Source organism: Geodermatophilus sp. URMC 61, from assembly GCF_052931555.1.
The window spans coordinates 343,101-458,443 of sequence record NZ_JBRFHZ010000002.1 but is presented as its reverse complement, the minus strand read 5'-3'; the positions used below and the strand labels follow the sequence as shown (position 1 = coordinate 458,443).

Annotated in this window: 91 protein-coding genes and 9 pseudogenes (2 of these 100 cut by a window edge); 51 read left to right on the top strand and 49 right to left on the bottom strand. The window is 71.8% G+C overall.

The genetic code is table 11. From position 1 onward, the window contains the following. Nucleotides 1-767 carry the 3' portion of an alpha/beta fold hydrolase gene (locus ACU610_RS02205; protein ID WP_446766083.1) on the top strand. Its footprint begins 121 nt before the window's first position, so 767 of the gene's 888 nt are visible here — the last part of the coding sequence; its start codon lies off the left edge, out of view; its stop codon occupies nucleotides 765-767. Nucleotides 768-787: 20 nt separating this feature from the next. Continuing rightward, on the top strand, nucleotides 788-1,366 hold the full coding sequence (locus tag ACU610_RS02200) for an MBL fold metallo-hydrolase (protein ID WP_446766082.1): 579 nt from the start codon (nucleotides 788-790) through the stop codon (nucleotides 1,364-1,366). Nucleotides 1,367-1,547: 181 nt separating this feature from the next. Here the strand turns inward: ACU610_RS02200 and ACU610_RS02195 are convergent, their stop codons facing one another. From ACU610_RS02195 to ACU610_RS02170, 6 genes are all read right to left on the bottom strand, one after another. Further along, a complete protein-coding gene (locus ACU610_RS02195; RefSeq protein ID WP_446766081.1) occupies nucleotides 1,548-2,309 on the bottom strand; it encodes an SDR family NAD(P)-dependent oxidoreductase in 762 nt (253 codons plus the stop codon). Between the two features lie 44 nt (nucleotides 2,310-2,353). After that, nucleotides 2,354-3,397, bottom strand: a complete 1,044-nt coding sequence (locus ACU610_RS02190) for a transketolase family protein (protein WP_446766080.1) — start codon at nucleotides 3,395-3,397, stop codon at nucleotides 2,354-2,356. Continuing rightward, entirely contained in the window at nucleotides 3,394-4,269 is an 876-nt protein-coding gene (locus ACU610_RS02185; RefSeq protein ID WP_446766079.1) for a transketolase, read from the bottom strand. The genes ACU610_RS02190 and ACU610_RS02185 overlap by 4 nt, the downstream gene beginning before the upstream one ends. Nucleotides 4,270-4,293: 24 nt before the next feature. Continuing rightward, complete coding sequence (locus ACU610_RS02180) at nucleotides 4,294-5,718, bottom strand: MFS transporter (RefSeq protein WP_446766078.1); 1,425 nt, start codon at nucleotides 5,716-5,718, stop codon at nucleotides 4,294-4,296. Nucleotides 5,719-6,125: 407 nt separating this feature from the next. Beyond that, on the bottom strand, nucleotides 6,126-6,785 hold the full coding sequence (locus tag ACU610_RS02175) for a GntR family transcriptional regulator (protein WP_446766077.1): 660 nt from the start codon (nucleotides 6,783-6,785) through the stop codon (nucleotides 6,126-6,128). 84 nt (nucleotides 6,786-6,869) lie between these two features. Further along, entirely contained in the window at nucleotides 6,870-7,811 is a 942-nt protein-coding gene (locus ACU610_RS02170; RefSeq protein WP_446766076.1) for a phosphoglycerate dehydrogenase, read from the bottom strand. Between the two features lie 170 nt (nucleotides 7,812-7,981). Between ACU610_RS02170 and ACU610_RS02165 the strand changes: the two genes are divergently transcribed. The 8 genes from ACU610_RS02165 (at nucleotide 7,982) to ACU610_RS02130 (ending at nucleotide 16,182) form a co-directional block, all read left to right on the top strand. Continuing rightward, on the top strand, nucleotides 7,982-10,447 hold the full coding sequence (locus ACU610_RS02165; RefSeq protein WP_446766075.1) for a beta-glucosidase: 2,466 nt from the start codon (nucleotides 7,982-7,984) through the stop codon (nucleotides 10,445-10,447). Between the two features lie 19 nt (nucleotides 10,448-10,466). After that, entirely contained in the window at nucleotides 10,467-11,429 is a 963-nt protein-coding gene (locus ACU610_RS02160; RefSeq protein WP_446766074.1) for an aldo/keto reductase, read from the top strand. Between the two features lie 305 nt (nucleotides 11,430-11,734). Beyond that, nucleotides 11,735-11,920 (top strand): hypothetical protein, encoded by a 186-nt coding sequence (locus tag ACU610_RS02155; protein WP_446766073.1) that lies wholly within the window; start codon nucleotides 11,735-11,737, stop codon nucleotides 11,918-11,920. Between the two features lie 32 nt (nucleotides 11,921-11,952). Beyond that, nucleotides 11,953-12,840, top strand: coding sequence for a polysaccharide deacetylase family protein (locus ACU610_RS02150; RefSeq protein ID WP_446766072.1), 888 nt, complete (start codon nucleotides 11,953-11,955; stop codon nucleotides 12,838-12,840). A gap of 26 nt (nucleotides 12,841-12,866) precedes the next feature. Next, nucleotides 12,867-14,207, top strand: coding sequence for an MFS transporter (locus ACU610_RS02145; protein WP_446766071.1), 1,341 nt, complete (start codon nucleotides 12,867-12,869; stop codon nucleotides 14,205-14,207). Beyond that, a complete protein-coding gene (locus ACU610_RS02140) occupies nucleotides 14,204-14,983 on the top strand; it encodes an SDR family NAD(P)-dependent oxidoreductase (protein WP_446766070.1) in 780 nt (259 codons plus the stop codon). The genes ACU610_RS02145 and ACU610_RS02140 overlap by 4 nt, the downstream gene beginning before the upstream one ends. A gap of 41 nt (nucleotides 14,984-15,024) precedes the next feature. Continuing rightward, complete coding sequence (locus ACU610_RS02135) at nucleotides 15,025-15,774, top strand: SDR family NAD(P)-dependent oxidoreductase (RefSeq protein WP_446766069.1); 750 nt, start codon at nucleotides 15,025-15,027, stop codon at nucleotides 15,772-15,774. A 90-nt stretch (nucleotides 15,775-15,864) separates the two neighbouring features. Next, nucleotides 15,865-16,182 carry a hypothetical protein gene (locus tag ACU610_RS02130; protein WP_446766068.1) on the top strand — a complete coding sequence of 106 codons (318 nt, stop codon included), beginning with the start codon at nucleotides 15,865-15,867 and terminating at the stop codon, nucleotides 16,180-16,182. Between the two features lie 143 nt (nucleotides 16,183-16,325). Here the strand turns inward: ACU610_RS02130 and acnA are convergent, their stop codons facing one another. Beyond that, nucleotides 16,326-19,160 carry an aconitate hydratase AcnA gene (acnA, locus tag ACU610_RS02125; RefSeq protein WP_446766067.1) on the bottom strand — a complete coding sequence of 945 codons (2,835 nt, stop codon included), beginning with the start codon at nucleotides 19,158-19,160 and terminating at the stop codon, nucleotides 16,326-16,328. Between the two features lie 400 nt (nucleotides 19,161-19,560). On the opposite strand from acnA, the gene ACU610_RS02120 reads away from it, so the two are divergent. Then, nucleotides 19,561-20,250 (top strand): GntR family transcriptional regulator, encoded by a 690-nt coding sequence (locus ACU610_RS02120; RefSeq protein ID WP_446766066.1) that lies wholly within the window; start codon nucleotides 19,561-19,563, stop codon nucleotides 20,248-20,250. 253 nt (nucleotides 20,251-20,503) lie between these two features. Here ACU610_RS02120 and ACU610_RS02115 read toward each other — a convergent pair whose 3' ends face one another. After that, complete coding sequence (locus ACU610_RS02115; RefSeq protein ID WP_446766065.1) at nucleotides 20,504-21,160, bottom strand: hypothetical protein; 657 nt, start codon at nucleotides 21,158-21,160, stop codon at nucleotides 20,504-20,506. A gap of 145 nt (nucleotides 21,161-21,305) precedes the next feature. After that, nucleotides 21,306-22,943 carry a M28 family peptidase gene (locus ACU610_RS02110; protein ID WP_446766064.1) on the bottom strand — a complete coding sequence of 546 codons (1,638 nt, stop codon included), beginning with the start codon at nucleotides 22,941-22,943 and terminating at the stop codon, nucleotides 21,306-21,308. A gap of 459 nt (nucleotides 22,944-23,402) precedes the next feature. Here ACU610_RS02110 and ACU610_RS02105 point away from each other — a divergent pair, with 459 nt between their 5' ends. Continuing rightward, the gene (locus ACU610_RS02105; protein WP_446766063.1) at nucleotides 23,403-23,846 is read left to right on the top strand and encodes a TIGR03618 family F420-dependent PPOX class oxidoreductase; all 444 of its coding nucleotides are present in this window, start codon (nucleotides 23,403-23,405) and stop codon (nucleotides 23,844-23,846) included. 782 nt (nucleotides 23,847-24,628) lie between these two features. Here ACU610_RS02105 and ACU610_RS02100 read toward each other — a convergent pair. Both ACU610_RS02100 and ACU610_RS02095 read right to left on the bottom strand, forming a co-directional pair. Then, nucleotides 24,629-25,633, bottom strand: coding sequence for an MFS transporter (locus ACU610_RS02100; RefSeq protein ID WP_446766062.1), 1,005 nt, complete (start codon nucleotides 25,631-25,633; stop codon nucleotides 24,629-24,631). Nucleotides 25,634-25,963: 330 nt separating this feature from the next. Further along, complete coding sequence (locus ACU610_RS02095; RefSeq protein WP_446766061.1) at nucleotides 25,964-27,328, bottom strand: rhodanese-like domain-containing protein; 1,365 nt, start codon at nucleotides 27,326-27,328, stop codon at nucleotides 25,964-25,966. Between the two features lie 86 nt (nucleotides 27,329-27,414). Between ACU610_RS02095 and ACU610_RS02090 the strand changes: the two genes are divergently transcribed. Further along, a complete protein-coding gene (locus tag ACU610_RS02090) occupies nucleotides 27,415-28,083 on the top strand; it encodes an ArsR/SmtB family transcription factor (protein WP_446766060.1) in 669 nt (222 codons plus the stop codon). Between the two features lie 258 nt (nucleotides 28,084-28,341). Here ACU610_RS02090 and ACU610_RS02085 read toward each other — a convergent pair whose 3' ends face one another. Then, a complete protein-coding gene (locus tag ACU610_RS02085) occupies nucleotides 28,342-28,698 on the bottom strand; it encodes an ArsR/SmtB family transcription factor (RefSeq protein ID WP_446766059.1) in 357 nt (118 codons plus the stop codon). A 131-nt stretch (nucleotides 28,699-28,829) separates the two neighbouring features. On the opposite strand from ACU610_RS02085, the gene ACU610_RS02080 reads away from it, so the two are divergent. Then, nucleotides 28,830-29,315, top strand: coding sequence for an ArsI/CadI family heavy metal resistance metalloenzyme (locus ACU610_RS02080; RefSeq protein ID WP_446766058.1), 486 nt, complete (start codon nucleotides 28,830-28,832; stop codon nucleotides 29,313-29,315). A 718-nt stretch (nucleotides 29,316-30,033) separates the two neighbouring features. Here the strand turns inward: ACU610_RS02080 and ACU610_RS02075 are convergent. Together ACU610_RS02075 and ACU610_RS02070 are read right to left on the bottom strand one after the other, a co-directional pair. Further along, nucleotides 30,034-30,432, bottom strand: coding sequence for an alanine racemase (locus ACU610_RS02075; RefSeq protein WP_446766057.1), 399 nt, complete (start codon nucleotides 30,430-30,432; stop codon nucleotides 30,034-30,036). Between the two features lie 378 nt (nucleotides 30,433-30,810). Continuing rightward, entirely contained in the window at nucleotides 30,811-31,290 is a 480-nt protein-coding gene (locus ACU610_RS02070; protein WP_446766056.1) for a MarR family transcriptional regulator, read from the bottom strand. A gap of 28 nt (nucleotides 31,291-31,318) precedes the next feature. Here ACU610_RS02070 and ACU610_RS02065 point away from each other — a divergent pair, with 28 nt between their 5' ends. From ACU610_RS02065 to ACU610_RS02035, 7 genes and pseudogenes are all read left to right on the top strand, one after another. Beyond that, entirely contained in the window at nucleotides 31,319-31,744 is a 426-nt protein-coding gene (locus ACU610_RS02065; RefSeq protein ID WP_446766055.1) for a nuclear transport factor 2 family protein, read from the top strand. A gap of 459 nt (nucleotides 31,745-32,203) precedes the next feature. Continuing rightward, complete coding sequence (locus ACU610_RS02060) at nucleotides 32,204-33,511, top strand: pyridoxal phosphate-dependent decarboxylase family protein (protein ID WP_446766054.1); 1,308 nt, start codon at nucleotides 32,204-32,206, stop codon at nucleotides 33,509-33,511. Nucleotides 33,512-34,497: 986 nt separating this feature from the next. Continuing rightward, nucleotides 34,498-34,866 (top strand): nuclear transport factor 2 family protein, encoded by a 369-nt coding sequence (locus ACU610_RS02055; RefSeq protein WP_446766053.1) that lies wholly within the window; start codon nucleotides 34,498-34,500, stop codon nucleotides 34,864-34,866. 824 nt (nucleotides 34,867-35,690) lie between these two features. After that, complete coding sequence (locus ACU610_RS02050; RefSeq protein ID WP_446766052.1) at nucleotides 35,691-36,653, top strand: NADPH:quinone oxidoreductase family protein; 963 nt, start codon at nucleotides 35,691-35,693, stop codon at nucleotides 36,651-36,653. A 146-nt stretch (nucleotides 36,654-36,799) separates the two neighbouring features. Further along, complete coding sequence (locus ACU610_RS02045) at nucleotides 36,800-37,249, top strand: MaoC/PaaZ C-terminal domain-containing protein (protein WP_446766051.1); 450 nt, start codon at nucleotides 36,800-36,802, stop codon at nucleotides 37,247-37,249. Nucleotides 37,250-37,806: 557 nt separating this feature from the next. After that, nucleotides 37,807-37,914: pseudogene (locus tag ACU610_RS02040) on the top strand (hypothetical protein); the annotation flags it as partial. Nucleotides 37,915-37,926: 12 nt separating this feature from the next. Beyond that, nucleotides 37,927-38,085, top strand: a complete 159-nt coding sequence (locus ACU610_RS02035) for a hypothetical protein (RefSeq protein ID WP_446770765.1) — start codon at nucleotides 37,927-37,929, stop codon at nucleotides 38,083-38,085. 429 nt (nucleotides 38,086-38,514) lie between these two features. On the opposite strand, the gene ACU610_RS02030 is transcribed toward ACU610_RS02035, so the two are convergent. The 12 genes and pseudogenes from ACU610_RS02030 to ACU610_RS01975 form a co-directional block, all read right to left on the bottom strand. Further along, nucleotides 38,515-39,546: a serine hydrolase gene (locus tag ACU610_RS02030; protein WP_446766050.1), complete on the bottom strand. Its 1,032-nt coding sequence runs from the start codon at nucleotides 39,544-39,546 to the stop codon at nucleotides 38,515-38,517. An 868-nt stretch (nucleotides 39,547-40,414) separates the two neighbouring features. Further along, entirely contained in the window at nucleotides 40,415-40,867 is a 453-nt protein-coding gene (trxA, locus tag ACU610_RS02025; RefSeq protein WP_446766049.1) for a thioredoxin, read from the bottom strand. A gap of 11 nt (nucleotides 40,868-40,878) precedes the next feature. Next, nucleotides 40,879-43,515 carry an ATP-dependent chaperone ClpB gene (gene clpB, locus ACU610_RS02020; RefSeq protein ID WP_446766048.1) on the bottom strand — a complete coding sequence of 879 codons (2,637 nt, stop codon included), beginning with the start codon at nucleotides 43,513-43,515 and terminating at the stop codon, nucleotides 40,879-40,881. 1 nt (nucleotide 43,516) lies between these two features. Continuing rightward, entirely contained in the window at nucleotides 43,517-43,870 is a 354-nt protein-coding gene (locus ACU610_RS02015; RefSeq protein WP_446766047.1) for a chaperone modulator CbpM, read from the bottom strand. Beyond that, nucleotides 43,867-44,889, bottom strand: coding sequence for a DnaJ C-terminal domain-containing protein (locus tag ACU610_RS02010; RefSeq protein ID WP_446766046.1), 1,023 nt, complete (start codon nucleotides 44,887-44,889; stop codon nucleotides 43,867-43,869). Before ACU610_RS02010 ends, ACU610_RS02015 begins: the two co-directional genes overlap by 4 nt. Further along, on the bottom strand, nucleotides 44,889-45,509 hold the full coding sequence (locus ACU610_RS02005; protein WP_446766045.1) for a nucleotide exchange factor GrpE: 621 nt from the start codon (nucleotides 45,507-45,509) through the stop codon (nucleotides 44,889-44,891). The genes ACU610_RS02010 and ACU610_RS02005 overlap by 1 nt, the downstream gene beginning before the upstream one ends. A gap of 10 nt (nucleotides 45,510-45,519) precedes the next feature. Next, nucleotides 45,520-47,406, bottom strand: a complete 1,887-nt coding sequence (gene dnaK / locus ACU610_RS02000; RefSeq protein WP_446766044.1) for a molecular chaperone DnaK — start codon at nucleotides 47,404-47,406, stop codon at nucleotides 45,520-45,522. Nucleotides 47,407-47,490: 84 nt separating this feature from the next. Beyond that, the gene (locus ACU610_RS01995; protein ID WP_446766043.1) at nucleotides 47,491-47,883 is read right to left on the bottom strand and encodes a hypothetical protein; all 393 of its coding nucleotides are present in this window, start codon (nucleotides 47,881-47,883) and stop codon (nucleotides 47,491-47,493) included. A gap of 151 nt (nucleotides 47,884-48,034) precedes the next feature. Beyond that, nucleotides 48,035-48,523, bottom strand: a complete 489-nt coding sequence (locus ACU610_RS01990; RefSeq protein WP_446766042.1) for an Hsp20/alpha crystallin family protein — start codon at nucleotides 48,521-48,523, stop codon at nucleotides 48,035-48,037. A gap of 682 nt (nucleotides 48,524-49,205) precedes the next feature. Beyond that, entirely contained in the window at nucleotides 49,206-49,400 is a 195-nt protein-coding gene (locus ACU610_RS01985; RefSeq protein WP_446766041.1) for a hypothetical protein, read from the bottom strand. A 74-nt stretch (nucleotides 49,401-49,474) separates the two neighbouring features. Next, nucleotides 49,475-49,980: pseudogene (locus ACU610_RS01980) on the bottom strand (helix-turn-helix domain-containing protein); the annotation flags it as partial. Between the two features lie 292 nt (nucleotides 49,981-50,272). Beyond that, a complete protein-coding gene (locus tag ACU610_RS01975) occupies nucleotides 50,273-51,307 on the bottom strand; it encodes a zinc-dependent alcohol dehydrogenase (RefSeq protein WP_446766040.1) in 1,035 nt (344 codons plus the stop codon). 177 nt (nucleotides 51,308-51,484) lie between these two features. Here ACU610_RS01975 and ACU610_RS01970 point away from each other — a divergent pair. The 3 genes and pseudogenes from ACU610_RS01970 to ACU610_RS01960 all read left to right on the top strand — a co-directional run. After that, a pseudogene (locus ACU610_RS01970) lies at nucleotides 51,485-51,730 on the top strand (dihydroxy-acid dehydratase domain-containing protein); the annotation flags it as partial. Nucleotides 51,731-51,930: 200 nt separating this feature from the next. Beyond that, on the top strand, nucleotides 51,931-52,305 hold the full coding sequence (locus ACU610_RS01965) for a dihydroxy-acid dehydratase domain-containing protein (protein WP_446766039.1): 375 nt from the start codon (nucleotides 51,931-51,933) through the stop codon (nucleotides 52,303-52,305). Next, nucleotides 52,263-53,035: pseudogene (locus tag ACU610_RS01960) on the top strand (hypothetical protein). The gene ACU610_RS01965 and the pseudogene ACU610_RS01960 overlap by 43 nt, the downstream one beginning before the upstream one ends. A gap of 6 nt (nucleotides 53,036-53,041) precedes the next feature. Here ACU610_RS01960 and ACU610_RS01955 read toward each other — a convergent pair. After that, nucleotides 53,042-53,803, bottom strand: a complete 762-nt coding sequence (locus ACU610_RS01955; protein ID WP_446766038.1) for a dihydrodipicolinate synthase family protein — start codon at nucleotides 53,801-53,803, stop codon at nucleotides 53,042-53,044. Nucleotides 53,804-55,435: 1,632 nt separating this feature from the next. On the opposite strand from ACU610_RS01955, the gene fxsT reads away from it, so the two are divergent. The 3 genes from fxsT to ACU610_RS01940 all read left to right on the top strand — a co-directional run bounded on the left by fxsT (nucleotide 55,436) and on the right by ACU610_RS01940 (nucleotide 59,705). Further along, entirely contained in the window at nucleotides 55,436-57,970 is a 2,535-nt protein-coding gene (gene fxsT, locus ACU610_RS01950; protein WP_446766037.1) for an FxSxx-COOH system tetratricopeptide repeat protein, read from the top strand. Nucleotides 57,971-58,011: 41 nt separating this feature from the next. After that, nucleotides 58,012-58,638, top strand: a complete 627-nt coding sequence (locus tag ACU610_RS01945; protein ID WP_446766036.1) for a histidine phosphatase family protein — start codon at nucleotides 58,012-58,014, stop codon at nucleotides 58,636-58,638. A gap of 617 nt (nucleotides 58,639-59,255) precedes the next feature. Beyond that, a complete protein-coding gene (locus tag ACU610_RS01940; protein WP_446766035.1) occupies nucleotides 59,256-59,705 on the top strand; it encodes a PGPGW domain-containing protein in 450 nt (149 codons plus the stop codon). A 451-nt stretch (nucleotides 59,706-60,156) separates the two neighbouring features. On the opposite strand, the gene ACU610_RS01935 is transcribed toward ACU610_RS01940, so the two are convergent. The 3 genes from ACU610_RS01935 to ACU610_RS01925 form a co-directional block, all read right to left on the bottom strand. Continuing rightward, nucleotides 60,157-60,492 (bottom strand): histone-like nucleoid-structuring protein Lsr2, encoded by a 336-nt coding sequence (locus ACU610_RS01935; protein ID WP_446766034.1) that lies wholly within the window; start codon nucleotides 60,490-60,492, stop codon nucleotides 60,157-60,159. 678 nt (nucleotides 60,493-61,170) lie between these two features. After that, nucleotides 61,171-62,346 (bottom strand): hypothetical protein, encoded by a 1,176-nt coding sequence (locus ACU610_RS01930; RefSeq protein ID WP_446766033.1) that lies wholly within the window; start codon nucleotides 62,344-62,346, stop codon nucleotides 61,171-61,173. An 864-nt stretch (nucleotides 62,347-63,210) separates the two neighbouring features. Then, entirely contained in the window at nucleotides 63,211-63,729 is a 519-nt protein-coding gene (locus ACU610_RS01925; RefSeq protein WP_446766032.1) for a hypothetical protein, read from the bottom strand. Between the two features lie 207 nt (nucleotides 63,730-63,936). On the opposite strand from ACU610_RS01925, the gene ACU610_RS01920 reads away from it, so the two are divergent. From ACU610_RS01920 to ACU610_RS01875, 10 genes and pseudogenes are all read left to right on the top strand, one after another. Next, nucleotides 63,937-66,741 (top strand): AfsR/SARP family transcriptional regulator, encoded by a 2,805-nt coding sequence (locus ACU610_RS01920; protein WP_446766031.1) that lies wholly within the window; start codon nucleotides 63,937-63,939, stop codon nucleotides 66,739-66,741. A gap of 501 nt (nucleotides 66,742-67,242) precedes the next feature. Next, nucleotides 67,243-67,428: pseudogene (locus ACU610_RS01915) on the top strand (histidine phosphatase family protein); the annotation flags it as partial. 20 nt (nucleotides 67,429-67,448) lie between these two features. Next, nucleotides 67,449-67,874 carry a histidine phosphatase family protein gene (locus tag ACU610_RS01910; protein ID WP_446770685.1) on the top strand — a complete coding sequence of 142 codons (426 nt, stop codon included), beginning with the start codon at nucleotides 67,449-67,451 and terminating at the stop codon, nucleotides 67,872-67,874. A gap of 564 nt (nucleotides 67,875-68,438) precedes the next feature. After that, on the top strand, nucleotides 68,439-69,134 hold the full coding sequence (locus tag ACU610_RS01905; RefSeq protein ID WP_446766030.1) for a toll/interleukin-1 receptor domain-containing protein: 696 nt from the start codon (nucleotides 68,439-68,441) through the stop codon (nucleotides 69,132-69,134). 55 nt (nucleotides 69,135-69,189) lie between these two features. Further along, the gene (locus ACU610_RS01900) at nucleotides 69,190-69,426 is read left to right on the top strand and encodes a hypothetical protein (RefSeq protein ID WP_446766029.1); all 237 of its coding nucleotides are present in this window, start codon (nucleotides 69,190-69,192) and stop codon (nucleotides 69,424-69,426) included. 607 nt (nucleotides 69,427-70,033) lie between these two features. Beyond that, on the top strand, nucleotides 70,034-70,441 hold the full coding sequence (locus tag ACU610_RS01895) for a toll/interleukin-1 receptor domain-containing protein (protein WP_446766028.1): 408 nt from the start codon (nucleotides 70,034-70,036) through the stop codon (nucleotides 70,439-70,441). 27 nt (nucleotides 70,442-70,468) lie between these two features. Next, nucleotides 70,469-72,955, top strand: a complete 2,487-nt coding sequence (locus tag ACU610_RS01890; RefSeq protein WP_446770684.1) for an NACHT and WD repeat domain-containing protein — start codon at nucleotides 70,469-70,471, stop codon at nucleotides 72,953-72,955. Further along, on the top strand, nucleotides 72,937-73,098 hold the full coding sequence (locus tag ACU610_RS01885) for a hypothetical protein (protein WP_446766027.1): 162 nt from the start codon (nucleotides 72,937-72,939) through the stop codon (nucleotides 73,096-73,098). Before ACU610_RS01890 ends, ACU610_RS01885 begins: the two co-directional genes overlap by 19 nt. A gap of 262 nt (nucleotides 73,099-73,360) precedes the next feature. Then, nucleotides 73,361-73,876 (top strand): hypothetical protein, encoded by a 516-nt coding sequence (locus tag ACU610_RS01880; RefSeq protein WP_446766026.1) that lies wholly within the window; start codon nucleotides 73,361-73,363, stop codon nucleotides 73,874-73,876. 6 nt (nucleotides 73,877-73,882) lie between these two features. Then, nucleotides 73,883-75,007: an IS110 family transposase gene (locus ACU610_RS01875; RefSeq protein WP_446766025.1), complete on the top strand. Its 1,125-nt coding sequence runs from the start codon at nucleotides 73,883-73,885 to the stop codon at nucleotides 75,005-75,007. Nucleotides 75,008-75,367: 360 nt separating this feature from the next. On the opposite strand, the pseudogene ACU610_RS01870 reads toward ACU610_RS01875, so the two are convergent. The 6 genes and pseudogenes from ACU610_RS01870 to ACU610_RS01845 form a co-directional block, all read right to left on the bottom strand. After that, nucleotides 75,368-76,169 (bottom strand): annotated as a pseudogene (locus ACU610_RS01870) (transposase family protein). Between the two features lie 486 nt (nucleotides 76,170-76,655). Then, the gene (locus ACU610_RS01865; RefSeq protein ID WP_446766024.1) at nucleotides 76,656-77,696 is read right to left on the bottom strand and encodes an IS110 family transposase; all 1,041 of its coding nucleotides are present in this window, start codon (nucleotides 77,694-77,696) and stop codon (nucleotides 76,656-76,658) included. 876 nt (nucleotides 77,697-78,572) lie between these two features. Further along, nucleotides 78,573-78,923: a tautomerase family protein gene (locus ACU610_RS01860; protein WP_446766023.1), complete on the bottom strand. Its 351-nt coding sequence runs from the start codon at nucleotides 78,921-78,923 to the stop codon at nucleotides 78,573-78,575. A gap of 128 nt (nucleotides 78,924-79,051) precedes the next feature. After that, nucleotides 79,052-80,629, bottom strand: a complete 1,578-nt coding sequence (locus tag ACU610_RS01855; RefSeq protein WP_446766022.1) for a sugar porter family MFS transporter — start codon at nucleotides 80,627-80,629, stop codon at nucleotides 79,052-79,054. A 138-nt stretch (nucleotides 80,630-80,767) separates the two neighbouring features. Further along, nucleotides 80,768-81,550, bottom strand: a complete 783-nt coding sequence (locus ACU610_RS01850) for a DeoR/GlpR family DNA-binding transcription regulator (RefSeq protein WP_446766021.1) — start codon at nucleotides 81,548-81,550, stop codon at nucleotides 80,768-80,770. Then, a complete protein-coding gene (locus tag ACU610_RS01845) occupies nucleotides 81,547-82,554 on the bottom strand; it encodes a LacI family DNA-binding transcriptional regulator (RefSeq protein WP_446766020.1) in 1,008 nt (335 codons plus the stop codon). The genes ACU610_RS01850 and ACU610_RS01845 overlap by 4 nt, the downstream gene beginning before the upstream one ends. A gap of 92 nt (nucleotides 82,555-82,646) precedes the next feature. On the opposite strand from ACU610_RS01845, the gene ACU610_RS01840 reads away from it, so the two are divergent. The 4 genes from ACU610_RS01840 (at nucleotide 82,647) to ACU610_RS01825 (ending at nucleotide 87,741) form a co-directional block, all read left to right on the top strand. After that, nucleotides 82,647-83,189: a hypothetical protein gene (locus ACU610_RS01840; protein ID WP_446766019.1), complete on the top strand. Its 543-nt coding sequence runs from the start codon at nucleotides 82,647-82,649 to the stop codon at nucleotides 83,187-83,189. Between the two features lie 1,191 nt (nucleotides 83,190-84,380). Next, on the top strand, nucleotides 84,381-85,364 hold the full coding sequence (locus ACU610_RS01835) for an EamA family transporter (RefSeq protein ID WP_446766018.1): 984 nt from the start codon (nucleotides 84,381-84,383) through the stop codon (nucleotides 85,362-85,364). Between the two features lie 582 nt (nucleotides 85,365-85,946). Then, complete coding sequence (locus ACU610_RS01830) at nucleotides 85,947-86,867, top strand: ornithine cyclodeaminase family protein (RefSeq protein ID WP_446766017.1); 921 nt, start codon at nucleotides 85,947-85,949, stop codon at nucleotides 86,865-86,867. A gap of 235 nt (nucleotides 86,868-87,102) precedes the next feature. Beyond that, nucleotides 87,103-87,741 (top strand): GntR family transcriptional regulator, encoded by a 639-nt coding sequence (locus ACU610_RS01825; protein ID WP_446766016.1) that lies wholly within the window; start codon nucleotides 87,103-87,105, stop codon nucleotides 87,739-87,741. 436 nt (nucleotides 87,742-88,177) lie between these two features. On the opposite strand, the gene ACU610_RS01820 is transcribed toward ACU610_RS01825, so the two are convergent. The 3 genes and pseudogenes from ACU610_RS01820 to ACU610_RS01810 form a co-directional block, all read right to left on the bottom strand. Next, nucleotides 88,178-88,924, bottom strand: a complete 747-nt coding sequence (locus ACU610_RS01820; protein WP_446770683.1) for a helix-turn-helix domain-containing protein — start codon at nucleotides 88,922-88,924, stop codon at nucleotides 88,178-88,180. A 198-nt stretch (nucleotides 88,925-89,122) separates the two neighbouring features. Beyond that, a pseudogene (locus ACU610_RS01815) lies at nucleotides 89,123-89,961 on the bottom strand (IS5 family transposase). Between the two features lie 441 nt (nucleotides 89,962-90,402). Further along, nucleotides 90,403-90,600: a hypothetical protein gene (locus ACU610_RS01810; protein WP_446766015.1), complete on the bottom strand. Its 198-nt coding sequence runs from the start codon at nucleotides 90,598-90,600 to the stop codon at nucleotides 90,403-90,405. Nucleotides 90,601-90,834: 234 nt separating this feature from the next. Between ACU610_RS01810 and ACU610_RS01805 the strand changes: the two genes are divergently transcribed. From ACU610_RS01805 to ACU610_RS01770, 8 genes and pseudogenes are all read left to right on the top strand, one after another. Next, nucleotides 90,835-92,733 (top strand): APC family permease, encoded by a 1,899-nt coding sequence (locus tag ACU610_RS01805; protein WP_446766014.1) that lies wholly within the window; start codon nucleotides 90,835-90,837, stop codon nucleotides 92,731-92,733. An 867-nt stretch (nucleotides 92,734-93,600) separates the two neighbouring features. Beyond that, nucleotides 93,601-94,473 carry a proline dehydrogenase family protein gene (locus ACU610_RS01800; RefSeq protein ID WP_446766013.1) on the top strand — a complete coding sequence of 291 codons (873 nt, stop codon included), beginning with the start codon at nucleotides 93,601-93,603 and terminating at the stop codon, nucleotides 94,471-94,473. Between the two features lie 26 nt (nucleotides 94,474-94,499). After that, on the top strand, nucleotides 94,500-96,128 hold the full coding sequence (pruA, locus tag ACU610_RS01795; protein WP_446766012.1) for an L-glutamate gamma-semialdehyde dehydrogenase: 1,629 nt from the start codon (nucleotides 94,500-94,502) through the stop codon (nucleotides 96,126-96,128). Between the two features lie 148 nt (nucleotides 96,129-96,276). Continuing rightward, a complete protein-coding gene (locus tag ACU610_RS01790) occupies nucleotides 96,277-101,160 on the top strand; it encodes an NAD-glutamate dehydrogenase (RefSeq protein WP_446766011.1) in 4,884 nt (1,627 codons plus the stop codon). Between the two features lie 457 nt (nucleotides 101,161-101,617). After that, nucleotides 101,618-102,937 (top strand): NAD(P)/FAD-dependent oxidoreductase, encoded by a 1,320-nt coding sequence (locus tag ACU610_RS01785; RefSeq protein ID WP_446766010.1) that lies wholly within the window; start codon nucleotides 101,618-101,620, stop codon nucleotides 102,935-102,937. Nucleotides 102,938-103,247: 310 nt separating this feature from the next. Beyond that, nucleotides 103,248-103,514 (top strand): annotated as a pseudogene (locus tag ACU610_RS01780) (3-hydroxyacyl-CoA dehydrogenase family protein); the annotation flags it as partial. A gap of 34 nt (nucleotides 103,515-103,548) precedes the next feature. Continuing rightward, a pseudogene (locus ACU610_RS01775) lies at nucleotides 103,549-104,060 on the top strand (3-hydroxyacyl-CoA dehydrogenase NAD-binding domain-containing protein); the annotation flags it as partial. 71 nt (nucleotides 104,061-104,131) lie between these two features. Then, nucleotides 104,132-104,293: a hypothetical protein gene (locus ACU610_RS01770; protein WP_446770764.1), complete on the top strand. Its 162-nt coding sequence runs from the start codon at nucleotides 104,132-104,134 to the stop codon at nucleotides 104,291-104,293. A gap of 485 nt (nucleotides 104,294-104,778) precedes the next feature. Here ACU610_RS01770 and ACU610_RS01765 read toward each other — a convergent pair whose 3' ends face one another. From ACU610_RS01765 to ACU610_RS01745, 5 genes are all read right to left on the bottom strand, one after another. Then, nucleotides 104,779-105,213, bottom strand: coding sequence for a DUF6069 family protein (locus tag ACU610_RS01765; protein WP_446766009.1), 435 nt, complete (start codon nucleotides 105,211-105,213; stop codon nucleotides 104,779-104,781). Between the two features lie 283 nt (nucleotides 105,214-105,496). Continuing rightward, nucleotides 105,497-106,429, bottom strand: a complete 933-nt coding sequence (locus ACU610_RS01760) for a hypothetical protein (protein WP_446766008.1) — start codon at nucleotides 106,427-106,429, stop codon at nucleotides 105,497-105,499. Further along, entirely contained in the window at nucleotides 106,426-107,367 is a 942-nt protein-coding gene (locus ACU610_RS01755) for an ABC transporter ATP-binding protein (protein ID WP_446766007.1), read from the bottom strand. Before ACU610_RS01755 ends, ACU610_RS01760 begins: the two co-directional genes overlap by 4 nt. Before the next feature lie 133 nt (nucleotides 107,368-107,500). Further along, nucleotides 107,501-108,199, bottom strand: a complete 699-nt coding sequence (locus tag ACU610_RS01750) for a response regulator (RefSeq protein WP_446766006.1) — start codon at nucleotides 108,197-108,199, stop codon at nucleotides 107,501-107,503. Continuing rightward, complete coding sequence (locus ACU610_RS01745) at nucleotides 108,196-109,377, bottom strand: sensor histidine kinase (protein ID WP_446766005.1); 1,182 nt, start codon at nucleotides 109,375-109,377, stop codon at nucleotides 108,196-108,198. The genes ACU610_RS01750 and ACU610_RS01745 overlap by 4 nt, the downstream gene beginning before the upstream one ends. A gap of 348 nt (nucleotides 109,378-109,725) precedes the next feature. Here ACU610_RS01745 and ACU610_RS01740 point away from each other — a divergent pair, with 348 nt between their 5' ends. Continuing rightward, nucleotides 109,726-110,121: a nuclear transport factor 2 family protein gene (locus ACU610_RS01740; protein WP_446766004.1), complete on the top strand. Its 396-nt coding sequence runs from the start codon at nucleotides 109,726-109,728 to the stop codon at nucleotides 110,119-110,121. 431 nt (nucleotides 110,122-110,552) lie between these two features. On the opposite strand, the gene ACU610_RS01735 is transcribed toward ACU610_RS01740, so the two are convergent. Both ACU610_RS01735 and ACU610_RS01730 read right to left on the bottom strand, forming a co-directional pair. Beyond that, entirely contained in the window at nucleotides 110,553-111,416 is an 864-nt protein-coding gene (locus ACU610_RS01735; RefSeq protein WP_446766003.1) for an SDR family oxidoreductase, read from the bottom strand. A 41-nt stretch (nucleotides 111,417-111,457) separates the two neighbouring features. Continuing rightward, complete coding sequence (locus ACU610_RS01730) at nucleotides 111,458-112,360, bottom strand: DODA-type extradiol aromatic ring-opening family dioxygenase (RefSeq protein WP_446766002.1); 903 nt, start codon at nucleotides 112,358-112,360, stop codon at nucleotides 111,458-111,460. 205 nt (nucleotides 112,361-112,565) lie between these two features. Here ACU610_RS01730 and ACU610_RS01725 point away from each other — a divergent pair, with 205 nt between their 5' ends. Then, nucleotides 112,566-114,407 carry a glycoside hydrolase family 15 protein gene (locus ACU610_RS01725; protein WP_446766001.1) on the top strand — a complete coding sequence of 614 codons (1,842 nt, stop codon included), beginning with the start codon at nucleotides 112,566-112,568 and terminating at the stop codon, nucleotides 114,405-114,407. A 71-nt stretch (nucleotides 114,408-114,478) separates the two neighbouring features. Here ACU610_RS01725 and ACU610_RS01720 read toward each other — a convergent pair whose 3' ends face one another. The 3 genes from ACU610_RS01720 to ACU610_RS01710 all read right to left on the bottom strand — a co-directional run. Beyond that, nucleotides 114,479-114,859, bottom strand: coding sequence for a VOC family protein (locus tag ACU610_RS01720; RefSeq protein WP_446766000.1), 381 nt, complete (start codon nucleotides 114,857-114,859; stop codon nucleotides 114,479-114,481). Nucleotides 114,860-114,955: 96 nt separating this feature from the next. Then, a complete protein-coding gene (locus ACU610_RS01715; RefSeq protein ID WP_446765999.1) occupies nucleotides 114,956-115,255 on the bottom strand; it encodes a DUF2218 domain-containing protein in 300 nt (99 codons plus the stop codon). 39 nt (nucleotides 115,256-115,294) lie between these two features. Continuing rightward, nucleotides 115,295-115,343: the 3' portion of a DODA-type extradiol aromatic ring-opening family dioxygenase gene (locus tag ACU610_RS01710; RefSeq protein WP_446765998.1), read on the bottom strand. Its footprint extends 830 nt past the window's final position; 49 of the gene's 879 nt are visible here — the last part of the coding sequence; the start codon falls outside the window, past its right edge; it ends in the stop codon at nucleotides 115,295-115,297.

Here is a 115,343-nt window from a genome sequence, read left to right as displayed (position 1 = left end):
CCTCGCGGCTGTGGGCCTGGACCCTCGCCACGGCGCCGGACGTCGACCTGGTCGCCGCCGACCTCAGCGGCCGCGGGCTGAGCACGCCGCGGTGGGACGCCTCGACCCTGGCCGGGCACGCCGCCGATCAGCTCGCCGTCCTGGACGCGCTGGGACTGGAGTCCGTCGACGTCCTCGGCATGTCGCTGGGCGGTTTCATCGCCCTGCAGCTCGCGGCCACCGCACCGGAGCGGGTGCGCAGCCTGACCCTGCTCGACGGCGGGCCGCCGATGGCGCGCCGGCCCTCGGACCGGGAGCAGCTGGAGGCGGCCTTCGCCGACCGCACCGCCCGGCTGGGCACCGACTGGCCCGACCTGGCCACCTACACCGACGCCGTCGTCGCCGACACCGGTCCGCTGCTCGACCCTGCCGACCCGCACCTGGCCACCTGCCTGGCGCACGACCTGGAGCGGGGCCGGGACGGCGGCCGGGTGCGGCTGGACGGCCGGGTGCTGGTCGACGACGCCGCGGACGTCTTCCTCACCGACACCGCCGCTGACGCGTTGCGCCGGCTCTCGGTGCCCACCCAGCTGCTGTACGCCGAGTGGAGCACCGGCGCCGGGTCGCCGCCGGCCTACACGGACGACGAGGTGGCCGCCGTGGTGGCCGCGTCCGGCGGCCTGGTGACGGCGGAGCTGCTGCCCGGGCACGACCACGCGGGCGTGGTGATGAGCGACTCGGGCGCGGCCGCCTCGGTGCGGGCGCTGCGCCGCTCCCTGGCGGGCTGACCGCGGGTTACCGTCCGCGAGTGGCCGACCTCTCCCGCACCGCCCGCGTCGACGTCCTGGTCGAGGGCTACGCCCGCTCGCGGCACGTGGCGGGGACGGTGAGCCTGGTGCGCGACGCCGGGCGAGTGGTGGTCGTCGACCCCGGCATGGTGGCCGACCGGGAACTCATCCTGCGTCCGCTGCGCGAGCTCGGGGTCGCGCCCGAGGACGTCACCGACGTCGTCCTCAGCCACCACCACCTCGACCACACGCTCAACGTGGCGCTCTTCCCGGTGGTCCCGGTGCACGACTTCCAGTCGGTGCTCGAGGGTGACGTCTTCACCCGGCGCCCGGCCGACGGGGTCGAGCTCACCCCGTCGGTCCGGCTGCTGGCCACGCCGGGGCACACCCCGCAGGACGTCACGACGCTGGTCGGCACGCCGGACGCGGTCGTGGCGCTCACCCACCTGTGGTGGACCGGCGAGGGCCCGGCCGACGATCCCTACTCCCCCGACCGCGACGAGCTGCGGCGCCAGCGGGAGCGGGTGCTCGACCTCGCCACGCTCGTCGTCCCCGGCCACGGCGCGCCCTTCCGCCCGAGCGAGGCGACACCCCGCTGAGCCACCGACGGCGCGGCCCGCCCCCCGTGGGGGACGGGCCGCGCCGTCGGTGCAAGGTCTCGCCGGCCCCGTGTCGGGTCGGCCCCGCTCAAGGGCTCGCCGCGAGCCTGGTGAGGTGCTGGAACGGCCGCCCTTCAGGGGCCCACGCCGAGCCTGCGAGGCGTGGGGGGAAGGGCGGCCCTCAGTGGATGTGCGACCCCCCGTTGACGTCGTACGTCGCGCCGGTGACGTAGCCGGTCTCCTCGCGGCACAGGTAGGTGATGAGGTCGGCGACGTCGGCGACCCGGCCGTTGCGCCCCACCGGGATCCCGGCGACCAACTCCTGCTTGCGCTCCCCCTCCAGCGCGCCGCCGGTGATGTCGGTGTCGATCAGCCCCGGAGCGACGGCGTTCACCGTGATGCCCTTGGGGCCGAGCTCGCGGGCCATCGCCCGGGTGAAGCCGAGCTCGGCGGCCTTGGCCGCGGAGTAGGCCACCCCGCCGAAGACCCCGCCACCCCGCTCGGCCGAGACCGAGGAGAGGAAGACGATCCGGCCGAAGCCGCGCTCGGCCATGCCGGCCGCGAGCGGCTGGGTGACGTTGAACGCGCCCCGCACGTTGACCGCGAAGATGCGGTCCCACTCCTCGCCGCTGACCTCGAGGAAGGGCGTCGGCGAGGTGATGCCGGCGTTGTTCACCACGGCGCCCACGGGCGGCAGCGCGCCGTCGAGAGCAGCCAGCGCCGCCTCCACCGACGCCTCGTCGGTGATGTCGCAGCCGACGCCCACGGCCTGCACGCCGTTGCGCTCGGCGACCTCGGTGGCGGCGTCCTTGGCGCTGGCCTCGTCCAGGTCGAGGATGGCGACGTTCCAGCCGGCGGCGGCCAGGGTGTGGGCGGTGGCGCGGCCGATGCCGCGCTTGGAGCCGGCGCCGGTGATGACGACGGTCTTGTCGGAGACGGACACGGTTGTCCTCCAGTGATCGGGTGGTCGGGTGTGGGTTGACGGCGTCAGGCCGTGGCCGGCTCGGGGTCGGCGGCCCAGGGCGCGTGCGCGCCGCCGCCGAGCTCGGCCTTGACGCGGGCGACGACGGCGTCGGTGGACAGGCCGTAGCGGTCGTGCAGGGTGGGCAGGGCGCCGGCGGCGAGGAACTCGTCGGGCAGGGCGATGGGCACCACGCGGGTGCCCACCCCGGCGAAGGCCAGCGTCGAGGCGACCGACTCGGCCAGGCCGCCGACGACGGTGTGGTTCTCCAGCGTGACCACGAGCCGGTCGGTCCGCGCCGCCCGCAGGATCGCCTCGGTGTCCAGCGGCTTGATCGTCGGGACGTGGAGCACGGCGACGTCGACGGAGTCGGCCTCGAGCCGCGCCGCCGCCTGCAGCGCCCGCATCGTCATCAGGCCGGTGGAGATGAGGACGACGTCCCGCCCGGTGCGCAGCTCGGCGGCCTTGCCCAGCTCGAACCGGTAGTCGTACTCATCCAGCACCGTCGGCACCGCCCCGCGCAGCAGCCGCAGGTAGGTGGGGCCGGGGGCGTCGGCCAGCGCGGGCACGGCCTGCTCGATGTCGACCGAGTCGCACGGGTCGACGATGGTCAGGCCCGGGCAGCCACGGAGGATGGCGAGGTCCTCGGTGGCCTGGTGGCTCGGCCCGTACCCGGTGGTGAGGCCGGGCAGCGCCCCCACCACGTTGACGTTGAGCCCGGGCTCGGCGATGTCGAGGCAGAGGAAGTCGTACGCCCGCCGGGTGGCGAACACCGAGTAGGTGGAGGCGAAGGGCACCAGCCCGACCTCCGCCATCCCGGCCGCCGCCCCCAGCAGCGCCTGCTCGGCCATGCCGATCTGGAAGAACCGGTCGGGGTGGGCGTCGCGGAACACGTGCATGTCGGTGTACTTGGCCAGGTCGGCCGAGAGCCCGACGACCTCGGGCCGCTGCTCGGCCAGCCGGTTGAGCGCGTGCCCGAACGGTGCGCTGGCCGTGCGCTGACCGGGGTCGGCGAACGAGGCGATCATCGCCGAGGTGGTGAGCCGCTTCTTCGGCGCGGTGCTGGTCATCGGGCCATCCCCTCCTGCAGCTGGTCGCGGGCGATCTGCCACTCGTGCTCCTCGACCCGCATGAAGTGGGCCTTCTCGCGGCCCTCGAGCAGCGGCACCCCGCGTCCGATGCGGGTGTCGCAGATGAGCACCGACGGCGATCCGCGGTGCGCGCGGAGCTCGTCGAGGGCGTCGACGAGCGCGGCGACGTCGTTGCCGTCGACGCGCAGGGCGTGCCAGCCGAAGGCCCGCCACTTGTCGGTCACCGGCTCGGTGCGCAGCACGCCGGCGGTGGGGCCGTCGGCCTGCAGCGCGTTGACGTCGACGATCGCGGTGAGGTTGTCCAGGCCGTGGTGGGCGCAGGCCAGCGCCGCCTCCCAGGTCGAGCCCTCGTCGAGCTCGCCGTCGGAGAGCAGGTTGTAGACCTGCGCGCCGTTGCCCTGGTGGCGCAGCCCGAGCGCCATCCCGGCGGCCACGGCCAGCCCGTGGCCCAGCGAGCCGCCGGAGATCTCCACGCCCGGCGTGTAGGAGGCCATGGCCGACATCGGCAGCCGGGAGTCGTCGGAGCCGTAGGTCTCCAGCTCCTCGAGCGGGATGGTGCCGGCCTCGGCCAGCGCCGCGTAGAGGGCGATGGCGTAGTGGCCGATGGAGAGCAGGAACCGGTCCCGGTCGGGCCAGTGCGGGTCGTCCGGGCGGTACCGGAGCTGGTCGGTGTAGACGGTGGCCAGGACGTCGGCCACGCCCAGCGCCTGCCCGATGTAGCCCTGCCCCTGCACCTCCCCCATGTCCAGGGCGTTGCGGCGGATCCGGTACGCGGCCTGGCGGATCCGCTCGATCCGCTCCTCCCGGTCCCCGGTGGCCGGTGCAGCCTGCGGTGTGGTCAGCGAGGTCATGTCGTGCTCCTCCTCGTGGTGGACTCAGTCGGTCGCCGAGTCGGCCGTCGGCCGGTGCTCGTGCGTCCGGGTGGGGGGGTTGGGGACGGCGGCCTCGGTGGCGAGAGCGCGCTCGAGAACGGCGACCTCGTCCCGCTCGACGCGGCCCCAGGTCTCCTTGGTGGCCAGGGTGGCGACCAGGCCGAGCAGGCCGTAGGCGCCGAACAGCAGCGCCGGTCCGATCCAGCCGACCTGGGAGTAGAGCCACGTCGCGATCAGCGGTGTGAACCCGGACACGACGGCCGACATCTGGTAGGCCAGCGATGCGCCCGTGGTGCGGGTCTTGGTCGCGAACAGCTCGGAGAACCAGGCGCCCTGCACCCCGGCCAGCGAGTTCTGCAGGACCGCGTAGCTGATGACGAAGGCGACGATGATCGCCACCGCGGCGCCGGTGTTGACCACCAGGAACAGCGGGATGGCCCAGAGCACGTGCAGCACGGTGCCCAGCAGGTACACCGGGCGCCGCCCGATCCGGTCGGTCAGCGCGCCCCAGTAGGTGGTAGCGAAGATGCCGATCCCGGCGGCGATCATCGTGCCGGTCAGGGTGACCGACCGGTCGGCCAGCCCCTCGGCCGCGATGTACGACAGCATGAACGTCACCGACACCGCGTAGCCGGCGGTCTCGGTGATCCGCAGGCAGAAGGCGCGCAGGATGTTGCGCCAGTCGTCGCGGAGCACCTCGACGAGCGGGTTCTTGGAGATCTCGCCCTCTTCCTTGAGCTCCTCGAACTCGGGCGACTCCTCGACCTTGAGCCGGATCACGATGCCCACGACGATCAGGATGGCGCTGAGCAGGAACGGCACCCGCCACGCCCACGAGCCGCCCAGCGGGACGCTGGCCAGGAAGGCCAGGTTGGCCAGCAGCAGCCCGACCGGGAAGCCGGCCTGCGTGATGCCGGTGTACAGGCCCTTCTTCCGCCAGGGCGCGTGTTCGAAGCACATGAGGATCGCACCGCCCCACTCGGCGCCGAACGCGAGCCCCTGCACGACCCGCACGAGCACCAGCAGGATCCCGGCCCAGATGCCGACCTGCTGGTAGGTGGGCAGGCAGCCGATGAGGACCGTCGCGATCCCCATGAGCAGCAGGGAACCGACGAGGACCGGCTTACGGCCGATCCGGTCACCGAGGTAGCCGCCGATGATCCCGCCGAGCGGGCGCACGGCGAAGCCGATGCCCAGCGTGGCGAAGGACAGCAGCGTGCCGGACAACGGGTCGTCGGCGGGGAAGAAGGCGGTGTTGAAGTACAGCGCCGCCGCGATGCCGAAGCCGATGAAGTCGTAGGTCTCGATCGTCGCGCCGACCGAACAGCCGATGGCGACCTTCTTCTTCTCCGGCGTCCCCTGGATGGGGTGCCAGTGGGCGACTTCCTCGAGGTGTGGATCGCGGACGGGTGGGTGCCGCTCGGTCATGGTGACCTCCGGTGAGCGATGAGCGTCGGATCCCCGTTGTCAGTTGACTGTTAACAGGCAACTGGCGACAAGAGTGAGTGGTGACCGTCACGGTGTCAAGGGTCACTTCCCGGCACCTGCATCCCTGCAGGTCACAGCACGGGGGGGGTGGCTGCCCTCCAGGGCACCGCCCCGAGCGTGCGAGAGGTGGGGAGGACGGGGTCCTCCCCCGAGGGGGGAGGAGGGGCGGTCCTCCTGCAGGGTCCCGCGGCGAGCTCGCGAGCGGTAGGGGCAGGGCGGCCCCCGTCCCGGGTGCCTCCGTCGCGAGGCTCGCCGCGAGCCTGCCAGCGGGAAGGAGGACGGGCGGCCGGCCATCCTTCAGGTGCCCACGCCGAGCCTGCGAGGCGCGGGGGGCAGGGGGCCCTTCGTCAGGCGGACTCGGTGGCCTCGGCGAAGTGCTCCGCGGCGGCGGTCATGTGCTCGTCGACGACCCGCACGGCGGCCTCGACGTCCCCGCGCTCGATGGCCTCGACGATGGGCAGGTGGCGGTCGCGGGCCATCATCGGCGCCTGCCAACTGGCGCCGTTGAGGATGGCCACGCGCATCCGGCCCTCGAGCCGCTGCCACGCCTCGACGAGCATCGAGTTGCCCGACAGCTGGCACAGCAGGAGGTGGAAGGCCAGGTCGGCCTCCATCCGCGCCGCCGGCTCCTCCTCGTCGGAGAGCCGCTCGAGCGCCGTCCGCAGCGCCTCGGTGGCGGCCTCCCGTCGGGACGAGGCGATGACCTCCCGGACGGCGAGCCCCTCGAGCGCGGCCCGGACGCGGAACAGCTCGTGGACCTCGGCGGAGGTCAGGCTGTTGACCCGCAGCATGCCGCGGTTGCCGGAGGTGACCAGGCCCTCCTGCTGCAGGTGCCGCAGCGCCTCCCGCACGGTGCCCCGGCTGACGCCGAGCGAGCCGGCCAGTTCCACCTCACCGAGGTGGTCGCCGGGCCGGTACCGGCCGGTGAGGATGGCCCCGCGCAGGGCCTCGAGGGACCGCTCGCGCAGGGTGCTCCGGTCCAGGGCCGACAGTGACTCAACGCTCACGCAGCAGCCTCCTCGTCGCCCGTCATGGTAGCCGCGCCGCCCCGGCCGGACCTGCCGACTGTCGACAGCGGTCCCTCGTCGGGGTCAGCGCGCCACGACGTTGCGCAGCTCCCGCCCGGCGAGCAGGGCCTCGAGGTTGGCACCCACCAGCTCGTCCGCACCGACGGGTCGGCCGCCGGCGGCGTGCGGGGTGAGCAGCAGGTTGGGCGCGTCCCAGAGCGGGGAGTCGGCCGGCAGCGGCTCGACCTCCGTGACGTCCAGCGCGGCCCCGGCGATGCGCCCGTCCGTGAGCGCGGCGACGAGTGCGGGCTCGTCGACCGTCGTCCCCCGGCCGACGTTGACGACGAGCGCGTGCCGCGGCAGTGCGGCCAGCCGGGCGGCATCCAGCGCGTGGGTCGTGGCCTCGGTGGAGGGCAGGATCATCAGCAGGACGTCGGTCTCCTGCAGCTCCGCGTCGAGCCGGTCCTCGGCGACGACGGGGAACCCGGACCGCTCCCCCGCGCTGCGCCCCACGCCCCGCACCTGCGCGCCCAGGGCCTGCAGCAGCGGAGCGAGGTTCTGCCCGATGTTGCCGAACCCCCAGACGAGCACCCGGGCGCCGAGCAGGGTGGTCACCGCTCCCTCCGGGTGCAGCGGCTGCAGCCCGCCGAGCTCGTCGGCCCAGCGGTGCTCGGCCTGCGCGGCGATCGCCTCCGGCAGCCGGCGCAGCAGGGCGAGCACGAGGGCGAGGGCGTGCTCGGTGACCGGCCGGTCGTGCAGGCCCACCCCGGAGGTGACGACGACGTCGTCCGGGAAGCCCGCGCCCAGGACGACGTCCGGCCCGGCCGCCAGCGTCTGCACCCAGCGCAGCCGCGGCATCCGGCCGGCGACGGCGCGCAGGTCGCCCGGGCGGTTGCCCCACACCACCAGCGCCTCGGCGTCCAGGTGCTCGTCGGGCACCGGGGCCGCGGCGTCGTAGCGCACGGCCTCGACCCCCTCGGGCAGCGCGGGGTCGAGCGGGACGGAGTCGGGCAGCAGCAGCTTCACGGCGACCAGCCTGCCCGAGGGACGACGTCGGGCGCACGGCGCTCCGGTTCGGCCCCGCTGCGTTTGACCAGGGCCTCCCGGCCGAACTAGACCTTGCGGTGGCTCCCCGCCGCAGCACGCCCGCCGGTCGGCGGGGGTGCCCCTCCCCGCCGAGAAGGGAACGCACCCCCGTGCACGACGACGACCTGCGCAAGCTGCTCGGCCGGCTGGACCTCGAGCAGGAGGTGCGCCTGCTCACCGGCGCGGACGTCTGGTCGCTGCACCCCGAGCCGGCCGTCGGGCTGCGCCGCCTCGTGGTCTCCGACGGGCCGGCCGGCGTCCGCGGCGAGCGGTGGGACGAGCGGGACACCTCCGCGAACGTCCCCTCCCCCACGGCGCTGGCCGCGACCTGGGACGTCGACCGCATCGAGCGCCTCGGCCGGCTCCTGGCCGCGGAGGCCCGGCGCCGGGGCGTCGACGTGGTGCTCGCCCCCACCGTCAACCTGCACCGCACGCCCTACGGCGGGCGGCACTTCGAGTGCTTCAGCGAGGACCCGCTGCTCACCGGCCGGATCGGTGTCGCCTACGTCCGCGGGCTGCAGGACGAGGGCGTCGGCGCCACCGTCAAGCACTTCGTCGCCAACGACCAGGAGACCGAGCGCTTCTCCGCCGACGTCCGGGTCGACGAGCGGGTGCTGCGCGAGGTGTACCTGGCGCCGTTCGAGGCGATCGTGCGCGAGGGCGGCGTCTGGGCGGTCATGGCCGCCTACAACGGCGTCAACGGGACGACGATGACCGAGAGCCCGCTGCAGCGCGACGTCCTCAAGGGCGAGTGGGGCTTCGACGGGGTGGTCGTGTCCGACTGGTTCGCCGCCCGGTCACTCGCCGCGGCCGGGACCGGCCTGCTGGACCTGGTGATGCCGGGTCCTCGTGGCCCCTGGGGGGACGCCCTCGTCGCGGCGGTGCGCGCCGGGGAGGTGCCCGAGTCGGCGGTCGACGACAAGGTGCTGCGGGTGCTCCGGCTCACCGGGCGGGTCGGCGCCCTCGAGGATGCCGCCGGCACAGCAGCCACCCCCTGGACGGAGGAGGAGATCAGCGCGGAGCTGCGGGCCACCGCCGCCTCGGGCTTCGTCCTCGCCCGCAACGAGCCGGCCGCCTCCGGCGAGGGCCCCCTGCTGCCCCTCGAGCGGCGCCGGTTGCGGCGGGTCGCCGTCCTCGGGCCCAACGCGGTCGAGGCGCGCACCCTCGGCGGCGGGAGCGCGACGGTCTTCCCGCCGTACACCGTCTCCCCGCTGGCCGGGCTGCGCGCCGCCCTCGGGCCGGACGTCGAGGTCGTGCACGGCCGCGGCGGCCGCAGCACGCACCGCCTGCCCCCCGCGGACCCGGACCTGCTGCGCCGCCCCGACGGCGGCCGCGGCGTGGAGGTGCGCTTCCTCGACGCGGGGGGCACCGTGCTCGGCACCGAGGTGCGCGAGGCGGCGGCGTTCACCTGGCAGGGCTCCTACGGGCCGGACCTGCCCATGGACCGGGTGCGGTCGGTGGAGGTGCACACCCGCGTGCGGGCCGAGGAGGACGGCACCCACCGGATCGGCGTCTCCGGCGTGGGCCCGTTCCGGGTCACGGTCGGCGGGGAGATCCGCCTCGACACCCGCATCAGCCTGCCGCCGGGCGCGGACCCGGTCGAGGGCATGGTGCGGCCCCCGCAGGAGTCCGTGGCCGTGCAGCTGCGGACCGGCGAGGAGGTCGAGGTCGTCGTCGGCCACGTGCCCGAGCCCGCCGGGGACTTCGAGGGCACGGACGTGGAGTCGGTGACGTTCCAGGTCAACGTCGCCCGCGACACCGACGACGACGCCGAGGTGGAGCAGGCCGTGGCGCTGGCCCGGGACGCCGACGTGGCCGTCGTCGTCGTGGGGACCACCGAGGAGGTGGAGAGCGAGGGCTTCGACCGCGACTCGCTCGCGCTGCCCGGCCGGCAGGACGATCTGGTCCGCCGGGTGGTCGAGGCCAACCCGCGCACCGTGGTGGTCGTCAACTCCGGCGCCCCGGTGCTGCTGCCGTGGGCCGACGACGTGCCGGCGGTGCTGCTGACCTGGTTCCCCGGGCAGGAGTGCGGCAACGCCCTCGCCGACGTCCTCCTCGGGGCGACCGAGCCCGGGGGCCGGCTGCCGGTCACCTGGCCGGCCGACGAGGAGTGCCTGCCCTCCCCTCGGCCGGTCGAGGGGACGCTGCGCTACGACGAGGGCCTGTTCGTCGGCCACCGCCGCCACGACCGCGACGGCCGAGAGCCGCGGTTCCGGTTCGGCTCCGGCCTCGGCTACACCTCGTGGGAGTTCCTGTCCGTCGAGGGCGGCGCCTCGGCGGTCACCGTGCGGCTGTGCAACACCGGCACCCGGCGGGGACGGGAGGTCGTGCAGGTCTACGCGAGCCGTCCGGGCAGCGCGGTCGAGCGGCCGGTCCGCTGGCTGGCCGGGTTCGCCGTGGTGGCGGCCGACCCGGGCGAGGAGGTGGCGGTGCGGGTGGACCTGCCCGAGCGCACCTACCAGCACTGGGACGAGGCCGCGCACCGGTGGGCCACCGAGGCGGGACCGTTCCGGCTGCACGCCGGCCCCTCCTCCGGCGTCCTGCCGCTGGAGCTCGACGTGCAGGTGCAGGGCTGACTCCGCGGAGGGGACGACGATGACCCCGACGGGGAGCTCTCCCCCCGCCGCGCCGACCGCGGTGCTGGGGCTCGGCCTGGCGGCGATCGGGCGGCCGGCGTACATCACCCTCGGCCGCGACCGTGACCTGCCCGGCGACCGGTCCCCGGCGGCGCTGCGCGCCCGCACCTCCGAGCTGCTCGACGCCGCGGCGTCCCTGGGCATCGGCTACGTCGACGCCGCCCGCTCGTACGGGCGGGCCGAGGAGTTCCTCGCCTCCTGGTTGCGCGGCCGCGAGCAGGTCCCCTTCGTCGCCAGCAAGTGGGGTTACCGGTACACCGGCGGCTGGCGCACGGACGCCGAGCGCCACGAGGTCAAGGAGCACACCGCGGCGGCGTTCGAGCGCCAGTACCGGGAGAGCACCGCGCTGCTCGGCCCCTGGCTGCGGCTCTACCAGGTGCACTCGCTGACCGGGGACAGTCCGCTGTGGGACGACGAGCCGCTGCTGCGCCGGCTGGCCGAGGTGCGGGACGAGGGGACCGAGCTCGGCTTCTCGACGTCCGGGCCGGAGCAGGCCGCCGCCGTCCGCCGCGGCCTGGAGCTCGCCGTCGACGGCCGGCCGCTGTTCTCCAGCGTGCAGTCGACGTGGAACCTGCTCGAGACGTCCGCGGCCGGTGCGCTGGCCGAGGCGCACGCCGCCGGCCTCCGGGTGGTCGTCAAGGAGGGCGTCGCCAACGGGCGCCTCACCGAGCACGGGGTGCCGGCCGACAGCCCGCTCGCCGCGGCCGCGCGGGACTCCGGCGTCGGGGTCGACGCCCTGGCACTGGGGGCGGCGCTGGCCCAGCCGTGGTGCGACGTCGTCCTCAGCGGCGCGGTGACCGTGGCCCAGCTGGCCAGCAACGCGGCCGCGACCCGGGTCGCCGGCCTCGACGTCGGCGGACTGGTCGAGCCGCAGGACCCCGAGGACTACTGGAGCAGCCGCAGCCGGCTGCCCTGGGCGTGAGCCCGGACGACGAAGGCCCCTGATCGGCGTCTGCGCTGGTCAGGGGCCCGGTGTGCCGCGGGATCCCGCAGCGCTCCGGTGCACTCGTGCGTCGCTCGCGACGGGGTGGGAAGCCCAGATCGGGGGCTCCTGGACCTCGACCACCCCTCCCAGCTCAGAGGGTGAACAGGCGCGAACGTGTGGCACGCATCACACTAGCCGTCGTTCACCGTCGTGGCCGTCATGCCCGGCAATCGATGGCCACGGTCGATTGACCTGCGCATCTCGACGTGCGAGCGCAGTGCTCGACGAGGAGGGGGCGGGACATGGGGCACAGCCGACTGCTCGGCACGGGCGGGACCACCGCGTCGCGCGGGGGTGGGGACGCAGGGTCCGTGGTCACCGACGCGGCGGCCGGCCCGATCCGCGGCGCGCTCGTCCCCGGCGCCCTCCTGCTTCCCCACGGCACCTCGGCTGCCGCGCTGCCCCCGGCCTTCCGGACCCACCGCTGAACGTCCGTCTCACCGACCCTCGAGGAGGCACCATGCCCGAGAAGATCTACGTTTCCGTCGGGATCGACGTCGACGCCGTCGGCGGCTGGCTCGGCTCCTACGGCGGAGAGGACTCTCCGGGGGACATCTCCCGCGGCCTCTTCGCGGGAGAGGTCGGGGTGCCCCGCCTGCTCCAGCTCGCCCAGCGGCGGGACATGCCGGTGACCTGGTTCTGGCCCGGCCACTCCGTGGAGACCTTCCCGGAGCAGTTCGACGCGGTCGTCGCCGCCGGTCACGAGATCGGCGTGCACGGCTACAGCCACGAGAACCCGATCGCGATGACCCGCCAACAGGAGACCGAGATCCTCGACTACTGCACCGACCTCATCGAGCGGCGCTCCGGGAAGAAGCCGGTCGGCTACGTGGCGCCGTGGTGGGAGTTCTCGGCGGTCACCAACGAGATCCTGCTGGAGCGTGGCTTCCTCTACGACCACTCGCTGATGCACGACGACCACACCCCGTACTACGTGCGAGTCGGCGACACCTGGACCAAGATCGACTACGGGGCGGCCTCCGCCCGGGACTGGATGAAGCCACTGGTGCGCGGCGAGGAGACCGACCTCATCGAGATCCCGGCGTCGTGGTATCTCGACGACCTGCCGCCGATGATGTTCATCAAGTCCAGCCCGAACAGTCACGGCTTCGTCAGCCCGCGCGACATCGAGCAGCTGTGGAAGGACCAGTTCGACTGGGTCCACCGGGAGATGGACTACGCCGTCTTCCCCATCACCATCCACCCCGACGTCTGCGGCCGCCCACAGAACCTGCTCATGCTCGAGCGTCTCCTCGACCACATCCAGGGCCACGACGGTGTCGAGTTCGCCTTCATGGAGGACGTCGCCCGCGACTTCGCAGCCCGCAATCCGCGCAAGGCCGGTTGATCCCGCTGATGTAGAGGAGCACAGCCATGTCCTCCCCGCGCTCGAGCGCGACGCCCTCCGGCGTCGAGCCCTGGAACGTCAGGATCACTCCCAAGACGATCCGACAGGTGTCCGTCGTCTGCTTCATCGCCTGGGTGGCGTCCGTCTACGACTTCACCCTCTTCGGCACCCTGCTGCCCGTGATCGCCGAGGAGTTCGGCTGGTCGGTCGCCCAGTCCGCCGCGATCAACACCTACGCCACGATCGGCGTGTTCATCGTCGCCCTCGCCGTGGGCACGATCATCGACCGGATGGGCCGGAAGAAGGCCCTCATGGTGCTCATGCTCGGCGGTGCGGTGGCGTCCGGGCTCACCGGCGCCGCGGTCGGGGCGGTGAGCCTGATCATCATCCGCTCCTTCTCCGGGTTCTCCATGTCGGAGGAGGTCGTCAACGCCGTCTACCTCAACGAGATGTACAAGGAGGCCAAGAGCAAGGGCCTGATGTACTCCCTCGTCCAGGGCGGCTGGCCCGTCGGCGCGCTCGTCTCAGCCGGCCTGTCGGCGCTGACCCTGCCGCTCATCGGCTGGCGCTGGTCCTTCGTCGTCGCCGCGGTGCTGTCGATCATCGTCGTGATCCTCGCGGCCCGCCTGCCGGAGTCCCCGACCTTCGCCGCCATGCAGGAGGTCAGGCGGCGTCGCGCCGCCGGCGACACCGCCGGCGCCCAGGCCCTCGCGGACGAGCACGACCTGGAGGAGGCGGCCCACCACGCCACCGGCGTGAAGGACGTCTTCACGCCGCAGCTGCGCCGGCACACGACCTGCCTGTCCCTGGCGTGGTTCTTCAACTGGTTCTCGATCCAGGTCTTCTCCGTCCTGGGCACCACCATCCTGGTCGAGGCCAAGGGGGTGTCCTTCGACAACGCCCTCATCATCCTGGTGCTCTCCAACGCGGTGGGCTTCGTGGGCTACGTCTTCCACGGGTGGCTGGGCGACAAGATCGGCCGCAAGTGGACCGTGGTCCTCGGGTGGATCGCCGGAGGCGTCGTCAGCCTGGTGATGCTGCTGGGCCCGAGCAACGCGGCGTTCATCATCCCGCTGTACGCGCTGACGCTGTTCTTCCTCACCGGCCCCTACGCGGCGCTGCTGTTCTACATGGGCGAGTCCTTCCCGCCCCAGGTGCGCGGCATGGGCGCGAACGTGGCGCACGTGATGGCGCCGCTGGGCGGCATCGCCGGCTCGGGTCTGCTCACCATCCTGCTGACCGCGGGTGTGGACACCGGCTGGGCCGCGATCATCACCGGCACCGGCGGCCTGCTCGTCTCGGCGCTGTGCATGGCCGGGACCCGCACCATCCACGACGCCCACCAGCGGTCGACGGTGTTCGCATGAACCGCGACGACGGACTCGAGGAGAAGGTCGCCGTCGTCTCCGGCGGCGGCAGCGGGATCGGCCGGGCACTGGCGGTCGCCTACGCCCGGGCCGGCGCCCACAGCGTGGTCGGTTACCTGCCGTCGGACCCCCACGACGCGACGGACACCGTCCGCGCCGTGGAGGCCGCAGGCGGGCGCTGCACGGCCGTACCCATGGACGTGCGCAGCTTCGAGGACACCGAGCGGCTCGCCCAGACCGCGCTCGACGAGTACGACCGGCTGGACATCGCGGTGGCCGCGGCCGGCATCCTGCGCCGGGCGCCGCTGGCGGAGATGACCGACCAGGCGTGGGACGACATGATGGCCGTCGACCTCTCCGGGGTCCTGCGCGTCTTCCGCTCCTGCAGCACGCGGATGACCCAGGGCGGGGCGATGGTCGCGACCTCCTCCATCGCCGGCGGCGTCTACGGGTGGGAGGAGCACGCCCACTACGCGGCGGCGAAGGCCGGCCTGCTCGGCCTGTGCCGGTCCCTGGCCGTGGAGCTCGCACCCCGGAGGATCCGGGTGAACACCGTCATCCCCGGGCTGATCGAGAGCCCGCAGTCCCTGGACCCGGTCAACTCGCTGGGCCGGGAGGGCCTCGACGCCGCCGGCTCCATCATCCCGTGGGGCCGCGTGGGCAACGTCGACGAGGCCGCCCGCACCATCCGGTTCCTCACCAGCGACGACTCGGCCTACGTCACGGGGCAGCAGCTCATCGTCGACGGCGGCCTGACCGTCCGCTGGCCCAGCTGAGCACACCGCCGAGTACGCGGTCGACCCCAGAACAGGACGACATGGACAAGCAGCTCACAGGCAAGGTCGCCGTCGTCATCGGCGGCGGCGGGATCGGCGCGGCCATCGCCGTCCTCTTCGCCCAGGAGGGCGCCGACGTGGCCGTGCTGGACCGCAACGAACCGAGCGCCACGGCCGTCGCCGAGCAGTGCAGGGGCTCCGGCGTCCGCGGCACGGCGCTGGCCGTGGACGTCACCGACGGCGAGGCCGTCCGGGCGGGGATGGACCGGATCGTGGCGGAGCTCGGCGGGATCGACGTCCTCGTCAACTCCGCCGGCGTCCTCGACGAGACGCCGCTGCTGCAGATGACGGAGGCGACGTTCGACAAGGTCCTCGCCGTGGACCTCAAGGCCGTGTTCCTGGCCGTCCGCTGGGCCGCGCCGCACATGGTGGAGCGCGGCGGCGGACGCATCATCAACATCGCCTCGCAGCTGGGCATCAAGGGCGGCACCGGCCTGACGCACTATGTCGCGGCCAAGGCCGGGGTGATCGGCATGACCAAGGCCATGGCCTTGGAGCTGGCCGAGCACAACATCCTCGTCAACGCCATCGCCCCCGGGCCCATCGTCACGCCCCTGATCGAAGGACTGTCCGAGGAGTGGAAGGCCGCCAAGCAGGCCGAGCTGCCCATCGGCCGCTTCGGACAGGCCCACGAGGTCGCACCCACCGCGCTGCTGCTGGCCTCCTCACCCGGCGGTGACCTCTACACCGGCCAGACGCTGGGCCCCAACAGCGGTGACGTGATGCCGTAGGTCCATCCGGAGGGAGGAACGCCCATGTGCGCGGGATGCCCGGGCGGCCGCGCGGTCTCGAGGACCACGGCCTACCTGAACCTGCGGGGGATGAAGTCCGCCGTCCAGAAGGAGCTCCAGCGCTCCGTCGGGCCCCGCGTCGGGATCTCCGTGTTCGGGGACCGGTGGGTGCTGGCCCTCCCCACCGGGAGGCGGCAGGTGTTCGATGACGTCGAGACGCTGGCCGGTGCCCTGGTCGCACACGGACTCGTGGACAGGCGGACGATGCCCGCCGGCGTGCCGCTCGAGCAGCTGCTCAGCGGGGGCGGTGACCCCGATCCACCGCCTCCGCGTGCGGACGAGCTGGTGACAGCGCTGCTCGCCGGCGTCGGGTCACCGCAAGAGGACCTCCGGGAGAGCGCCCCGTAGCAGTCCTCGGTGTCAGGTGCACGGACCGCGGTCCGTTCTGGCCGGTGCCCCTCCTTGGGGTCGATGGGTCTGCTGCGGGCGCCTGCGGTGAGTGCGCCGCCGTGCCGGGCCGAGCGCGCCGGGACGGCAGCCGCGGTGTCCGGTCAGGAGGTCGAACTCTCCTGTCCTGCCCCGAGCAGGTTCCGGACGACGAAGCGCATGATCCCGCCGTGCCGGTAGTAGTCGGCCTCCCGCGCGGTGTCCAGGCGGACCCGGACGCAGAAGGGCCGTCCGTCGGCGAGCACGGTCACGGTGGCCGAACCGCCCGGCTGCGCCACCGCCTCGGCCAGTCCCCGGACGTCGAAGACCTCGGTGCCGGTGAGTCCGAGGGTGTCGGCGTTCTCGCCGTCGAGGAACTGCAGAGGCAGCACCCCCATGCCGACCAGGTTCGACCGGTGGATGCGCTCGAAGGACTCCGCGAGGACCGCCCGCACGCCGAGCAGCGCAGGCCCCTTGGCGGCCCAGTCCCGCGACGAGCCGCTGCCGTACTCCTTGCCGGCCACCACGACCAACGGCACGCCGGCATCGTGGTAGCCGAGCGCAGCGTCGTACACCGACTCGATCTCGCCGGTGAGGAGGTCGCGGGTCCAGCCGCCGACCTTCCCGGGGACCAGCTGGTTGCGCAGCCGCACGTTGGCGAAGCAACCGCGCATCATCACCTCGTGGTTGCCGCGGCGTGAGGCGTAGGTGTTCAGCTCGAACCCCGGGACGCCGAGCTCGGTGAGGTACTGCCCAGCGGGGGTGTGTGGCGGGATCGCCCCGGCCGGGGAGATGTGGTCGGTGGTCACCGAGTCGCCGAGCTTGACCAGCACCCGGGCACCGGTGATGTCCCGCACCGGGGCCGGCTCCGGGGACATGCCGTCGAGGTAGGGCGGACGGCGCAGGTAGGTGGAGCCGTCGTCCCAGGCGAAGGTCTCCCCCGCCGGCGCGTCCAGCCCCCGCCACCGGTCGTCGCCGGAGAACACGTCGGCGTAGGCGCGGGTGAACACGTCCGCGTCCACGGTGGCCTCGATGACCTCGTGGACCTCGCGGGAGCTGGGCCAGATGTCGCGCAGGTACACCGGGTCCCCGTCGGATCCGATCCCGAGGGGTTCGGTCATCAGGTCGACGTCCATGGTGCCTACCAGCGCGTAGGCGATGACCAGTGGCGGTGAGGCGAGGTAGTTCATCGGCACGTCGGGGTGGATCCGCCCGTCGAAGTTGCGGTTGCCCGAGAGCACCGAGACCACGGTCAGGTCGTGGTCGGTGACCGCCCGCGAGACCTCCTCGACCAGCGGCCCCGACGCCCCGATGCAGGTCATGCACCCGTAGCCGGCCAGGTGGAAGCCGAGCTGCTCGAGGGAGGGCGTGAGTCCGGCCTCGTCGAAGTAGTCGGTGACCGTGCGGGATCCCGGTGACAGGCTGGTCTTCACCCAGGGCTTGGACCGCAGCCCCCGCTCGACGGCCTTCTTCGCCAGGAGCCCGGCGGTCACCATCACGGTCGGGTTGGACGTGTTGGTGCACGACGTGATCGAGGCGATCGCGACGCTGCCGTGGGCGAGTTCCGCCGTCCCGCCGTCCAGGGTGACCGGGACCGTGCCCGACGTCCTCGGTGAGACCGGGGCGTCCGGGGGCGGCATCGCCGGGACCTCGGAGACCGGCACCTCCGTGTCGATCGCCGGCGCGTCGCTGGCGGGGAAGGACTCCTGCGACGCCTCGTCGGCCCACGACGTCACGGTCGCCGGGGCAGCAGCCCGGTCCAGCGTGATCGCCGTGGCGAGGGCGGAGCGGAAACCCTCCTTGGCACGGTCGAGCGGCACCCTCTGCTGCGGCCGGCTCGGGCCGGCCAGTGACGGCACCACGCCGCCCAGGTCCAGCTCCAGCAGCTCGGTGTACCGCGGCACGGCCACGGGGTCGTGCCACAGCCCCTGCTCCTTGGCGTAGGCCTCGACCAGGTCCACGCGCGCCGCCGGGCGCCCGGTGAAGCGCAGGTACCGCAGCGTCTCGTCGTCGATCGGCCAGAACGCGCAGGTCGAGCCGAACTCCGGGCTCATGTTGGAGATGGTCACGCGGTCGGCCAGCGAGGTCTGCGCGACCCCGGGGCCGTAGAACTCGACGAACTTCCCGACCACCCCGTGGGCGCGCAGCATCTCGGTGATCGTGAGCACCAGGTCGGTCGCGGTCGCGCCCTCCGGCAGCGCGCCGTGCAGGCGCACCCCGACGACCGGCGGCAGCAGCATGGACAGCGACTGGCCGAGCATCGCCGCCTCGGCCTCGATGCCGCCGATGCCCCAGCCCAGCACGCCGAGCCCGTTGACCATCGTGGTGTGCGAGTCGGTGCCCAGGCACACGTCGGGGAAGGCCCAGCCGTCCTCGGCCATGACGACGCGCGCCAGGTACTCGACGTTGACCTGGTGCATGATCCCGGTGCCCGGCGGGACGACGGCGACGTTGCGCAGCGTCGACTGCCCCCAGCGCAGGAACCGGTAGCGTTCGCCGTTCCGGGCGTACTCGATCTCGACGTTGCGCTCGAGGGCGTCGGGCCGGCCGAACACGTCGGCGATCACCGAGTGGTCGACGACCAGTTCCGACGGGATGGTCGGGTTGACCAGCCCGGCGCGGCCGCGCAGCGCGTGGGCTGCGTCGCGCATGGCGGCGAGGTCGGCCAGCGTCGGGACACCGTTGGTGTCGTGCAGGAAGATCCGCGACGGGCTCAGGTCGACAGCCGCGCCGGCAGGGCCGTCGTGTCCCCAGGCCAGCAGGGCCTCCACCTGCTCGGCGGTCACTCGCACGCCGTCCTCGTGCCGGAGCAGGTTCTCCAGCACGATCCTCAGGCTGATCGGCAGCCCGGCCGGGGTGATGTCGGCCAGCCGGTGGATCGCGTAGCGCCGCTCCCCCACCGCCAGCTCCCCTGCGGTGCCGAAACTGTTGCGCTCCACGAGGGCGTCGTGCGTGCTCACCGGAGTCGTTCCTCCTCGGATGTGTCCAGCGGCCGGCAGGACGTGGTGACGGAGCTGCCCGGGATCAGACAGCGGGCGGCCGCCTGTTGCCCGGCCGCGTGGTGCGCCCGGGGCGGTGCGCGCCCTGGAAGGCCGGACCGTGCACCAGGGGCACCTGTTCGCGGGCCCGGTGCTGCTGTCGGGGGTCGTCCACGGCGAGGGAGCGTCCTGTCCCCACACCGTAGAGCTTATAACCTATGACCGCCACTCTGGATGTATCGTCCGCTCAGGGCCGGGCGCGGAGCAGCGCTGCGGCGGTGACGTCACCGAGGAGCCGGCCCTCGTCCGACCTCGAGAACCACGATCGGCCAGCCGACGACCACGAGCACGTTATAACGTGTGCACCCCGACAGGAGGCTCGATGACGCGACCGGCAGACCTGTACGCGACCAAGAGCGACTTCGCGTACACACGCGTGCGTGAGCTGATCCTCTCCGGCGCGCTCGAGCCCGGCGCCGTCATCAACCAGGCTGTGCTGGCCAAGGAGATCGGCATCAGCACCACGCCGCTGCGCGAGGCGCTGCGGCGGCTAAAGCAGCAGGGCCTGGTCGAGCTGGACGCCCACCGCGACGCACGGGTCACCCAGCTGGACGCCGAGGAGGCCCGCGACCTGCTCGAGGTGCGCCGCTCCCTCGATCCGATGGCCGCCTCCCTCGCCGCCGAAAGACGCACGAAGCAGGACCTCGCCGAGATGCGCGCGAGCCTGGAGGGGCTCCACGCCCTCCCGAGCAACCCCACGGTGACGCAGCTCATCGCGCACCGCCGGTTCCACACCGCGGTCTACCGGGCCTCGCACAACGCGCTGCTCACCGAGATGCTGGACGGCCTGTGGGACACCGCCGACCGCTATCGGCGGCACGGCCTGCAGGTCGAGCGCAGCCCCGAGGAGCGGGCCATGAAGGCCAACGAGCACACCCTGCTCTTCCAGGCCATCGTGGAGGGTGACACCGAGACCGCTGCTGACGTGATGCGCGCCCACATCCAGACCAGCCTGGGGGCGAGGTCGGCCTGGCGCCTGGCGAAGCCGGGCGCGTCGTCGGACGACTCCTGACCGGTGGGGACGTCGCCCAGGCCCGCCGGGGCGTCGTCTGCTGGCGCTGCTGCTGGTCCACGCGGTCCTCGCGCACGTCGTCACCTTCGTCGACCGCCCTGCGGTGACCCATCGGGCCATCGAACTCGACGTCCCCTGCGGATGGCTGGGAGCGCTCGCCGCGTCGTTCGCGGTCGTCCTCCTGCTGCTCGCGGTTCCCTCCGGGCAGGCGACCGACCGGCTCGGAGAAGGCCGGGTCATGCCCGCCGGAGCGTCAGGCGGCTCGGCACGGCCGGATCAAGGACCCTTCCAGGGTGCCGCGAACAAGTCCGGCGCCACCGGCCGAAGACGGCCTGAAGCGCAGGCGGTAGGTCCCGACGACCTGACTGCCGACCAGAGCCGGATCCGAGCCCTCCTCTATCACCTCTCCACAGAAGCGGCCTTCCATCCAGCCTCGCGCGTTGCAGCTCTGGCATTCCGACTCATCGGGAAGGGTGTGAACCGGTCCACGATGCGTTCCGGCATTGGTCATGCCGGACAGTGCGCCACGCGCGATGACGCCGGCACCTCTCCACTCGAAGGTCCCTACGTGCACGCCCCGCCCGGTGAAGTCCCCGGCCTGGTAGGCGTGCACGAGATCCGGAACAGCGATGGTGCCGTCGAGTCCGCGGACCTCGTCACACTCCTCGTGCAGCGCGGCGTTGAGTTCCAGGGTGTGGAAGGCCTTGAGGGTGTTGCAGTCAGGGTCCCCACACGACTCGGTGATGGGGTCCTCTCGCGGGCGGAGGTCACCCTCCAGGTTCTTGGAGATCCGGTTCAGGCAGATCCGCCGGTCACGCAGCTCTGCGGGATCGTCCAGGCAGGAACGGCGGTTTCCCTCAGCCTCACCTGGAGTCGTTCCCTGCGCGGAGGGGTCGGGGTCGTCGCTCATTGCAGCCACCTTCGTGGAGTCCGATAGTCACCGATAAGGCGGGCGGGGCGTCACCCACGCGCCCGGCGGCGGGGTCCGAGCGCCCCCGCGGCGCGGCTGCGGGAGCGGGGCCGACGGGTCGCCGGCCCCGTTCCCGCAGGGGTGCTCAGGCGCCGCCGTCCGCCGTGAACGTGCCCTCCGGCCCGGCGGGGGCCGGGAGTCCCCCGCCGTCACCGGGGACGCCCCTGCCCTCGACCCCGTTCACCGACTCCGTGGAGTAGGCGAACGTCAGCATGGCGAAGGCGATGAGGTCGCTGTTCACGTCGAGCGCGTGCCGGTCCAGGTTCTGGATCGTGTCGCACGCCTTGTGGTAGCAGGGGTCGAGCTGCTGCCCGGCGGTGCCGCCCCAGATCGCCGCCTGCTCCTCGGTCTTGACCTCCTCGGCGCCGGTGAACAGCCCGCTGGACGGGATGCCGTTGCGGATGAAGGCGTCGTAGTCGCTGCGGCCTGAGAACCTGGTGTCGTCGTAGGGTTCGCCGATGAGCGTGTAGTAGGCCTCGTAGAGGTCCTCGATGGCCGTCGAGCCCTCGGGGATGGGCACGCCCTCGGGCGCCGGGAACGTCGACTGGTCGGCGTCGTACACCAGGAAGACGTAGTTCGGCGAGCCGACCATGTCGTAGTTCATGTAGAGCGCGATGCGGTCCCGCTCGGCCTGGGACAGGCCGTTGACGTAGTCCTTCGAGCCGACCAAGCCCTGCTCCTCGGCGGCCCACCAGCCGAACCGCAGCGTGTTCTCGTGCTCGGTCTCGGCCATCATCAGCGCGGTCTCCAGCAGCGCGGCCGACCCGGATCCGTTGTCGTTGATCCCCGGCCCCTGGATGACGCTGTCGAGGTGGGCGCCGGCCATGACCACGTTGTCCGGGTTCTGCCCCGGCAGTTCGGCGATCACGTTGTGGTCGGTGCGGGTCTCGGCCGGCAGCACCTCGACGAACGCGGTGGAACCGGACTGGGACAGGGCGATCCCGTCGGCGGAGCTGGCGCCGACGACGGGGATGCCGTGGGTGACCGGACCCGGCGCTCCCTCGATCGGCGGGTCGACGCTGGTGGCGTCGGCGGCGATGAGCTCCTCGCGGTCGGGGGTGTTGCCCTGGTTCATGATGACGACCGCCTCGGCGCCGGCCTGCTGGGCGTAGTGGGCCTTGGTGCCGAAGAAGCAGGTGCCGCGCTGCACGAGCGCGATGTCGGCGTCCCCCGACCAGTCCTGGGCGGCGAAGTCCGCGGCTTCGCAGCCGCTGGTCGAGATGGCATCGGGTCCCGTGGCCAGGTTGAGGTCGACCGGGATCACGGTGCCCTCGACCGCCCCTGAACCACTGCCGGTGAAGACGCCGGTCCGGTACGCGGCCGCGACCGGCGCGGTCTGCCGCAGCACGCCCGGGAAGTTGAAGGTGATCTCGACCGGGTCGAGGGTGACCTCGTACCCGGCCTCGCGGAGGAGCCCGGCGACGTAGTCGACACTGTCGGCGTAGCCGTCGGTGCCGGCGGCCCGGGTCCCGGGGTAGTCCGGGTCGGTGCTGTTGTCGGCGATCTTCTGGAACTCCTCGAGGTGTTCGAGGACGCCGTCGGCGGTCACGCACTCGAGGAGCTCGTCGTAGGTGTCGTTGTCCCGGTATCCGCACCCGCCGCCACCGGGTGCCGCGACCGCCGTGGTCGCGGGCGCCAGAAGCGCCAGCAGCAGACCGCCGGCACCCACGGCCGCCGCCCTCGGCAGTGCCTTGCTCCGGCCCCGTGTCCGCCGTCGTGACATCTCCACTCCTCCATCCCGTCCGGCGGACGTCTCGGCGCGACCGACCCGGGGGTCCCCCGCCGCGGGAGGTGCGAGCTCCTGTCCCGTGCTCGCCCTCCTGGGGTACCGGGCCGTCAGAGTGCGATGACCCCTACCGGGACGACCACCGCCTTCCCTCGCGACGCCACGGAGATCGCGCCCCTCGGCGGTGATGCTGTCGATGTCCTCGCTCCGGCAGAGCGACCCCAGGTGCGCGACCCGGTCGTCGGGCAGGTTGAGGGCGCGGGGGACCTTGATCTGGATGGCGGCCATCAGCAGAGGTCCTCTCTCGGCGGGGGAACGTCGTGGACTGTCCGAGGCCTGCGTCACGTCGCCGTCACAGCCGCATCACGTCGTGGCGTGTCGACGGCGACACGCGGGATGTCCGTCGCGCGGACCCGATCTGCTGAGCCGCCCCCGCGGTGGTGCCAAGGTGCAGGTGTGACCAGCCTCGACGACGTCGCGGCCCTCGCCGCCGACGAGCACCACCTCGCGGTCGTCGCCACGCTGCGGGCGGACTCGACCATCCAGGCCTCGGTGGTCAACGCGGGGATCCTCGCCCATCCGGCGACCGGGCGGCCGGCGCTGGCCTTCGTCACCTACGGCCGGGTCAAGCTAGCCAACCTCCGCGCCCGCCCGCAGGTGAGCGTGACCTTCCGGCACGGCTGGCAGTGGGCGACGGTGGAAGGACGCGCACAGCTGGCCGGGCCCGACGACCCGCAGCCCTGGCTGGCCGACGCCGACCAGCTCCGCCTCCTGCTGCGCGCGGTGTTCGCCGCGGCCGGCGGTCGGCACGAGAACTGGCAGGAGTACGACCGGGTCATGGCCGAGCAACGGCGCACTGCCGTGCTGATCGATCCGAACCGGATCTACAGCAACGGATAGGCGGCGCCGCACCCGTGCCCCTCGGCCGGCAGGCCCCGCCCGGTCACCGCGCTCCAGCCGTGGCCGAGGGGAGACGGTCAGTACCGCTCAGGGGACGGCGGCGGGATCCAGGGGCGGTGGAGGTCCGTCTCGTCCCAGCTGCCCGGCCATGTGGTCCACACCAGGAAAGCGGTCTGTTCGCGGCCGTCGGGGAGTGTCACTCCGAGCCGGCCCTGGTGGACGTCCTCATCGGGGTCGTGGCGGCCCGACTTGGTGCAGTGCACCTCGATGCCCGGAGCGACGGTCACGAACGCGGGGCAGGGCCTGCTCACCTGTCCGACCCCTTCGCAGTCGAGCGGCCCCCTCACCGTGCACGTTAGCCGACCACGACGCATCCAGGCCCGTAGCTCAGCCGACGGGTCCACGAGGAGCTGCGCCGACGCGTGCTCAGCCTCGCGCTCCCGCTCGGTGCCTCGTCGTCGGAGAACGAGCCGGCCGCCGCCCTGGGCGGTCTCCCGGGCACCCGTGCGCGAGGGGCTGCGCCTGCTGTCCGAGGAGGGTCCGGTGCAGGTCTCCCCCGAGGTCGGATCCTCCGTCTCGCGGGTGGACCACGAGCGGGTCGCCCCTTCCATGCGGGAACACCCGCCTGCCGTCGCCGCCGACATCGAGCACGTGCGGCGCCGGTCGCCCGAGCTGTTCTCCTCGAACACCGACTCCGCGCCGATCAGGCGCAGCGTCGCCGTCGGGGACCCATCCACCGCACGGGCGGACCCTGACGGCGATCGCCGACCTGGCACCGGTCGTCAGCGGCTGGACCGGCGGCTCCAGCGCCGGGCGGCGCACCGTCCCCCCGGGCCGGCCGAACCCGCACCGCTCACGGGGACCCGGTGGGTCTCGTACATCCGGACGGCGACGAGGAGAGCCGAGCCGGCACTGACGGCCGCGGCGACCCAGACGGCGGCGCGCAGGCCGACGAGGTCGGCCACGATCCCGCCGAGGACGGCGCCGACGGCGTAGCCGAGGTCGCGCCAGACCCGGTAGACTCCCACGGCCCGGCCGCGCCACGCCGGGTGCGCCACGTCGCCGACCACCGCCAGCAGCGTCGGGTAGACCATCGCGGTGCCCGCACCGAGCAGCACGGTGCCCGCCGCCCAGCCGGCGAACCCGTCGAAGGCGGCGATGAGCGCCAGCGCGGCGGCCTGGATGGTCATCCCCGCGGTGATCAGGCGCTTGCGCCCGATCCGGTCGGACAGGGCGCCGGTGATCAGCTGCCCGGCGCCCCACACTCCCGGGTAGAGCGCGACCAGCAGGCCGATCCGGCCCACCGGCAGGCCGGCGGTGGCGAACAGCAGCGGGAACAGGCCCCAGGACAGGCCGAAGTTGAGGTTGTTGACCAGCCCGGCCTGGCTGGCCGAGGACAGCGCGGGCTCGGTCAGGCTGGTCTGGGCGACGATCTGCCGGTCGGTCAGGCCGGCGTGCAGGTGGTCGTGGATGCCGTCGGCGCGGGGCGTGTGCCGCCCCGCCTCGAGCTGGGCGTGACCGCGCGTCTCGCGGACGAACAGCCCGGACAGCAGCAGGGCCAGGGCGGTGTAGGAGATCCCGAGCAGGAACGGAGCGGGCCGCAGGCCGTACCGCTCGGCCAGGTAGCCGGCGAGCAGGGAGGTCACCGCGACCGCGCCGTAGCCTGCCGCTTCGTTCAGGCCCATCGCCAGGCCCCGTTGCCGGGGGCCGACCAGGTCGATCTTCATGACCACGGTGGTCGACCAGGTCAGTCCCTGGTTGACACCGAGCAGCACGTTGGCGGCCACGACCCCAGGTCCAGTTCGGGGCGACGATCAGCATCAGCGGCACCGGGACGGCGAACAGCCACCCGACCAGCAGCACGGGCTTGCGGCCGTAGCGGTCGGAGAACGTGCCGGCGAACCAGTTGGCGGCCGCCTTCGTGATCCCGAACGCGGCGACGTAGGTGAAGACGAACGTGTAACCGGTCAGGCCGAACTCGTCCTCGGCGAGCAGCGGCAGCACCGTCTGCTGCTGGCCGACCATCCCGCCGACCAGGGCGTTGACCGCGACCAGCAGCGTGAACTGGGCGGCGTTGGCGCGCAGGCCGAGCCGGATCGGCGCCGACGTCCCGGCGGTCACGACCCGGACGTCAGCGGCCGCCCAGTGCCGCGGGCCCAGTCCTCGGGCCCGCCGACCAGCACGGCGAGGTCGCGGTGCCCGGCGCGCTCGAGCAGGCTGGCCGCGCCGGCAGCGCGCTCACCGTGGCCGCACATCACCACGGTCGGTCCGTTCCCGAGCCGGTCGGCGACGGCGGCGAGCGCGCCGAGCTCGACGTGCTCGGCTCCGGGGACGTGGCCAGCGGCGAACTCCGCGTCCTGCCGGACGTCGAGGATCCGGCGTCCGCCCAGGTGGTCCGGTCCGACCAGTTCGGTGCTGGCGACGGGACGCCCGGCGGCGACCCAGGCGGCCATCCCGCCGTCCAGGACGCCGACCAGCTGCTCGTAGCCGATCTTCACCGCCTGCCACACGGCGTCGGCCAGGTCCTGGTCCGGGTTGGCGACCAGCACCACCGGCAGATCGGGGTCGGCCAGCCAGCCCAGCCAGCTGGCGAACTGGGCGCGCAGCGGGATCGACAGCGCGCCGGGCACGTGTACCCGGGCGTAGTCGGGCACCGGCCGGACGTCGACGACGAGCGCCCCGGCGGCGTGCAGCCGCTGGACGTCACCGACCGGCAGCGGCGCCGGACGTCCGACCGATGCGGTGTCCAGGACGGCCGGCCCGCGGCGGTTGACCTCGCCGAGTCGCCGGAAGTAGGCCGGGTAGGAGCCGAGGCTGCCGGTCAGCCGGGCGACGAAGGCGTCCTCGTCGCCGACGGCCAGCAGCGGGTTGGTCGCCTTCTCGCGGCCGATGGTGCTGCTGCGTGCCGCGCCGGGCGGAGCAGAGCAGAACGAGCCGGCGCCGTGGGTGGGCCACACCAGCACGTGGTCGGGCAGGGTGGCCAGCCGGCGCAGCGAGGCGTACTGGGCGCGGGCCAGCTCCTCGGTGCGCCCGGGATCGACCAGGTCGGTGCGGGCGGCGGCGCCGACGATCAGCGAGCCGCCGGTGAACACGCCGACCGGCGTCTCGCCGTCGGCCAGCAGGTAGGCCAGGTGTTCGTCGGTGTGCCCGGGGGTGCCCAGCGCCCGCAGCGTCAGCCCGCCGAGGTCGACCTCGTCGCCGTCGGCCAGCCCGCGGTGCGGGAACTCGCGCTGTCCGGCGGCCGACGCGAGGACCTGCGCGCCGTCGTCGTGGGCCAGCTGGACCGCCCCGGTGAGGAAGTCGGCGTGCAGGTGGCTGTCGGCGGCGTAGGCGACGGTCAGGCCGCGCTGCCGCGCCGCAGCGTGCACCGCGCGCAGGTCCCGGGGTGCGTCGACGACCAGCGCGCGGCCGTCGCCGAGGTCGACCAGCCAGGTGGTGTTGCCCAGGCCGTCGTCCACGACCGGGACCAGTTCCGGCACCATGGCCCACTCCTCGTTCAAGTGATGTCTTGAACGATGCCGCCGCCCGGGTACAGTGTCAAGCGATCGCTTGAGTGACGAGGTGGAGGATGGGGAGCCGGCAGGCGAAGGACGCGCTGTATGACGCGCTGGCGTCGGTGGCGAAGGCCCTGGGCAGCGGCCGGCGTGCCGAGCTGGTCGACGTGCTCGCCCAGGGCGAGCGCAGCGTGGAGGAGCTCGCCGGCGAGATCGGGCAGACGGTTGCCAACACCAGCCAGCACCTGCAGTTCCTGCTGCGCGGCGGGCTGGTGCGCACCCGTCGCGACGGAGCGCGGGTGTACTACTCACTGGCCAGCGACGCGGTGGGCGCACTGTGGCGGTCGATGCGCGAGGTCGCCGGGGCGCACGTGACCCGGATCGACGAGCTCGCCGCGGCCTACCTCGGCGACCGCTCCCAGCTGGCCGAGATCAGCCGCGAGGAGCTGCTGGCGCGCATGCGCGCCGGTGAGGTCGTCGTCCTCGACGTCCGCCCGCCGGCCGAGTACGCCGCCGGCCACCTGCCCGACGCGGTGAACGTGCCGCCCGACGAGCTGGAGACCCGGCTGGCCGACCTGCCCGCCGGCCAGCCGGTCGTCGCCTACTGCCGCGGTCCGCTGTGCGCCTACGCCGACACCGCCGTCCGCGCGCTCACCGCCCAGGGGCGGCCGGCGCTGCGGCTGGTCGACGGGCTGCCCGAGTGGGCCGCCGCAGGCCTGCCCGTCGTCCGGGCATCGGCGTGACCGCCGGCCCAGGCGCCGCGGCCCCCGACGTCGATGCGCTGCACCCGCGCGACCTGCGGGTGCTCACGGCCTGTCACGGTCTCGGCGCAGCTCAGCCGCAGTCGCATCCCGGGCACGAACGAGCCGCCGAACACGACGACGAAACAGGCCGACAGCGACAGTGCGATCCGCGCCACGCCCCAGGGCTGGGAGCTGGTCGTTCCACCCCTGCCGCGCACCACGGCCGGCACGAGCACCCGCGGCCGGGCGGGGATGCGGTCAGCGAGTGGCCAGGGCGCCGCGCAGCGCCTCCAGCGCGGCCGGCACGACGGCGTACCAGACGTTGCGGCCGCGCCTCTCGCTGGTCACCAGCCCGGCCTCGGCGAGCACCTTGAGGTGGTGGCTCACCGTCGGCTGACTCCTGCCGACCGGCTCGACCAGGTCGCAGGCGCACACCGCGCCGCCGTCGGCGGTGCTCAGCAGCGACACCAGGCGCAGCCGGACCGGCTCGGCCAGCGCGGCGAACTGCCGCGCCAAGGTCTCGGCGTCGGCCTCCCCGAGCACCTCGGCGGCCAGCGGCGCACAGCAGGCGACCGCCTCCGGCTGGTCGAGCACCGGCAGCTCCCGCACGGCCATCCAGGTCCTCCTCGGTCCGCGGAGTGCGTCTCCCGAAACGTATTGACAGCTGTCGATGTTCCGGGGCATGCTCTCGTATCGATGGCCATCAATATAGCCGAGACCGCCGTACCCCACCAGGAGGTCCCCCCGTGTCCCGCATCCAGCTCGCCCTCAACGTCGATGACGTCGAGGCCGCCACCGCCTTCTACAGCAAGCTGTTCGGCACCGAGCCGGCCAAGACCCGGCCTGGCTACGCCAACTTCGCCGTCTCCGACCCGCCGCTGAAGCTGGTCCTGCTGGAGAACCCCGGGCAGGGCGGCACGCTCAACCACCTCGGCGTCGAGGTCGGCTCCGTCGAGGAGGTCGACGCCGAGCAGACCCGCCTCGCCGGCCTCGGCCTGGCCTCGGTCGACGAACGCGGCACCACCTGCTGCTACGCCAAGCAGGACAAGTTCTGGGTGGAGAACACCCCCGGCGGCGAGCGGTGGGAGGTCTACACCGTGCTCGCCGACAGCCCGACCTTCTTCAGCGAGACCGGCGACGGACCGGCCTGCTGCGCCGACGTCACCACCGAGGGGACGGAGACGACGGCCGTGGCCGCCGAGTCAGCCCCCGCGGCAGCCCGCTGCTGCTGAGTACGCGCCGTCGACGGCCCACCGCGCGAGCGTCTCGGTCGGACGCCTCCGCCGCCGCGCCCAGCACCCCGAAGCGTCCGACCAGTGACACCGGGCGGCACCGACCGCGGGCCCGGTGCCCGGTCAGCTCCTCCTCGGGCGGTGTTCGCCCCCGCCCGAGGAGGGGCCCCGCAACGGCATCCCGGGGGTTCGGAGGGCACCGGGTCGTCGCCCGCATCCGGCGGGACGGCGATGAGGAAGAGCAGGTCTCCCCATGCGATCCGACAGTGGGGAGTCCATCCTGGACCGGGCCCACGAGTGGAGTGCCAGGTGGTGATCGCCGGCTCGGCGAGCGCACTCCACGACGTACGGCACCTCGTGGCCACTCTGCAGCCGTCCGCCATCCCCCATCACGTCGGCTGCCATGAACGACGGTGGAGCTCCACCGGCGAACCGTCGATGGCCACTGGGGGTGCCCGAGCCGGGCCCGCCCGCATCCGGTGGGCGCGCCGCACCAGCCGACCACCCGGACATTGGACCCGCTCGTCGACGAGCTGTTCCGGCTCGCCGAGCCGAGCCGGGTCGCTGACCCTCGCGCTCAGCTCGTCGGTGTGTGCACGCCCGACGGGTATCGGCTGCAGTCGGCCGGTGTGACCGGATTCGCCCACGTCGTTACCGGTGGCGAGACGGGTGCTGCCGTGCCGTCACACGTGAGCGCACAGGACTACGCACCCGAGCATCAACCGGACCGGCCTCTTCCTGTGTCGACGTCGATGAGGACTTCGGCAGCACAGTTGCGAGTAAGGAGCGAACTGCTCAATCTCCGAGCGGTGGCCGCGTTGTCGACCACGAGCTTCAGATCGCGACCGTTCGCGCGCAGCTCGACGACTCTGCCCAGGTTGGGGTCCGACGAGACGATGGACGTCAGCAGGATGGACGTGTCCAGTGCAGAGAGGACCTCGGCCTCGCCGATGGTCGCCGCACAGACACCGTTCGCCCCGAACTCGAGCTGCAACCGGCAGATCTCGGGACACTTGTGAGCCTTGAAATGAGGGCGGCGGGAGACGCCGGTGCCGTGGAAGAGGCGGCGCAGGGCGGTCATGTTCGATCTGAGGCCGTCCCGGTCGATGACCAGCACCGGGGTCGGGAGGCTGTCGCGGGATCCTCGCGCACCGATGACGGGCTGCGGGCTGGGTCTGATGATGATGTCTCCGGTGCCGGTACCGATCGGGATGCCGGGTGCAGGTGAGCAGGGTGCACCCCGACCGGCAGCTCTGACAGTTGTGCTCGGGATCGAGGTCCTCCCACCAGCTCTGTCGGCGTGGCGGATGTCGTCGCTGATCGAGGACGGGATCGAGGAAGAAGGCGCGCGCTCTCGCGGTGGAGATCGTCTCGCCAGAGGTCGATCGCCACTTCCCCGGGAAACCGCTGTGCCTGATCACGCCACCTCCGCCTGACGGGCCACGTCAGGGCCGTCGGGTTCCCGTGCAGCGGCCACGTTGCTCGGCAACGGGCCTCAGCCCTCGCCGCCGGCGGGCATGGGGACGGCGCGTTCCGCCACCGCCCGGCGGAGCCCGAGGACGTCGAGCGCCGCGTCCAGGACCAACAGCACGGCCGCCACGCGGTCGGCGTCCCCCGCTGAGCGCTCGATCTGAACACGAAGCTCCTCGCGGACGCACCTGGCCGCCGTCACCGCCGCCCGCCCCCGGTCGGTCAGCGCCAGCGGACGACGGCGGCGGTCCCGGTCGTCGTCCCGCTCGAGGTAGCCGGCCCGCACCAGCTCACCGGCGGCCTTGGACACCGCCTGCTGGGTCACCCCGAGTTCGGCGGCCAGGTCGGTGACCGTCCGCGGCGCCACGAGGAGCCGCTGGAACAGGTAGCCGTGCGCCCTCCGCAGCTCGGGAAAGCCCCGCGCGTGCAACTCCTGGAGCACCCGCTGATCGAGGCCGGAGCCCACGATCGACAGAGCGGAGACGAGGTCCAGGCCGGTAGACACACAACCATGGTTGTGCAACTCTGTCGCCGTGTCCAGCACTCCGATCCCGAGGACGGACGCCGTGCTCGAGGTCGTGCACCGCTACTACCGCCTCGCCGGCGACCTCACGGCCGCCGAGGAGGAACTCGGCGCGCTGCTGCACCCCGACGTCCGGATCGTCGAGCACCCCAACGCCATCACGCCGTCCGGTGCCGTGCGCGGGTGGGCGGAGACCCTGCAGGGCCATCGGTCGAGCCGCGCGCTGCTGCGAGAGCAGGAGTTCGTCGTGCAGGAAGTCGTCGTCGACGGGGCGCGGGCGGCGGTCCGGGCACACTGGCGGGCGACGGTCGGCGCAACGCGCGGTCCACTGACCGCGGGCACCCGGCTCGAGGCGTTCATCGCCTCCTTCCTCACCGTCGCCGACGGCCGGATCGTGGAGCAGGAGACCTTCGACTGCTATCCGCCGTTCGGCTGACTCGGGCTTTCCCCACCCACGGCGTCCCGGCACCGGAACGCCGGCGCGCCGGCTCGGCCGGCGATCGGATCTGGCCGGGTCCCCCAGGCACCGGACACCCGCTGACCGGCCGGACGCGCTCCGTCCCTGGTGTCGGCGTGGCTCGTCGCCGGCTGATCGGTGACGTCGCAGCCATCTCGACATCGGCTCCCGATCCGCGGCCGTGCCGTTGCACGTCGCCCACCACGAAGGGGCCGGGGATCGCCCTGTCTGGTCGACGACCGGGCGGCGGGGTCACTCTTGGCCGACGGCCCGTGTCCGCGAGCGAGGAGGACCGCCATGCAGAGCGACGGGACCTCCGCGGTCTCCGGCCGGTCCCTCCGGGCGGGGGATCTCCGAGGGTCGGATCGGCGCTACGACTGTCTCGACGACGCCGCCCGACTGGCCCGCCGGTATCTCGACGGATTGCGGGATCGACCGGTGACCGCAGCGGCGGGACTCGATGAGCTGCGCGCCGTGCTCGCGCGCCCGCTTCCCGACGAGGGCGAGGATCCCCCCGGGATCATCGAGAGCCTGGCGCGCGACGTCGACCCCGGGCTCGTCGCGTCGGGTGGACCGCGGTACTTCGGGTTCGTCACCGGTGGCGCGGTGCCGGCCGCGGTGGCGGCCGACTGGCTGGTGTCGGCGTGGGATCAGAACGGCGGGGGCTTCGTCGCGTCACCGGCCCTGTCGGTGGTCGAGGAGGTCGCCGCCGGCTGGGTCCGCGGGCTCCTCGGTGTGCCGGCTTCCAGTGGGGTCGGCTTCGTCACCGGTGGCCAGATGGCGAACTTCACCTGCCTGGCCGCCGCGCGGCATGCGGTCCTGCGCGACGCCGGCTGGGATGTCGAGGCACACGGGCTGCAGGGTGCGCCCCGGGTCCGTGTCCTGGCCGGCGAGTACGCGCACGTCACGGTCGGCGTCGCCTGCCGGCTGCTCGGGCTCGGCCAACTCGTCGACGTGGTGCCCGCCGACGAGCAGGGACGCATGCGCGCCGACGCGCTGCGCGAGGCCCTCGCCGGCGGCGCCGACGGCCCGACGATCGTCTGCGCGCAAGCCGGAGAGATCAACACCGGTGCGTTCGACCCGTTCGTCGACATCGCTCGCATCTGCCGCGAGCACCGGGCGTGGCTGCACGTCGACGGCGCGTTCGGTCTGTGGGCCGCCGCAAGCCCACGGCGGCGCGCGCTCCTGGCCGGCGTCGAGCAGGCGGACTCGTGGGCGACCGACGCCCACAAGTGGCTCAACGTCCCCTACGACTGCGGGATCGCCATCGTCGCCGACCGGAGCGCCCACCGCGCGGCCATGACCTCGACCAGTCCCTACGTCCCAGCGCACGCCGACGACGTGCCGTACGGCTTCGACTGGACACCGGAGTTCTCCCGGCGCGCACGGGGCGTCACGGTCTACGCGGCGCTGCGCCAGCTGGGCCGCCACGGCCTGGCCGACCTCGTCGACCGGTGCTGCGACCACGCCCGGCTGATCGCCGGCCGCCTCGCCGCGGTGCCTGGCATCGCCGTCCTCAACGATGTCGTGCTCAACCAGGTCCTCGTCCGCTTCGGCGACGACGACGCACTCACCGACAGGGTGATCGAACAGGTGCAACGCGACGGAGTCTGCTGGCTGGCCGGCAGCACCTTCCGCGGACGCCGCGTCGTGCGGATCTCGGTCGTCGGGTGGCAGACGACCCCAGCCGACGCTCACCGCAGCGCCGACGCCATCATCACCGCCGCGCGCACAGCAGCCGGGTGACGTCATGCCCAGTCGATCTGGACCTCGCCAGGTGCCGTTGCAGCGTCGGACGACGCCACGGTCGTCCCGCGTGGTGTACGCGTGGAGCGGTCGCCGCCCTCACCGCCCTCCACATGAGGGAGGCTCAGTGGTGATCGAGTCACCTCGGACACGCACGAGCCGTTCGGAACCCCCACAAGCGACCCCGACCCTGCTGTCGAACTGGACGTTCGGGCCTGCGACTGCTCGCCCCGACCCGAGCCGGCGACCACCTGCGGACGGTGAGGGGTTCGTCCCGCCGCCGCATCGGGCGAGCCGGACCGGACGGTGAGCGCCGGGCCCCTCCACCAGCCGCGCCGCCGAGCACCGCGGTGATCCCCAAGCCGGCCGACCAGGCCGCGCACCGACGCCGCGGCTCGACCGGCGGCCGTCCGGTCGGCTACGACCGCACCGCTTACCGGCGCCGCCACGTCATCGAGCGGGCCTTCAACCGGCTCGTCCTGGCGCGGCATCGCCACCCGCCACGACGAGCAGCCACCGTCTCCCACGGCGTGCTCGTCGTCGCCTCGATCCTCATCTGGCTGCGGGATCAGGAGACGCGTCCTAAGCCCAGATGTACTCCTCGGCGATCGCGCCGTCGCGCCACCTGGCCACCGTCACCATGCGGCCTCCGTCTTCGAACTCGCCGACCACACAGGTCCACTCCCCGGATCCGAACGCGATCGGATGGCTCGCGACCCGGGGTGGCGTACCCCCACTGACTCGACGAAGGGCGGCGGCCACAGCATGCTCAGGAAGCCGTCGGCCGGAGTGATCGCCCCCGCCGGGACGAGCTGCAGGAGTGGAGGCCGTCTTCGCCGTCAGTGAGACCCGTCCTCGCCTGGCCAGGTGACCGAGTACGACCTCGAACTCGCCTGCCGGATCGACGCGCTCCTCCCGGCTGAGCGGCTTCGTGCCGGGTCGTTCGCCCCTGCCTGCGGCCGGTCGTCCTGCGTAGCGTGCCCGGGGTGACGCTCACCGTCGGGAACGCCGCCGTCGAGCGGTACGCCGCGGCGTGGCGTGAGACCGATGCCGCCGCGCGCCGGACGCTGCTGGACACGTGCTGGGCCGAAGACGGCGTCTACTGCGACCCGCTGAACCGCGTCGAGGGCCGCGACGGGTTGTCGTCGCTGATCGGGTCGTTCCAGGAGGAGAACCCGGGCGCGCGCATCGACGTCGTCAGCGGCGTCGACGAGCACGACGGCTACCTGCGGTTCGCCTGGCGGATGCTGGCAGCCGACGGCTCGGTCGCAGTCGAGGGGACCGACTTCGGCGAGGTCGACGGCGAGGGCACGCTGCGCCGGATCGTCGGCTTCTTCGGCCCGCTGCCGGCCTGAGCCGGGTGGAGCCGGACGGCCTCAGCGCTGCTTGGACGGCTCGACCCACTGCCCCATTTCGATCCTGTCGATCTGCTCCCGCAGGGCCGCGGCGGCGTCCTTCCGCGTCCTGACCCCTCGCTCGAGGACGACCCGCTTGGTCCCTCCCCGCTGGGCGGTGAATGCGATCGGGAGGCGCGGACCGGCCTTGGTCGCGTACCCACTGATGCTGCCTCACCCGCCTGACGTCGCCGTGGCTCGGCCGCGCACGTACCTCCTGTGACCGGGCCCTTCGAGCGACCTGACCTCACGACACGCCGACTCCGGTCGGGTGGAACCCGGGCTCCTGGCGCCTCCGCCGACAGGTGCCGTCGAAGGTCCGGTTCCGTCGCCGCCCCCGGCTTCGCCGGTCGTGGGAGTCGGGTCCCACCCCGACCTACTCCCGACAGGAAGCCTCCGGGTGCCGGAGCCGCAATCTGTGGATGAGCGAAAGATGCATGACGTCATGGACGCGGGACAGGCCGATCGTGCCGCCACGGATGGTGAACCGGCCCTTCCTGAGCATCCGGAGGACCCGCCCTGGGGGCCCGCAGGGCGGCTCGTCTCCGCGCGACGAGATCGATCGGCACACGAGATCTCACACGCTGCAGCGCATGCCGAGGGCCTAGCGCGCCGCAGCTGAAGGACTGACGGGCCGGAACTACGCCAGCAGCTTCTCGACTCTCTGGTGGTCCTGCCACAGTTGCGCCACGTACGTGCTCGGGACGAGCCGCGGCCCGAGTCGGGTCGGCCCGCCTCCCTGCCGCCCCGCGGTCCTGACCACCCGACTCCAGAGGAGGAACCCCGTGCGCGCAGCCGTCATCACCACCCTGACCGGTCCGGACGCCGTCGAGGTCCGCGACGTGCCCGATCCCGTGCCGCAGCCGGGTCAGGTGGTGGTCGACGTGGAGTTCGCCGGCGTCGTCTTCCCGGACGTGCTGCAGACCCGCGGGGAGTACCAGCTGCGTCCCGAGCTGCCCTTCACCCCGGGATGGGAGGTGGCCGGGGTGGTGCGCGAGGACGCCGGCGGCTTCCGGGCCGGGGACCGGGTAGCGGCGATGCCGGTCATCGGCGGCTTCGCCCAGACCGTCGCCGTCGACCCCGGCATGGTCTTCCCCCTGCCCGAGGACGTGCCGTTCGAGAAGGGGGCGGTGCTGCCGCTGAACTACCTGACCATGCACTTCGCCCTCACCCGCCGCGCGCGGCTGGAGACCGGCGAGACCGTGCTGGTGCACGGCGCGGCCGGCGGCGTCGGTACCGCGGCGTGCCAGCTGGCGGCGGCCTACGGGGCGCGGGTGATCGCGGTGGTGTCCACCCCGGACAAGGGTGCGGTCGCCCGGGCCGCGGGAGCGCACGAGGTGGTGCCGGTCGACGGCTTCCGCGACGAGGTCCGCCGGGTCACCGACGGCCGCGGCGTGGACGTCGTCGTCGACCCGGTCGGCGGCGACCGGTTCACCGACTCGCTGCGCTGCCTGGCCCGGGAGGGCCGGCTGGTCGTCCTCGGCTTCACCGGCCGGGAGATCCCCACGGTCAAGGTCAACCGGCTGCTGCTGGCCAACACCACGGTGATGGGGGCGGCCTCGGCGGAGTTCTGGCGGACCGAGCCGGGACACGCCGGCCGGCAGTGGCGCGACCTCCTGCCGCTGGTGCAGTCCGGGGCGATCGACCCACCGATCGGTGCGGTGTACGCCCTGGACCAGGCCGCCGCAGCGATCCGGGAGATCGACCAGCGCCGAGCGGCGGGCCGGGTGCTCATCCGCGTCCGCTAGCCGACGGCATCCCGGCAGCGAGTCGTCGCCACGGCCTGCCGATGCGGCCGGCTCCCGGCGGTGGCCGTCCTGTTCGACCGACCGACACCCGGGGCGCGGTCCGAGGCCGACGAGGCAGCCCCGGCACGCGAACGAGAGGAGCCACGGTGCCCCACTACTACGAGGACTTCCGGCCCGGTCAGGTGTTCCTGAGCCAGGCGCGCACCATCACCGAGGCCGACGTCGTCACCTTCGCCGGCTGGAGCTGGGACACCAACCCCGTGCACACCGACGCCGAAGCCGCCCGGCACGGACGGTTCGGTGAACGGATCGCGCACGGACTGCTCGGGCTGTCCGTGGCGCTGGGGCTGGCCTCGCGGCTCGGGGTGTTCGAGTCCTGCTCGATCGCGCTGCTGGGCATCGAGGGCTGGCGGTTCCAGCGGCCCCTGCTGCTCGGGGACACGGTGCGCTGCCGCGTGGAGATCCTGGACACCAGGCTGACCAGCAAGGCGGATGCGGGCATCCTGCGGCGGCGCTTCACCCTCCTCAACCAGCGCGACGAGGACGTCCAGGACGGGGAGCTCCCCTTGCTGGTGAGCCTCCGCCCCGGCGGCTGACCCGCCGCGCCGCAGGGTCTGTCCACGCGTGGAGCCGGCTGTGCGCCCCTTGCCGCGCCGACGAGCCGGCTCTCGGGCCCAGTCGCGCTGGTCTGCCGGCGCGGGAACCACCTCCCAGGGCGGCTGCACGCTGTGCCGACATCGGCCGTCGCTGTGCCGTCCCGGACCGGACGGCGGCGCCCGGCGATCGTCGAGGTCACATGTGGAGCAGCCGGCTGAGGCGGACCCCGAAGTCCGCGCCCGGGTCGGCCGTGGGGTCGTCCATCAGCCCCGGGGATGACGGTCATCGCCAGGTCGCGTCGCTGGGGTGAGCGTGTGGCGACTGCTGCCGCGAGGGCGGCGGGCAGCTCCTGACAGGTGAGGTCGGTGACGGAGCAGGGGGTGCCGGGCGGCTGCCGCCACGACTCGGCCAGGGTCCCCGCGTCGACGGCGTCCAGACCGGTGTCCTCGGCCAGGGACATGCCCAGTGCGCGGTCGGCGTCCGCGTCGGCCGCGACCGGGATGGCGATGCGGTCCGGGGTGCCAGCAGGTGTGTCGCGAGGGGCGAACGGGCCGAGGTGATAGCACGCTTTCGCCGCGGCCAACGGCACCGCCCGATCCCCGCCTCCTCCGGGCGCGCCATCCGTGATCGGCTGAACCGCTCGGGCGACCGGCAGCTCAATGGGGTGCTCTACACGATGGCGATCACCCAGATTCGCGCCGACACCGAAGGCCGCGCCCACCACGAACGCGAACGCGCCGAGGGCAACACCAGCCGCGAGGCACTGCGCTGCCTGAAACGAGGGCTCTCCGACGTGGTCGACAAGACCCTGCGCGAGGATCTCGCCGCTGGGTGAGCACCCACCCGGCGGCAGGACGGTGAGTGCGGCAGCAGCAGACGGGACGCGTCTCTACGGCCGCAGCCAGCTGCGCGGCAGGGTTTCAGTCCCTCGTCCTGCTCTTCGCTCCGGCCAGTCCACCGCACCCACCGCCAGCGCGAACGCTTCACGGTGAGCTTGGTTGACACACAGGAGCTCGTTGATGGAATGGTCGCGTCGACAGCCGAAGGCGACATCCCGGACTGTCGGGTTTTCGACGGATCGCCGTCCGTGCCTCTCTGCAAGCAAGGGTGTGAGCCTCTTGGTCTTGTCCGTTCTCCACTGGCTCTGGTGCTGACAAGATGGGGCGAACCACCCCGTGTTCCAAAGGGGCATCAGGAATTTCCCGTTCCAACCGTCCTGACCACGGACGCTGGTGACGGCGGTCGATCGCGGGGTGCTCGGCGGTCAGCCGCCGTTGAACGGGCGGTACGTCGGCACCGACGTGCGCAGGGCAGCCACGCCGCCCAGCCGGTCCACGGCGTCGAGGAACCTGCGCCCCATGACGGCGCGCGCCTGCACTGCCGGGTGCGTGGCCCCGAAGTCGTCCGGGTTGGCCTGGCCGTGGGCGAACAGCGAGTAGGTGAGGATCGGCCGGCCGGTGGCATCGAACATGATCCCCGCCTCGTTGCGGCCGTCGAGGAACCAGCCCGCCTTTGTCGCCACCCGCAGGCGCTCGTCGGAGGACATCGTGCGCCGGATGCCGTCGGTGAACGCCACAGGGGAGCGCAGGATGGCCAGCAGGAAGCTGGTCGACGTCGCGGAGAGCAGCGTGCCCTTGACCAGGGCCTGCAGCAGGTCGTGCGTCTCGCGGGGCGTGGTCGTGCCGAGGAAGAACCGGTTCGGGTTGGCCACGGGCGTCACCTGCGTCTTGGGGAAGCCCTTGGCGACCAGGATCTCGTTGACCTCCCTCGCCGGGCAGACCAGGCCGCAGAGCCGGACCGCCGTGTCGTCCGAGACCGACAGCAGGTTGGCCATGACGTGCCCGAGCGTGACGGAGCTCGGATAGGCCAGGTCCAGCCGGAACACGCCGTCCCCGGTGGTGGCGACGAGGTCGGCGGTGACGTCCACCCGCTGGTCGAGCCGCAGCAGGCCGCGGTCGATCTTGTCGAGCACCGCAGTGGCCACCGCGATCTTGTTGACGCTGTACGCCTCGACCTCTTCGTCGGCCCCGTCCTCCACCGCCGGGGTCAGGGTGCCGTCCGGGTCGGCCAGCGTGATGAACGCGTTCCAGGTGCCGGCCGCCCGGGTGGTCTCACGCTCGTACACCTTGCCGACGCGCTTGCGGGCCTGCTCCGGCGTCGTGGGAGTGGGCTCCGGGGGTGCCTGCCCCGGCTCGATCTGGTCAGCGGAGGCGACGGTTGTCGAGCGCAACACGACGCCGGCCGCAGCCGTCGCACCGAGCCCCAGCGCCGCCCTGCGGTTCAGCTGTGATGACATCCCTGCTCCCTTCTGTCCCGGAGCCTGGCCGATACAAGCAGATCCCGTCGGTGCTGGCCTCATCGCGGCCCACCACAGCCGGGCGGCGGTACGGACACACCACCCGAACCGCGTCCACCGAGGAGCGGCGGCACCAGCTGCAACAGCGCCGGCTGTGCCAGACCCGAAGACCGGGAGCCCGGATCCAGGTGACTCCAGTGCAGTTCACGCGTGGTGAGAGTGTTCCGCTTCGACGTCCGACCGCGCGGCCACCGCCGGGCCGCCTGCCATGGACCGCGCAACTCTCGGCGAACACGCGCACGACCTGCGGCTCCTCCCCCCTCGATCGAGGAGCCCTGGCTTCAGAGGTCCGTGCGGCAGGCACTGGCGGGTCAGCGCGTAGGCGGCTCGAGGGCGCGTTCCTACGGTCCGCAGACGTGATGTCGCTGCACGAGCTGACCGCCGGGCGCACGTGGATCGTGCGCTGCTGAGGACGGCGGCGATCGGCTCTGCCGTGAGGCGGCTCAGGTCTCCTCGTCGGCGATCACCGTCTGAAGCGGTGGGCGAGCGTGGAAGGGTCGAAGACCCCCTGGCCGGGTGGGACCCCCGACGCCGCGCCCCCCTGGAGCGCATCTGGCAGCGATTCCGGGAGGCGGCGGCCAGGTCCCCCGGCAGCGTCCTCTCCGGCATCCTCGGCCCGGCCGTGCGCCACGGCCTGCCGACCACCGACCCGGTCCGCGACGCCACCGCCCGGCGCACGACCCGCACCGCCCGCGGCCCGCGAGCGCTGACCGTCGAGGAAGCCCGCGATGGCGCTCCACTTGTGGCTGACAGCCCGGCAGCACGGTCAGGGGCCCCTGCGGCCGCTTGCGCCAGCCCTCGGACAGGGTCATCCGCCAGCGGCGCTGCCCGCGGTGGACAGCGCATTCTCCAGCCAGCTCTGCAGGGCCGGTGCGGGTGCCGCGCCGGCTTGGCGGCTGACGACTCGCCCGTGGTCGAGGACCATCAACGTGGGCACGGCCTGCACCGTGAACCGTTGCGCGATCTGCGGCGCGACGTCGATGTCGACCTTCACCAGCTTGATCCGGCCGGCGAAGGTGCGGGCCAACTCCTCCAGGGCGGGGCTGACCATGCGGCACGGGCCGCACCACGGCGCCCACAGATCGAGCAGGACCGGCAGCGGGGCCTGCTCGGCGACGGCGGCGAAGTCGGAGTCGCCGGCGTCGGCGATCCAGGGCAGCGGGGTGTGGCACTGCCCGCAGCGGGGGGTGCCCGCCGCGGCGGCGGGCACCCGGTTGCGGCGGCCGCAATTGGCGCAGGCCACGACGGTCGGCGATGTCATCTCCTGCCTCCTCACGCAGCCGGCCGGTCGGCGCCGACCGGGTTGTCCCAGCGGATCATGAGCTGGCCGTCGGTGGCGTCGACGCGGATGGTGGCCCCGTCGAGGACGTCCTCCGTCAGCAGCGCACGGCCGATGCGGGTCTCGACCTCGCGGGCGATGAACCGGCGCAGCGGCCGGGCACCGTAGACGGGGTCGAAGCCCTGCCCGGCGATGAACCGGCGGGCGTCCTCGGTCAGCTCCAGACGCATCTGCCGCTCGATCAGCCGAGCGCGCAGGTCACCGACCATGAGCTCGACGATGCTCTCGATCTCGGCCAGGGTCAGCGGCTTGAACAGCACGATGTCGTCGACCCGGTTCAGGAACTCCGGCCGGAAGTGCCGTCGCAGCTCGGCCATGACGGCCTCCCGTGCCTCGGGCTTGACCTCCCCTGCGCCGGTGACGCCGTCGAGCAGGTACTGCGAGCCGATGTTCGACGTCATGATGACCACGGTGTTGCGGAAGTCGACGGTGCGGCCATGGGCGTCGGTGAGCCGGCCGTCGTCGAGCACCTGCAGCAGCGTGTTGAAGACGTCGGCGTGCGCCTTCTCGATCTCGTCGAAGAGCACGACCGAGTAGGGCTTGCGGCGGACCGCCTCGGTGAGCTGGCCGCCCTCCTCGTGGCCGACGTAGCCGGGCGGGGCGCCGACCAGCCGGGAGACGGTGTGCCGCTCCTGGTACTCGCTCATGTCCAGCCGCACCACGTTGTCCGGGGTGTCGAACAGCGCGGCGGCCAGGGTGCGGGCCAGCTCGGTCTTCCCGACGCCGGTGGGGCCGAGGAAGATGAACGAGCCGATCGGCCGGCGAGGGTCCTTGATGCCCGAGCGCGCGCGGATGATGGCGTCGGCGACCAGCTGCACCGCCTCGTCCTGCCCGACCACGCGCTCGTGCAGGATCTCGTCGAGGCGCAGCAGCTTGTCGCGTTCGCCCTCGGTCAGCCGGGACACCGGGATGCCGGTCCAGCGGGAGACGATGTTGGCGATCTCGGCCTCGGTGACCACCTCGCGCAGCAGCCGGTGCCCGCCCTGCTTGGCGGCCAGTTGCTCCTCCTCGGCGGCCAGCCGCCGCTTCACCTCCGGCAGCCGCCCGTGGCGCAGTTCGGCGGCCCGGTTCAGGTCGTAGGACCGTTCGGCCTGCTCGGCCTCCTGCCGCACCTGTTCCAGTTCCTCGCGCAGCGCCTGCACCTTGCGCAGCGCGTGCCGCTCGGCCTCCCACTGGGCGCGCATGGCGTCGGCCTCGGCGCGCAGGTCGGCCAGCTCACGGCGGAGCTCCTCCAGCCGCTTGGCACTCGCAGCGTCGCTCTCCTTGGCCAGCGCGGCCTCCTCGATCTCCAGCCGCCGCACCCGACGGGTCAGCTCGTCGAGCTCGGTGGGCATGGAGTCGATCTCGGTGCGCAGCATCGCGCAGGCCTCGTCGACCAGGTCGATGGCCTTGTCCGGGAGGAACCGGTCGGAGATGTAGCGGTGGGAGAGGGTGACCGCGGCGACCAGCGCCGAGTCCTGGATCTTGACGCCGTGGAAGATCTCCAGCCGCTCGCGCAGACCGCGCAGGATGGAGACGGCGTCCTCGACCGTGGGCTCGTCGACGATCACCGGCTGGAAGCGGCGCTCGAGGGCGGCGTCCTTCTCCACGTGCTTGCGGTACTCGTCGAGGGTGGTGGCGCCGATCATGTGCAGCTCGCCGCGGGCCAGCATCGGCTTGAGCATGTTGCCGGCGTCCATCGCGCCCTCGGCCGCGCCCGCACCGACGACGGTGTGCATCTCGTCGACGAACAGGATGATCCGTCCCTCGGCGGCGCGGACCTCGTTGAGCACTGCCTTGAGCCGCTCCTCGAACTCGCCGCGGTACTTCGCGCCGGCCACCAGTGACCCCATGTCCAGAGCGAAGATGGTCTTGTCGCGCAGGCCCTCGGGCACGTCGCCGCGGGTGATCCGCTGGGCCAGTCCCTCGACGATGGCGGTCTTGCCGACGCCGGGGTCGCCGATGAGCACCGGGTTGTTCTTGGTCTTGCGGGACAGGATCTGCACCACGCGGCGGATCTCGGTGTCCCGGCCGATGACCGGGTCGAGCTTGCCGGCGGCGGCCTCGGCGACCAGGTCGCGGCCGTACTTGGACAGGGCCTCGTAGGCGACCTCGGGCATCGCCGAGGTGACCCGCTGGTTGCCGCGGATGTCGGTGAGCGCGGACAGGAACTTGTCCCGGGTCAGGCCGGCCGAGCGCAGCAGCCGGCCGGCGGCGGTGGCGCTGCCCTCCTCCATCACCGCGATGACCAGGTGCTCGACGGAGACGTACTCGTCCTTGAGCCGGTGCGCCTCGCGTTCGGCGGTGTCGAACAGCCGGGACAGCCGCTGGGTCACGTACACCTGCCCGGGAGCGGCGCCGGGTCCGGTGACCTTCGGCCGACGGCCGAGTTCGGCCTCCAGGTCGGTGCGCAGGGCGTCGGGGTCGGCCCCGGCCTGGGACAGCAGGCGCGGGGTCAGGCCCTCGGGCTGGTCGAGCAGGGCGAGCAGCAGGTGCTCGCCGTCGACCTCGGTGTGGCCGTAGCGCAGCGCCTTGGTCTGCGCGTCGTGGAGGGCCTCCTGAGACTTCTGGGTCAGTCGGTTGAGGTCCACGTCAGCCTCCGATGAACGTTCGTGTGATCGTGGTGGGGGTGGTTGTGTGCGCCGCCGTCCGGCCCGGCTGGCGCCGCAGCGCCGCCTCCAAGACCTCGATGCGATCGAGCAGGTCCAGCACCAGCCCGACGGCGGCGTAGTTCAGCGAGAACCCGGCCCGCAGCCGCTGGATCCGGGCCACCGTCGTCAGTTCTGCCGGCGCCAGCCACCACCGGTCGGCGGCGTCGCGCTGGGCCTCCAGCAGGCCGAGCGCGATCAGCCGGCGCACCAGGTCCGGGTGCAGTCGCGCCTGGGCGGCGAAGGTGTCCAGGTCCAGCACGTGAGCCCGGCTCCGGCGCACGAGGGGGTAGGTCATGACGCCCTCCTGGCCTGCTTGCGCGCATCGAAGGTCGAGGCGGTGGCCAACTCGGAGAACAGCTCCCGTTCGGCCTCGGTGAGCCGGTGCGGCACGACGATGCGCACCTCGGCGTAGAGGTCGCCGGCGCTGCCGCGGGGGTTGGGCAGTCCCCGACCGCGCAGCCGCAGCCGGCGCCCGCTGGAGGTGCCGCCCGGCACCTTGACCTTGGCCTCCCCGCCGGGGGTGTCGATCGCAACCGACGTGCCCAGCGCCGCCTCCCACGGGGCCAACGGCAGGTCGACGTAGAGGTCGCGGCCCTCCACCCGGTAGCGGGGGTGGGGCGCCAGCCGGACGACGAGGTACAGGTCGCCGGCCGGTGCGCCGCCGCTGCCCCGTCCACCCTGCCCGGCCAGCCGGATCCGCTGGCCGTCGGTCACTCCGGCGGGGATGTTGACCTCCAGGGCCCGGGGTCCGTCGGGACCGGACAGCGTGAGTGACCGGCGGCCGCCGCGGAAGGCGTCCTCGATGGTCAGCTGCAGCTCGGCCTCCTGGTCGGCGCCGGTGACGCGGCCCCAGTCGCGCCGGGTGCGGCCGGCGCCGCGGGCGCCGGTCGTCCGGCCGCCGAACATGCCGCCGAACAGGTCGTCGAGGTCGATGCCCTCGCCGAACCCGCCGGCGCCGAAGCCGGTGCCGCCGACCCAGACCTGCTCGCCGTCCGGCCCGGGACCGGCGGGCCAGCCGCCTCCGGAGCGAGCCCCGGCCGTGGCGCCCGCGCGGGCCCGCCGCCAGGTCTCGGCGTCCATGCCCTCGGGGACCTGACGGAAATCCGGACCGAAGGCGTCGTAGCGTCGCCGGGTCTCCGGGTCGGAGAGGACGTCGTAGGCCTCGGAGACCTCCTTGAACTTCTCCTCCGCCCCCGGGTCCTTGTTGACGTCGGGGTGGTACTGGCGGGCCAGCTTGCGGTAGGCGCGCTGGATCTCCTCGGCGGTGGCGCCGCGGGCCACGCCTAGTGCTGCGTAGTAGTCACGGTCGGCCATCACCGCGCTCCCGCATCCCGCCGAACGCCACCAGCCTCGTCGTCGTCCTCAGGGTGGGCGGCGACGACCACGGCCGCCGGACGCAGCTGCTGCTCTCCCTCCCCGTAGCCGGGGCGCAGCACCTCCAGCACCGTGCCGGCCGGCGCCGCGTGGGTCTGGGTGGCGGCCACCGCCTCGTGCCGGGTCGGGTCGAAGGTCGTGCCCTCGTCGTCGCGCCGCGGGAAGCCCAGGCCGGCGAGCACGGCCAGCGCCTGGTCGCGGACGCCACGGACCCCGTCGATGATCGAGGCGGGGTTCGCGGTGGCGTGCTCCAGGGCCAGCTCCAGGTGGTCGAGCACCGGCAGCCACGCGGCGGCGACCTGTGCCCGCTCTCGGGCGCGCTGCTGCCCGGAGTCGCGTTCGTAGCGCTTGCGCAGGTTGTCCAGGTCGGCCAGCGCGCGCCGCCACCGGTCCTCCAGCTCGGCCACCTGCCGCTGCAAGTCGGTGACCTGCTGCTGCAGCTCGGTCACCTGCAGGTGCGGGTCGCCGTCTTGCGGCCCCGCGCCACCGGCGGCGCCGGTGGCGCGGGGCGCGGAGGCGGACGGGTCGGGCCGGGCCTGGCGGATGTCCTGGTCGGCCATCGTTCTCACCTCACTCGTTGACGACCTCGGCATCGATCACGTCGTCATCCGGTCCACCGGAGGACGACGGTCCGCCGCCGGAGGCAGCGCCGGCACCGCCGGAGGAGCCGGCGGCCATGCCGTGGAAGATCTGCTGCAGCTCGCCGGTCAGCGACCGCAGCCGGTCGATCGGCGCCGCGTCGTCCTTGACCGCCTGGCGGGCGTCGGCGATGAGCATCTCCGCCCGCGCCTTCTCGTGTACCGGCACCGCGTCGCCGAGCTCGGCCAGTCGCCGCTCCACCTGGTAGGCGGCGGTGTCCAGGGTGTTGCGGGCCTCGACCAGCTCGCGCAGCCGGGCGTCCTCGGCGGAGTGCTGCTGGGCGTCGGCCACCATCCGTTCCACCTCGGCCTTGTCGAGGTTGGAGGACTCGCTGATGGTGATCTGCTGCTGGGTGCCGGTGTCCTTGTCCCGGGCGGTGACGTTGAGGATGCCGTTGGCGTCGATGTCGAAGGTGACCTCGACCTGCGGCACCCCGCGCGGCGCGGGACGGATGTTCTCCAGCCGGAACCGGCCGAGCACCCGGTTGTCGCTGGCCCGTTCGCGCTCGCCCTGCAGGACGACGATGTCGACGGCGGGCTGGTTGTCCTCGGCGGTGGAGAAGACCTCGGAGCGGCGGGCCGGGATGGTGGTGTTGCGCTCGATGACCTTGGTCATCACGCCGCCCATCGTCTCCACACCGAGGGACAGCGGGGTGACGTCGAGCAGCAGGACGTCCTTGACCTCGCCCTTGATCACCGCGGCCTGCAGCGCCGCACCCAGGGCGACCACCTCGTCGGGGTTGACCGACATGTTGGGGTCCTTGCCGCCGGTCAGCCGGCGCACCAGGTTCTGCACCGCCGGGATCCGCGTCGAGCCGCCGACCAGGATGACCTCGTCGATGTCGTTGGCGGTCACCTTCGCATCGGCCATCGCCTGCTGCACCGGGCCCATGCACCGCTCCACCAGGTCGGCGGTGATCTTCTCGAACGTCGACCGCATCAGGGTGGTGTTCAGGTGCTTGGGGCCGTTGGCGTCGGCGGTGATGAACGGCAGGTTGACCGTGGTCTGGGTGACCGTGGACAGCTCGACCTTGGCCTTCTCCGCGGCCTCGAACAGCCGCTGCAGCGCCTGCGGGTCCTTGCGCAGGTCGATGCCCTCGGCCCGCTGGAACTCCTCGGCCAGGTGGTCCACGAGCCGCCGGTCGAAGTCGTCACCGCCCAGGTGCCCGTCCCCAGCGGTCGCGCGGACCTCCACGACACCGTCGCCGACGTCGAGCAGGCTGACGTCGAAGGTGCCGCCGCCGAGGTCGAACACCATGACGGTCTCGTTGGTCTTCTTGTCCAGGCCGTAGGCCAGCGCAGCTGCGGTCGGCTCGTTGATGATCCGCAGCACGTTGAGCCCGGCGATCCGGCCGGCGTCCCGGGTGGCCTGCCGCTGGGCGTCGTTGAAGTACGCCGGCACGGTGATCACCGCCTCGGTGACCTTCTCACCCAGGTACTTGGCGGCGTCCTCGACCAGCTTGCGCAGCACCTGCGCGGAGATCTCCTCCGGGGCGTACTGCTTGCCGCGGACGTCGAACCGCACCGCACCCTCGGGCCCGGGGACGACGTCGAAGGTGACCGCGTCCTTCTCGCTGGCCACCTCGTCGTAGCGGCGGCCGATGAACCGCTTGGCCGATGAGATCGTGCCCTTGGAGTTGAGGATCGCCTGCCGCCGGGCCAGTTGGCCGACCAGCCGCTCACCGGAGTCGGTGAACGCGACCACCGACGGGGTGGTGCGAGAACCTTCGGCGTTGGCGATGACGGTGGGCTTGCCACCTTCGGTGACCGCGATGACCGAGTTGGTGGTGCCCAGGTCGATACCGACCGCCTTAGCCATCTCAACCTCCTGTTGCGCTCGCTAGGAAGCAGAGTGAGTAAGAGAACGTTCACGGGGACTCACCGGCGTGCGTCGGTGGCCGTGCTAGGGCTCGACGCCGCTCGGGCCACCGCGGACCGGCCCTTCGGTCGCGGGCCGATCGCCGCGCAGCAGCGCGGCTCGCCCCCGGACGGCCTGCCGTTCGGCGTCAAGGCGCTGGCGGGGTCGCGCCGGCTCCGCCTGGCCGTCGGCCGGCTCGACGAGCGGCACGTTGCGCACGGCGACGAGCTCGAAGTGGATCCAGGTCGCCCCGCAACGCGGACAGCTGAGTGCCCCGCGCGCAGTCGGGGACGGCACCGGTATGCCGTTGAGCGAGTAGTACTCCCAGGTCAGGCCGTGCCCGTCCTCGACGTGTTGCACGTCGTAGTCGGTGTTCCAGGTGTGTCCGCAGCCGGCGCAGGTGAAGCAGTAGCGCTCCACCGCAACCTCCTTGAGCACCACTCCTCGCCTCCTCTCGAAGTCATGGCCGCGGCACCGCTGGGGAGCTGCCTGAGCGGATGGGGCCTCGGACAGCCCGCCGTGCCCCAGGCGTGTGTGGGCGGTGGGCCGCGTGCCCGCCGCCGGGCCCGCGCACCGCCCACTGCCCAGCTCAGCTCCGCTGGCCGCTCGCACCGCCGGACTTCACGCTGCCCTGCGAGTCACCGGCCGACGGCTGCTGCTGGCCACCGCCGGTCTGCACCTCGATCCGGCGCGGCTGGGCCGACTCGGCCATCGGGATGGTGAGCACCAGCACGCCGTTCTCGTAAGTGGCCGCGACCTTGGTGGTGTCCAAGGCGTCCCCGACCTGCAGCTGACGCGTGAAGGTGCCCTGTGGCCGCTCGGCCAGCAAGACGTTGTGGCCCTCCTCGTACTCGGCGCTGCGATTCGCCCGGACGGTCAGCACGTTGCGCTCACATGTGATCTCCACGCTGGCCGGGTCGACACCCGGCAGGTCGAGCGCGACGTGGTAACCGTCGTCGGCCTGCCACACGTCCATCGGCATGCCCATCGGCGTCCGCCGCCCCGACACCAGCTGGCTGGTCAGCCGATCGAAGGCCCGGAAGGGATCCCCGAACGGCTCGAAACGCATCACGCTCATGGTCATCTCTCCTTCCTGACCAGTGCGGTCGTGTCCCTGTCCGCGGGCGACCCGCGTACTACCCACAACTTACAGCGGTCAACACAGATTCCCTCAACTCTGGGACTGAGATTCGGTGTGCGCATGCGGGGCCCGCCTGCCGCGATGGGGCCACCGGCCGGGTCGGCCGTCAGCAGCCGCGGAGGTGAGCGGCAGCGCTCCTGGGACACATCGGGACTGCCGCCTCCGCGCCGCGTCCCGCGGCCTGACTGGTGCGGCGGGGGCCACCACCCGTCATCCGGTCCGGCGGACGAGCTGCAGGGAATGTCCGCCGAGGGCGAGGACCTCGCCGGCGGCGTGCCGCGTCGGCAGGCCGTGCGGCCGTGCATGCGGTCTGCTGCCGCGCGGATCTGCGGTGTCAAGCTCGGTCGCCCACGGGAGGCCGTAGGTGACGCCGGGCAGGGTGAGGGCCCGCTCCGGTCTCGACTCGTCCCCAGTCGGCGCTGGCATGGCTGGTCCGACACCGCCGCACCCCGGAAGCTGACCGGGGCTTGCGGGCGCCGACCACCGCGGGAGCGCGAGGAGTCGTCATGGGGAGGCCGCCACTGCCCGTGGGGACCTTCGGGACGATCCGCTGCGAGGTGCTCGACAGGAACCGGGTGCAGGCCGGCGCCAGCTTCCGCGACCTCGACGGCCGCCGCCGCTACGTCGTCCGCTTCGGGCCGAGCCGGGCGCCGGCCGAGCGGCGGCTGCGCCAGGCCCTCCGCGACCGCGGCCGCACCCAGACCCCGCCGGTGCCCGTCGACAGCCGGCTCAGCGCGCTGGCCGCCCGCCGGCCGAGGTCGACGGCAGCGAACCGGCCGCCGACACCGAGCGCCGGTACCGGTCCGCCGTGCACGCCTACGTCCTGCCCGACCTCGGCGAGCTGCGGCTGCGGCTGCGCGAGGTCACCGTTCCGGCCATCGACCGGCTGCTCGCGGCGCGGTTGCGCTTGCCCGCGGCGCGGCCGACGTAGCGCCAGCCCCCGCCGTCGGGGATGTTGCCCAGCTTCTTCACATCGACGTGCAGCAGCGACCCGGGATGGTCGTGTTCGTAGCGGCGGATCGGTTTAACGGTGCGCCGGTCGATGTGCGAGAGCCGGTTGAACCGGCAGCGCACCAGCACCGCGTGCACCGTGGAGGGGCCAGGCCGAGCCGGTCGGCGATGGCCACCGGCCTGAGCCGCTTCTTCCACCGCAGATGCACGATCTTGCGCACGACCGGGGCCGGCGTGCGCCACGGGCAGCGGTGCGGCCGGCTGGACCGGTCGGCCATGCCGGCCTCGCCGGCGGTGCGACAGCGCTCGGCCCAGCGCTTGGCCGTGGGCCAGGCGACGTTGAACACCGCCGCGGCGTAGCTGACCGTTCAGCCGTCCTCGATGATCGCTTTCGCGAGCTTGAGACGGTGGCGTGGAGTCCGGGCGGCATCAGCGTGGGCCACGAGGACCTCCGGGTCGTGTGAGTGGTCACCTTCAGCAGCTCCACTCCACGTCCGGAGGTCCTCCCTCCACCAGATCAGTCAGTCAGATCGTGTGGTCATACGTCCCCGACCAACGTGGCTGGTCAGTACAGCTAGGGAACGCGTCACCGACCCCTGCACCATCATCTGTGATGAACCACTGAGTACTGCAACGCACTCGTCGGGGTCTTGCCACGATGCACAGCGAGGCGTCGCTGATTCGTCGCGGCTCTTGATCCCGGCTGGCGGGGTCGCTGTACCCTGGCCGCTCCGCTCAGACGCGGAGCCGCGGGTCGACGTGGACCTTGGGTCCGGCGCCGCTGCCCTCCGGGCGCCCACCAGCAAGCACGGTGCCGACCTGCGCGAGACCGACGGTGGCAGCGACCAGCGGGCGGGGGTCGACCTCACCGGCCCCGTAAGCGGCGATCGTGGCGGCCAGCCCCGGGGACGCCAACAGGATCCCGACCGCAGTAACGTCCTTGAGCAGCAGCGTCCGGGTGTCGATCGTGCTCGGCGTGCCGGCGATGCCGATGCAGACCACCCGGCCTGCGGGCTCGACCAGGTCCAGGGCCACCGCCGGGGACCCAGCGGCGGTCGAGGCGTCGACGACGGCGCCGAACGGCAGGTCCGGCAGGGTCTCGGGGGTCCAGGCGTCGGCGAAGCCGAGACCGCGGGCGAAATCGAGCGAGGGGGCGGTGATGCCGAGCAGGTGCACCTCGGCGCCGGCCGCACGGAGGAACATCGCCGTCAGCAGCCCGATCGTCCCTGGGCCGATCACCAGCGCACGGTCGCCGGGGACGACCCCGGCTGCCTGCGCCGCCCGCCAGGCGTTGCCGCCGGGTTCGACGAGCGCGCCCAGCGCCGGGTCGACGGAGTCGGGCAGCTCGTGCAGCGACCACACCGGGACGGCGAGCTGCTCGGCCAGCGCCCCGGGCCGATCGCCCCTGATGCCCACCTCCTGCCTTTCCTCGCACACGTGCTGCTGCCCCCGCCGGCAGCGGCGGCAGACCTGGTCGCCGAGCATCGTGTCCCCCATGACCCGCCGGTCCAGCCAGGCGGGATCGACTCCGTCGCCCACCGCGGTGACGCGACCGCACCACTCGTGACCGGGCCGCAACGGGTAGGAGGAGTGCCCGGTCTTCAGGTAGGCCAACTCCCCGGTGAACAGCTCGACGTCGGTGCCGCAGACCCCGGCCCGGTCGACCGTGACGACCACTTCTCCGGCAGCGGCGACCGGGACGGGAACCTCGTGCACCGCGCCGTGCCCGGGCCCGGTCAGGACGAAGGCCCGCATGGTGGAAGCGCTCATCTGTACCACCGTCTCAGCACAGAGCGAGGATGGCGGCTGTGACCCTCCGCAGCGCGGAGTGGGACTCCGGCGACGTCCGCAACGCTTACATCCACCGCGCCTGGATGCGCCGCGGCATCCCGGCCCGACGCCTTCGGCCGCCCGCAGATCGCCATCGCGAACACCGCCTCCGATCTCGTGCCCTGCAACCGTCACCTCCCCGAGGTTGCGGCCGCGGTGCGTGACGGTGTCCACGCCGCCGGCGGCGCCCCGCTGGAGCTGCCCGTGCTCGGTCTGGGTGAGACCCAGGTCCGACCCACGGCGATGCTCTGGCGCAACCTGGTCGCGATGCAGATGGAGGAGGTGTTCCGGACCAACGCGGTCGACGGGCTGGTGCTGCTCGGTGGGGGCGACAAGACGATCCCGTTGCTGCTCATGGCCGCCGCCTCGGTCGACCTGCCCGCCGTCGTCGTCCCGGGCGGCCCCATGCTGACCGGCACCTTCCGCGGGGTGCCGCTGGCTGTGGCACCGACGTGTTCCGGAGGTCCGTGCGGGCACGCTGTCGACGGAGGAGTTCTCGCGGTCCGAACCGGCGGTGGTCCGCAGCCGCGGGCACTGCAACACGCTGGGGCACCGCCTCGACCATGGCACTGGTCGCGGAGGCGCTGGGCACCGTCGTCCCCGGGGTCGCCGGCATCCCGGCCGCGGACAGCCGGCTGCTGGAGGCCGCGCACGGCACGGGCCGGCTGGTGGTGGAGATGGTGGCCACCGACCGCCGGCTCTCGACCTTCCGGACCGAGGCGTCCTTCGCCACCGCGATCGTGGCGCTGGCCGCCATCGGCGGGTCTACGAACGCCGTCGTCCACCTGCTGGCCATCGCCGGCCGGCTGGGGATCGACCTGACGCTCGACGACTTCGACCGCATCGGGTCCGGCGTGCCGGTGCTGGTCGACCCGCTCCGGCGGGGCGGTTGCTCATGGAGGACCTCCACCGCGCCGGCGGCCTGCCGGCCGTGCTGAACCAGGTCCGCGACCTGCTCGACCCGACCGCGCTCACCGTCACCGGCAAGCCGCTGGTCGACACCCTCGACGACGCTCCCATCTGGGACGCGCAGGTCATCCGGCCCCGTGGAGAGCCGCTGGTCGAGCACCGCGGCATCGCCGTCCTGCGGGGGAACCTCGCGCCGTCCGGTGCGGCCATCAAGCCGGCCGCAGCATCGCCGCACCTGATGCGGCACCGCGGGCCGGCCGTCGTCTTCGACTCCATCGAAACGTCCACGCCCGCATCGACGACCTTGACGTCGACGCCGACTCCGTGCTCGTCCTGCGCGGCTGCGGCCCGAAGGGCTACCCCGGCATGCCCGAGGTCTCCAACATGCCGCCACCGAAGAAGCGGCCGGAGCAAGGCGTGCGCGACATGGTGCGGGTGTGCGACGGCCTGAGCGGCACCGCCTACGGCACCGTCGTCCTGCACGTGGCGCCCGAAGCGGCCGCCGGCGGCCCACTGGCCCTGGTGCGCACCGGCGACATCGTCACGCCGGACGTCGCGGCCCGGCGGATCGACGTCGAGGTCCCGGACGACGAACTGGCGCGGCGACGGCCGAGCGAGGCGACCGTCGCCGGCTTCGCCGACCCTGGACGCGGCTGGGAGCGGCTCGACGTCGGCCACGTGCTACAGGCCGACACCGGCGCCGACCCGGACTTCCTCGTCGGCTCCAGCGGGTCGGCGGTGAGTCGCGAGTCCCACTGAGCGCGCTCAGCCGCCCACCCGGGTGACCACCGACGTGCCGAAGCGCTCCGCGGTCGACCGCTTGTAGCCCGCCGGGAAGTCGCCCGACGCGGTGCGGTCGACGGCCGCGAGCCGTAGCTGTGCCTGCGCGTCCCCGCCGAAGGCTGCGACGCACTCCTCGGGGGCGATGTTGGCGGCCGCCACGAGCGCGCCGGCGGCCCCGGTCGCGCCGCACAGCCCGACCAGGGTCGCAGCCCCCGTGTAGAGGTCACCGGCGAAGACGTCGCGCTCGCGCAGCAGCCGGCCGGCGTCCCCCGAGGAGTCCTTGAGCCCGGACACCGGCAGGTCGGGCAGCAGGTCGACGGGGATCCCGGGTGCGGCGGCACCCGGGAAGTGGTACGCCAGCAGTGGCCGGGTGGCGGCCTTCGCGACCGCCTCGTAGTACGGCCGCGGGTCGGCGACGCCGGGCGGCGAGAGAGCCAGGACGGCGTCCGCGCCCGCGGCAAAGGCGCGCTCGGTCAGCTCCGCCGCCTGCCGGCCGGTGGGCGCACCGGTACCGGCGAGCACGGGTACCTCGGCGGGCAACGCCGCCCGCACCGCGCCGACGAGCGCGTCCCGCTCCTCGGCGGTCAGGGCGGCCGCCTCCCCCGTCGTGCCGGCGACGAGCACGCAGCGCACGCCGAGGCCGACCAGTTGCGCCGCCAGGTCGGCGGTGGCCGGCGCGTCCAGAGCGCCATCGTCGCGGAAGAGGGTGACCAGGGCGACGCCAACGCCGGTGAACAAGGGCATGCCCGCATCCTCCCCCTGCGGACGCTTTCAGGCCCGGCTCAGTCCTCCGCGAGCTCCCGCCTGGTCGGAGCCGTCAGCATGGGGAGGTTTCGTGCCGTTCGCACTCGACGTGGATGACGAGCACCGGCCCGGCATCTCGTCCGACGCGCACAAAGTGATGCTCGGCCCAGTTCCGGTGCTCGCAGTGATGGGATCGTGAGCGATGCATCGTTCGGGCCCTTGACGCCGAGCGCAGGCATGTCCAGGTGGACCACGTGTCGCGAGATCGACGATGAGAGCCCACCCCGCGCTGCACTGCTGCGCAATCTGCGCTTCCACACCGCCGATGACAGCAAATTCTCGGTGTTCTCCGAAGCGCGTCGGCTACACGACCGGAATGACGTCATCGTCGTCGCCGACCTCGATCCACATACCGCATGCTCCTCGCTCCTTGGGCGAGGGAGGCGCTCGACGAGCTCGTACCCGTCGTACATGCCGTGCGCCGGCACGAGCGTCACCGCCAAGGCGGCGCATCCGCCACGCCGTAGGCCACCGTGTTGCACGAACGGTGTCAGGATGCCGTGGGTCGTGGGCCAGAAGCTCGGGTGCATGTAGGGAGCGGCCGGTCCAGCGAGTTCGCGGCAGTACTCCCCCGGCTCGGCACGGCCGTGGCGCCAGGCGTAGAACGCGTACGACTGCTGGAAGCCGACCTGCGCGAGCGTGTGCGCCGTCGCCGGGTGGGTGAAGGCCTCCGCCACCCAGATGACGTCGGGGTGATCGCTGACAACGTTGGTGTCAGGTGGTGGTCAAATGGCCCCGGAACGCCGTCAGGGGCCGCCCCAGTCTCCCGAGAACTGCCCGTAACCTGGGGTTTCACCGTCGGGCTGACAGGATTTGAACCTGCGACCCCTTGACCCCCAGGCGACGGCAGTGTGTCCGCGGCAGTTCGTCGAAGTCCGTCCGAGCAGGTCAAACGGCATACGAACGACGACGGACCGCAGCGGGCGAGGGCGAATCGGGCGCAATGGTGGTCAAAATGGTGGTCAAGAACCGCGGTCCTGGCCTGTACGAACACGGCCCTGGCGTCGCCAACCGCCCCGGTGCTGAGCGTGGCGATGTCTCGAAGGGTCATGGCTGGATGGCTAGCGTTATCTAGATCGCGGCCAACGCGGATTCGCTCCCGGCGCCTTGGGGGCGCACGTCCGCCATGGATAGAGCGGCGCTCCCGTCCCCTCCCCCTGCCTGCCGTGCAACCTGACAGTCCGGCGGTGTGGGGTTCGTGGTCGTCCGTCCCCGTACGAATGCGCAGGTCAGCCAGGCTCTGTCGACGCCGATGAACGGTCGCGAACGGCCCTGGACGGCCGCCACTGGCGCACAAACTGGCACACAGACCCGGGCTGCTCCACGCAGCGGGTAGCCGCACCCCTGCCCATCCGGGGAGGGCCCCAGGTGCTTTCCCCTGGCCGGCGCCGACCGTTCTGGAACTCGTCGCGCGCTCCCTGTCCGGCCGTGCGCTTCTCGGCGCCTCATGCCCTCACCCACGCGGGTCATGCCTCCGCGGCTCGCGGCGGCGGTGCACGCCCGATGAGGCGGCTCGCGCGTCTTATTCGCCCCGGTCTCGCGTACGGCGGGTGATGGGTGTAGGGCTGGTGCGTGAGCGGTCGGGGGACCGATTTCTTCATCAGCCACGCCGGGCGGGACACCGGGTGGGCGGAGTGGCTGGCCTGGCAGCTCGAGGAGGCCGGCTACACCGTCGAGCTGGATGTGTGGGACTGGGCACCGGGCGAGGACTTCGTCGCCCGGATGGCCGCGGCGCTGGGGCGGGCGGACCGGCTGCTGGCGGTGTGCACCGAGGCCTACTTCTCCTCCGAGTTCGCGGGCGTCGAGTTGCGTGCGGCGTTCGCGCGATCCGCGGCGGTGCAGGGGCGGATCGTTCCGGTGCTGGTCGAGCCGGTGACCCTGCCGCCGCTGTACGCGTCGCTGATCCACCTGGACCTGACCGGCCTGGACGAGGCGATGGCGGCCGCCCGGCTTCGGGACCGCCTGATCGGCGGGCGGCCCACGGCTGCGCCACCGTTCCCCAGTGCGGGGTCCGCGCCGCCGGACAAGCCGGGGTTCGCCGGCACGCTGCCGGCCGTGTGGCGGATGCCGCCGCGCAATCCGCGCTTCACCGGCCGCGACGAGATGCTGGCGGAGCTTCGTCGGCGGCTGCGCGCCGGCGAGCCGACACTGGTGGTGCAGGCGCTCTACGGGCTGGGCGGGGTCGGCAAAACCCAGCTGGCGATCGAGTACGCACACCGGTTTGCCGCCGATTACGACCTGGTCTGGTGGATCGACGCCGAACAACCGGTCCTGATCCCCGAGCAGCTCGCCGCCCTGGCCGCCCGGCTCGACCTGCCGACCGGACCCACGGTCGCCGCAACCCTGGAGCGGCTGCTGGCCGAGCTGCGCGGCCGGGATCGCTGGCTGCTCGTCTTCGACAACGCCGAACGGCCGGCCGACATCGCCGCCTACCGTCCCGGCGGGACCGGGCACGTGCTGATCACGTCGCGGAACCCCGGCTGGGGTGCCTTGGGTGGGCGGCTGGAGGTTGACGTGCTGGCCCGGTCCGAGACCATTGCGCTGCTGCGGGCCCGCATTCCTGACATGAGCGAGGAGCTGGCCGACATGCTCGCCGCCGAGCTCGGCGACCTGCCGCTGGCCGCCGCGCAGGCCGCCGGTTACCTGGAGCAGACCGACCTGCCGCCGGCCGACTACCTCCGCCGGTTCTGCACGCGCCGCGCCGGCCTGCTGGCCCGCGGCGAGGTCGTCGGCTACCGCGGGCGAGTCGACACCACCTGGGCGCTGTCCTTCGAGCGACTGCAGGGTGAGGACCCGGCAGCCGTGCAGCTGCTGGAGCTGGCCGCCTTCCTCGCCCCCGACCCCATCCCGCTGTGCCTATTCGGTGGCCACGCCGAGCTGATCGAGGAACCGCTGGGCACCGTCGCTGCCGATCCCGACGCCCTGGCCGACACCGTCGGCGCGCTGGTCGGCTACTCGCTGGCCCGCCGCTCCCCCGACGCCTTTCAGCTGCACCGGCTGGTGCAGGCAGTGATCCGCCAGCAGCTTCCCGCTGACCGGGAACACACCATCCGTCAGCAAGTGGTGGCGCTATTGGCCGCCGCATCCCCTGGCGACCCTGAGCTCCCGGCCAGCCGGCCCGCCTACGCCCGGCTCGCCGCGCACGTGCTCGCCACCGCCCAGCTGGCCGATTCTTCGCCCGTCGGCCGGCAACTGGTCTTGAACACCATTCGCTACCTGCAGTCCCACGGAGACAGCCATGCGTGCCGTGCCGTCTCCGCAGAGTTGCTCGACCGCTGGCGGTCGATCCTCGGGCCCGACCATCCCGATGCCCTGTCCGCCGCAAGCAGTCTCAGTCTGGCGCTCATCCAGCTGGGTGAGCTGGAGCCGGCCCGCGCCCTTGGCGAGGACACCCTGCAACGCTGCCGCCGGGTGCTTGGCCCCGACCACCTGATCACCCTGTGGACGGGAGCCGTGCTGACCATCGCCCTGGCGCGGCTGGGCGAGGCGGAGCCGGCCCGCGCGCTGGGCCAGGACACCCTGCAGCGCTGCCGCCACGTCCTCGACCGCGACCACCCGACCACACTGCTAGCGGCGGCCGCCCTCACCCTCGCCCTGGCCCAACTAGGCGAGGCGGAGCCGGCCCGCGCGCTGGGCCAGGACACCCTGCAACGCTGCCGCCGGGTGCTCGGCCCCGACCACGCAATCACTCTGTTGGCGGCGGCCGCCCTCACCCTCGCCCTGGCCCAACTAGGCGAGGCGGAGCCGGCCCGCGCGCTGGGCCAGGACACCCTGCAACGCTGCCGCCGGGTCCTCGGCCCCGACCACGCAACAACCGTGTTGGCGGCGGCCGCCCTCACCCTCGCCCTGGCCCAACTAGGCGAGGCGGAGCCGGCCCGCGCGCTGGGCCAGGACACCCTGCAACGCTGCCGCCGGGTCCTCGGCCCCGACCACGCCAGAACCCTGTGGGCGGCGAGGGCCCTTACCCATGCCCTGGCGCAGCTGGGCGAGGCGGAACCGGCCCGTGAGTTGGCCGAGGACACGCTGCAGCGCAGCCGCCGAGTGCTCGGTCCCGAGCATCCGATCACGCTGTACCTGACACAGGTTGCCAGTGCTCCCCCGTGGTGAAAGTCGTCTCACCAGCGACGCAAGACTCCGAGGAGACCCGAATGAGGAACCTGTACCTCATCACCCATCCGGAGGCCGCTCACCACATCGATGACCTGGTTGGTGGATGGTTCGACTCTGATCTCACCGGCCGCGGCCTGGCGCACGCCGAACGGATTGCGGAGGCGCTGGCCATCCGGTTCCCGGGAGATGCCGCCGTGCAGGTGTTCTCCTCCGACCTGCTCCGCGCACGGCGGACAGCAGAGATTGTCGCGAAGCGGCTTGGTGTCGACGTAGTGGTCGACACCGACCTACGAGAGAAGTCCTACGGCGTGGCGGGAGGACGGCCGCAGGCATGGCTGGACGAGCGGTTCATCCCACCGCCAGCCGTGGGTGAGCGGATGCGTCACGACGAGGGCGTGGACGGAGCCGAGACAAAGTGGGAACTGGCCGTGCGGGCATACGCCGCGCTGGAACGTGTCATCCAATCGGAAGTGGAGAACCAGGTCGTGGTGACACACGGAGGCACGGCCACGTTCCTCATCGCGGCGTGGATCGGCATGCCCATCGAGGCAGCGGGCTCTGTGAGCTTCCGCTTCTCGCCGGGGGGCATCACCCTGTTGCGCGAGGACAACTTCTTCCACAACCGCCAGGTTGCCATGCTCAATGACGTCGGTCACCTGACCTGATGGAATCAAGAAGGCGTCCCCAAGTGGGCCGCATCGGGACAGTTCGTAGGGGGCAGGATCCACGCCCCAGACGACGGGTTCGCACCACGGGCCACACTCGGAACCCCTGCTGCCTTTGGTGGCCGCTGCTTCCGTCCGGCGCTCGAGGCCGGCGGGGGACGGGCTGCTGGGCGGGCCCTGCCTCGAGCGCAACCTGTTCGTCACGCCTAGACAGGAGCCGTAGGGGACGGCCCACAGGCTCGGTGAAGACCTCGCGGTCCTCGACGAAGTAGGTGAGGAAGCCCCGTTGCACGCCGATCTCCACCGCAATCAACTCCAGGGAGCGGTACTCCTTGGCGCGGACGGCGTTGATCCGGGCCGGTGCCGTAGCGGGAATCCGCCCAGCGTCGACACTGCTGGCGTCTGATGCAGGGCAACACAGGCGACCGGCTGCCTAGAGGTCGTTGACGGTCTCGATGAGCCGGGCCTGTTCGCGGTACGAGGCCTCCCATCAGAACTCGGTCTGCATGTCCTGGACCTCGAAGGAGGTCTGGGGCAGCCGGCCGATCCAGCGCTCGCTGGTCGGCTCCACCGGGCGGTGCCGCATGACGATTCGATGAGCTGGGCACCACCCAACGGTGAAGACCGCCGTCGTCGCCGTCCTCGGCGGCTTGCTGACCCTCGCCGGCATCGCGCTGCTCGTGCTGCCCGGTCCCGGCTTCGTGCTCGTCGCCGCCGGCCTGGCGGTGCTGGCCACGCGTTTCTCCTGGGCGAAGAAGCCGCTGGACTACGCCAAGGACAAGGCGCAGGAGGGCGTCGAGGAGGTCGCCAAGAGCCCGTGGCGCGCCGCCGCGGCGGTGCTGGCCGCCATGGCGCTGGTCGCGCTCGGCGTGCTCACCCTGGTCGGCGTGGACCTGCCACTCATGAATGCGTTCACCGCCGTCGTGCTCATCCTCTCCGGGCTCTTCCTGATCGGCACCGTCGTGTTCGCGCGTCGCCAGGAGAAGCTCGAGCAGGCCCGGGCGCACCGCCCGGCGGGCCAGCGGGGCACGGCCGGCGCCTACCGAGCCGCGCCACACGGCAACTGAGCACCACGACTCCACCCAGGACGGGGCGACGGCGACCGGACCCGGCGCCGGCTTGAAGGCGTGCCCCACCCCAGAAGCCGGTCGGCCTGCGGTGCGGCGACGGCCTGGCGGCCCACCGGTAGCCCGTCGGCGCTGAACCTGCCGCGTACCGACGGCGCCGGACGGCCGGTCACCGACATCGCACGCAGGAGCGCATCCAGCCCGGATAGCTCCCGGGGGTCCACTCCCTGTTGGGGTCGGGTCCGGCAGCCTCACCGAGGTCCCGCCGTGTCCTGCGCGGCCAACGCCTCGCCTGTTGGCCCTCGGCCGGCCCTGCCACGCCGACGTCCTGCTCAAGTTGAGCGGATGACGACGGGTAGCCCGAGGCCGGCGACGAGCAGCTGAGCAGGCGGAGGCCCGTCGCCGGCTCCGGCCTGCCCCGTCGGGCACGCGCCGGCCGGAGGCAGTGCGCTCAGTTGCCGGCGACCCGGAACTGCTCCACGACGTCTGCCTTGATGCGCCCGCGGGCGTTGACCTCGATGCCCTGCCCGGCCGCCCACGCGCGCACCGCGGCCGGGTCGTACCCGGAGTACATCGGCTTCGCCGCCACCGGCGCGCTCCGGCGTCCGCCGCCGCTCACCTTCCGCGCAGCCTCAACGTACCGAGAAAGCCCTTCCCGCATCGCCGCGGCGTTCTCATCCGAGAGGTCGATCTCGTACTCGGTCTTGTCCAACGCGAACTTCACGGTCGTGTCGGCCGGGTCACCGGTGAGGTCATCGACCAGAACAACCTGAGTCTTGGTAGCCATACAGCAAAGAGATCAGGAGCGCTGACGGGTTGTCAACCGAATGGACCCCTGTGAGGGTGAGAATAAGCAGCCCTCGGCGACGTTCGTCGTCGAGAGAGATGAACAGCGGTTAGCCTGAAAGGTGACGCCTCATGACTGATCAGGCGCAGCCCGATTGCGGTTGTCGCTCGCTAGCGTGAACTGACGGCTCGAGGACATGCTGCAGCGCTGCCGCCGGGCGCTCGGCCCGGACCACTGGATGACCCACTACCTCAGGCAGGTCGTCTGCACCGGCGGCCTCATTCTCGGCGGCGATGCTGCCTGTCGACCGAGCGCGTCGGCCCAGTAAACCTCGGTCCACCGGCGACCTCGCCGATGCCAGTGCGCCTCATCGCCTATTCACCAACTCCCGGCCAGCGTCCACGGGATGTCGGCGACCTCGTCGGGTAGGGCGAAGCTGACCGAGAAGGCCGGCCACCGGCGGGTCAGCCACTCGATCAACCGTGGGTGCCGCCGGCCCCGTCCACCCGGATGACCATGTTCCTTCTCGGCCACTGACTGCGGGCATGAGCAGGTAGCTGGGCAAGTGCGACGCGGTGGACGGTGATGTGGTAGCTGGCGTAATCCCATCCCCCACGCCTTCAGCTACCCGAGGCGGTCCCGAGCCTCCGGACCCGCCAGGCCGGCTTCAGGCCTGACTCAAGCACCATCCGCGCGTGCGGCCGCGGCTGTGGGTGCCTCCGGCGGGGCTTGAGTCCTCACCTTGTCCAGGACGGTGTGGGCCTGTTGATCAATGAGTCTGGTGAAGACTTGCTGGGCGTAGCCGAACAGCACAGCCCAGGCCAGGATCTGCGCCGACGAATCAAGCGCGCTGAGGCCCGGGACGAACCCTCCGCGCATCAACAACAGGCCCAGGACAGCGGTGAGGGCACCGAGCGGCAGCTTGAGGATCGCGAGTGCAATGGGAATCGCGACAGGGGTGCTGGTTCCGCGGACGTTTCGGAGGGCCACGGCTGCCGAGATAGCGGCCGCTGTGAGGCCGAGCGCCTCGATGGTGAAGGCATCCCCACCGGTCGCTGCCTGACGAAAGACATCATCGACGTCGCCGGTCCCTGCCTTTTCACTGTGTTGCTGCGTGGGGCACACGACGGTGATCGTGTCCCTGGTCTCGGGCGAGAAGCAGAGCGGGACGGTTGAAGGGCTGACCATCCCCAGCACTGCAACCGCGACGGCCAGCAGGATCAGCATGACGGACGTGACGCCGAGTAGATTGCGGAAGCTGTTGGCCTGCATCAGCTGGCGGACTGCCTCGGAGCTGGCCGCGCGCATCGCACCGACGATGATCTCGCGCTCCTCCTCCGAGAAAGCGGGGGATTCGGCCGGTGGATCCTGTCGGCGATGCCGTCGGAGAGGAATCGGTCGTGTCGACGCCAACGCCTCCAACCGCGCGCGACGCGGGTCGTGACGGGGCAAGTGGCGACGTACATGGGCCCGGAAGCCCGGTAGTTGGCCCTGCAGATACGAAGCGGGTGCCAGTCGAAGCAGACTCGCTTCGGCTGCGTCCAGATTGCTCTGCGTGCGCTGGAGACTGGCGCCCGTGATACCTCGCCACAGGTGATGATCCATGGCTGTCTGGCGAGCGATCTCGACATGCGAGCGAACGGCTTGGGAGAACGTCGCCGCCGATTCGAGGCTGTCCGGTTGCTTCTCCATCCACAGCGTCAGCGCCTCGAACTCGTTGGCCCGGGTGATTGCACCCTCCCGCCAAGGCCGGTTCGCTGCTGGGACGATCGGAAAGGCGGGAGCCTGTTCGCTATCGGCCACCAGCACAGCCGCGTGTCGGCTACTTTCTGGTGGAAACGACAAGGCGCTCATCAGTTGCTGGACCTTTCAGGCTTTCGAAGAGGAATCACGTTCTTCTGGCGGACAGGGGCAGGGCGGCCTGGAAAGATGTCAGGGCACACGGTGTCCAACCCCTCAGGAACATGTGAGACATTGCCGCCTTGTGAAATGACGTCGTCGTGACGTCACGAGGGCGTCTATGCGCTGCGCCAGACGCGGCCGCTCACCAGCAGCGCCGGCCGACCGGCTTTCGGCCGGCTCAGGCGCGATGTGCGTAGGGCCCCTTCCGGTCGCCTGACAGCGAGCTCTCGGTGACGTTTCGCACCGTTGACCCAGGCGTCGAAGAATTCGTCACTCGAGATCCCGAGCAGTGCCGCAGCCGTCAGCCGTGTTATGCCTGACGTGGCCTTTCGATGGTCGTGCCGGGACGGTCGGTGATGCCGCGGACAGGCCTGCCTCGACATGGCGCACATTCCTTGGGTCTCGAAGGACTTGCGGCGTGGGGGCCATGAGCTCGCCACGCCTACTTGTGGAGCGATCTGAGGCCGCCCGTGATACCTCTGGACAGACACCGCGAGATGATCGACCGCCGCCCTCTCCGCCACGTCAACCACGCTGCTCGAGCCGTACCACCAGAAGGCCAGGTCACCGTGGTAGGCGGCCGGTTCCCAACCGTGGAGCGCTTGACGGCGACTGTGCCGGATCGCCGGGGCAGCACCTCGTCGAATCGTGTTTGCGGCGACCTCGGACCCGGCGCGGTATACCAGAGGTGCGACGGTGTGCGGCCCTGCTGATTCCCGCCCGCGGGCGCAGCCGGCCGAACGTCGGACACGAGCACGAATACAGGCTCACATGAAACGGTGCGCCCCAGATGTATCTGGGGCGCACCGTTCAGGCCTACCCGCTCACCTTGCTGCGGCCTCGGTAGTAGCGACCTCCTCTCCCCGCTTCGAACCTCAAGTAGTAGGTGTTGCTGCGGTCAAGGTCGCGCCAGGTGTAGGCGTGCCACCTCCCACCGTTGGGAAAAGAGACCGTCGGGGGAATCCTGCGATCGGGAAGAAAACTCCTATCGACCCACAGCGACACGCGCATGGCCGCATGCGGGCGGGAGTCGTGGCGAATCCTCACGCGGAGGTGACCCGTGCGGGTCCTGAACCTGCGAGTCTCCATGCTATTCACGAACTCGAAGGTGGAGTCGAAGCTGTCCCGCAGCGCCTCGAGCTCCTCGATACCTGCCTGCGTCTCGTTCGAGAAGTGCAGGTCGGGCCCGTCTACCTCCTCCACGTCGACGGTGACCGGCTCCGCAGAGACGACGTCGAGCTCGGGTAGGGATTCCGCGACGTCAAGCTCGGGTGGGCGGTGGTCTGCGTTCCCCGTGTGCGTCTCCTCCTGCCGGGACAGGGCGGCGGTGCTCATCGGATCCATTTCGTGTCCTCCGTGACTGGTGTCGACACACCCGTGGTCGGGTCTGGCAGGAGTGAGGCTGCCGCCGCGGGTGGGGCGCAATCCTTGGCGAATCCTTGGATCGGCTCGGTGCGGCTGGTATCTGGCTGATCCGTCTCCGGCTCTTACTCCGCAGATGAGGTGGGCGGCCGCGGAGGGGGCACCGGGGTGGAGCTGCGGATGCTCGGCCCGGTGCAGCTGCGCTGGGCCGGCGGGGCGGTGGAGGCCGGCCCGGCCCGGCAGCAGGCCGTCCTGGTGGCGCTGGCGGCCGATGCCGGCCGGCCGGTGCCGGTGGGCACGCTGATCGACCGGATCTGGGACGAGGATCCGCCCGCCGGGGCGCGGGCCGGGCTGTACAGCTACATCACCCGGCTGCGGCGGATCCTCACCCACCCCGACGTCGCCGGCGAGGCACCGGCCCGGATCGTGTCCCGGTCCGGCGGTTATCGGCTCGACCTCGACCCCGAGCGGGTGGACGCGCACCGCTTTCAGCGGCTGCTCGATCGCGCCCGGGGCGAGACGGACGAGGCACGGCGGGCCGGGCTGCTGCGCCAGGCCCTCGCCCTGTGGGCCGGGCCGCCGCTGGCCGGGCTGGCCGGGCGGTGGCTCGGCCAGCTGCGCGAGCACCTGGTGCAGCGCCGGCTGTCCGCGGTGCTCGCCCTGGCCCCGCTGGAGCTGCGGGCCGGCCGCGCCGCCGCGCTCATCGACGAGCTGCGCGCGCTGACCGCCGAGCATCCGCTGGTGGAGCCGCTGCACGCGCAGCTGATCCGGGCGCTGCGGGCCTGCGGACGGAGCGCTGAGGCACTGGAGGCCCACGGCCGGATCCGCCAACTGCTCGCCGACGAACTCGGCACCGACCCCGGCCCGGAGCTACGCGAACTGCACCAGGCCATGCTGCGCGGCCAGCCCGACCCGCCCCGGCCCGCCGCCGAACCGGCAGCTACGTCCGCCGAGCCCGCACCACCCGTCGAATGTTCCCCCGCAGCCGCGGCCGTCGTGCCGGCGCACCTGCCACTGGATGCGTGCGGTTTCACCGGCCGCGCCGAGCAGCTGGCCCGCCTTGATGCGCTGCTCGACCAAGCCGGCGGCCAGGCGACCGCGGTGGTGATCTCCGCGATCGGGGGCACCGCCGGGATCGGCAAGACCGCGCTGGCGGTGCACTGGGCGCACCGGGTCGCCGACCGGTTCCCCGACGGGCAGCTGTACGTCAACCTGCGCGGCTTCGACCCCAGCGGATCGCCGCTGGATCCCGGCGCGGCGATCCGGGGATTTCTGCAGGCCATCGGCGTGCCGCCGGAACGGCTACCGCTCGACCCGGACGCACTAACCGCCCTGTATCGCAGCCGGTTGGCCGGCAAGCGGATGCTCATCGTGCTGGACAACGCCCGTAATTCTGCGCAGATCCGCCCGCTGCTGCCCGGCGCCCCCGGCTGCCTGGTGCTGGTCACCAGCCGCAACCGGCTGTCCGGCCTGGTCGCCACCGCGGCCGCCCGGCCGCTCACCGTGGACCTGCTCACGCCGGCCGAGGCGCGCCGGCTGCTGGGCCGCCGCCTGGGCGAGGACCGGATGGCCGCCGAACCGGCCGCCGTCGAGCAGATCATCGCCTCCTGCGCCGGGCTGCCGCTGGCCCTGGCGCTCGTGGCCGCCCGCGCCGCCACCCACCCCGATTTCCCGCTGACCGCGCTTGCCGACGAACTCGGCGATGCCCAGGTCCGCCTCGAGGCGCTGTCCTGCACCCTGGACGACGTCGACATCCGCGCGGTGTTCTCCTGGTCCTACCGGCACCTCGACCCGCCGGCGGCCCGGCTCTTCCGGCTGCTCGGGCTCGCGCCCGGCCCGGACATCTCCGCCGCCGCGGCGGCCAGCCTCGCCGGCCTGCCTTCCGCGCAGGTGCGGCCGCTGCTGAACGCGCTCACCCACGCCCATCTGCTCGACGAACACATCCCCGGCCGATACGCCTTCCACGATCTGCTGCGTGCCTACGCCGCCGAACACGCCCACGCCCAGGACAGTGACACCGACCGGCGCGCGGCGCTGCACCGGCTGCTCGACCACTACCTGCACACCGCCCACGCCGTCGTTCGGCTGATCGATCACGACGGCCTCGACATCGACCTGCCCCCACCCAGCGAGGGCAGCACACCCCAATTGGCGCCCACCGCGGAGCAGATCCAGGCCTGCTGCTCCGTCGAACGCCCCGTGTTGCTAGCCGCCGTCGAGCGGGCTGCTGCCGCCGGCTTCGACCGCCACGCCTGGCAGCTGGCCTGGGTGCTGTGGGGCTCGATGAACTCCGGCGGGCATTGGTCCGAGCAGCAGGCCATTCAGCGGCTGGCGCTGCGCTCCGCCGTCCGCAGCGGCGATCGGACCGGCCAGGCACATGCCCACCATGCCCTCGCCCGCGCCCGCGCCCGGCTGGGCGACCTCGATGACGCCGCGTTGCACTACCGGCACGCCATCGCGCTGTACCAGCTCGTGGGGGATCCCCGGGCGCAGGCCCACGCCCACCAGGACCTCGCCTGGGTGCTGCACCGCCAAGGCCGCGGCCCCGAGGCCCTCGACCACGCCTGGCAAGCCGTGGACCGATTCCGGGCGGCACGCCCCACCGCCCATCCAACCCCACCAACCGCCCCCGCTGATCGAGCCACCGGGGGCCCCCGCGCCTTCCGCCGGGCCGCCCTCGCCCACCTCGACGACATCACCGACCGCGAGGGCAAGGCCAACACCTGGAGCGCCCTGGCCGCGGTCCACCATGCCCTCGGCGACCCCGACCAGGCCATCCACTGCTATCGACACGCCCTGCACCTCAGGCGAGCGCTCGACCCGTACGGCGATGCCGACATCCTCACCTACCTCGGCGACGCATACCATGCCACCGGCAACCCACAGGCCGCCCGCGACGCCTGGCAGCAGGCCCTGAGCATCCTCGATGACCTGCGCCACCCCGACGCCGACGCGGTCCGCACCAGACTCCACCGGCTCCCGTGACCTGGGCTTGCCCAGGTCACGGCCCATCCGCGCCGACGCGACGAATCGAGCTGGACCGGCACCGGTTGGTCGGCATCGACCGCCAGCGGGCGGCCGGGTTCGTTGCGGGATCTGACCCGCGTCGGTCGCCCCGCGCGAGCGGGCGTGGAGCCGTCGGCCTGCGCACGGGACTACGTGGAGCGGGCCGGCGGCGGGCTGCCCGTCCGCGCGAGTGACCAGCGAGCCCGCCACGTCGACGGCGGGGCCGTCGCTGATGGGCAGGCGGGACAACCCCGCGGACGGCCCAGGCGGCGATCCGCGTAGCCCATCGAGCAGAGCACCAGTGAGACCACGGTCCGGACCAGGACTTGCGTCTCAGGGGCCGGTGAGGATGCCGACCGGACTTCTGCAGCTGATAGGCCTATTCAGGCTTGGATGGATACCGTTCGCACGGGGCAGCGGGATGCCGAGGGCGCCCAGAGCCGATTCCTGTAGGTCCATGCGTCGACCGGCAGGGGACAGGTGCGCAGGCTGTACGTAATCACGCATCCCGAGGCCGCCCACCACGTGTCCGCGTTCGTGGGCGGCTGGTTTGTCTCGAAGCTCACCGAGCGCGGGCTGCGCCAGGCTGCCGCCATCGCCGAGCGGATCCGCCAGCTCGTTCCCGTCGACGCCGCAGTAGAGCTCTACTTCTTCGACCTCACACGGGCGGTCCAGACGGGCGGGTCATCGCGCAGCGGCTTGGCGTGGAACCGGTCCTCCTCGCGAGCCTGCGCGAGAGGTCCTACGGCGTGGCGGAGGGCAAGCCGCAGACCTGGCTCGAGGAGCGGTTCGTGCCGCCGCCTTCAACCGGCGACCTGGTGCACCGCCACGACGGCATCGACGGGGCGGAGACCAAGCACCAGTTCGCGTCCCGGATCTACGCCACCGTGAGTGAGATCCTGTCCCGCCCATGCTCCCAGCAGGTCGTCGTCACGCACGGATTCGCACTGACCTTTGTCGTCACCGCGTGGATCCACCTGCCGCTGGCGTCAGCCGGATACGTCAACCTGCGGTCCAGTAACCGAGGCATCACGGTGCTGGAACAGGACGGCTTCTTTCACAACCGCACCGTGGTGACCCCGAACGACACCTCGCACCCGGCAGCGGTGTAGTCCGCCCGGCGGGGAGAAATCATCAATGGCAGGGGTTACGCATGCTGCTGGCAGCCAACGCAGCCAACGCAGCCTGCGCGGTGCCGGTGGCATGCGATACCCCGAGGGTGGCGGGCTGCCCGCTGAGGAGCGCGCCCGGCGCGAACAGGTTCGGCTGGCCGCCGCGAAGTGGGATTGAGAAGGCCGTCAGCGACCGGCAGGTCGCGGCCCGGTTTCGGGTGACCCGGATGTCGGCCAACCGGTGGCAGCGAGCACCGACCGCCAACGGTCAGTCCGCACTGGCCTCCAAGGGGGCTAGGAACATCCGATCACGCGCTGGTCACCAGCGGCGGCCAGCCGATGCCCGGAGGCGACGCAGCGGCGAAGCGACCGAGTCGGCCGCTGCGAACGAAGACGTACGAACTCGTGCGCCTCGTCGTGGGAACGGTGAGTCCCCTGGCGCTGCGGCGTGATCCGCGGATCTCTCCGGCGCGCTCGAGGCGCCGGTGCACCGCCCGATCAGGCGGCTCCATGTTCGATGGACGGGGTCTCGCGTACCGCGGGTGATGGGTGTAGCACTGGTGCGTGAGCGGTCCGGGGACCGACTCCTTCATCAGCCACGCCGGGCGGGACACCGCCTGGGCGGAATGGCTGGCCTGGCAGCTGCAGCAGGCCGGCTATCGCGTCGAGCTGGCCGTGTGGGACTGGGCGCCGGGTGAGGACTTCGTGACCCGCATGCAGCAGGCGCTGGAGCGGGCCGGCCGGCTGCTGGCGGTGTGCACCGAGGCCTACTTCGCCTCCGCGTTCGGGGGCGCCGAGCTGCGCGCGGCATTCGCCCAGCAGGCAGAGGGGCGGATCGTGCCGGTGCTCATCGAACCAGTGCGCCTGCCACCGCTGTACGCGCCGCTGATCCACCTGGACCTGACCGGCCTGGACGAGACCACCGCAGCCGCCCGGCTGCGCGCCCGGCTGACCGGTGGGCGGCCCACAGCCGCGCCGCCATTCCCCAGGGCCGGACCGGCGCCAACCGACAAGCCCGGTTTCGCCGGCGCGCTGCCGGCGGTGTGGCGGGTGCCGCCCCGCAATCCGCGGTTCACCGGCGGGACGGCATGCTCGCCGAGCTGCGCCGGCGGCTGCATACCGGCGAGGGCACGCTGGTGGTGCAGGCGCTCTACGGCCTCGGCGGGGTGGGCAAGACCCAGCTGGCCCTGGAGTACGCCCACCGGTTCGCCGCCGACTACGACCTGGTGTGGTGGCTTGACGCCGAACAACCGGTGCTGATCCCGGACCAGCTCGCGCCCTGGCCGCTCGGCTCGATGTCCCCACGGGGCCCACCGTGGCCGACACGGTCGAGCGGCTGCTGGCCGAGCTGCGAGGCCGGGACCGCTGGCTGCTGATCTCCGACAACGCCGAGCGGCCACAGGATGTCGCCGCCTTCCGGCCCGGCGGGCGAGGGGACGTACTGATCACCTCCCGTGCCCCCGGCTGGGGAGCCCTCGGCGGCCGGCTGGAGGTCGACGTGCTGACCCGCACCGAGACGATCGCCTGCTGCGCGCCCGCATCCCGGGCCTGAGCGAGGAGCTGGCCGACAGGCTCCGCCGAGCTCGGCGACCTGCCGTTGGCCGCCGCTCAGGCCGCCGGCTATCTGGAGCAGACCGACCTGCCGCCGGCGGACTCGGGCGCGGCGCGCTGCCAATGGCACTCGGGGTGCTGATGCGTGCAGTGCTCGCGGCCACGGCGATGACCTGCTGACCGCTGAGGAGGCCGCTGCGGCGGCCCGCGAGGAGTCCCGCGGACCCCACCGAGAACGGCCTGACCAGTTGGATAGCTGAGACGCCCGAGGCCCACTACGTCCGCGAGAACGGCCCCGCGCCTCACACGGCCGCCGGCCGCGAGGCCGCCCGCCGCCGGATCGCTGCTTAACGTCAGCGAGGGATCCCTGTGACGACCTGCACGAGCCCGGGATGCACCGAGGAGGCCGAGCGCCGCCCACCACGCTGACCGAAGGCGGTATCAGCGGGGCTCTCTTGGCGCTCCGAAAGTCACGAACCGTGCTCAGACCCAGAGGCGCCCAGGCATCGAAACGGCGATCAGGGCTCAGCCGTCTAAGCACTTGACGTTGACCCTGTGGCCGCTTCGCGACTCTGGGCTTGACACGGCGCACTTCGCCGGGAGGGACGATGGCCAGGGTCTTCGTCAGCCATGCCAGTAAAGACGCCGCCCTCGCCGCCGAGGTGCATCGCTGGCTGGTCGAGGATGGCCACGAACCGTTTCTTGACCAGGACCTATCCAACGGCATCCTTGCCGGCGAGGAATGGCAGCAGCGGCTGCACGAGCGGCCGCGCTGGGCCGACGCGATGGTGTGCGTCCTCACCTCGGCCTACATTGATTCGCCGTGGTGTAGCGCTGAGCTCGGGATCGCCCAGTCGCGAGGCAGCCGGCTGTTGCCCGTCCGAGTCGAACGGGGAGTGCGGCATCCGCTGTTGAACTCCGTCCAGTACGTGGACATGACCACCGATGCGGCCGAGGCCCGAGCCAAGGTGGCCGAGGCGCTGCTGCGCGTGGACGCCGCAGGCGGATCCGGCTGACGAGCTGACCGCTCTCCCTTTCCGGGGCTGCGTCCGCTGGACACCGACGAGCACTCGGTGTTCTTCGGCCGCGCCCGGGAGGTAGACGAGCTGGCCATGCTGCTGCGTTCTCCGGCCGAGCGGGCGGATCCCGCGGCGCTGATCGTCGTTGGCCCGTCCGGGTGCGGCAAGTCCTCGCTGGTGCGGGCCGGTCTGCTGCCGGTGATGGCGGCCGAACCGGAGTGGTGGACGCTACCGGCAATCCTGCCCGGCGCCCACCCGGTGGCCGCACTCGCCCGCGAGCTGGCCGCCTCCGCCCGCCAGCTCGGCCTGGCCTGGACAGTGACCGACGTGACCCGTCGGCTCAACGACGGGGAGCTTGTCCAGCTGGTCGACGACCTGCTGCTGGCCGTGCCCGGACGGCGTCGCCGGCATCTGCTGGCGTTGGTGGACCAGTTCGAGGAGCTGCTCACCCAGACCGGCCCTGAGGAACGTGTTCGCTTCGCCGAGCTGCTGCGCAACGCGCTCACCGATTCGGTACAGGTAGTGGCCACCCTGCGCCCAGAATTTCTCGATCAAGTACTGGCCAGTCCGGAGCTGTCCGTTCTGCCGGCGCGTACCCACATGGTGCGGCCACTGCGGTCGGAGGCGCTGCGCGCGGTGATCGAGGGCCCGGCCGATCGCGCGGGCATCGCCATCGACGCGGACCTGGCGACCCGGCTGGTCGCCGACACCGGCGGCGGTGAGGCCCTGCCGCTGCTGGCCTACACCCTCGCCCAGCTCACCGACGGGGTGACCGGCGGCGACCGGCTCTCCACCGCCCGCTACGAGCAGCTCGGCGGCGTGCAAGGCGCGCTGGCCGGGCAGGCCGACGTGGCGCTCACCGACGCGGTCACCGCCGGTGGGCGCGACCGCGACCAGGTGATCCGGGAGCTGCTGCGGCTGGTCACCGTCGACGAACAAGGCCGCCCCACTCGCTGGCGCGTGCGCCGCGACGAGCTACCCGGCCAGGTGCTCACCGAGCTGCAGCCCTTCATCGACCGCCGCCTGCTCACCACCGACGCTGAGCACGACCACGTCGTCCTCGGCGTCGCCCACGAAGCCTTCCTGAGCGCCTGGCCACCGCTGGAGAAGGCGATCACCGCCTCCACGGCTGCGCTTCGCGCCCGCCGCCAGGTGGAACGGGCCGCGGCCGAGTGGGCCGAGCACCGGCACGCGCCCGCTCGGTTGTGGGAACGGGGCCAACTCGCCGCCGCCCTCGCCGACACCGGCGCACGCCTTCGGAGCGGCCGCACGACGCGCGGAAGCACATCCAACGAAGAGGTGCCAGGTCCAGATGCGGAATCGGCGAGCCGGTGGTCACGCCGGCGTCGGATCCTGGTCGCCGACCGCGTCGAACTGAGTGCCCCGACGCGGGACTTTCTTCGGGCGAGCATCCGCCGCGACCGGCGTCGCCGCGGCCGGGCCGTCACCATCCTATCGACCCTCCTTCTCCTCGCGCTCGGCCTGGCAGTTATTGCATTCGATCGGCAGGACGCCGCGCAGGACCAGCAACGTGTAGCCGAAGAACGCCTACGGCTAGCTACCGGGCGCCAACTCGTCGCCCAGGCCGAAACCCGTCTCGACCGAGACCCCCGCACAGCGCTGCGGCTCAACGAAGCCGCCGTGCACATGCATGACAGTCCCGAGACTCGATCGGCGCTGGTGAACAACGTGCTCACGACTCCGTACACGGGGACCCTGACCGGCCACGACGGCCCGGTCAGGGCGGTGGCCTTCTCCCCTGCCGGGTCGCTGTTGGCCTCGGTCGGCGACGACGGCACGGTACGGCTGTGGAACTCCAGCGATCCGGCCGCCCCTACCCTCGCCAGCGGCCCGCTGACCGGCCACAACGGCCCGGTCACGGAGGTGGCTTTCGCTCCCGACGGGTCGCTGTTGGCATCGGTCGGCGACGACGGCACCGTGCGGCTGTGGAACATCCGTGATCCGGCCGCCGCCACCCTTCTCGGCACTCCGCTCACCGGGCACGACGGCCCCGTCACGGAGGTGGCCTTCGCCCCCGACGGCAACACCCTGGCCTCCGCCGGCGGCGACGGCACCGTGCGGCTGTGGACCACCGGCGATCCGGCCGCGCCCACTCCCCTCGGCGCCCCGCTCACCGGCCACGACGGCACGGTAAGAGCAGTGGCGTTCGCCCCCGACCGCCCAGTGCTCGCGTCGGCCGGTGATGACGGGACCGTGCGGCTGTGGAACCTCGACGATCCGGCCGATCCCATCCCCTTCAGTACGCCGCTCACCGGCCACGACGGCCGAGTCAGGGCGGTGGCCTTCGCCTCCGAAGGGTCTCTGCTGGCCTCCGCGGGCCTCGACGGCACCGTCCGGCTGTGGAACACCCCTGACCCGGCCGCGCCCACGCCCTTCGGCGCCCCGCTCACTGGCCACGACGGCACGGTCTGGGCGGTTGCCTATGCCCCCGACCGCCCCCCCTGCTTGCCTCTGCTGGCGACGACGGATTTGTGCGGCTGTGGGACCTGACCGGCCTCATCGATCTCCGGGATCACGTCATGAAGCGCGCTTGCTTCATCACCGGCGGCGGCCTGAGCCGCAGCGAATGGGAAAGCTACGTCCCCGGGCTTGAGTACGTCGACGTCTGCAAGAACGTGACGAGGCCGCGGTGACCGCCGCGGTCGTTACGATACGTAACTTGCATCGCCCGAAGACATCCAGCGCGACAAGCGCCTCTTGGCCGATAGCATCGAGCCTCTGCACGGTTGGCCAGCGGAGACGTACTAGCGTGAGTTCCACTCCGATCAAGACGGGCCCTTCCCGAGCCGAAGGAAGAGGAGTCTTCGCACCGGTGTTCACCAGCGAGGTTGCGACACTGGATACCCGAAGCGGGCGAGACTGCCCTGATCGACAACGAGGCACAGGAGGACTACGATGGCCACCTTTTCATTTACATCCGATGACGGCGAACTTGACTCTGCCTCTGCTGTAGTCGAAGTGAGCGCCACCAACCCAAAATACAACCAACCGGCATTGCACGTAAAGCAAGCGGGAGAACGCGGCGGTGCGGCCTCGATCAGGATCGACGACCCGAATCCTGACATCGAGTTCGTGGAGACTGACCCACCGGATACTGACCCCGGCGCCGGGAAGTTCGAGGTTGCCGTTCAGGCGGACAGGCTCCAGATCAATGGCCGCAGCGCGACGGAGAAAAAATTCGACACACTCGTCGTCTTCCAGCGGCCGGGGGCCGGCGGAAATATTGGTTTCGGATTCAAGGAGGCCAAGCAGTTCCGCAAATTTGGTGAAGGACAGGGTGCAATCGTGATTGCGAATGCATCCGTCGCCCCGACGGTGAATGTTGCTGGCGCCGGGATTTTGTACGTCCAGGATGGAGCCCTCATGTATCGCGGGTCTAGCGGCACGGTGACCGTTATCGCCCCGGCCTAGGACGCAATGAATGCCATGAAGACGGGGACCTCCCCCCGGAGCACGCTGCTGGTGAGGCCGGCAGTCGTGACGAGAGGAGGCCTGGTCCTCATGTTGCACGTTGGGCTGGACCTGAGCAGGACCCGTGTGGATGTGCACGTCATGAATGAGACGGGCGCGCCGATGCTGGTGACCACCGCGGCGCCGGACGCCGGCGGCCTGGCCTCGCTGGCCGCCCGGATCGGTGCGTTCGAGCAGCCGGTGACGGCGGCGATCGAGTCGATGACCGGCGCCCGCTTCGTCCATGACCAGCTGGAGCTGCTCGGCTGGGAGGTCCAGGTCGCCGATGCGGTCAAGGTCAAGGGGCTGGCGCCGCTGGCGGCCAAGACCGATCGCATCGATGCGTGGGTGCTCGCCGAGCTGTCCCGGCGGGAGTTGGTACCGGCGATCTGGTTGCCCGATCCGGATGTGCGCGCCGAGCGGGAGCGGGCCCGGTGGCGGTTGCACCTGGTGCGCCATCGCACCGCGCTGAAGAACCGCATCCACGCCATCCTGATGGCCTTTGGCCATCCGTGCCCGGTGTCTGACCTGTTCGGCGCCGCCGGCCGCCGCCTGCTGACGGGCCTGGCGCTGCCCGAGCCGTGGGCCGGGGACGTCGCGGCGGCGCTGCGGCTGATCGACGACCTCGACGACCAGATCGCCGACTGCGAGGCGGCGCTGCGCCGGCTCGGCGCCGATCACCCGTACGTGCCGTTGCTGGTGACCGTGCCGGGCATCGGGCCGGTGCTGGGTTACACCATCGCCGCTGAGATCGGCGACATCGCCCGGTTCGCCACGCCGAAGAAGCTGGTCGGCTACACCGGGCTGTGCCCGACGGTCTACCAGTCTGGCCGCCGCGATCACCGGAACTCACTGGCCAAGAACGGGCCGAAGTACCTGCGCTGGGCGCTGATCGAGGCGGCCACCCACGCCGCCCGCCACCCGGCCTACGCCGAGCGCTACCAGCGGACCCGGACCCGCCTGGGCAAGCAGCGCGGGGCCCGGATCGCCCGGGTCGACCTCGCTCGCCGGCTGGCCGAGGCGATCTGGTTCATGCTCACCACGAATAAGCCCTTCGCTCCGGCAGGCGCCGTAAAACCTCTGGCCGCGTAGACGGCCCCGCATTGAATTGCGCCACCGGAGCGAAGCCCCTCCCATCCGACCTGGTCCTCCTGCCGAGGAGGCGATAGAGAGATGAGCGCGGCTCTTCACCCACCCGGCCGATCCCCTCCGAATCGGTGTCCCTGATCGGTGTCCCTGATCGGTGTCCGTGAGTGGTATCCCAGGGATCCCACGTTCTCCGCGGCCGGTCATTCTGCCGCCGGGTCCTCGCACGTCCAGGTCGTTCGTCCTCGCCGCTGTGCGGCTGCGGGCGCTCCACCTGGACCCGCTGCGGCACCCCGCGGCGCCAGGCTCCTACGCGGGAACGACAGGATCCTTGACAGCGGCCCCCGTCTTCATAGAGAGGTTTTCTCACCAGCTTCGACGGTCGAGTGAGGTCAGGACAAGGGCAGCAGCGACGATGACGCCGATGCGTTGCGGGCAGACGGTGACGCGATCGAGAGCGCGCCACCGGCCGAGCAGGGCGTTGCCGCGCTCGGTGGGCGCGCGGAGCGCGGTGAGCAGTGGTTGTAGCAGCGGTTGTCGGTGTGCAGCCGGCCCTCGGGCTGGTGCTTGACCGGGACGTGGATACCGACACCGGCGCCGGTGTAGCCCTTGTCGGCCAGCCCCGGCAGTCCGCGAGCCGCGTGCGGATAGAGCGCGGGCAGTACCAGTTCGCGGGCGGCGGTCAGGTCATGGGTCGAGCCGGGGCAGACCTCGGAGACCCACAGCGGAAAGCCGGTCGGGTCGAAGACGACCTGCACGTTTCCGCCAAAGGCGTGGTGCTTGCCGGAGTACCACAGGTGGTGCCCGCGCTCGGCGCGGGCGGCGACCCGGTCGGTCGGGATCAGGGTGCCGTCCAGGCACACGAAGGGCTGCCCGGCGGCGTGTGCCCGGGTCAAGACGTCAGTGAGGTCGGGGGCGTGCGCAGCGATCACGTCGAGTGCTTCGTGCAGATAGCGGTAGGCGGTGGCGATGCTCAAGCCCGCCTCGCCAGCGAGGGTGCGTAGGTCCCGGCGGTGGCGCAGCCAGCGCAGGGTGAGGGCACCTGGGTGGGCACCGTGCCGGCATGCTGCGCCGGCCGGGTGCCCGGAGGGCGGCGATGCCGCCCGATCCAGCCGGTCACGGCCTGGAGCACCGAGGTGGACACGTCCAGCCTGGCACGATGAGACACAGCGGGCTCCCGGGGAGGTGGAGATCGGCCTTTGGCGAGACGATCTTCACCCCGAGAGCCCGCGTCCTCTTCGCCGATCCCGTCCCCGACCAGCGATGACGCATATCAGGCCGTCGAAGCTGGTGAGAAAACCTCTCTATGAAGACGGGGGCCGCTGTCAAGGATCCTGTCGTTCCCGCGTAGGAGCCTGGCGCCGCGGGGTGCCGCAGCGGGTCCAGGTGGAGCGCCCGCAGCCGCACAGCGGCGAGGACGAACGACCTGGACGTGCGAGGACCCGGCGGCAGAATGACCGGCCGCGGAGAACGTGGGATCCCTGGGATACCACTCACGGACACCGATCAGGGACACCGATCAGGGACACCGATTCGGAGGGGATCGGCCGGGTGGGTGAAGAGCCGCGCTCATCTCTCTATCGCCTCCTCGGCAGGAGGACCAGGTCGGATGGGAGGGGCTTCGCTCCGGTGGCGCAATTCAATGCGGGGCCGTCTACGCGGCCAGAGGTTTTACGGCGCCTGCCGGAGCGAAGGGCTTATTCGTGGTGAGCATGAACCAGATCGCCTCGGCCAGCCGGCGAGCGAGGTCGACCCGGGCGATCCGGGCCCCGCGCTGCTTGCCCAGGCGGGTCCGGGTCCGCTGGTAGCGCTCGGCGTAGGCCGGGTGGCGGGCGGCGTGGGTGGCCGCCTCGATCAGCGCCCAGCGCAGGTACTTCGGCCCGTTCTTGGCCAGTGAGTTCCGGTGATCGCGGCGGCCAGACTGGTAGACCGTCGGGCACAGCCCGGTGTAGCCGACCAGCTTCTTCGGCGTGGCGAACCGGGCGATGTCGCCGATCTCAGCGGCGATGGTGTAACCCAGCACCGGCCCGATGCCCGGCACGGTCACCAGCAACGGCACGTACGGGTGATCGGCGCCGAGCCGGCGCAGCGCCGCCTCGCAGTCGGCGATCTGGTCGTCGAGGTCGTCGATCAGCCGCAGCGCCGCCGCGACGTCCCCGGCCCACGGCTCGGGCAGCGCCAGGCCCGTCAGCAGGCGGCGGCCGGCGGCGCCGAACAGGTCAGACACCGGGCACGGATGGCCAAAGGCCATCAGGATGGCGTGGATGCGGTTCTTCAGCGCGGTGCGATGGCGCACCAGGTGCAACCGCCACCGGGCCCGCTCCCGCTCGGCGCGCACATCCGGATCGGGCAACCAGATCGCCGGTACCAACTCCCGCCGGGACAGCTCGGCGAGCACCCACGCATCGATGCGATCGGTCTTGGCCGCCAGCGGCGCCAGCCCCTTGACCTTGACCGCATCGGCGACCTGGACCTCCCAGCCGAGCAGCTCCAGCTGGTCATGGACGAAGCGGGCGCCGGTCATCGACTCGATCGCCGCCGTCACCGGCTGCTCGAACGCACCGATCCGGGCGGCCAGCGAGGCCAGGCCGCCGGCGTCCGGCGCCGCGGTGGTCACCAGCATCGGCGCGCCCGTCTCATTCATGACGTGCACATCCACACGGGTCCTGCTCAGGTCCAGCCCAACGTGCAACATGAGGACCAGGCCTCCTCTCGTCACGACTGCCGGCCTCACCAGCAGCGTGCTCCGGGGGGAGGTCCCCGTCTTCATGGCATTCAGTGCTGAACTCGGGGGACGCCTGAAGCACCGCCAGTTGGCAGGACGAAAGGTCCTCCAATACTTTTCCAGTCGGCTCCCTGAAGTCGTTCGCTACGCCGACACTGCATCGCGGTGACGTGGTCCCAGGCCGAAGGCGACGACACCGCTGAGGCCCGACGACTCATCCACGGCCACGACCTCGTCGCTGGTGCCCGCTGGCCCAGCGCTGCCCTGCCGACGTCTGACTGCGGCGGGCGAACCACCAACTGTGCACAGGCGAGATCCTCAGGGTCGAGAACACAGATGACCTGCGATTTGATCTTAGGTCGATTGATGGGCGTTGACACTGGTTGACTATGCAGCTGGACCTGCGGTGACGTAATGGAGGTCGATAAATCCTGACGCACGCAGACGGCAGTATTGGATGCATAAAGGATGCACGACGCGCCGGTCATCAGGGGGTCCTTGGACCGTACCGCCGAGGCCGTGGCATGTCGGGATTGCTCCGTCGACGCGGTCGGGGAAGCGCTCGACGATGGCCCCGGTGATGACACCTCCCAGTGATTCGCCCCAGGCGATCGTCCGCTCGGGCTCCCCAACCTCGGACTCGAAGACGTCGAGGGCCGCCATCTGATCGGCCGGCCCCTCCGCGACTGCCCACCCGAAGTGCGAGTAGGTGGACGCGAGGAGGGCGTACACCTGGTCGAGCAGGGTCGCGCAGGTCCTCGGGACCGGGCTCCGGCATCGGCGGCGACTGCACCAGCCCACCCCGGGCTCAGGTCAGCAGCGTGCCGTTTCGTCGACGGTCTGAGATCAGAGGTCGCCCTCCAGGAACTGGGCGCGACCCAGGCCGAAGGACCAGTCCTCGCGGGAGTTGCCCATGACCGACACGATCAGGTCGCTGGATGCCAGGCCGATGGCCTCCTCGAGGCTCTTCGCCAGCCCGGCGTAAAGCGCGCGCTTCTGCTCCTCGGAGCGGCCCTGTTGGAACACCTGGAGCACGACGAGGTCGGCGGTGCGCTCGATGCCCAGGCCGGTGTTGGCCGCGCTGCCGCCGAGGAACTTCCCGAACGTCTCCACGTCCTCCAGCCCCACGCCGATCTGCTGGGGATAGACGTCGACCCCGCTGCGCCCCAGGGCCAAGACGTCCACGGCCTCCTTCATGGGTTCTCCGCCTCTCGTTCCTGCCCTGACGGGAAGGGAAACTGGCCCCCGGTGTCGTCCCATGCCGGACCTCCCGGTACTCCGCCGCCCCCGGGGTGCTGCGCGATGGCAGTAGCTCTGACCCGACCTCAGCCGCCGCGGACGCCGGCTGGGGCCTCGTGGACGAAGTGCCCGGCGTCGTGCGTCCGGAAGTCGTCCTCAAGCTCCTCCAGGGTGCGGCCGCGAGTCTCGGGCGCGAACTTCTTGACGAAGAACCATGAACCGACGTTGATCAGTGCGAAGAGACCGAAGGTGGGAGTCGCACCCAGTGCCGCCACGAGCGGCGGGAACGCGAAGGAGATGGCCGCGTTCACCGTCCACAGCACAAACACCGCGATGCCCATGGCGAACCCTCGAATGGTCATCGGGAAGATCTCCGAGAGCAGCAGCCACACCAGTGTGCCGATGAATGTCTGCACGAAGAAGACCACGAACAGCATCGCGGCCAGGATGAGGTAGCTGCGGAAGGCGGTCTCGGCCAGCAGGAAGGACAGCGCCAGGATGGCGTGCCCTGCCGCCACACCGGTGAACCCGGTGAGCAGCAGGGTGCGGCGGTTGAAGTGCCCGATGAGGACGATGCCCAGGATGGTCCCGATGATCGCCACCACACCGACGGTGATGGTCAGGATCAGCGACGCGCTCGCCCCGAGGCCGGTCGACTCCAGGATGGTCGGTGCGTAGTAGTTGACCGTGTTGATGCCGGTGGCCTGCTGCACCGTCGCCAGCCCGCAGCCGATCCACAGGATCCGGCGCATCCAGGCGAACTCCCGCAGGTCGCGCATCGCCGCGCCCTTGTCCTCGGAGACGTCACGGCGGGCGTGCTCGGCGATGACGTTGTACTCCTCGGCAGCCTCCGCCGGGCCCCGGCTGAGGCCGAGGACGCGCCGGGTTTCTTCGAGTCGCCCGCGAACGGCATACCAGCGTGGGGAGTCCGGGAGGAAGAACATCCCGACGAACAGCCCCACCGCAGGGATCGTGGCGACGCCGAGCATCCACCGCCAGACGTGCGGGTCGTGGATGAGGGCGTCGAGCAGCGCGTTCATCGCGAAGGCCAGGAACTGCCCGGTCACGATCATCAGCTCGTTGATGGTGACCATGCGCCCGCGCCGGTCGGCGGGGGCCATCTCGGCGAGGTAGAGCGGACACGTCACCGCGGCGGCGCCGACACCAAACCCGAGGAGGATCCGGCCGGTGGTCATGATCACCACGTGGGGTGCGATCGCGCAGATCAGCGCGCCAATCAGGAACAGCCCGGCGCAGACCAGGAGGCTGCCCTTGCGGCCGAGGGCGTCGGCCAGCTTGCCCCCGAGAAGCGCACCGAACGCCGCACCGGGGAACAGCAGGGAACTGACCACCACGGCCTCGGTCAGCGGGGTCAGCGCGAGGTCGTCCCGCATGTACAGCAGCGCGCCGGAGATGACCCCGGTGTCATAGCCAAACAGGAGACCGCCGAGCGTGGAGATTACGGTCAGCTTGACGAGGAACCGGTTGTTCGCTTTTGACCGCCCGGATCCACCCTTCGTCCTCAGGGAATGGCCGCTCCCATGACCGTGACTCGCCACATCGCGCCTTCCTTCGATGTTCGGCCCCTTACTGGGCCCTGCGCCTCGAGGGTGAGCGGAGCGGACGTCGTGACGCCGGCCACTCACCCAGATGGCGTCGAGCACGTTAAGCGCGGGTTGTGAGCGTCACAACGGGCGTTCGCGTTCGACATTGCACATTCAATGTTCGGTCCAGAACACCGAAGTAGGCGGTCGGCACGAGGATCGAGACCTTCCCGAGTGGCGAGCCGCGCACAGGACGGGTCACCCGTCCACGACGTGCGGAAGCACTCCCACCCGTCGCAGGGCACAGGCCAGCTCCGCAGGAGGCCGCTGATCCGTGACCAGTCTCGTCAGTCGGCCGAGCGGCGCGATCCGCGCCGGCGCCGAGGTACGGAACGCCTCCTGCGTCACCACCAGGACCACGTCGTCGGCGATGTCCATGAGCTGCCGCTGAACACTCGCCTCAGCGGGAGACGCGGCGTACAGGCCACGGGCGTCGATCCCGCACGGGGTGAAGAAGAACGTCCGGACCCGCAGCTGGGCGGTCGCAGCTTCCGTCGTCGGGCCGACGAACGCGTGTCGGCCGGCTAGGAGTTCGCCTCCCAGAGCGACCACCCGCTCGAGCCCGCCGGTGGAGAGGCACTGCAGCACGGGCAGGGAGTGGCTGATGACACACCCGCGGAAGGTCTCCGGAAGCGCGCGGGCCACCGCGTGACCCGTCGCCCCGGCATCGATGGCGATCGTGTCCTTATCGCCCACGAGACCCACGGCAAACGCGGCCACCCGTTCTCGGGCCTCAGCGTCGTCGTCCTCGGGAGAGCTGGAACGCAGCGGAGCGCCGGGCGTGAGGCTGGCCCCGCCGTGCACCAACCGGACGTGACCGTCGTCCTCGAGGGCGTGCAAGTCGCGGCGGATGGTCATCTGCGAGACACCGAGCTGGCGGGCGAGGTCGGTGACGGACAAAAAGCCCACCGTTTGCAGCGTCGAGAGCATCCAGCTCCGACGCTCGGTCGCCGCCTCGTAGCGCAGTCCGGTATCGGTCATGCTGCGGACCCCTGGTCCGGATCGGGCGAGGTGGGGGCCGGACCAGTGCTCGACCGGACGACCAGCTCACCGCAGACTTCCAGCGGACTGCGCAGGGCCGCCTCATGGCCCCGAACGAGGTCCAGCAACAGCTCGACGGCGGCGGTCCCGGCCGTTGCGGCCGGGATCCGCACGGTGGTCAACCGGGGCGTCACCATCTCGGCGAGCTGAGTGTCGTCAAAGCCGACGACGCTGATGGCGCCGGGCACAGCGACCCCGCGGTCGGCGAGCCGGTTCACAGCTCCCACCGCGATCTCGTCGTTGTAGGCGACAACAGCCGTCACGGACGTCGCGAGGACGAGATCCGCAGCACGCACGCCGTCCTGGAACCGGGCCGCGAAGGGGCCGAGCTCGGATCCCTCCACGCCCAGTCGGCTGCAGGCGTCGCGGAATCCGCGCAGCCGGACCTCATTGGGGTAGCCGTCCGGGCCGGCCAGGTAGACGACGGCGCGGTGTCCGAGTGCGTGCAGGTGCTCGACGGCGTGACCGGTCCCCTCGTAGAGGTTCGTGAGCACGGCCGGGATGCCGTCGAGGAGGCGGTTGAGCATGACGACCGGCGTCATGTCGGCGAGTGCCAGCAGGGCCTCGTCCGGCATCCGCGGCGACACGAGCAGCAGCCCGTCCACCTGCTGGGCCAGGGCTCGTACCGACGCTTCCTCGTCGGGCACGACCTCGTCGGAGCCGGCGACGAAGAGGGCGTAGCCGTCCCGGCGCGCCTGCCGGTCGACCACCTTGGTGACCAAGGCGGAGAAGGAGTTCGAGATGTCGGGGACGACGATGCCGAGGTTGCCGGTCCGCCCTCGCGCGAGCGAACTCGCCGCCGGATGGGGGGCGTACCGGAGCTCCTCGGCCGCCGTCATGACCCGGCGCCGAGTCTTGGCGGCGACCGCCTGGGGCTGCGTGAAGACCCGGGAAACGGTGGCCGGGGAGACCCCGGCCCGAGCAGCGACCTCGCGAATGGACATCACGCCTCCTCACGGATCTTGAAACAGTATGAAACCGGTTTCAGAAATAGTCAACCCCCCGTCGCTCCTCCTCCGGCTACATCAATGCCCACGTGCTCGACGCAGGCGCGCTGTCAGCCCTCCTCGGTCTCGGCTCGCGGGTCGCGTCGGCGGATGCCGATGGCGAGCGCGGACCCGGCTTACCGCCCCTACGATTCGTCATGGCGCCTGAGCGGTCGCATGCGCACGTCCAACTCGGCCACCAGCTCTACCCGATCCTCGAGCAGTGCAGGAAGCCCGAGGCACTCTGGGCCAAGCTCGCAACCGGGAACTACGACTGGCTGGGTGTCCGGCGGAACGGGAAGTACGTCCTGGGCCGGCCGCGCTTGTCCACCGTCATGCCGGAGGAGCCGGCCGTCTCACCCGACGACACGAAGGATTCCCACCGCGTCGAGTTCGTCAGCCCCCTGCAGCGCACCCCGCGATGGGAGTCCTGCCAGAGCCCCGAGGAGGCCCGGGAAGCCTTCCAGCGGATGGTGGACGGCGATCCGGTCACCCCGCTGCGCAGCTCGGGGGTGTGGAGGGTTCGGCTGGTATTGGACGGCCGGTCGGTGGAGGAGCGACTCGTCATCCGCCCTCTTCCTCGGTTTGTGTGACCGGACGGGACAGCACTGTCGAGTCATCGACGACACAGGCCCAGTGCCACCACCATGCCGCCTGAGGCGCCTCAGGTTCTCCCCCTGACGGGAGGACGGCTGATGAACAGGGTGGAGCTGAGGGGACTCGAACCCTTGACCCCAGCCGTCGGCCGCGGGTTCGCGCGCGTCCGCCTGAGTTCGTCTGCGCAGGTCAAGCGGCATACGGAACGGCAGCGAACGGAGACGGACAGCGCCGAACTGGCCCCAATGGTGGTCAGAATGGTGGTCAAGTCCCGAGGTCCCGGCCCGCGACGGCGGCCCAAACCACCCGGAGGCCATCGTCGCCGAGCGTGACGGCGTCTCGAAGGGTCACGCGGCGGGTCACCGGACCCCTGTGCCCTGTCGGGTCCGCCCGCCTTCCGCAGTCTCCAGCCCGTGGGCCGAGGCGCGGATGCGGTGAGGAAGCGACCCTAGCTACTCCCCACCTCATGCCGCACGCAAGATCACCAACGCTGCGCTGTAAGCCTGCGATTTGATCTTGACAGTGTTGGCAGCGATTGGTCGAAGATGAACGCCCAGGTCAGCGGGGTCCTCCATCACCGGACGTCGTCAGCTGTCGCCGGCAGTTGAGGGCGATTTATTGGTCGTAAGTTGGTCGCGTCGCTGCGGAGGCCATCCCCGATCCCCGCGACGTGCTCAACAGGAGCTATGGGGGAACGGATGGCGATCAACCGGCCCGACCGGGCGAGTTCCTCGAATCGGCACAGCGGATGCTGCGTGAGCTGTTCGGCGATCCGCGCAGCGGCCAGCCGTGGGTGGAGACGACACGTCGGCCGCGGGAGCGCTCCAGACCCCGCAGGCACCCGCGAGCCCAGCGCCGGGCGGCAGCGCGACAACCTCGCGTTCGCGACCCGCGCCGTCGAGGCGCTCGAGGATCTGGCGGGCAACGTCGCAGCGATCCGTCAGCGCCTCATGCGCACGGACCCGCAGGCCGCGGGAGCATGGGCCCGAGGCGGAGGGGCGAGGCCCGAACGAAGATGACGCCGCCGGGCAGTGACTCCGACCCGGGCCGCTGCCCCGACATGGCGGACCTCGGGTCTCATCCCGGGAGCACAGACCTGGGTGAACCGGCATTTCCGTTCGCGGCGGGACGGTGGCTAGCGTCAGGGGTGCCCAACCACCGCAACGCTGCCGGGGATCGCATCGAACATGAGCACCTCGCCACCGCCCACCGCTGCCGCCGATGGACGCGCCTCGCTGCGCGGCTGGGCCATGCCCGGAAAGGCGGGGGCGGTCGGCATGGTGCTCGGCGGCATCCTGTCGGTGCAGTTCGGCGGTGCCCTGGCAGCGACAATGTTCGACCGGGCCGGCCCGGCCGGCATGGTGACTCTGCGGCTGTGCGGCGCCGCGCTCGTGCTGATGCTCCTGGTCCGTCCCCGCTGGCGGGGCCGCTCGCGGGCCGACTGGGCCGTGATCGCAGCGTTCGGAATCTTGCTAGCCGCGATGAACGGGCTGTTCTACGAGGCGCTCGCGCGGATGCCGATCGGCGCGGCGGTCACCGTGGAGTTCCTCGGGCCGCTGGGCCTGGCCGCGGTGCTGTCACGCCGGCTGCAGCACCTCGGCTGGGTGCTGATGGCCGCCGCCGGCGTGTTCCTGCTCGGGTACGGCTCCCTAACCGGGCTAGACCCGGCCGGGGTCGTCCTCGCCCTCGGCGCGGGGGCGTGCTGGGCGGGCTACATCCTGCTGTCAGCCGAGACCGGGCGCCGCACCACCGGGCTGGACGGGTTGGCTCTGGCCAGCGGAGCAGCCGCTCTCATGGTGCTGCCGATCGGGGTCACCTCGGCCGGATCGGCACTGGTGGCGCCCGACGTGCTGCTGGTCGGGCTGGCGGTGGCCCTGCTGTCGTCGGTGGTGCCCTACGCCCTCGAGCTCACCGCGCTGCGCGCCTTGGCCAGCCGGGTGTTCGGCGTGCTGATGAGCCTGGAACCGGCCGCGGCGGCCCTGGCCGGGCTGGTCGTGCTCGGCCAGGTGCTCACCCCGGTGCAGCTGCTCGCGGTCGCGTTGGTCGTCGTCGCCAGCGTCGGAGCCGCCCGCTCCCGCGCCAGGACTCCCCTGCCGACCGGCGGGCCACCCCGGCCGCGACGCCCCTGGACGAGGTCACGCTCACCATCGGATCGACGAGGCGGGCCATGATGAGCGGCCACGAGGACTGACCCATGATTCGACCTCGGTCTATGGCTGACCGCGATCGATCGAGGACCCGCCAAAAGCACACAAGGAAAACGCGGACGTCCTCGTGGCAGTACCCCTTTGATGTGAACGAGAGACTGCGAATTGATCTTGATGCCATTGGCGAGCGTTGCCCGAGGATTAATGCGCAGGTCGCCCCTGGAGTAGTGCGAGGGCCCCGGCGGCAGGATGACCGGACGCGAGGGCGTGCGTCTCGCCGAATCCACCACAACGCGATGGAGACCGGGCGGGCGGGGAGCCGGACTCAACTCTTCATCACCCCTGGCGGGAGGACCAGGTGGGGTCAGAGGAGCTTCGCTGCGGCAACGCCTCCAAAGGCACGGGCGCCTGTGCCGCGGAGGCGGTCACTGTGGCGGCTGCTGGAGCGAAGGGTGCTACAGGAGCAGTCTCCAGCCTGGGTGGGGCTGACATCGCGACCGGAAGTCGGCTATTGCACATGGAGCCCTCAGCAAGGTGTAATACCTCACGCAGCACGCTTCCTCCCGTCGGCCGGTCGAGGAGGACCCGACAACGAGGTGGAGTGCTATGGAGACCATCACCCTCGGTCAGCGTGAGATCCGCGAGGCCGTGACGATGAACGAGGCCATCGACGCCGTCCGGCACGGCTTCATCGACCTGGCCCGCGGAGAGTTCGAGATGCCCACGCGCACCGCACTGCGGGACGGGCAGTTCCTGGTGATGTCGGCTCATCACCGGTCTACCGCGTCCGCCATGATCAAGACGCTCAGCGTGAACTTTGAGCGCAAGCCCGCCATCGCAGGTACCGTGGTCTGGAGCGAGACCGGTCGCCTGGACCACCTGGTCGCCGACGCCGGAGCGGTGACGACCCTGCGCACGGGCGCGGCCGTCGGCGTTGCCACCGATCTCCTCGCCGCACCCGAGGCCGCTCGGCTGACCATGATCGGTGCGGGCGGACAGGCTCCCGATCAGGTCCGCGCGGTCCACGCGGTCCGGCCGCTGCGCCGGCTGACCGTGGTGGATACGGACGAGCGACGCGCCCGAGCCCTCGTCGACGCGCTCGAACCCGAGCTGGCAGGGGTAGAGCTCCGCGCGGCGACCGACCCGGAGTCGGCCGTCCGGGAGGCCGAGATCGTCTGCTGTGCGACCAACGCGACCAGCCCGCTGTTCGCGGAGTCGGCGCTGCCTGCCCACGTGCACGTCAACGCCATCGGCGCCTATCGCCCCACCATGCGAGAACTGCCTGATGAGCTGCTCGCCACGAGCACCGTCGTCATCGATGAGATCGACGCGATCCTCGCGGAGTCCGGCGAGATCATCCACGCCCTCGAGGCCGGCGCCATCACCCAAGACGCACTCACGGAGCTCGGGTCTGCCCTCACCTCCACCTCCGCCGAATTCGGCATGCGGACCGTGTTCAAGACCGTCGGTGTCGCCATGCAGGACTGGGCCATCGCCCACCTCCTGGCCGACAAATTGCTCCCGTAAGTCGGCGACCAGGATCCACCGCTCGACGCGCTCGCCAGTGACGCGCCCGGCATGTGGTGTGTCCGCTGCCCTCCTGGCGCCGCCTGGGGACAGGACAGCTCCTGACGAGGCGTGAGAGGCCGCGCGACCGGGCCGCCCATATCTGCGACGACCCGCGTGCGCTCCGTGCTATGTATTAGGCATGACCGCCTCCCGCCGGGCAGCACCGTCCGCCCCGAGTCCCCAGCTCAGGTCAGTGAGCCTCCGGGAGCAGGCACGGGAGGCGGTACGGACTCAGATCCTGCTGGGGCAGATCGAACCCGGGCAGGTGGAAAGCGTCATCAACGTGGCCGCAGCACTTGGCGTCTCGATCACCCCGGTTCGGGAAGCCATCATGGATCTGGCCAATCTCGGCATGGTCGAGGTCATCCGCAACCGCGGCTTCCGGGTGCCGGTGCTCACCGACCATGACCTCGACGAGATCTTCCGCATTCGGACCATGGTGGAGGTGCCGGCCATGGCTGAAGTCGCCCAGGTCGTGGACGGGGCACCCCTGCCACGGTTCCGGCAGCTCGCCGAGCAGATCACCGAGGCCGCACGCGATGGGAACCTCACCGCTTTCCTCGAACTCGACCGGCAGTTCCACCTCGGACTGCTCGACCGGTTGGGCAATCGCCGCCTCGTGGCACTTGTCGGCCAGTTGCGCGACCAGGCCCGCATGCAGGGCCTGCAGAAACTGGCAGACCGGGGCGAGCTGACCCACTCCGGCGAGGAGCACCTTGCCATCGTTGACGCCATCGAGTCTGGGAATGCCGAGTTGACCGCCGAACTCACGCGCAAGCACCTCGCCCACAGCCGTGGCATCTGGGCGGGCCGGACAGAAGGCGACGTCTGAACCGAGCGACAGCACGTCCTGGCCGCGACCACCCGGACCGGGATGCGTGGCTCGAGGCCGGCAGCCGCGAGCGCCACCGACCACGTCGCCACGCCGTAGCTCTGGGTCGCGCCCCTCGTTGGCTCCCCCGCTGTTGAACGCCACCGCCCAGCGGACGCCCTGCGTGACGTGAGGTGCACGGAACCCATTTACCTCACGACCAGAGCCAGCCTCCTGACCCCGTGGTCGGCCGAAAATCGACGCGACGGCGACCGCACCGTGGACGACGGTGGCGCGCTGGTCGTAACGGTCGGGGACGCCGCACCAGGCCTTGAGCTCGTCGAAGTCCCGCTCGATGACGGTGTGACCGCGGCAAGCGGCGGGGTCGCCGCTGATCGGCTGCCCCCCTCATCCGCCGCGGCAGTATCGGTGCGCGCCCTGGTCGTCAGGCTCCGGATCACTCGGATGATCCCCCGGGGGTGCACGCCGGCGCGTTCGCCGTGATGAGGAGCACGCCCTGCCGGCGATCACCGCATGCAGTCCAGTGCAACGGCCGGCCGAGTCCCAGCCCGGGTACGCGGATAGCGGTCAGAGCAGAGTCGCCGTGTCCGTTCGACAGGCGCACCAGCCGCAGACGGCCGCTCCGTCTGTCGACCAGGGTATCGATCGTTGAGCGGCTCTCCGGCCAACGATGAGGTCGCCACCCCAGTCCCCGCGGTAGGCACGGTGCTCGGCCACGACCGGGCGCCGATCGATCAGCCGAGCCGGAGCGAGAAACCGCGGCGTGCGCGCCATGGAGAGACGCCGGTGCTTGCGGAGCAGCCGGCGAGCCGGTGCGCAGCTTCCTGGTCGATGTCCTGCTCGGGTCGCCCTCTCCCCGCGGTGCAGCGCTTGACGGATGGCCTCGTGACACAGGTCCCAGTCGGCCGCTCCGGATGAGCTTCCCGCAAATGCGCGGCGATCTGCGCACGGCTCCACTCCTCCTCGAGCTCGCCCTGCACGATCCGCCGCAGCTCAGGCTGACGACTCGACAGCGCCGACGTGGCCGCCGCGGCCCGCCCCGCACGCGGGCCTGAACCAGGTCGCCGTCGTAGATGCCCTGGTCGTGCGGCCGCAGGTTGCGGCGCAGCTCCCGGCAAGCGGTCGACGGAGCTCGCCCCAGCCGGCGGGCGATCTCCCATACCCCCAGCCCCCGACCGCGCAGGGCGGCAATCCGTTACCGTTCCAGCAGCGGGAGGTACCGACCGGAGCGCGAATACTCCGCGAGCCACACCGGCGGCGGCCCGCCGTCCTGGCCCGCCGTCGCTAGCCGGGTCCTGCGACCGATGCCGAGCGACTTGCAGGCGGCGACCGTCCCGATCCCCGACTGCAGCAACCTCCAATAAGGACGTCCGCCAATAGGTCAGCGGATGCGTGGTGATCTTGGTCGGGTGTTCCAGCGGTAGCGGTACCAGGCGGCCCGAAGCAGGGCACGGATCGTGACGATGGCGGCGGCGAGGGCGAGGTAGGCGTCGATGCAGTCGCGGCGTCGCTCGGTGCAGCGGCGCAGCTCGCCGAAGTCGTTGAGCCAGGAGTTGGTCCGCTCGACGACCCAGCGCCGGCCGACCTGGATCGGCGCGGGAGTGCCGCGGTGGGCGATCTGGCCGTGCAACCCCCGCTCCTCGAGCGCCTCCCGGCAGGGCCGGTAGTCATACCCGGCGTCCAGATGCACCGTCACCTCGGCGGGCAGCGGTACGAAGTCCTTGAGCGCATCGAGGGTGGCCGGCAGCAGGGCGTCATCGCGGGTGTTGGCTGGCGCCGAGACCGTGGCCAGCGGAACTCCGCCACCCTCGGTCAGTTGCGAGCGCTTCATGCCACCCTTGCCGCGGTCGACGGGGCTGCGCCCAGCGCATTCACCTCCGCAGACGGCCTTGGTGGTGCAGCCGTCCACGGCGAGGTTGGCCAGGTCCAGGCCGATCATCTGGTCGTAGGCGTCCAGACAGGCGAGCTTCAGCCGGTCCTACACGCCCAGGCGGATCCACTCGTCGCGGCGGCGGCGCATCGTCGTCGCCGAACACGAGGAGTCGGCAAGCCGCTCGTATCCGGCGCCGAACACCGCGCCTCGACCAGCTTGCCGAAGACCACCGCGTCATCGACGCGGGGCCGGTGACAGCCCAGCGGATGGTCATCGACGTGCGGTGGCAGCAGGGCGAGGAACTCCTCGCGCAGCGGGTCAAGGATGCACGATGGGACGGCAGGCACGAGCGGTCCACATCTCACGGAGCGTCAGCACCTTCGCGAGCGTGGCCCTCGTGCCTGCCCCCGACCATCAACCACGCCGAACGCCCCGATCACGCCTATCGGCGGACGCCCTAAGAGCCAGCTGACGCTTCCGACCCCGCTGGTCAAGTTCGCTGGCAGTCGGAGCGACCCGGCGATTCGTCCATCCCCGGCACGACCGCGTTGGGCGCCGGGGCGCACTTCTACATCGCCCCGCCTCTGCAGGTCACGAGCACCACCAACCACTCTGCCACAGCCCTGCCGGCACATGGTCGTGGCCGTTCCGCGCCTCGACGTGGGGGGCAACGCACCCGCACGAAACCTTGACAGGGGTTGTGACCCTCAACACACTATGTATGACATGTAACACCTTACTTCTGGGGCTGACAGCTCCACATCCGAGGACTGTCCCCATGGCGCCAGCTACCAGGTCTCCGCCGACCACAAGATGGCGATCTCGCGGTCGTCTTGCCGCCACGGGGACCTTGTTGCACGTCGGCGTGGGAAATCTTCAATGGGCTGTCCGGCCTGTTTGTCGTGCAGGTCGGACACGGCCGACGCGGGCTTGCCGAGGTCGCCGCCGAGCAGACCGCCGAACTGATGGAGCAGATCCTGCGCCACACCCCTCCCTGTAGCCCAGGGACTGATCTGACGATGGCCACTCAGGACGCAATGTCAGTGACCAAGTCGCGGGAGCCGACGGCCCGTCCATCCGACCTACCGTCCCGACTGCCGACCGGACTGGGGCCGCCTGCTCGACCGTCGGGGGCTGTGTGAGACCAGCTGGAGGACGCCAGACGGGCCGCGTCCACATCGACGAACAACGCCAGGCCACGAGAACCACATAGCAGACCCATGCAGACGACAAGGGGAGCCAGCATGTCTGAAGACCTCGTTGTGGAAGGCGCGTATGAGGAAGCCGATACCCATCTCCACAGGGACATCGGCCTCTTCGGCCTGATCGCCCTGGCCGTCAGCGTCCAGGTGGGCTCCGCCTGGCTCCTGGCCACCCTCGCTGCGGTGAGCATCGCCGGGCCCGCCTCGATCCTCACGTGGGTGGTCGGCGCGCTGTTCTTCGGCATCATCGGGGTCGCGTGGATGGAGCTCGGCGCGATGCTGCCGCGATCGGGCGCGGGCGTCCGCTACCCCCAGCTGACACACGGCGCCTTCCTCAGCTGGTTCAACGGCTGGGGCTACCTCATCGCGACGCTGACGCTCCCGGTGATCGAGGTCCAGGCCGTCCTGACCTACATCGGCGGCAACTGGCCGGAGCTCGGCTTCCTCGAAGAGCGGGAAGGCGCGACGGTCCTCTCGTGGCCGCTCGGCATCCTCGTCGGCTTCGTCCTGCTCTTCGTCTTCTTCGGCCTCAACGCGTTCGGGGCGAAACTGCTGAGCGAGTCGAACAAGTACGTCACCATCTGGAAGCTCGTGGTCCCCGTCACCACCGCACTGCTCATGTTCACCGCGTTCAACTCGGCGAACTTCACCATCGGCGGCGGCTTCACGCCGCTGGGCAGCGGCTCGGTCTTGGGAGCCCTCGCGGGCGGCGGCATCGTCTTCGCCTACGCGGGGCTCCGGCAGATCCTCGACTTCGGCGGCGAGGTCGTGAACCCGCAGCGCAACATCCCGATCGCGATCGTCGTCGGCGGCATCCTCATCCCGCTGGTCATCTACCTCCTGCTCCAGATCAGTTTCATCGGGGCGATCGACTGGGCGGCCGCCGGGGTCCAGCCCGGGGACTGGGCCGGGCTCCTCGAGAGCGGCTGGTCGTCGTCGCCGCTGCTCAACGCGGTCGTCGCGGCCGGCTTCACGTGGTTCTCGATCGTCCTGCTCTCCGACGCCGCCCTCTCGCCCGCGGCCACCGGTTGGGTGTTCCTCGGCATCGGCACCCGGACGGTCTACGGGATGTCGGTCAACGGCGAGCTGCCGAAGGTCTTCCAGCGGATCAACCGCTTCGGCACACCGATCGTGGCCCTTCTCGGGTGCACCCTGGTCGGTCTGCTGTTCTTCTTCCCCGCGCCGAGCTGGTACCTCTTCGTCGGGATGGTCTCCATCGCGCTGACCCTCAGCTACGTCATGGGCGGCCCGGTCATGGCGGTGCTGCGGCGCACCGCACCGAACTTCCCGCGTCCGGTCAAGATCAAGGCGGCCTACTTCTGGGGCCTGCTCGGATACGTGGCGAGCCTGCTGCTCATCTACTTCGCGGGCTGGGTGCCCCTGATCAACCTCTTCACCCTCGTGTTCTTCGCGCTCCCGCTCTACGGCGGCTACACCAGTGTGATCAAGGGGTGGAGCCGGCCGGTCCCGAGCTGGCTGCTCTGCGCGGCGTTCACGGTCGCCTGGGTCGTCACCGCGGCCGGAGGCGGCTGGCTGTTCAGGATCGACCAGCAGCAGGCCCCGGGTGGGTGGGCGTTCCCGGCGTACTTCACCGCCATCGTGCTGATCGTCGCCGTGTTCATCGCAGGGCTCTACGCCGTGAGCACCGAGGTCGGCCGGCGACAGATCCACGGCGGGGTCTGGCTGGTCGCCACCATCCTCGTGATGCTGTTCCTCGCCTACCTCGGCCAGTTCGGGCCGCTGGACTCCCCCGTGCTCGACAACCCTGTCGACCTGATCATCATGATCGTGGTCGGTGCCGGTTCGTTCCTCTGGTCGGTGCGAGCCGGCGGTCCGACAGAGGAACTCCGGGAGATCCTCGAGGCCGAGGCGGAGTACGAACGCCGGCGCAGCGGCGCCGAGGCAACGGGACGTTGACCCATGGCGCGAGCGGTCCCGGAGCCGGGATCTGGGTCCGGACCGCTCGCGCTCGGGGGTTGCGAGCCGCAGGTCAGCGTGCCTGTCGAGCGAGGGCCGAACCGCACGGAGGCAGCGACGACAGACAGCGCAGTGTGTCGTCGGCTGGCGCGTGATCGGGTCGGGACCGGGTCGCTCGGGACGGCCTGGCGGTCACAGTCGTGGCGGCAGCTCGCGACCGAAACCGGGGTGCCCACCAACAAGGCCGGGTGGACCTCCCCACCATGTCAACCTGCCACTGGGCGCTGTCGGGCGACGGCACGCCTACGTCACCGCGTGATCGTCGCCGACCCGTAGGCCGCCGTCGACCCAGGTCTTGATGTATCGGTGACGGTCACAACGCGTGATCAGCCGAGACACTGAGCGTCGGGATGGGGTATCACGTCCTGGGCGACAGCTGGCCGGCGGCGTGGGTGACGGGAGCGGATGTGCCGCCGGCGAGGACGTCGAGGCCGAGGTAGCGGGGCGTCCGGTCCGTTCGTCGTGCTGCTCGGCGAGTACGGCGCCGACCAGGCCGACGAGGGGGGTCGACCTTGCCCTCTACGGACGATCGCCCTCCACAAACCGACGGTCTCGGGCACGGCCCGAACTGACGTCAGGAAGTCCTTGACCTGTGATGTGTAATACCTTACGTTGGTGACACAGAGCGTGCGATGAAGGGACGCAGGCTGCACCAGAGGCTGTGGCAACGCCCGTGGCCAACATTGCGATCAGCGGTGTCGCCGGCGTGGACCCCAGCGGTTGCAGAAGGTCTGCAGCGGCGGAGGAGGCAGCATGTTCGCTCAAGTGCTCCTGAAGGTGACTGACAATCCGGCGGTCCGTGGGGTGATGACCCGCAGCCGCCTCAGCCGCTCGGTCGTGTCGCGCTTCGTCCCGGGTGAGGACGTCGATGCCGCGGAGGGCGCGGTCCGCACGCTGACCGGCACAGGGATGCGAGTTAGTCTCGACTATCTCGGCGAGGACATCACCCAGGTCGCCCAGGCCCTCGAGACCGTCGAGGCCTACCGCCTGCTCGTGGCCCGGCTGGCCGACGCCGGGCTGGCCGAGGGCAACGAGATCTCGGTGAAGCTCTCCGCCCTCGGGCAGTCGCTCGGTCCGGACGGGCCGAAGGAGGCGACCGAACGCGCCCACGACCTGGTGCAGCACGCCACCGCCCACGGCGTTGACGTCACCCTCGACATGGAGGACCACACCACGATCGACAATACATTGGGGACCCTGCGCACGCTGCGCGCGGAGTTCCCCCGGGTCGGGTGCGTCCTGCAGACCATGCTCTTCCGCACCGAGGCGGACGCGCGGGATCTCGCCTATGCGGGTTCACGGGTTCGGCTGGTCAAGGGCGCCTACGCCGAGCCGGAGTCCGTCTCCTACGCGAAGAAAGCCGACACCGACCGGGCCTACGTCGAGTGCCTGCGCATCCTCGTGGAGGGCGGCGCCTACCCGATGATCGCCACACACGACCTGCACATGGTCCGACGCGCCGAGCGGCTCCTGGCCGAGCACGGCAAGGGACCGACCGACGCCGAGTTCCAGATGCTCTACGGGATCCGCACCAGCGAGCAGCGCCGCCTCGCCGAAGCCGGCCGCACCGTTCGGGTCTACATCCCCTTCGGCACCGACTGGTACGGCTACTTCACCCGCCGCCTGGCCGAACGCCCCGCCAACCTGGCGTTCTTCCTACGAGCCCTCATCAGCCGATAGGCCACGATCCCGGAGCGTGATCCGCGATGTTCGACGCCGTCACCCAGGTCCCCCCACCGGTCAACGAGCCGATGCACGACTTCGCCCCCGGCAGCGCCGAGCGGGCCGCCCTCGAGGAGGAGCTGAAGCAGCGCGCCGCCGAGCGGGCCGAGCTGACCATGACCATCGGCGGCGAACAGCGGGCCGGCAGCGGCGAGCCCATCGACGTCATCCAGCCGCACCGCAAGGACGCCGTCCTCGGCACCATGCACAACGCCACCCCGGCCGACGTCGCCGACGCCGTGGAGGCCGCCCGCGCCGCCGCACCCGCGTGGCAGCGGATGTCCTACGACGACCGCGCCGCGGTCTTCCTCAAGGCCGCCGAGCTGCTCGCCGGGCCGTGGCGCCACACCCTGGCCGCGGCCACCATGCTCGGGCAGAGCAAGACCTGCTACCAGGCCGAGATCGACACCCCCTGCGAGCTGGTCGACTTCTGGCGGTTCAACGTCCACTTCGGACGGCAGATCCTCGAGGAGCAGCCACAGAGCTCACCCGGTGTCTGGAACCGCTTCGACCACCGGCCGCTCGAGGGCTTCGTGCTGGCCATCACGCCGTTCAACTTCACCGCGATCGCCGGCAACCTGCCCACCGCGCCGGCCCTCATGGGCAACACCGTGATCTGGAAGCCCTCCCCCACCCAGCAGCTGGCCGCGCACCACACGATGCGGGTGCTGGAGGAGGCCGGGCTGCCACCCGGGGTGATCAACATGGTCACCGGGGACGGGCGCGCGGTCAGCGAGGTCGCCCTCGTCCACCCCGACCTGGCCGGCATCCACTTCACCGGCTCCTCCGCGACCTTCGGGCACCTCTGGCGCACGGTGACCGAGAACCTGACCGGCTACCGGGCCTATCCGCGGCTGGTGGGCGAGACCGGCGGCAAGGACTTCGTGATCGCGCACCCCTCCGCCGACGTCGACGTACTGCGCACCGCCCTGGTGCGCGGGGCGTTCGAGTTCCAGGGGCAGAAGTGCTCCGCGGCCTCCCGGGCCTACATCCCCCGCTCGGTGTGGACCCGGCTGCGCGACCCGTTCCTCGACGAGGTGGAGAACCTCCCGATGGGCGACGTCACCGACTTCTCGGTGTTCCTCGGCGCGGTCATCGACCAGCGCTCCTTCGACCGGCTCACCGGCGTCCTGGACCGGGTCCGCGGCGAGCAGGGCGTGGACATCCTGGCCGGGGGCAGCGCCGACGACAGCGAGGGCTTCTTCGTCCGCCCCACCCTGGTCCAGGCCGACAACCCCGAGCATGAGGTGTTCACCACCGAGTACTTCGGCCCGATCCTCGGGGTGTTCGTCTACGACGACGCCGACTACGACCGGGTGGTCCGCGAGGCCGCGGACGCCGCCCCGTACGGCCTCACCGGGTCGATCATCGCCCAGGACCGCGCCGCGATCGTCGAGGCCATGGAGGTGCTGCGGTTCTCGGCCGGCAACTTCTACGTCAACGACAAGCCCACTGGCGCCGTCGTGGGCCAGCAGCCCTTCGGCGGCGCCCGGGCCAGCGGCACCAACGACAAGGCCGGCTCGCCGCTGAACCTGCTGCGCTGGGTGTCACCGCGCTCGATCAAGGAGAGCTTCGTGCCGCCCACCGACTACCGCTACCCGCACATGGGCTGAACAGCACTGACGGCTGCCATGGTCTCCACCCCGCCGGACCGTTCGGTACCGACCCCGCAGCTGCCGTCGTCTCGGCCCGCTCCGGATCCGCCCCTCGCCCCGTCACACCGCATCCGCTGACCGCGCCGCCGTCCAGCAGGAGCCGACGATGCCTCCGACGACCGTGCCCACCGACCCCGCCACCACGCGACAGGGCACCGCTACCCCCTGGCCGCACCCTCTGCCCCCCCGCCTGCGCTCCGCGGCCACGACCGAGCTGCTGCTCCACGAGTGGTCGGCCTCGGACGCGTCGGGCGAGCTCGCGGAACGCTCGGCCGACGACCTCGCCGCCGCTGTCGCCTCGCACCTGACTGCCGGGCTCCGGCGACCGCCGGGGCGGGCCGTGGTCCGGGCGGTCGACGGGTCTGCCTCGGGCGCCGGCCCGCTGCGTACGACCGTGGAGGTGGTCGCGGACGACATGCCGTTCCTGGTCGACAGCGTCACTGCCGCCCTCACCAGGCTCGGTAGAGGAATCTACTCGGTTGCCCATCCCCGACTGGCCGCGCGCCGCGACGAGGCCGGCGCGCTGCTCGACCTGACCCCGGCCGCCTCGACGGAGGACCAGGACGTCGTCGAGTCCTGGATCCGCGTCGAGGTCGACCGGCAGGCGGACTCGGCGGCCCGGACTACTCTGGTGGCCGAGCTCGCCGGCGTGCTCGAGGACGTGCGCGCAGCGGTCCGTGATCGGGAGCCCATCCGTGCCGCGGTGCTGCAGCTGGCCGAGGAGCTCGAGAGCCGCGGCGATGAGGCGCGAAGCGCGGCCGGATTCCTCCGTTGGCTCGCCGACGACCGGTTCACGTTCCTCGGCTGGCTCGAGTACGACCGGGAGGACGGACACGACCGGCCCCGCCTGGTCCCCCGCCCGGACAGCGCGCTCGGCGTGCTGGCGGAGGAACGGCACCGCCGCGAACCCGCCCCCCTGCCCGCCGGGGGCCGGCTGCTGCACGTGACCAAGGCCGACGTACGGGCCACGGTGCACCGGTCCACCTACGCCGACGAGGTGCGCGTCCGCCGGTACGACGACCGGGGCGAGGTCATCGGCGAGATCCGCCTGCTCGGGTTGTTCACCTCGGACGCCTACACCGAGAGCGTGCGGCGCGTCCCCGTCGTCGACGAGAAGGTGGCTGAGGTGCTGCGCCGAGCAGGGTTCGCTCCCGGCAGCCACTTCGCGCGAGACCTGGTCAGTGTTCTGGAGTTCTTCCCCCGCGACGAGCTGTTGCAGGCCGAGGTCGAGGAGATCCTGCCGACGGCGCTGGGCGTCCTGCAGCTGCAGGAACGCCGGCGCACTCGAGTCTTCCTGCGCTCCGACGCTGCCGGAGGGTTCGTCTCCTGCCTGGTGTTCCTGCCCCGCGACCGCTACACGACCCGGGTCGGCGCCGAGGTCGAGGACCTGCTCCGGGAGGCCCTCGACGGCGGAACGGTCGAGCACACCGTGCAGGTGTCGGAGTCGGCGCTGGCGCGCCTGCACGTCGTCGTGCGCCCCCAGCCCGGCGGGTCGCTCCGCGAGCCTGACCAGGCCGAGCTGGAGGCCGCTGTCGCGGCCACGGTCCGGTCCTGGGACGACGATCTGCTCGACGCGGCCCGGCGGGAGCTGGGTGAGGCGGAGGGCACAGCGCTGGTCCGGCGTTGGCTGGCGGGGGTTCCCGACGGCTATCGGGCGCAGGTGCCGGCGCACCGCGCCGTCGACGACCTCCGCCGGGTCGAGGGCCTGCTCGCCAGCGTCTCGGCGGCGGAGCCCGCGTCGGGTAGGCCGTCGGAACCGGCCCTGGCGCTGCGCGAGGCGGCCGCGGGTGAGCCTGGCACCTGGCGACTCATCCTCTACCGGGACGCCCCGGCCACGCTGTCCGAGGTGCTGCCGTTGCTCACCGATCTCGGGGTCGAGGTCACCGATGAGCGCCCGCATCTGGTGGAGCGCGTCGACGGCCGACGGGTCTGGGTGTACGACGTGGGTCTCCGGGTGCCGCCCGACGCGCAGTCCGGGCCGTCCCGGGCCGACAGCAGGCCGGGGCGGGACCGGTTCTGCGCCGCCTTTGCCGCTGCCTGGTCAGGGCGCGCGGACAGCGACGCCCTGAGCCGGCTCGTGCTCGCCGCCGAGCTGACGTGGCGCCAGGTGGCTGTGGTCCGGGCCCTGGTGCGCTATCTGCGCCAGACCGGCTTGTCCTACAGCCTCGACTACGTCGCGGCCATCCTCGTCTCCGAGGCTGCGACGACCCGGTTGCTCGTCAGCCTGTTCGAGGGCCGCTTCGACCCCCGTCGGCATCCGGATGAGCGCGAGCGCGACGTGCGGGCGGTGGAGGAGCAGACCCGGGCGGCGCTGGACGCCGTGGAGGGCCTGGACGCCGATCGGATCCTGCGCGCACTCCTGTCCGCCGTCCTCGCCGTCCTGCGGACCAACGCCTTTCAGCGCGGAGCTGACGGCGAGCCGCCCGGACACCTGTCTTTCAAGCTCGAGCCGGCCAAGGTCGCCGGGATGCCCGAGCCCCGGCCGGCGTACGAGATCTGGGTGCACAGTCCCCGGGTGGAGGGCGTGCACCTGCGCTTCGGCGAGGTCGCCCGCGGTGGGCTGCGCTGGTCGGACCGACCCGAGGACTTCCGCACCGAGGTGCTGGGCCTGGTGAAGGCACAGGTCGTCAAGAATGCCGTCATCGTCCCGACCGGCGCCAAGGGCGGGTTCGTCGCCCGGCGGCTGCCCGACCCGGCCGTGGACCGCGCCGCGTGGTGGGCCGAGGGGGTGGCCTGCTACCGGACCTTCGTCAGCGGGCTGCTCCACGTCACCGACAACCTGGTCGACGAGGGCGGCCGGCAGGTGGTGGTGCCGCCGGCCGACGTCGTCCGCTACGACGGGGACGACCCCTACCTGGTCGTGGCCGCGGACAAGGGCACCGCCACCTTCTCCGACACCGCCAACGAGGTCGCGCAGGAGCGGGGCTTCTGGCTGGGCGACGCCTTCGCCTCCGGTGGTTCCAACGGGTACGACCACAAGGCCATGGGCATCACCGCCCGCGGGGCGTGGGAGAGCGTCACACGGCACTTCCGCGAGCTCGGCGTCGACCCGCAGACCACCGACATCACGGTCGTCGGCGTGGGCGACATGAGCGGCGACGTCTTCGGCAACGGCATGCTGCTGTCCGAGCACATCCGCCTGGTGGCGGCCTTCGACCACCGCCACGTCTTCCTCGACCCCGACCCCGACCCGGCGGTGTCCTTCCGGGAGCGGGCGCGACTGTTCGCCGTGCCGCGCTCGTCCTGGACCGACTACGACCCGGGGCTGCTCAGCCCCGGCGGGGGCGTCCACCCGCGCACGGCCAAGTCCGTGCCGGTGACACCGCAGGTCGCGGCCCGGCTCGGGCTGCCGGCGGGCACGACGGCGCTGAGCCCCGACGACCTGGTCCGGGCGATCATCACCGCGCCGGTCGATCTGTTCTGGAACGGCGGCATCGGCACCTACGTCAAGGCCTCCACGGAGCAGCACACCGAGGTCGGCGACAAGGCCAACGACGCGGTCCGGGTCAACGGCGCCGACCTGCGCGTCCGGGTGGTCGGCGAGGGCGGGAACCTCGGCCTGACCCAGCGGGGCCGGGTCGAGGCCGCATCGTGTGGGGTGAAGCTCAACACCGACGCCGTGGACAACTCCGCCGGGGTCGATTGCAGCGACCACGAGGTCAACATCAAGATCCTGCTCGACCGGCTGGTCGCAGACGGCCTGCTCGACGCCGACGAGCGCAACCGCACGCTGCGGCGGATGACCGACGACGTCGCCCGGCTCGTGCTCCGCGACAACGACGAGCAGAACCGGGTGCTGTCCGTCGAGACCACCTTCGCCGGGGACGACCTGCCTGTGCACCGACGCTGCCTCGAGGCCCTGGAGTCACTCGGACGGCTCGACCGCGAGCTGGAGGCGCTGCCGACGTCGGGCGAGCTCGACCGACGCGCACGGGCAGGCGTCGGGCTCACGACGCCGGAGCTGTCCGTCCTGCTGGCCTACGCCAAGATCTCGCTCAGCGCCACCGTGCTCGCCAGTCCGCTGCCCGACGAGACGTGGGCGCAGGGGGCCCTGCGGGAGTACTTCCCCGGAGAGCTGGTCGAGCGCTACGGCGACCGGCTCGACGAACACCCGCTCCGCCGGGAGATCGTCACCACGGTCCTGGTCAATCGCGTGGTGGCCTCGGCGGGGATCACGTTCGCCTTCCGGGCCGCTGAGGAGACGGGCGCCGACGCCGCCGAGGTCGTGCGGGCGCAGGCTGTCGCCACGCGGGTGTTCGACCTGGAGGTGCGGCGGGCGGCGGCCGAGGCGATGGACGGACGCGTGCCGGCGGACGTACAGGCCCGGCTGCGGCACCAGCACCAACGACTCCTCGATCGAGCCGTGCGGTGGTTCCTCCACGCCCGCCCGGAGGGGATCGACGTCCTCCGCGAGGCAGAACGGTTCGGCCCGGTCGTCCGCGAGCTGAGCGAGCAGGTCCCCGACCTGCTGCTCGGCCAGGACCTCGACTACGTCCAGGACGTGGCCGGCCGGTTCACCGCGGGTGGCGTCGACGCGGTGGAGGCGCTGCGGACGGCGAGCCTGCTCTCGGTCTTCGCACTCCTCGACATCGCCGAGGTGGCGGAGGACACGGCACAGCCTGCCGGCGACGTGGCCGCGACCTGGTTCGTCCTCTCGGAGCGGTACGGCCTCGACAGCCTGCTCACAAAGGTCTCCGCCCTCGGGCGCACGGATCGCTGGGAGGCCCTCGCACGGGCTGCGCTCCGCGACGACCTCTACGCCGTGCACCGCGAACTCACCACGGCCGTACTCGGCCACGCTCGGGGCACGCCGCCTTCCCGGGCCGGCTCGGCCGTCGATGCCACGGTCGCGCGGTGGGAGGATGCACACGCGCCGGCAGTACGACGCGCTCGCCAGACCCTGGCGGACCTGGAGGCGTCCGGGCGAACCGATCTCGTCGCACTCTCGGTGGCGCTGCGCACCCTGCGGACGGTTCTCCGCCGACGCTGACCTCGCGCCCCCTGACCGTGCTCCGGGGAACTCGCCGGCTGAACCGGTGCGCCGGTGACCCAGCCGAGGACCACGACCGGTGTCAGCACGCCACAGCCCGGCTCGGGAGCGATCCGCGGAGACCTCCTCCTGGACGGCCGCCCAAGTACCGGCTGCCACGCCCGGATGACCGCAGGCGGGAGTTCCCGGCTCACCCTGCGGACCCCGCAACGCAGTCGGGGCCTGCCCTTGACAGGGGGCTACCCCCGCGACCATCCTGTGTGAGGTATTACATATTGCACCGGGGTGAAGCGGACTCGAGCGAGGTCACGATCCGCCCGACCCAGGATCGCCGAGGGGCCGGTCGCGGAGCACCATGAGGCGTCAGACCTGCTCCTCGTCGAACCCGCGTCGGCGTTCGCGTCCCGGCTCCTGAACGGCGTCGGCAACGGGCTCCTGCCCCACGAGGAGTACAGCGATGACAGAGAACACGGTGGTCGTCGGCGCGGGGGTGGTCGGACTGGCCACCGCGTACCGGCTCGCTCGGGACGGCCTGGCAGTCACCGTCGTGGACGCGGCCCACAGCGGGGCCGGAGCCTCGGTCAACAACGCCGGGTGGGTCGTGCCGATCATGTCGACCCCCGTGCCGGCACCGGGGATGCTGGGGCAGGCGATGCGGTGGATGGTGCGAAAGGACAGTCCCCTGTACGTCCGCCCTTCCCCCCGCCCCGAGCACGTGCGCTTCATGGTCGGCATGCTGCGCCACTCCAATGCCGAGGACTTCCACCGCGGCGTCGAAGCCCTCGTATCCCTCAACGAACGAACCCTCGCGCTGTTCGACGACTACGGACGAGATGGCGTGCGATTTGAGGATCACCGCACAGGCCACCTCCTGGTCTTCCACACTCGGAGGACTCTGGACGCCTACCAGGCGGACACAGCCCTCATGCAGCGCATCGGCCACACCGCCGTCCCCCTCTCCGGCGACGAGCTCAGGGACCTCGAACCCGCGCTCGGTGCACACGTGCGGGCCGGCCTGCGCTGTTCGCAGGAACGGCACCTGGACCCGGCCAGTCTCGTCAGAGGCTTGGAGCAGCGCTGCCGGGAACTCGGTGTCCGGTTCCTGCACGACAGCCCAGTGACCGGCATCCACTTCCGGGGCCCGGTGGCGACCTCGATCCTCGCGGGAGGAGAGGAGGTCCCCGGTGACCTGTTCGTCTTCGCGGCGGGCGTCCACACCGGCCCGTTGTCACGGCTGGCCGGGTTCCCCCTGCCCATCCAGCCCGGTAAGGGATACGGGTTCGACGACGCCAGTGGCTCGGTCACGCTGCGGCACTCGGTGTACCTCGGCGAGGCGAAGGTGGCCGTCACACCGCTGTCGGACCGGCTGCGGTTCGCCGGGACGATGGAGTTCGGCAGCTGGGATGCGACCATCGACCCGTATCGACTGCGGGGGATCGTCCGCTCGGCCCACGAGTACCTGCCCGGCTTCCCGGCGACGGCACAGCCGCAGGGCTGGACCGGATTACGTCCGATGACCCCCGACGGGCTGCCGGTCATCGGGCGACTGCCGGGTCGGGACAACGTCCTCGTCGCCAGCGGTCACGGCATGCTCGGGGTGACCCTGGCGCCCGTGACCGCGGAGGTCATCTCCGCGGAGGTCGCAGGCGGTGAGCAGGCTGCCGGGATCGCCCCCATCGCCCACCCTTTCGCCCCGCAACGCTTCGCATCACGGCGTCGTCGAGCTGTGGCGGGCGGTCGACGCGGGCGCCGCGTCCTGCCCGTCCTCGCCAAGTGACCCCGATGTCCTGAAGTGACCCCCGTCAGGCGGACACCTCGTTCTGTGTCAGGTGGATCGTTTCGTAGTCGGTGGGCTGAGCCAGGGCTCGAGGCCGTCCTCCGGGCGCGATGGCGCGGTTCATCCGCAGGCCAAGCCATCACCGGTGCCCGGGTCGAGGGCTATCTCGCCGGCGCGGTCAGGGACCGGGTACGGCCGTCACTGGCGCATCAGTGTGCGGAGCTCCCCGACAGCCTCGAGCTCGACATCCCGACGCCAAGCGATCGCTCCATGAGATGTCGGCGTGTGCGCCGGTGGAGGTATCGAGCGAATGGATGGCAGCGGATGGGCAGGAGTCATTTCCGCCCTCCGCCGTCCGGACCGAGACTCCGTGCGGCAGTGGCGTCGACCACCGGTGTGCGGCGCGCCGATCCTCGGGAGGGCCTGTGCTCGACGTCGCTCCACCGTCCCAGCCGTGCTCGCGGTCCCCTCCGGTCTCCCCCGCGACGCCGTCCTGCTCGCCGACCGCGGGACCGCGACACCGGCCGACATCGACATCGCCATGCGCCTCGGCGCCGGTCACCCCGCCGGGCCGTTCGAGGTCCTGGCCGGTCTGGACGCTGACCGGCGACGTGACCTCGGACTGCCCGCCCGGTTGCCGGAGGCGTTCACGTCCGACGCCGGCCGACGCACCGGCCCGCGACTGGACCGGCCCGGTCGGCGTGCTGGCCACCGGCCACATGGCCGGCGCAATCGCCGAGGCGGTCGCCCGCAGCGGTCGGCCGGTCCGGGGGCTCGCCCGCACCCAGGGATCCGGTGGGCGGCTGCTGGCGACGCCAGGGAAGAGCCTCGATCGGGCGTTGACCCGCGGCCGGCTCGATGAGACCGGGAAGGCGGAGGTCCGGGGCCGAGTATCGGTCACGCAGGACCCGACCGACCTGGCCGGGTCCTGCGTCGTGGTCGAGGCGGTCGCCGAGGACTCGGCGTCAAGGCCGCCGTCCTGGAGGGGGCCGACGCCGCCCTGCCACCGACGCTGCCCCTGGCCACCAACACCTCCTCCTTCCGCGTCGGGGACCCGCGCCCGTCGGTCCGCTCCGCGCGGCCGGTCGTGGCCCTGCACTTCGTCAACCCGGCGCAGGTCATGAAGCAGGTCGAGGGGTCGTCCCGGACGACGTGGCTGACGCCGACGTCCTGCGTGCGACGGCGAGCGCCTAGGTGCACGGCCTGGGCAGGACGCCCATCACCTGCACCGACTCCCGCGGCTTCGTCGTCAACTGGCTGCTCATCCCGTTCCTCGACGACGCGGTGCGGCTGCACGAGGGGGGCACGCCCGCCAAGAGGTCGACGAGCTGCTGCGCACCGGCGCCGGCCCCCTGATGGACCCGCTGGCGCTCATCGACCTGCTCGGCGGGGACCCATGTCCGTCGTCCCGAGGCTCCGATCCGAGGGCGACGCCTGCCGGCGGCCGCATCCGCCGGACTGGGGCGGCGCTGGACCTAGCGGGCCCACGAGGCCGTGTGGCGGGACGGAGTGGGTGACGTCCCCGCTCTCGACGAGGCGCCCGACGCGGCACCTCGCGAACAGCGCCGCGCCGACGAGGGCCTTCGAGACGGCGACGGGAGTACTCCAGCCGGCGGCCCCTCTCGGTCGTCTCTCAGCACCCGGATGCGGTCTGGGCCGGGTCGCCCGAGTCGGCATCTCGGGCCGGCACCTCGACCGATGAGTGCCGCAGATCGCCTGCGAACCACCGGTCGAGAGGCACGGCCGCACCAGGGGACGACCGGCGCCCCGGCCCCACGCGGTGCGGGACCGGGGCGCCGGTCAGCCCAGGCTGAGCGGACGAGTGCTGGGCCGGGAGTGCGTCAGGACTGGGGCGGGATGAACCGGCGGAAGGCCGGCACGGCCGCCGCGGCGACACCGACGTGCATGAGCATCAGCGCGACCACGCCGGCAGTCGTGGTCCCGGGCTGCGACCCGGTGACGAGCAGCATGATGTCCGGGATCAGCGAGAGCACGAGCACCGTGGGAACGAGCACACGCAGCACCCGTGAGGCGTTGCGGCCGCGCGAGACGACGAGGTGCCAGGCGATGGCGCCGACGATCGCGCCGACGACGGTCAGGAACCCGTACACCGGCAGGGTGAGCTGCTGGAACTCGTCCGGGATGTCGAAGAGAGCCTTCGCGAGCAGGGCTATCAGGCTGTTGATGACGAGCCCCCCGACGGCGCCGATGGCGGCGGCGACGGCGGTGGACTTCCAGGACACCGCGCGGGTGTCCCGGGCCGAGGTGGTGGTCATGGCGGTTCTCCAGGTCAGGTGGTGGATCAGGTGGCGGGCGGCCGGTGTCGCCCCGGCGATCACGGGACGGGCGGATCTGCGTCGGGACCCGGTCCGGCGTCCCGACGGGTGAGACGCGACCGTTCCCCGGCAAAATTTTTACTTGCTCGTGCAAGTGACGATAGTCGATCGAAGCTTGCTGCGTCAAGCGCCGCAGGGAGCCCTGGAAACTCTCGACGATGGGCTCGATGACGCTCGGTGGGTGTCGCCCCGGTGGGACAGGGCGACACTGACCGGGAACGGGTCAGGCGTCGCGGCGGGTGAGGCTGACGGCGGCCCCGGTGAGAGCCACGACGATCCAGCCGGCGAACACCAGTGCCCCCGCGCCGCTGTCGAGCAGAGACTCCGTAGGAACGGTGGACGTGAACGCCGACGCGGCGTTGGACGGCAGGTACTTCAGCAACCCGTCCCAGGCCTCGGGCAGGAGCGCGCCGGCGAGCGTCGGCAGGACCAGGACTCCGGCGAGCAGGGCACTGATGGCTCCTGCGGTGCTCCGCAGGAGCACGCCGAGAGCCAGGCCGATCAGGCCCATGCCCACGACGTAGCCGGCCGTGCCCAGCACGACCCGCGGGGTCCCCGGATCGCTCCACGAGACGGTAGCGACGCCGCCCGCGTCGAGCACGGCCATGCCCGCCACGAAGGCGACGACGACGCCCGCGAGGACGACCGGGACGACGGCCAGCAGAAAAGCGACCACCTTGGCCCCGAGCACGGGCAGGCGCGCGGGTACCGCGGCGAGATAGCTGCGGATGAGGCCGGAGGAGTACTCCCGGGCGCCGAACAGGACACCGAGGACGCCGACGAGGACGACGGCGAGCATCGAGCCGCTGAGCACGGTGGAGAGCGGATCGCCGCCGCCCGGTCCGCCGCCGTCGCGCGGGCCCTCGACGGCGCCGGTCGCGCTCGCGGCGGCGATGGCGCCGATCCCGACGATGGTCAGCAGCACCGCGGTCAGCATGGCCCAGGTCGAGCGCAGGGTGCGCAGTTTGATCCACTCGGCGCGGATGACGCGCGCCAGGGTGATCCGGTACGCGGGCGCCGTGGCCGCGCGGTGCCGGTGGGCCGAGGACGCGGTGTGAGCGGTGGTCGTGTCCGGTGAGGTGGAGGTGGTCATCGTGGGGTCCGCCTTCTCGCGGGTCGTGGTGGGAGGGGTGTCGTCGGGCAGCGTGGCGGTCACCGGGCTGCCGCCGCGGTGGTGAGGAGCGCGCCGTCGGTGCGGCCGTGGTACTGCACGGACTCCTTCGTGAGTTCCATGAAGGCCTCCTCCAGGGAGGGGTGCAGCGGGACGAGCTCGTGGAGCGGCAGACCGTGGCGCGCGGCGAGGTCACCGATCTCCGAGGCGGGCACGCCCTCGATCTCCAGCTCCGTCGGCGAGGACGACGTCACGGTGACCCCGGGCGCGGCCAGCAGGCCGGCCAGTGCCGTGGCGTCCGGCGAGACGACCCTGACCTTGTCGCTCCACGCCGAGGCGATGAACTCCGCCATCGACACGTCCCGGATCAGCCGGCCCCGGCCGACGACGATCAGGTGGTCGGCGGTCAGCTCCATCTCGCTCATCAGGTGCGAGGACAGGAACACCGTTCGCCCCTCCTCGGCCAAGGACCGCAGGAAGCTGCGCACCCACAGGATGCCGTCGGGGTCCAGCCCGTTCACCGGCTCGTCGAGCATCACGATGGACGGGTCGGCCAGCAGCGCCGAGGCGATGCCCAGCCGCTGCCCCATGCCCAGGGAGAAGGAACCCGCCGGCTTGCGCGCGACCTCGGCCAGACCGACCGCGTCCAGCAGCTCGTCCACGCGGCGGGCTCCGACACCCACCGTGGCCCCCAGGGCCAGCAGGTGGTTGCGGGCCGAGCGCCCCTTGTCCACCGCCTTGCCGTCGAGCAGGGCGCCGATCTCGTGCAGCGGCGCCGTCGACGTCCGGTAGTCCCGCCCGTTGACGGTGACCGATCCGGAGGTCGGCCGGTCCAGGCCCAGGATCATCCGCATCGTGGTGGACTTGCCCGCCCCGTTCGGCCCGAGGAACCCGGTGACGACACCGGGACGGACGTCGAAGGTCAGGTCGTCGACGGCGACGACGTCCCCGTAGCGCTTGGTCAGGTTCTGCAGTTCCAGCATCAGTCGCTCCCCGGCTGTTGGTTGACTAGGCAACTATCTACCGGGCAAGCGGTCCCCGTCGTCATCCGTACGCAGGCTCTCGCGGCGGCCTCCGCCTACTGCCAACGCAGTAGAGGCGAGGCCGGCACACGCGTCAGCGCGGATACGTGTCGCCCCCCCGGACGAGCCCGGTCTGGTAGGCGAGAACCACCAGCTGGGCCCGGTCCCGCGCGCGGAGCTTGCTCATGGCCCGGTTGACGTGCGTCTTGACCGTGAGCGGCGAGAGGTGCAGGCGCGCCGCGATGTCCTCGTTGCTCAGCCCGTGCGCCACCAGCGCGACCATCTCGCGTTCCCGCTCCGTGAGGACGTCGAGCGCCGCGTCGACGGGAGCAGGCCCGTCGGGGTCCGGCCCGGACCGGCCGGGCTGGGCCAGGAAGCGGGCGATCAGGCTCCGGGTGGCCCGCGGGGACAGCAGCGCGTCACCGCGCGCGACCACCCGGATGGCGTCGAGCAACTCGTCCGGCTCGACGCTCTTGCCCAGGAACCCGCTCGCCCCCGACCGCAGGGCCTCGACGACGTACTCGTCCGCCTCGAAGGTGGTCAGCACGATGACGCGGACCTCGGAGAGGTCGGATGACGCGGCGATCTGCCGAGCCGCCGTCAGTCCGTCCACACCGGGCATGCGGATGTCCATCAGGACGACGTCCGGTCGCAGCGCGCCGGCCTGGCGGACGGCCTCGGCGCCGTCACCCGCCTCGCCGACCACCTCGAGGTCGTCGGCACTGTTGACGAGCGCCGCGAACCCCGATCGGATGAGGACCTGGTCGTCGGCGAGCAGCACGCGGACGGTCATGCCGGGTCCCGCGGGATGAGGACCGACACCCGATAGGCGCCGTCCGGCTCCGGTCCGGCCGCCAGCCGCCCGCGGACGGCGTCGACGCGTTCCCGCATGCCGATCAGACCGTGCCCGCCCCCGGACCGGTGCGGTCCGTTCCTGCTCACCTCGTTGCGCACCTCGATGCTCACACCCTCCGGTCGGCTGTCCACGACCATCGTGGCCGCGCCGGTGCCGTACCTCAGGGCGTTGGTCAGCGCCTCCTGGACGACCCGGTACGCGGTCAGGTCGTGGATCGCCGGGAGCCCCTCGAGCTCGCCGCTGACGGTCCAGGTCAGGTCCAGCCCGGCCTGGCGGATGGAGTCCGCGAGCTCGCCGACCCGGGCCATGCCCGGCGTCGGATCGGTCGGCGCCTCCTCCCCCGCGGTGCGCAGCAGACCCACGACCGTGGACATCTCCGACAGCACGGTCTTGCTGGCGTCACGCACCAGGTCGAGCGCCGCTCGCGCCTGGTCGGGGTCGGCGTCCAGGAGATGGCGCGCCACCCCGGCCTGCACGTTGACGACCGAGATGTGGTGGGCCACGACGTCGTGGAGCTCGCGGGCGATGCGCAGCCGCTCGTCGCTGACCCGGCGCTCGGCCTCCTCCTCCCGCGTCAGCTCGGCCTGCAGGGCGCGGGCCTCCGCCGCCGCCAACGTGGCCCGGTGACTGCGCACCGCGACCCCGACCGCCGAGGCGGCGGCCGACCACGCGAAGGTCTGCAGGCCAGGGACCCCACGTTCGTCGAGCCAGTCGCCCTCGGCCACGACCGCGGCGAGGGTGTAGGCAACACCCGAGACGACGCTCGCGAGGACCACGCTGCGCAGGGGTAGTCGGCTGCCGACCGTGTAGAGCGCGACGCAGGTGGTGGCAGCCAGGACGATGCTCCCGTCGCTCTGCAGCACGCCGGCGACCCCCGCCACCGTCGCGAACGCCCAGACCCGCAGCGGCTGCTCCCGCCGGAAGACGAGAGCTGCCGCGGCGAGGGCGAACACGGCCAGGGACCAGCCGTCCGGGCTTCCCGGGAACTCGGGATTCCGGATGACGAGGGTCGGGAGGACGAGGAGGACCAGCAGCGCCGCCAGACACGCATCAGCCAGCCGCGGGTGGGCCGCGCTCCACCGCCGTCTTGCTGCAAGGGCCCCTCCCGCGGTCATCGCAGGCGTCCCGTCCGGTCGCGGCCCCTCACCGGCGGCGACTCTAGGGCACCTTTGAACCCCGTGGACGAGGGGAGCGCGGATCGACGACCCGTGTCGCTCCAGCATCCGCCCCGTCCGTCGTGCCGTTGGAGCCGGCCACCGGAGGACTCGGAGCCAGTGACCGCCGGCAGGACCATCAGTGGGGTCATCACCGTCCACGCCCAGCTCACCCCGCGGCCCGTGCGCAGGGTCGGTACCGTCGCCGAGCGCGCTTGGTGCCCGCACCGAGATGCCGACCGATGGCACGACCCGCCGCGGGCACCTCATGGCTGCCCCCACCCAGAGAGCAACACGAAAGAGCCTCCGATGGGACTTGATGTGCAGACCGAACCGGACGCCAAGCGCCTCGTGCTCGAGTTCTTCGAACTCGCCTTCGTGCAACGCGACATCGCCCAGGCCGCCGAGCGCTACCTGGGCACGGTGTACAAGCAGCACAACCCGCTGGCCCCCGATGGACCTGAGGTCTTCATCGACTTCGTCGGTCAGTTCCTCGCACAGTCGCCGCACATGACGTTCGACCTCAAGCGGGTCATCGCCGAGGGCGACCTCGTCGTCCTGCACTACCACCTCAAGATGACCGCGGACGACCTCGGGCAGGCGGTCGTCGACATCTTCCGCGTCGAGGACGGGCGCATCGTCGAGCACTGGGACGTGCTGCAGGCGGTTCCCGCCGAGTCGGCCAACGCCAACACGATGTTCTGAGCCCGTCGCGGCCGACCCGACTCACAAGGGGGCCGAATCGGCGTTGCAGCCGGTCACTGCTCGGGTCGGTGCGAGGGACGCAGTGCGGTCGGCACGAGCGGGGAGTCGCGCACCGGCGGATCGATGCGCAGCTCGGCCAGACGAGGTCCCAAGGCTCGCCGAACGCCGTCAGGTCGGCGGCCCACGTCTACAGGGGGGACAGGGTCGCACGAGCCCGCTGGGACATCGGACGAGGTACCCACCGACATCGCGGCGTGCTCCCTGCTGACCGGGTGGGACGCAGGCCGGCCAACCGTCTTCCCCGTCACCCGGGGCGAGACCCGTCCCGGGCACGGGCCCTCACCTCTCTGGGGAGGCGAGGGCCCGTGGTCAGCGCCTGGTGTCAGCGGCGGCCGGCGTCGTCCACGCCGGGAGGCCCGACGCGGTTCGCATCAGGCCCGCGGACCAGCGGCCGCTGCGGCGACGGCCTGCGCCAGCGGGGTCGGTGCGCGACCGAGGAGCTTCTCGAGGTCGTTGCCCTCGACGTGGTGTTCCCCGTCGGCCACGGCCCGGTCGAAGTCCGCGAACAGTGCCGCGGCCGGCTCGGGTAGCCCGGCACCGACGAGGATCTGGGCGTACTGCTCGACCGGCACATCGGTGTAGGCGACCTGCCGGCCCGTGACCGCGGAGACGGTCGCGGCCAACTCGGGCATGGTGAACGCCTCACCGCCGAGCTCGTACACAGCGCCGTCGTGACCGTCCTGGGTCAGGACGGCGGCGGCCGCCTCGGCGAAATCGGCCCGGGTGGCGGCGCTGACGCGGCCTTCGCCGGCGGAACCGACGATGCCGTGCTCCAGGTAGGTGGCCAGCTGGCCCGTGTAGTTCTCGATGTACCAGCCGTTGCGCAGGACGACGTGCGGCACCCCGGACTCGTCCAGGAGCTGCTCGGTGGCGAGGTGCTCGGCTGCCAGCGGCAGGGTCGAGGTGTCGGCGTGGGGGAAGCTGGTGTAGGCGATCAGGCGGACGCCGGCGTCCTTCGCCGCGGAGATCACGTTGCGGTGCTGTGGCAGCCGCTGGCCGACCTCGCTGCTGGAGACCAGCAGGACCTTCTCCGCGCCGGCGAACGCCGCGCGCAGGGACTCGGGGTCGGTGTAGTCGGCGCGGCGGACGGTGACGCCGCGGTCCTGCAGGTCGGCGAGGGTCTCGACGCGGCGGCCGGTGGCGACGATCTGCTCGGCGGGCACGCCGCGGGCGAGGAGGGCTTCGACGACCAGGCGGCCGAGGTGGCCGGTGGCGCCGGTGACGACGATGGACATGCGGGTGGTTCTCCTTGCTCAGATGGGTCCGGGGCGCAGGCTCAGGCGGCCTGGAAGGAGCGCCGGGAGAGGCCGAAGCTGTAGCCGTCCAGGGTGGTGACCACGGGGGCGGTGGGGTCGGTGGCCGCGCCGAGGGCGACGAACAGCGGGGTGAAGTGCTCCACGGTGGGGTGGGCGTAGGGCAGGCCCGGGGCGGCGCTGCGGTAGCGGGAGAGCTCGGCGACGTCGCCGCGGGCCAGCGCGTCGGCGGCCCAGCCGTCGAAGTCCGAGGACCAGCCGGGCACCTCGGTCCCCTGGAGCATGCCCCGGGTGATGAACGGCAGGCCGTGGGTCATGTGGCCCGAGCCGATGACCAGCACGCCCTCCTCGCGCAGCGGGCGCAGCCGCTCACCGATGGCCAGCAGCCGGTCGGGGTCCTCGGTGGGCAGTGACAGCTGCAGCACCGGGACGTCGGCCTCCGGGTACATGATCTTCAGCGGCACCCAGGAGCCGTGGTCCAGGCCGCGGCTGGCGTGCTGGTGCACGTGCTCGGTGTCCGGCATGAGACCGACCACGTCGCGGGCGAGGTCGCTGGCGTCGGGGGTGTCGTAGCGGAACGTGTAGTACAGCGGGTCGAAGCCACCGAAGTCGTAGACCAGCTCGGTGGGCCGGGGAGCGCTGACCGACAGCGGCGCGGACTCCCAGTGCGCGGAGACCACGAGGATCGCCTTCGGCTTGGGCAGCGCGCGGGCCCAGTCGTGCAGCGGGTTCAGCCACTCGGGTCGCCAGAACGGCATCGGACCACCACCGTGGGACAGGTAGAGGCTCGGCAGCGCCCCGTCCTGCGGCGTCCAGGGCCGGTGCGGCTCCATGGCGGCGACCCGACGCAGGTGCTCGGCGAAGAGGTGGTCGGCCGGGATGCGGGCATCCGCAGCAGCGGTCGTAGCGGGACCGAGCGTGGTCATGGTGGACTCCCAGTTGGTTGTCGAGGCAACTGACACTCTGCCGCAACTCACTTGCCACCGCAAGTATTTCGCTGAAGATGTGAGCACACGCACCTCCCGCGTCGCCGACGGCCGTCACCGGGCCGGTCGGCCACGACCCTGCGATAGTTCTCGCCTCACGTCAGCTCGCGGACCACCCCGGCCCGACCGACACGGAGGGGCACTCGTGACCAGCGACCCGGCTGAAGCGGAGCGCGCGGAGGCCGGTCCGCAGCCGCGGTACCTCCCCGTTGCCGAGCACGGACTGATCGGCGATCTGCACTCCGTGGCGCTGGTCGGCACGAACGGCACCATCGACTGGTACTGCTGCCCGTCGTTCGACTCGCCGAGCGTGTTCGGGGCTCTCCTCGACGCCGACCGCGGAGGCTCCTTCCAGCTGGCCACCGCCTCGCCGGCGCGCACCCGGCAGTTCTACGTCCCGGACACCAACGTCCTCCTGACCCGCTTCTACACCGGCGACGCCGTCGGAGAGGTCCAGGACTTCATGCCCGTCGGCCCGGCCACGGAGACGGCTGACCACCGGTTGGTCCGGCGGGTGCTCTGCGTCCGCGGCACCATGACGTTCCGCGCGCGGGTGTCCCCCCGCTTCGACTACGGCCGCCGGACGCACACCGTCGACGAGCGCGACGGTGGGGTCCTCTTCGGCTCGACGGACCTGTCGCTGTCACTGACCGCCACGGTTCCCCTCCGCTGCGACGGGCGCGATGTCCAAGCGGAGTTCACCCTGGTCGAGGGCGACTCGGCGGTCTTCGCCCTCGACCGCGTCCGCGGCGGAGCCGAGCTCCGCGGGTGCTCCGGCACCCAGGCGGAGGAGCTCTTCGACGCCACGGTCACGTACTGGCGGCGCTGGCTGTCTGCGTCGCGCTACCGCGGCCGCTGGCGCGAGATGGTCCACCGGTCGGCGCTGACGCTGAAGCTGCTGACCTACGCACCAACGGGCGCGATCGTCGCCGCGCCCACGACCAGCCTGCCCGAACAACCCGGCGGCGAGCGGAACTGGGACTACCGCTTCGTGTGGATCCGCGACGCCGCCTTCTGCGTCTACGCGCTCCTGCGGCTGGGCTTCACCAGCGAGGCGGCCGCGTTCATGAACTTCCTCGCGCAGCACATCCCACCGGCAGGCGACCACCCCTCCGGGCCCCTGCAGATCATGTACGGCATCGACGGCCGCACCGACCTGGCCGAGGAGGAGCTCCCGCACCTCGAGGGGTACGAGGGCGCGTCCCCCGTCCGGATCGGCAACGGCGCGGCTGAGCAGCTCCAACTGGACATCTACGGCGAGCTGATCGACTCCGTGTACCTGTACGACAAGTGGGCGGAGCCCATCTCCAGCGATGCATGGGAGGGCCTCTGCGGTCTGGTCGACTGGGTCTGCGACCACTGGGACCAGCCCGACGAGGGCATCTGGGAGACCCGCGGCGGGCGCAAGAAGTTCCTCTACTCGCGGCTGATGTGCTGGGTGGCCGTCGAGCGGGCGATCCGCATGGCGAACCGTCGCGGCCTGCCCGCCGACCGGGCCAGGTGGGAGCGGACCCGCGACGACATCTACCGGCGGATCATGCAGCGGGGCTGGTCGACGCGACGTCGGGCGTTCGTGCAGCACGAGGACGACGACGTCCTGGACGCCGCCGTCCTGATGATGCCGCTGGCCAAGATCATCGCGCCGACAGATCCCAAGTGGCTCGCCACCCTGGATGCACTCGGCGAGGAGCTGGTATCGGACTCCCTGGTCTACCGGTACGACCCCGCGGCCAGCCCGGACGGCCTGAACGGCGAGGAAGGCACCTTCTCGATCTGCTCGTTCTGGTACGTCGAGGCGCTGACCCGCGCGGGGCGGCTCGACGACGCCCGGATGGCGTTCGAGAAGATGCTGACGTACGCCAACCACCTCGGCCTCTACGCCGAGCAGATCGGCGTCGCCGGAGATCAGCAAGGCAACTTCCCTCAGGCCTTCACCCACCTGGCGCTCATCAGCGCCGCCGTGAACCTCGACCGCGCCCTGGGGTGACGCGGGCCCTCGAGCCGGCCCGTCGGCCCTGCCGGTCCACCGCGGTCGCGCCGGACCAGCAGGGCTGAGCGTCAGCGGGGCTGCGGCTTGCTCTCGTTGAGGCCGTAGACGCGGCCGTCCACACCGCGGAAGTGCCGGTAGGCGTAGTCCAGGTCGGGGACCCGGTTGATCTCACCCAGGAGCTCCCCGCCGGCTGCGGCGATCTCGGCACTGGCCGCCTCGACGTCGTCGACCCGGAAGCCGAAGGCGATGGAGCCGTTGTAGCCGAAGTCCGGCGCGGTCTGGGGCGTGTAGAGCTCCAGCATCCCCCCGTCCGGGAGCGCGTACACGAAGACGCCGTACATCTCCATGGCCAGGCTGAGACCGAGGGTCTCGCTGAGGAACTTCTTCTGGGCCTCGAGGGCCTCGGGCTCGACGGTGATGGAGTGCCAGGTGATGGCGTTGACGATCATCGCGGTGTCCTCTTCTCGGTGGGTGGTGCGGTGCTACCGGGCGCGGCTCGATCCGAACCCGGCTGGGCGAGGCCCCGTGTCCTGGGACGTTCGCTGTCAGTCGGTGTCGCGGCGCCAGGTGACCGCCAGGCCCGCCCGCGCACCGAAGCGCTCCAGGTGGCTGCCGAGAGCGTGTTCGATGCGGTTCAGCGTCTCGACGTCAGGCGCCTCGGCGCGCAACGAGAGCACGTCGTCGCCGACGAGGATCCGGGCGCGGGCGTTCCCGACGATCGTCGTCCACCCGCCGTCGGCGTCCTCGGTGAAGGGGGCCTTGCGACCCAGGTGCGAGATCAGCTGCTTGGCGTAGCGGGCGGGGGCGTCGGTGCGCACGTCGGCGCGCGAGGTGAGGGTGGTCATCGGTTTCTCCTGGTCGGGTTCCGGCGGCCGGGGGTCCGGTCAGGCCGTCTGGATGGAGCGGATCGAGTTGCCCATCCACATGCCGTCG

What these genes read in the sequence shown, in the direction of transcription:
- ACU610_RS02190 (WP_446766080.1), bottom strand. Translation starts at nt 3,397, where the DNA reads ATGACCAGCACCGCGCCGAAGAAGCGGCTCACCACCTCGGCGATGATC.
- ACU610_RS02185 (WP_446766079.1), bottom strand. Translation starts at nt 4,269, where the DNA reads ATGACCTCGCTGACCACACCGCAGGCTGCACCGGCCACCGGGGACCGG.
- ACU610_RS02180 (WP_446766078.1), bottom strand. Translation starts at nt 5,718, where the DNA reads ATGACCGAGCGGCACCCACCCGTCCGCGATCCACACCTCGAGGAAGTC.
- ACU610_RS02160 (WP_446766074.1), top strand. Translation starts at nt 10,467, where the DNA reads ATGACCCCGACGGGGAGCTCTCCCCCCGCCGCGCCGACCGCGGTGCTG.
- ACU610_RS02155 (WP_446766073.1), top strand. Translation starts at nt 11,735, where the DNA reads ATGGGGCACAGCCGACTGCTCGGCACGGGCGGGACCACCGCGTCGCGC.
- ACU610_RS02150 (WP_446766072.1), top strand. Translation starts at nt 11,953, where the DNA reads ATGCCCGAGAAGATCTACGTTTCCGTCGGGATCGACGTCGACGCCGTC.
- ACU610_RS02145 (WP_446766071.1), top strand. Translation starts at nt 12,867, where the DNA reads ATGTCCTCCCCGCGCTCGAGCGCGACGCCCTCCGGCGTCGAGCCCTGG.
- ACU610_RS02140 (WP_446766070.1), top strand. Translation starts at nt 14,204, where the DNA reads ATGAACCGCGACGACGGACTCGAGGAGAAGGTCGCCGTCGTCTCCGGC.
- ACU610_RS02135 (WP_446766069.1), top strand. Translation starts at nt 15,025, where the DNA reads ATGGACAAGCAGCTCACAGGCAAGGTCGCCGTCGTCATCGGCGGCGGC.
- ACU610_RS02130 (WP_446766068.1), top strand. Translation starts at nt 15,865, where the DNA reads ATGAAGTCCGCCGTCCAGAAGGAGCTCCAGCGCTCCGTCGGGCCCCGC.
- ACU610_RS02120 (WP_446766066.1), top strand. Translation starts at nt 19,561, where the DNA reads ATGACGCGACCGGCAGACCTGTACGCGACCAAGAGCGACTTCGCGTAC.
- ACU610_RS02115 (WP_446766065.1), bottom strand. Translation starts at nt 21,160, where the DNA reads ATGAGCGACGACCCCGACCCCTCCGCGCAGGGAACGACTCCAGGTGAG.
- ACU610_RS02110 (WP_446766064.1), bottom strand. Translation starts at nt 22,943, where the DNA reads ATGTCACGACGGCGGACACGGGGCCGGAGCAAGGCACTGCCGAGGGCG.
- ACU610_RS02095 (WP_446766061.1), bottom strand. Translation starts at nt 27,328, where the DNA reads ATGGTGCCGGAACTGGTCCCGGTCGTGGACGACGGCCTGGGCAACACC.
- ACU610_RS02090 (WP_446766060.1), top strand. Translation starts at nt 27,415, where the DNA reads ATGGGGAGCCGGCAGGCGAAGGACGCGCTGTATGACGCGCTGGCGTCG.
- ACU610_RS02085 (WP_446766059.1), bottom strand. Translation starts at nt 28,698, where the DNA reads ATGGCCGTGCGGGAGCTGCCGGTGCTCGACCAGCCGGAGGCGGTCGCC.
- ACU610_RS02035 (WP_446770765.1), top strand. Translation starts at nt 37,927, where the DNA reads ATGGCGATCACCCAGATTCGCGCCGACACCGAAGGCCGCGCCCACCAC.
- ACU610_RS02030 (WP_446766050.1), bottom strand. Translation starts at nt 39,546, where the DNA reads ATGTCATCACAGCTGAACCGCAGGGCGGCGCTGGGGCTCGGTGCGACG.
- trxA (WP_446766049.1), bottom strand. Translation starts at nt 40,867, where the DNA reads ATGACATCGCCGACCGTCGTGGCCTGCGCCAATTGCGGCCGCCGCAAC.
- ACU610_RS02015 (WP_446766047.1), bottom strand. Translation starts at nt 43,870, where the DNA reads ATGACCTACCCCCTCGTGCGCCGGAGCCGGGCTCACGTGCTGGACCTG.
- ACU610_RS02010 (WP_446766046.1), bottom strand. Translation starts at nt 44,889, where the DNA reads ATGGCCGACCGTGACTACTACGCAGCACTAGGCGTGGCCCGCGGCGCC.
- ACU610_RS02005 (WP_446766045.1), bottom strand. Translation starts at nt 45,509, where the DNA reads ATGGCCGACCAGGACATCCGCCAGGCCCGGCCCGACCCGTCCGCCTCC.
- dnaK (WP_446766044.1), bottom strand. Translation starts at nt 47,406, where the DNA reads ATGGCTAAGGCGGTCGGTATCGACCTGGGCACCACCAACTCGGTCATC.
- ACU610_RS01990 (WP_446766042.1), bottom strand. Translation starts at nt 48,523, where the DNA reads ATGAGCGTGATGCGTTTCGAGCCGTTCGGGGATCCCTTCCGGGCCTTC.
- ACU610_RS01975 (WP_446766040.1), bottom strand. Translation starts at nt 51,307, where the DNA reads ATGAGCGCTTCCACCATGCGGGCCTTCGTCCTGACCGGGCCCGGGCAC.
- ACU610_RS01965 (WP_446766039.1), top strand. Translation starts at nt 51,931, where the DNA reads ATGGCACTGGTCGCGGAGGCGCTGGGCACCGTCGTCCCCGGGGTCGCC.
- ACU610_RS01955 (WP_446766038.1), bottom strand. Translation starts at nt 53,803, where the DNA reads ATGCCCTTGTTCACCGGCGTTGGCGTCGCCCTGGTCACCCTCTTCCGC.
- ACU610_RS01945 (WP_446766036.1), top strand. Translation starts at nt 58,012, where the DNA reads ATGAGGAACCTGTACCTCATCACCCATCCGGAGGCCGCTCACCACATC.
- ACU610_RS01935 (WP_446766034.1), bottom strand. Translation starts at nt 60,492, where the DNA reads ATGGCTACCAAGACTCAGGTTGTTCTGGTCGATGACCTCACCGGTGAC.
- ACU610_RS01930 (WP_446766033.1), bottom strand. Translation starts at nt 62,346, where the DNA reads ATGAGCGCCTTGTCGTTTCCACCAGAAAGTAGCCGACACGCGGCTGTG.
- ACU610_RS01925 (WP_446766032.1), bottom strand. Translation starts at nt 63,729, where the DNA reads ATGAGCACCGCCGCCCTGTCCCGGCAGGAGGAGACGCACACGGGGAAC.
- ACU610_RS01920 (WP_446766031.1), top strand. Translation starts at nt 63,937, where the DNA reads ATGCTCGGCCCGGTGCAGCTGCGCTGGGCCGGCGGGGCGGTGGAGGCC.
- ACU610_RS01895 (WP_446766028.1), top strand. Translation starts at nt 70,034, where the DNA reads ATGGCCAGGGTCTTCGTCAGCCATGCCAGTAAAGACGCCGCCCTCGCC.
- ACU610_RS01880 (WP_446766026.1), top strand. Translation starts at nt 73,361, where the DNA reads ATGGCCACCTTTTCATTTACATCCGATGACGGCGAACTTGACTCTGCC.
- ACU610_RS01875 (WP_446766025.1), top strand. Translation starts at nt 73,883, where the DNA reads ATGAATGCCATGAAGACGGGGACCTCCCCCCGGAGCACGCTGCTGGTG.
- ACU610_RS01865 (WP_446766024.1), bottom strand. Translation starts at nt 77,696, where the DNA reads ATGTTGCACGTTGGGCTGGACCTGAGCAGGACCCGTGTGGATGTGCAC.
- ACU610_RS01860 (WP_446766023.1), bottom strand. Translation starts at nt 78,923, where the DNA reads ATGAAGGAGGCCGTGGACGTCTTGGCCCTGGGGCGCAGCGGGGTCGAC.
- ACU610_RS01850 (WP_446766021.1), bottom strand. Translation starts at nt 81,550, where the DNA reads ATGACCGATACCGGACTGCGCTACGAGGCGGCGACCGAGCGTCGGAGC.
- ACU610_RS01845 (WP_446766020.1), bottom strand. Translation starts at nt 82,554, where the DNA reads ATGTCCATTCGCGAGGTCGCTGCTCGGGCCGGGGTCTCCCCGGCCACC.
- ACU610_RS01835 (WP_446766018.1), top strand. Translation starts at nt 84,381, where the DNA reads ATGAGCACCTCGCCACCGCCCACCGCTGCCGCCGATGGACGCGCCTCG.
- ACU610_RS01830 (WP_446766017.1), top strand. Translation starts at nt 85,947, where the DNA reads ATGGAGACCATCACCCTCGGTCAGCGTGAGATCCGCGAGGCCGTGACG.
- ACU610_RS01805 (WP_446766014.1), top strand. Translation starts at nt 90,835, where the DNA reads ATGCAGACGACAAGGGGAGCCAGCATGTCTGAAGACCTCGTTGTGGAA.
- ACU610_RS01800 (WP_446766013.1), top strand. Translation starts at nt 93,601, where the DNA reads ATGACCCGCAGCCGCCTCAGCCGCTCGGTCGTGTCGCGCTTCGTCCCG.
- pruA (WP_446766012.1), top strand. Translation starts at nt 94,500, where the DNA reads ATGTTCGACGCCGTCACCCAGGTCCCCCCACCGGTCAACGAGCCGATG.
- ACU610_RS01790 (WP_446766011.1), top strand. Translation starts at nt 96,277, where the DNA reads ATGCCTCCGACGACCGTGCCCACCGACCCCGCCACCACGCGACAGGGC.
- ACU610_RS01785 (WP_446766010.1), top strand. Translation starts at nt 101,618, where the DNA reads ATGACAGAGAACACGGTGGTCGTCGGCGCGGGGGTGGTCGGACTGGCC.
- ACU610_RS01765 (WP_446766009.1), bottom strand. Translation starts at nt 105,213, where the DNA reads ATGACCACCACCTCGGCCCGGGACACCCGCGCGGTGTCCTGGAAGTCC.
- ACU610_RS01755 (WP_446766007.1), bottom strand. Translation starts at nt 107,367, where the DNA reads ATGCTGGAACTGCAGAACCTGACCAAGCGCTACGGGGACGTCGTCGCC.
- ACU610_RS01750 (WP_446766006.1), bottom strand. Translation starts at nt 108,199, where the DNA reads ATGACCGTCCGCGTGCTGCTCGCCGACGACCAGGTCCTCATCCGATCG.
- ACU610_RS01745 (WP_446766005.1), bottom strand. Translation starts at nt 109,377, where the DNA reads ATGACCGCGGGAGGGGCCCTTGCAGCAAGACGGCGGTGGAGCGCGGCC.
- ACU610_RS01740 (WP_446766004.1), top strand. Translation starts at nt 109,726, where the DNA reads ATGGGACTTGATGTGCAGACCGAACCGGACGCCAAGCGCCTCGTGCTC.
- ACU610_RS01735 (WP_446766003.1), bottom strand. Translation starts at nt 111,416, where the DNA reads ATGTCCATCGTCGTCACCGGCGCCACCGGCCACCTCGGCCGCCTGGTC.
- ACU610_RS01730 (WP_446766002.1), bottom strand. Translation starts at nt 112,360, where the DNA reads ATGACCACGCTCGGTCCCGCTACGACCGCTGCTGCGGATGCCCGCATC.
- ACU610_RS01720 (WP_446766000.1), bottom strand. Translation starts at nt 114,859, where the DNA reads ATGATCGTCAACGCCATCACCTGGCACTCCATCACCGTCGAGCCCGAG.
- ACU610_RS01715 (WP_446765999.1), bottom strand. Translation starts at nt 115,255, where the DNA reads ATGACCACCCTCACCTCGCGCGCCGACGTGCGCACCGACGCCCCCGCC.